This is a genomic window from Aquirufa sp., assembly GCF_044239315.1.
GTDB lineage: Bacteria > Bacteroidota > Bacteroidia > Cytophagales > Spirosomataceae > Aquirufa.
This window is the reverse complement of sequence record NZ_JBIIBQ010000002.1, coordinates 1-115,343: the sequence shown is the minus strand read 5'-3', so window position 1 is coordinate 115,343 and position 115,343 is coordinate 1. Positions and strand designations below refer to the sequence as shown.

Below are 115,343 nucleotides of genomic sequence, written 5' to 3'. Positions count from 1 at the left end.
ATTATCGTTTCAAAAAACGAGACTGATATCGTATTACGAATTCCGGGTGGATTGGTAAAAAGCTTTAAAACATCTGCCTTGAAATCTTACAAACAAGTACCAGACTCCTTAATGCCAGAAGGTTTAGCCGATGGAATGAATACAACAGAATTAGTTGATTTAATTGAATATTTATCCACTTTAAAAAAGAAATAAGATGAATCGCCGTGATTTTGCCTCGATCTTAGGAGCTAGTTTATTAGTGCCATCATTCTCAAAAGGCTCCCCTATTGCACGTGAAAAACCATTTGAATTGAATTATGCGCCTCATTTTGGGATGTTTAAAAACCACGCAGGGCCGTCTGAATTAGATCAACTACAATTCATGTATGACCAAGGTTTTACCGCATTGGAGGACAATGAGTTAATGGGCAGACCAGTAGCATTACAAGAGCAAATTGGGGAGAAGTTAGCCAAACTCAATATGAAAATGGGGGTTTTCGTTATCAAATTCGATGGTTTTTTTGATAAGCAAACGATGACTACCGGCAAAAAAGAATGGACTGATCTATTCCTTTCTTCTTGCAGAAAAGCCGTAGAAACTTCCAAGCGAGTAAATGCTAAATGGGCAACTGTGGTACCAGGTAATTTCACAAGAGACCTGCCTATGGGAATCCAAACGGGCAATGTAATTGATAATCTAAAGCGCGCTGCAGAAATCTTAGAACCGGCTGGATTAACCATGGTATTAGAGCCTTTGAGCGATAATTCAGACTTATTTTTGCGTTTTTCAGATCAAACCTATAGCATTTGTCGCGCAGTGGACTCACCTTCATGCAAGATACTTTTCGATATGTACCACATGCAACGAAATGAAGGAAACCTCATTGCTAATATGGATAAATGTTGGAATGAAATTGCCTACATACAGATAGGAGACAATCCAGGACGTAAAGAACCTACAACAGGTGAGGTAAATTACCAAAATATATTCAGACACATAAAACAAAAAGGATTTACTGGCGTTTTAGGAATGGAACATGGAAATTCTAAGCCTGGGAAGGAAGGAGAATTAGCTTTAATTGAAGCGTATCGTAAATCAGATATTTAAATGTTTGGATTTATTAAAATTAATTTAGACATTCGCTTAATTATCTAATTAAGATGGACGCAAAATTTAAAGCAATCAACGATCCCACCCGGAGAGAGATCTTGCAGTTCTTGGTTAACGGACCACAAAATGCTGGAAAGATTGCCAGTCAGTTTGACATGAGCAAACCTAGCATTTCGCATCACTTGGATTTATTAAAGCAAGCAAATTTGATCCAAGCCGTTAAAAAAGGGCAATTTATCGAATACAAACTAGATAAAACTGGATTTGAAACCATTCATGCTTGGTTCCAATCCTTCTCCAAGTATTTTGAATTCCCTAAACCTAAAATTAGAATCGAAATTTAATCTGTTTAATTATGTATATTCAACTGCCCAGCACTTTTCAATTTATACAGAAACACCTACCAGCTAACACAAAAGGCCTTGGTATAACCACTTTGTCTAAGCGTAATTTCTTCCAGTCCATTGGTGATTTTTTTGCGGATAAATCTGGCAAAAAACGTGTATCCTTTGTGGCTGTAGCAGACACATCTATTACTCAGTTACATTTTCAAGGAGATGATTTGATCGCTGAAAATACGATAGAATTAAGTCAATTAGATCATTTTTATATTTCTGAAGGCCAAACACCTGACGGAATCATTCACCACTTATCTTGTGATGCAACGGTGATTATTTCTGAAAAGAAGATGGAAGACCATCACATTAAAATTCTTCCCTGCTTATTAGGCGAAAATGCGAGTAATGTGCAAGTAATTCAAAGTATTCAATGGGCTCAAGAATCAAAGAAGGCTTTAACTGATATATTAAAAGGATGGCCGGAACAAATTGCAAAACAAAAAGCGAAAAAAGCAGCGGAGGAAGCTGCGAAAAAAGCAGCGGAGGAAGCTGCAGCAGAAGCCGCGCAGGAAGCTTCGGCAGCTAAAGAGTAATTATTCCGATACTTTTTGATCTACATCAAGATCAAACAATTCCTTGGAGGTAAGGGCTACTATACTTACCAACACCATCGTTACCCCTGCGCCTATCAGAACAGAAGGCACGGTACCGAACAACTTCGCGGCCAGTCCTGATTCAAAAGCACCCAGTTCATTGGATGTGCTGACAAAAACACCATTTACAGAAGATACGCGTCCTCGCATCTCATCGGGCGTATAAAAACGCAAAACCGTTTGACGAATAACGACTGAAATTGAGTCAAAAGCTCCCGTAAAAAACAAGGCGGTCACGGAAAGCCAAAAATTAGTCGACAACCCAAAAACTAAGGTAGCCAAACCAAAACCCGCAATGGCTAAAATCAAATTTCTCCAGGCGTGTTTCAGAGGAGGGAAATAAACCAATGTAACCATCGTCACAACAGCTCCCACCGAAGGAGCTGCTCTCAATATTCCCAAACCCTCAGCTCCAACTTTTAAAATGTCTTCTGCGAAAATGGGCAAGATAGCAATTACTCCCCCAAAAAGTACAGAGAACAGATCTAATGAAATAGAATATAAGATGATTTTAGTCTTAAACACATACGCAATCCCCTCTCGCAAACTATGCCATATCGATTCATGTTGAACCGTTTTTACTGGCACAGGGCGACTCTCTATTTGGAAAATACAGACCATTACCCCTAGTAACAACGCAATTACAGTCATCAAAGAACCAGATAAGCCCGCATAAGCATACAAGAAACCAGCTACTCCTGGACCTAAAATAGAGCCCAATTGCCAAAAAGAACTATTCCATGTCGCTGCATTAGCAAACACCTCTTTAGGCACTAAAAAAGGATTTAATGAAGAAGCGGCAGGACTAAAAAAACCTTTGGAAAGGCCAATGATAAAAATAACCGCATAGATCGAATAGATATGAAAATCCTGATCTGCGGATTGAAGTTGTGTACTTGAATATAAAAGGAAGAAGGAGGACGCAATAATCAAAGACAGTGTTACCTGCATGATCTTCTTCTTATCCCGATTATCCGCAAAATGCCCTCCAAATAACACCAAAGAGATAAAAGGGACAGCTTCCGCTAAACCGATTAGGCCCAAAGCTAATGGGTTGTGTGTAATCTTATATATTTCATATGCCAAGACTACCTCTTGAATCAACAAAGCAATCGTAAAAAGCGTATTCCCTGTCACATAAGCGCGAAACTCCGGAAATTGCAAGGCTTTGTAAGCGTCTTTATGTTGAAAAAATCCCATGAAATAGATAAATAAGTGGACTCCAAAATGCCAGCTCTCCCCTGAAGCGATTCCTTTCAGAAATAGTTGAGTGAGACAGTAGGAATGTTAGCCCAAATGTAACCAAAAAAGGTAAGACGATAAAAAGATCACTTCTAGGGACAAATTTTTAATAAATGGCATCCTGAGAACGAATGACTTGAACCTCCATTCCTACGTGTATTTCGCCTATTGAAATAGGCACAAATTGCTGACCAAAATACACCTTTTGGTTAATTGTTCTAAAGGAGGCTAAGGTTTTCAAGGTTTTTTTATCTGATTCCCCCGAAATAGGATCCACATTTACTAAAGGGCATCTTGCACAGGGTTTGGCACCCGAAAGAGACACCTCTCCTACCTTAATCTCAGACCAGGTATCTTCAACGAAAGGCTCTGTCGCCGAAACAATAATATTAGGTCTAAAACGTAATCGATTTACCGGCTCCAGAACCTTGCGTTCTAAAGCACTATAAGAGCCCGCACTCACTACTAACAAAGGCAATGAATCTGCGAATGAGGTGTTCTTAGCTATTCCGGTCTGGTATTTTTCCTGCATCTGACGAGGATTTTCCTCTGTAATCCGAACCAACTTTACTTGTTGAGATAAGGCTTGTGAAAACCAAATTGACCACCCATCCATCACTTCTCTTGCCTTCAATTGATCATCCCAAATATCAACGGGAATATAATCACCTAAAGAAGGCGCTGTACATAATTCTTTTTCCAAGCCTGTTACAGCATCTTTCACTAAATAGCCATTTGCTGATTCCGATAAAGCAAATCTAGTTAGCGCAGGTCGGGTACGCTGAGTAATAAATTTACCTTGTTCATCAACCAGCATGAAGCGACGATCATCCCGCAAACCCTCCTTCTCCATGATTGCTTTTGAGACAGAAACTGCCCCTAATGACTTAATTGGATAGATATATAGATGTGACACCATTAAACAAATGTATTACATTCTACGCAAAAAGCCTTATGGGTGCTTATAGGCTTTTGACTTCCTAATGTGGCTTGATTTTGTTAAGTTTGTTTTATTGATTGATTTAACCTATTTCTATGAAACTATATCGCTTAGCCTTCTTCGTTCTTTTGTGTCCCATTGCAGCGCAAGCACAACAAATGTTGACTTTAGAAGAGGCAATCCAACAAGGAATAACAAAGCAATATTCCATTCAGATTTCAAGGCAGAGGGAGCGTATCGCAGAGAATGAAAATTCACTTGGTAATGCAGGATTTCTTCCTACCATCTCTGGAACAGCCTCTAAAAATTATACAGTCTCTGGTCTTGATCAATCATTTTTTGGAGGATTAAGACCACCTTTGGTTCAAACTGGGGTTAGATCAAATTCTAGCAATGCGGGCTTAGCAATGGCTTGGACATTATACGATGGACAAGGCATGTTTGTTTTACGTGATCGATTTAAAGAATTACAAAACCTAGGGGCAAAGCAAACTGAATCCAATATAGAGAACTTAATCGCCTTAATTTCAACCACCTATTACGATATCATTCGTCAAAATCTGAGAGTAAACAACTTCAAAAAAGGACTTGAAATCTCGAATGACCGCCTTAAATTAGCAAAAGACCGCTACGAAGTAGGTCAAGGGTCTAAAGTGGATTATTACTCAGCTCAAGTAGATTTTAATGAGGATAAGGCGCTATTAATAGCACAGGAGCAATCCTTCACAAATACTAAAATCGGGTTCAATACCCTTTTGGTTACAGATTATAAGGCAGATTTTCAAATAAATACGATGATTGATTTAATGCCTAAACTAACGTTAAATGAGCTAAAAACGAGTGCTTTGTCTCAAAACCCCGCACTGATCTCTGCTATTTTGACAAAAAAAATCAATGATTTGGATACCAAAAATTTACAGAGTCAACAGAAACCTCAAATTGATTTATTAGCTGGGTATAACTTAAATAGCGTGGCAAATGGGGCAGGTTTTGGGGTAGAAAAAGGAAGCAGCAATGTTTTAAACTATGGCCTGAGAGCAACGTTCAATATCTTTGATGGCTATAACCAGAAGAGAAGAATTCAAAATGCAAAAATCAATGCAGAAATTGCGTCACTACAAATTGAGGATTTGAAAAATAATCTTTTATCCACGCTAGAAAGGACTTACATTACCTATGAAAATGCTCTGAATTTAATTCAACTTGAAACAGAGAATTATGCTATCGCAAAGCAAAATATCGATATAGCTTTTGATAGATTTAAAGTAGGTATCGCTACATCTTATGAATTGAGAGAGGTACAACGTAATGCTGTGGCGGCTGAAACTCGTTTAATTGAAGCTAAATTTGCTGCGAAATCAGCGGAGATAGAATTAATTCGGTTGAGCGGAAATTTGATGTAACTCCTCGTTTAACTGCTGTTGATAAAGTTCGAAATAAAGCGTTTTGCGCTCCATCAAGTACTCGTGTGATCCACTTTCAATGATTGATCCATCTGAAAGCACAAAGATTCGATTAGCTAAACGAGCGGAAGAAACACGGTGTGAGATAATTAAAGAAGATTTCCCATGTGTCACCTGTTTCAAGTTTTCTAGAATCGTATGTTCCGTATGCGTATCTACCGCAGATAAACAGTCGTCTAATACGAGCATCTTCGGATTTTTAGCCAAAGCACGCGCAATCGACACGCGTTGTTTCTGTCCACCTGAAAGCGTAATACCCCGCTCACCTAAAATCGTCTCGAATTGATCAGGGAACTCCATAATATTATCATACACATCTGCTTGCTTCGCCGCTATTTCGATGGATTCCTGTGTTAAAGAATCATTCCCGAACCGAATATTCTCCGAAATACTGGTCGAAAACAAAAATACATCCTGCGGCACAAATCCTACAAAAGAGCGCACCCACGCCATATCCCACTCTTTCAAAGAAATACCATCCAATAAAATCTCCCCCGAGCTCGGGTCATAAAAACGAGCCATCAATAAAGCCACTGTTGACTTTCCTGAACCAGTTTGTCCTAATAATGCCACGGACTCACCCGGCGCAATAGTTAAATTAACTTTATCTAACACCAAGCGATCTGAACCTGGATAGGCAAAACTGACCTCTTTAAATTCCCAATTCCCGATGATCTCTTGTCGAATTTGCTGACCAGTAGTTAGTTCTGATTTGGCCTCTAAAAACTCATTAATCCGCTTCTGAGAAGCTGCAGCCCGCTGAATCTGCGAACTCGTCCAGCCCAAAGCGGTCACTGGCCATGTCAACATAAATACGTACATAATGAACTCGGTAATATTTCCAACGGTCATTCGGCCTGCGATTACTTCCTGTGATCCAATATATACCACTAAAATGGTCGAAAACCCAACTAGCAAAGCAATCAAGGGTGTAAAAAGCGAATCCACTTTTACTAAACCTAGTGATTTACTCCGGTAGGCTGAAGATGCTTCCGAAAAAGATTCCAACGATTTCTTCTCTCGAACAAAAGACTTTAACACCCGAATCCCAGAAAAGGCTTCCTGTGCAAAAGTCGAAATCTGCGATAAAGCAGCTTGAATCTCTTCAGATTTACGAATAATAAGGGAATTGACGTAATAAATACTCATCGACAAAATGGGTAAAGGCATTAATACATACCACATCAATTTCTGATTCACCTGCCACATCGAATAAATCACGAGGATAAAAACCGTAATCAAATTCAGGCCATACATCATGCTAGGGCCTACATACATCCGAACTTTTCCTACATCCTCGGAAATACGCGCCATCAAATCCCCTGTATTTTGTTGGCGATAGAAGGACAATGGCAAAGTTTGGTAATGGGTATAAATCTCGTTTTTCAACTCGAACTCGATATGACGGGACATCACAATGAGGGTTTGACGAACCAAAAAGAGAAAAACTCCTTTCATTATCGCCATCAAAATGATCAAACCTCCGTAAAAGAATAGGGTAAAACCAAAGATTTCATAAAAGGCTTTTTGGAGACTAAAACCTTTAAATAGAAAATAAATATCAATAGTTTCTGTCACTAAGTCGAGCGCATATCGAACTAATTGAGCAGGGAATACACCAAAAAAATTAGAAAAAAGTGTGAAGATAATCCCAAGGAATAAAAGCCATTTGTACTTCCAAAAATACTGATTGATATGACTTAGCGCGCCCATGTATAGATTTATTGACTACAAAGATAGGACCTTTATCAATTAAAATTCTTAATTTTGGGATTCAAAACAAGACGCTCTTTTATTTCGGATGGTTAACAGGAGATTACTACGTGTCAAAGCATTTCAGCAATTGTATGCTTTCTATACACAAGAACGTGCCCAATATCAATTAGCTTTTGATGGTTTAGCGACCATTTTTCAGCCTGATTTATCCTTAATGGTCTCAAAAGAAGACCAATCGCCTCGTTTAGAAGGCCTAAGACAACTAGCCGAAATTCAATTAAAAGAGTTTTTTCAAGAAATTAGTTCAGAAGAAACGATTCCAGATGAAGCGCAAGAAGCAGCTCAATCAGTCTATCATCAATACCAAGCAAACGTAAAGCAAATTGCTAAAAAGCTGAAACATGATATGGTTTTAGAGGTGGAAGCCATCAACAAGCAATACCTTAAAATCTTATATTACTTGCAGCAATTGCCCTTAATTGCACTTTGGGATGAAAATAGACGCTTGTTAGAAAACAATACAAAGACCTCTTTACTGGCTAAAAATAAGGTATTATATATTCTGTCCAAATGGAGCGATTTGCAACGTGCCTTCGACAAGAACCACATTGGATGGTCAGAAGAGGACGAAAATTTAATCAAGAAATTATTTATCGAGAACATCTTGACGGATGAAACCTTCTTAACTTACCTCCCTACGGCTGGCAAGAAGTTTGAAGATGATTTAACTTTCGTCGTTTACGTGTTAAAAAATTTCCTTTTAAAACACGAGTCGATGACAGAATATTTTGAGGAAAAAGATTTAAATTGGTCTTTGAATAAGGATGTGGTAAAGAGTATGGCAAACAAGACCTTTAAGATAGAGGCTTTGGAAGACCTAAGTTTACAACCTCTTGCTATCCAATGGGAAGACGACAGATTATTCTTTGAAGAATTATTTGATTACAGTGTCTCAGAAGACAAGCAATTAAGTGCTTGGATCGGGGACCAAACTAAAAACTGGGAGTCTGATCGCCTGGCGGTCGCGGATTTTATCATTCTTAAGATGGCATTAGCCGAGATGGTGAAATTCTCGAGTATTCCAGTGAAAGTGAGTATTAATGAGTACATCGAACTAGCAAAAAACTATTCGACACCTAAGTCTGGCCAGTTTATTAACGGCATTTTAGACGTAGTTTCGAATCGCTTAGTTCATGAAAAAGTGATTACTAAATCAGGTCGAGGATTAATCGACATAGCTAACAAATAAAATGAGCAAATCATCTAGATCTTTTTGGGCCTTCGTAGTGGGCGCGGCAGCAGGAGCTGTTGTAGGTATTTTATACGCTCCTGATAAAGGAGAGAATACCCGCAGTAAATTGTATTTTCAATTGAACAAATACCGTGATCAGTTAAAGCAATTGATCAATGATATCGTAGAGGGCAAAGAAGTAATCGAAACTACCGCAAAATCAGAAGGCAAAAAAGTAGTTCAGGATGCCAAAATCAAAGCTGAGAAATTGCTAGAAGATGTGGAAAAAATGATGACACAAATTAAGGCGAAATAAGATGCGTTCTACTCTCTTTTTTTTCTGTCTTCTAGGGATTTTTTCCTGTACGAATCAGCAAAAAGAAGCGAATAATGCCACAGAGAATGCTATACCTGCAGCATTAAAACCAAGTGTAGAAAAACAACCAATCCTTAAAGTAGATAAGCCCTTCGTATCTTTAGGTAAACTAGTGGAAGGAGATAGTGTTTTTCACACGTTTAATTTTAAGAATACGGGGAATTTGCCTTTGAAAATTATCTCAGTGAATGCATCGTGCGGATGTACCACTCCGAAATGGTCCACAGATATCATTCAACCGGGAAAAAAGGGATTCATTCGAGTAAAATTTGATTCGAAAGGAAAAGAAGGGAAATTGCAGAAATCCATTACCGCCTACTGTAACACGCTACCAGCCGAAAACAGAATGGCATTTAAAGTTGAAGTCTTACCTAAAAAATAAAAATATGTTATTATTACAAGCTCAAAGTCCTGCCTACATGCAAATCATCCTTTTCGGAGGGATTTTTGTCGTATTTTATTTCTTCATGATTCGTCCACAGCAACAAAAAGCAAAGGAAGCGAAAAAATTCATTGAGGAATTAAAGACAGGTGATAAAGTTGTAACTATTGGAGGAGCACACGGAACTGTGGTAACTATCCGCGAAAAAACCATCGTAGTTGAAGTTGATTCAAATAAGGGAGTTCGTATGGTATTTGAGAAAACAGCCATCTCAAAAGATGCTTCCTCTCGCTTAGAAGAGTAATTCAATGCAAAATAGCCTGAAACCTTTCATCGGAATTACAGGCGGAATAGGATCCGGCAAATCGACCATTTGCCGGATTTTTTCGTGTCTAGGCATTCCCGTTTTCGAAGCAGATAAAGTAGCTCGCGAAATTTGCGAGAATGACATCCCGGTGAAAGAAGCAATCATTGCAGAGTTTGGCCCTAAAGCTTACCTTCCGGATGGTTCTTATAATCGCACTTGGATTAAGGGTTTATTACAAAAATATCCGGGTGATGTGGCCCATTTGAATGCCATTATTCATCCTGCAGTTCGTCAAAATGCGGTTGATTGGCACGCTTCAGCACCAGAGGCTCCTTTTTGTTTATATGAATCAGCCCTCATCACACCGCGAACTAAACCAGAGCATATTTCACAGATAATCACTGTGGATTCACCTTTAAATGAACGTATCCAAAACATTCAAAAAAGAAGTCGTATGAGCTATATGGAAACAATGCAAATGATTGATTTACAACCTCAGCCTAAAAACTACTTATGGGGAGCTGATTTTGTCATTCAGAATGGGAAAAACGATAAAGTATTTCCACAGGTGATGAATATTCTCAAAGCCTTTATTTGTTTTTTTCTCCTATTAGCTGGTCCTACAGCCACTGCCCAACTAAAAGCAATGACTTTCAATGTGCGATTAGATACCGAATCAGATGGCGTAAACCAGTGGAAATACCGCATCAAACACTGTGGAGAACTCATCCGCTATCACCAAGCTGACATTATTGGATTACAAGAAGCCTATTTGCATCAAATTACGGATTTAGAAAAAGAATTACCTGGTTTTGGATGGTTTGGAAAAGGTCGGGATGATGGTAAAGCAGAAGGAGAATTCTCTGCTCTGATGTACCGTAAATCCAAATTCAAACTAATGAAAGAAAGTACGTTTTGGCTATCGGATTCCTGCGATAAGGTAGGTTTTGGTTGGGATGCGGCTTGCCGTCGTGTGGTAACTTGGGGCCAATTTCAAGAGATAAAGAGTGGAAAGAAATTCTTCGTTTTTAATACTCATTTTGATCACCTAGGAAAGGTAGCACGCAGGGAAAGTGCGAAGCTAATTTTACGTAAAATCGAAGAAATCGCAGGCAAAACTCCAGTAATTTTAACAGGTGATTTTAATGCAACTCCAGACGACGAACCTATCCAAATTTTAGTGGATGGGAAAAATCCAGCGCGCGTCATCGATGCAGAAAAGATTAGCCAAAATGGTCATTATGGGCCCTACAGTTCATTCAATGGCTTTACAAAAGAACAACAAGGAAGACATATTGATTATGTGTTCGTTAAAAATGGCCCTACTGTTCTACAACACACGACCCACAGCGAGACCTGGGAGAACAAATATCCAACGGATCATTTCCCTGTGAGTGCGGTCATCAGAATCCCCTAAAGCATTTGGGAATTAAGGCTTAAAAAGGTAAATTTGATTATGGAAAATTTTATTGTTTCAGCGCGTAAATACCGCCCTACCCTATTTGATTCCGTGGTAGGCCAAAGTCACATTACCACCACCCTAAAGAATGCGATTAAGTCAAATCACTTGGCACAAGCATTCTTATTTTGTGGTCCTAGAGGAGTCGGTAAAACAACCTGTGCACGTATTTTAGCGAAAACTATTAATTGCCAGGATTTAGGTGCAGATGGAGAAGCTTGTGGTAAGTGTTCATCCTGTCAATCTTTCCAAGAAAATACCTCATTAACTATTCACGAATTAGATGCGGCTTCGAATAATTCCGTAGAAGACATTCGTAACCTAATCGATCAAGTTCGCTATCCTCCTCAAAACGGTAAATACAAAATTTACATCATTGATGAGGTTCATATGCTTTCGGCTGCTGCCTTTAATGCTTTTTTAAAGACCTTAGAAGAGCCGCCTTCCTATGCTATTTTCATCTTAGCAACGACAGAAAAGCACAAAATTTTACCTACGATTTTATCTCGTTGCCAAATCTTTGACTTCAACCGAATTCAATGGAAAGACATGGCTTCACATCTTGCGTCTATCGCAAATAAGGAAGGCATCAATGCAGAACCAGCTGCTTTGGAATTGATTTCTATCAAGGCCGACGGTGGACTTCGTGACGCATTGTCCATGTTTGATTTGAATGTGACTTTTTCGACAGACAATTCGCTGAGACATGCCGCTGTATTGGAAAACCTGCACATACTTGATAGCGATTATTACTTCCAATTAACGGATTTCTTTGTGAATCAAAACCACACCGATTCACTCGTATTATTAGACGAGATTATGCGCAAGGGTTTTGACGGACAACAGTTTATAGCTGGCCTATCGGAACATTTCCGTAATTTGTTATTTGCTAAAGATCCTAAGACGCTTGCCCTGATGGAATTAAGCGAAGAAAATCGGGAGAAATTTCAAGTGCAGTCCGCGAAAACGTCTGCCTCTTTCTTGTTATCAGCAATGAATCTTTGCTCCCAATGCGAGATACATTACAAAGCGGCAAAGAACGCACGTTTACATGTCGAATTGACCCTTCTAAAAATCAATTACTTGCCGTCGGTTTACCAACCTGCCGCAACTCAACCTGCGGTGGAGGGTGGCGCCGGAAAAAAGTCTGAGAGTAAACCGATAGCTAAGGCTTCGGTTTCAGAGCCTGTGCATGTGCCTGTTCCGGAGCCTTTGCCTTTGCCTGAGCCTGTTCCGGAGCCTGTTCCGGAGCCTACTGAGCCTGTAACTAAGCCTGTGCCTGAGCCAGTGCCAACCATTGAAACGCAAGTAATTAGACCTTCCAGTCATGGATTACGCAGTGCAAAGAAAGTGGTCAGTTCAAATCAACTCGAAAATGAAACGGAAGCAGGGATGGTGGATAACGTTCAGCAGGAACCGTTTACTTTCGAGGAGTTAAATTTTGTTTGGACTCAAATTGCCCAAAGCTTCAAAACAAGCAATTTCATTAACAAATTTGTGATGATGAATCGAGAAATTAGTCTGATCGATTCCGTCATACATTTGAAGGTGGAGAGTGAAGTCCAAATGCAACAATTTAACGACTCATTGAAACTTGAATTGTTAACTCAGCTTCGAACAAAATTGAAAAACGATTCGATAGACCTCGTTTTAGATTTAATTCAAGGGGATGTTTCAGATAAAAAAATGATTTATACTCAGTCGGATAAATACGACTACTTATCTCAAAAACATCCTATTTTAGTCGAAATGAAGCAAAGAATGGGATTAGATCACGAATTTTAGCGAATTTGGCCTTGACCAATTCCAATCCATTTTTCTGTGACTAATTTTTCCAAAGCAAAAGGACCCCTTGCGTGCAATTTTTGAGTAGATATACCTATTTCAGCACCTAAACCAAATTCTCCACCATCTGTAAAACGCGTTGAGGCATTCCAATACACTGCCGCAGCATCAACTGTAGATAAGAAAAATCTGGCTTCTGTTTCATCATTTGAAACAATTGCTTCCGAATGCCGAGAAGAATAGGTTGAAATATGTTCAATAGCTTCTGGTAAATCTTTCACCACTTTAATCGAACAAGCAAAATCCAAGAATTCACGTCCGAAATCTGATTCAGTAGCGTTTTCTAATAAGGGGTAACCCACCTGCTTCAGGGTATTGTAAGCCGAAATGTCGGCGTAAATCGTTACTGAGTATTCTTGTAAAGATGAAGCTACTAACCTAAGAAATTGAGCCGCAATCGATTGATGCAAAACGATGGTGTCTAATGAGTTGCAGACAGATGGGCGAGAGACTTTGGCATTCACCACAATGGCTACTGCCATCGAAAGATCCGCCGATGCCCCCACATACGTATGGCAAACTCCTGCACCCGTTTCAATTGTAGGAACTAAGGATTCCTTTCGAACCCGTTGAATCAAGGCCTCCGATCCACGCGGAATAATCACATCTATGTAGTTGACTGCCGTCAAAAGTGTCGTCACATGCGCACGATCCGTGGGCATTAAATAGACCAAATCCGTCGAAAATCCGTGTTTTTCTAGGGCGAGATGAATCAATTTAACTAAAATAGTATTCGTGTAATAGGCATCCGAACCTCCTCGTAATACCACCGCATTCCCAGAGCGAATACATAGAGCTGCTACATCAATCGTTACATTAGGGCGAGACTCAAAGATCACCCCTACCACTCCAAGAGGTACGGTTATTTTAGACAATTCTAAGCCATTTGGAAGCTTTCTCTTCGACAAAACCTGACCCGATGGATCTGGCAATTGCATCACGGAAAGAACACTTTCCGCTAGTGCATCTAATCGTTCTTGAGTCAATAGAAGGCGGTCACGCATCGGATGATCGCCTGCCATTTGGGCTACATCCTGTTGGTTTTCTCTCAAAATTTCAGTCGTATTCTCTCGAATCAACTCAGCTAAACTGGCCAACACCTCATTGCGCAAATCTCCACTTTTCATTGCAAGAGAAGAAGCCGCAAAACGAGTACGTCGAAATTGATCTAAAATGGATGACATTAACGTAAAATTTTGATTTGCTGTACTTCACCTTCATCCGTTTTCCAAAAGAAAAGGTAAATACCTGGAGGATACGGAGACAAATCCAACGATTGAATTTGCTCGCCTGACCCAAAATTAGCGCTTTTAGGGGACAAAATCATGCGACCCATGGCATCTGAGATAAAATAGGTCACAAGGGATGGTTTATTTAGACTAAATTTCCATTGAAAAAATCCGGACGAAGACGGATTAGGAAATACAATTGCGGATGCATTTTCTTCGCGAACGGCTAATATTGGACTATCAAAAAGGGCCATTTGGGCATCTAACCAAGTTAGACGTCCCTGGATCCAATTCTTCAACCAGTTCACCTCATCGCTCAAAGTGGCACCTACATAATAATTAGGCCATATTTTCTTACCCATTAAAGGGAATTTTTGGAAATTTCTTGTCAGCGGATCCTTCAGAGCAACCTGCGCAGAATCGATTGTGGCATAAATAGATTTCGTGTTTAAAAAACTAGCGCGTACAGCCTTCCATCGGGTGGCCAATGCTTTGCGAAAACTTGCATCTTGTATCAATTTATTCCACCAAAAAGGTACTTGCCAATAATCATTCTTGCCCCCATCATTCTCTAACGATTTGTACACAAATCCTTCTGTCTTCCAACCATTCAAATAATCAGCATTACCAAAAGCAATATTAAAATCCCAGGCGGGCCCCATCTTTATCTTGCCACCAACAGATTCCTTGTCTTTGTACAAGTAAGTACTTAACCTGAATCCATCCACATTGCGAGTGACTTCATTTAAAATGAAGAAATTAACGAAAGACGGCACGTCCATTAAATTACGAAAACTAGCATTTGGATCATTTATGTTCTCAGTCATCAATTTTTGCTCCCAATTATTAATATAATTTTTAATATAATTTATTTGAGTCTGAGTAATGATTCCATATTTAGGGTATTCTATTTGGAACTCTGTTTTTTGTGTAGCTAATATTCCCGAGGTATAATTACTTTTCCAAGAAGGAGAGGGTGAGCCACTATTTTTATCAATCTTCAACAAGTAGCCACCAGTTAGATTATCGCCAGCATTTTCTGTCGGAGTTAAATCTGCTATAGGTACCCTATTTTTCCCTTTCTTAATCTTTTCCAATAATAAATAAACCCCATTGTATTCCTCATTAACAATTAATTCGACAAATTTTGATTTTGAATTTAATAACCCGAAACTGCCTGCTAGCTTTTGAGCTAAAAAATCACGCATAAATGATCGGTCATTATAGGAGGCATTTAATACCCAATCAGATTCCGATGGCATTTGTACGAGAGAAAGATTTTTAACAGTCACCCCACTTGTATCAGTCCATAGTTCAATTCCGTACGGTTTTTTGACTAATCCGGGTAAAAAATAAAAATCAGCCTGAGAGGTTGAACCTCTATATTCAACTCCAGCAATTGTGCTTAGCGTAGGCGTGTTAGAAACCTGATTAAGTTTGCCTGGTCCATTATCAAAAAGATCGAAAACCACCGGAACCTTGGGTTCATCCTTTATGACCCGACCCTTGGTGCTTATTCTTATGATTGGCAAATTAGATATACTTAGACTTTGAGAAAAAAGTGTCCAAGGGATAAATAAGAGAAAAAATATTTTTTTGATCATTTAAAAATCATATCCTAGTGTCAGATAGGTTAGAGGAGACTTTACTTCTTTATTTTCAATTCCAAAGGCGTAATCAAATTTAACAAAATAGCCAAAAATGACAGCCCTAGCTCCAATTCCATAACCTACTAAAAATGGATTTCTAAAATCAGTCACGGTAGCAATAAATGGATTCGTTTTTCCGCCATACACATTCGTATTAAATCCATTGGATTTCTCAAAAGGACTAGATCCTGTCCAAGCTGTTCCAACATCTGTGAAACCAACGAGTTGAACCGAATTAAGTAAGCTAGAGGATTCTGAAGGCATAATAGACTTGACAGGAATCCTGATTTCTGCGTTAAACAATAAATGACTATTTCCACTTAGTTTATTCAAAGCAAATCCACGCAATGGAGCAATGAAATTACTCATAAATACGTCCCGCCTTGCAAGTCCATCCAGTCCCAAGGGAGTTTCTTGTGCACGCACATCTCGTCTATTAAAAAACCAATTATCCATCCCACCTAACATAGAGGCCTGGGTCCTACTTCCCAATTGATGAGAAGAGGAGAAACGAGTAGCAAAATAAAAGGTATTTGAAAGTTTCTTGTAATAGCGGGCATCAAATCCGATTCGAACAAATTCTCCCGACATAACCATATCCTTTTGAGCTTCAAGAGTCGCGTTAATTCGATATCCTGTTCTAAGATTATCCCCTGCCTGAACGGTATTATCTACTTCGTAAGAAATTAATGCACCTGCAAAACCTGAATATTCCTCAGGAGTTACGAGTGATACTTGATTAAATAACCGATTAGTTGAATATAAACCAGTCACAGATAAACGACTCAATAAACTAAATGGATAAGAGGCTGTTAGGGCGAATCGATTAAAACGAATTTTTTGAGAATCATTTTCTGTATCTTGGCCTAAAACCTTTCGATCGTATCGGAATTTCCAATCTAATTTATTAGCTAGATAAGCGTATTCTCCCCAGATATCTGAATTAAGTAAGTTAGCCGTCAGAAATGCACCGGCCTTAAATAAGTGATTCTCTAATAAATCATTTGCTTTCAGCTCATAGGCGTAACCAATACCTCTAATGGGATCTGATTTAAATTGTCCTTCAGAACTATTAAATACAAAAGAATTTTGATAGGCTAAGGGACCCACCATCTTACCAGGTTCTCTTTTTAGTCGAATAGATAGTTGTCGATCTAATCTAGCTTTTCTTGCCTTTTTTGCTGCATCTGTTTCAAAGGAAGCGACTTCTTGTTCAATAATTGTTGTCGGATTTGCCGAGTTAATCTTGGGAATCCATTCAGAACCAAGATATTCTTCAAGACTTGTTTCTGTGTAGCGTTGAATGTTATCCGTTACAATATTTCTTTCTAGCGCATAAACACCTTTAGCTGTTAATTCAAAGTTTTGCCAAGCAACCGTTCTAACTCTAGATTGTCTAAAGGAAGTATCAGCCATTTGAAAACGAATTAACCGAGGTCCGTTTGCCTGATTATGTAAAAAATAAGCCACTGAATCTGACTGAAGCTTAAAATTATATACCTTCCCAGAGGTTGAGAATAACCTGGTCGGATTTTCTGGTTCATCTGGATTCCAAACAAACAAAGAAGAAATGGGTGCAGGTGGAGAAGGCAATGAATCTATATACCGATCTGTTATATAAATCACCCGATTATCGGGCATCCAATGGGCCTCTGTTTCATTATAAGCATCTTTAGTAAGCAGATTTAACTTGTTTCGCTTTAAATCATAAATACCTAAATCAACTTGACCTTTTTCTAGAACACGTACTAGTGCCTTCATCCCATTGGAGGACACCTTCATATCTAGGTAAGACAAATTGGCAATTTTAAGTTTAGGCTCTGAAGTATAGTTCCCCCCTTTATTAACCTGATAGTTCTTCATCCAAGTAAATCCTTGCTCGTTAAAAAGAACAGAAAGCCTATTGTTTCCACTCCAAGAAATTAAAGGCCCTTTCCCGTCAGAAGTACGATTTAAATCCTTTAATCCAGTTTGTTGGAGTAATTGCAGTTTATCCGTGGCCACGTTATGTAAATAGACCTTATATCTACCAAATTCATCTGTGACAAAAGCCTCAAAAAGTCCATCAGGACTTGCCTGAAAAGAGTTAATTTGATTCGATGGAGGCAAATAAAAAGAGGAAGGAAAAACCTTAGAAGTAGCGATTTCTAAATTTTTTGCATCATTCAAATACTCGTACCAATCCTTTAAAAATTTAGAAAATGGTTTTCTTATGGTACTAGATAAACTTGATTGTTCACTTCTAATAATCCGAGTTAAATTCAGAATATTACCTATTGCCTGTTTTCCATAGGTATTTGCGATATAGGACCAAATGGATTGACCTAGCAATTCAGCCTCTGCACCTGTAGCTACCTGTAGCCTTCTAATTTTATTTTCACTAATGATTTGATAGGTAAAACGTCTCATTTCAGGTGAATCTCCTGAAGCTAAGTAAGCAGACATTCCTAAAACAAACCAATCTGACACATTTAATAACAAAGAGTTTTGTAGTACATCCCTCACACTACCTCCAAACAATAAATCATGTAAATATACACGTACAATTTGTTTGGTAATCTCTTGTTTAAATGCGACTAAATTATCTTTAAAAGCTACTTCAATTCTAAATTTAGCTAAATTCTCCTCCGCCACATCAGCCGAATTAGCTAAAGAAATTCCGCTATTACTTTGTAACCAGGTTTCGTGATTGGGATAAACAAAGATCTTCACCTTTTGATAAGGCGTATAACTCAGAATCTCCGTTATTCGGCCATTATCTGACTCAAGGTATGTTAACGTCGATTTGGCTAAAGCTTCATTTTTATCAAAATAATACACCTCAAAATTGGAACTGCTGATGTAATTCCATTGGAAATTTTGGTATTGAATCCGATGATTCTCTGGAATCCATTGCGAATCTTGTCCATATAGCTTGGTAAAGCCTAAAGACAAGAACAAGAAGATTGCGAAAAAAGAATTTAAATTACGCATTTAGCCAAAAGACTTTAAAACCAAATTTACAGATTTAAACGGAAAATAAATGATAAAATCGCCGAATTGATGCCTCTGAATGAACAGAAGTATTTCCTAGGATTTCGCTGGTCCATTGTTTGGCAAAATAGGGCGCTAAAGAAACTCCTTTAGATCCAAAACCATTAAATATACCCGATTGTTTAGTTGGATGAAAACCTATAATTGGTCGACGATCTTGGGTAGCGGGCCTAATTCCTGTCTTTTGTTCTATCAACTCGAATTGACTACAACCCATTAATCCTAATTTATCCGTTAACTCAACCAAGGCCTCCGATGTAATTTTGTTTGTATATTCTTTCCAAGCATAGGTCGCACCCACCTTAAATTTCTGCTCCCCTAACGGCAACAAGAAACCATTTTTATTCAAAATATAATCCTGAGGTGGTTCTTTAGAGCGAACTTCCATCAATTCGCCCTTTGCAGGTAAAAAAGGCAAACAAGACCAAAGTGGATTCTGTTGCCCATGGAATCCTTCACAAAAGATAGCCTGAAAATCCGTATACTCGGCTTCTTTCAGCATGCCTATGGAGGAAAAATACGCACGAGATGCCTGCAATAAAGTGGCAACATCGACCCAACCCGCTTTTTTTACCCAAACACCATCCGATTCCCAACGTAAATAATTGTGGTGTATTTGATCTTTCCGCTCTACCAGCCAAGTCTTCATCTCCTCATTCGCAAAGGGACGAAAAAGCGGCATGGGAAAAAAGAAACGCGTATTTAGCGTTTTCTCTAACCGAGGATAGAAATCAAATAAATAGGTAAATAATTCATCTGCCAGCCAGGTTTGCTCTAATTTGCGACCTGTCACTGGATTAAAAATGCCACCAGCGGCTTTTGAAGAATTAAAATGTGTTTCTGGCGAATCCCAAATCTCAAAAGGGATATCAACCTCCAGAAAATGGTGTGCTAAAATGGTGCCAGCTAAGCCCTGGCCAACAATAATGAAGGGTTTATCGTTTTTCACCTTGCACGCGTCGAACGTGATCTAATACAAACTCTACTTGTTCATCCATGGTCCGATAAGAAGTATCTAGATCAATGGCATCGGCTGCACGTTTTAATGGGCCTTCACTGCGATTTGAATCAATTTCATCCCTTTTGCGGAGATTTTCGATGATTTCTTCCAAAGGAAGATCTTCGCCCTTTTGTAAAAGCTCTAATTTACGGCGTTGAGCCCGAATATGTGGCTCTGCCGTCATGAATATCTTTAATTCAGCGTTAGGAAAAACAACTGTTCCAATATCGCGTCCGTCCATGACAATCCCCTTTTTCTCCCCCATTTTTTGTTGTTGAGCTACCATCGCATGTCGTACCTCTGGAATCGCTGCGACTTGGCTCACTAAATCAGATATATGCATTTTTCGAATCTCTGCCTCGACATTTTCCCCATTTAAAACGGTATCAGAAGCCTGTTTTACGGGATTGAATTGAAAAGTGATTTCGATATGGGAAAGCGCTTCTTTAACAGCCTCTAAATTTTTCAAATCCACATTTTGACGATCAAAATAGAGTGCCACCGCCCGGTACATCGCACCTGTATCTAGAAAAGCATAATGTAAAGACGCCGCCACGTGACGTGCTGTTGTACTTTTTCCGCAAGAAGAGAAGCCATCTAGGGCAATAATTATATCAGACATGCAAAAATTGATTAATTGCCTCTGCAACAGCTTCGGGCGCTTCATAGGTACCTTGATGACCTACGTTTGGCAAAATTACAACCGATTTCGTTACAAACCGAGTAATAGACTCCGGAGAAATCAAGGCGTCATATTCACCCAAGATAAATAGGACGGGGATATCGGTAGTTTGAATAAACGTGGTAAAATCTTTTCGATCCCGCATGGCCTTGGTCGCGGCAATTAATCCAGCAGCGGATAATTCTCGGTACCTGGAGGCTAATGTAGAAACGAGTTCTTGAGATGGATTTGCGAATAAATTAGACAAGAAAGGCCCAATAAAAAACGATGTTCCTTTTTTAGCTAATAAATCAGCCGTTCTATCTCTATTGATTTTCTTTTCCTCTGTGTCTGCCACAAAAGTAGAATGTAGCATCACGACTTTCTGGACTCTTTCTGGAAATTGAGAGGCGATTTCTAAGGCAATATACCCACCCATAGAATGACCCACTAGAATGAAATCACAACTAAGGGGAAGGGAAGAAACGATTTTTCGCGCATAATCTACTAGCGTGACACAATCTGTCCATTCCGCATAGCAGGGACAAATAGCTGGAAATGACCAAGTATAATTAGGCAAAAAATCTGACCAAACCCGGTCATCTTCCCCAAAACCGTGCAAAAATACGAGCTGAGTAGCTGGCATATTAAGCGACTACTTTCATTTGATGGAATACCGTACGTTCGAACTTAGATTTGGCATAATTAACATCCACCTCAAATTTCTTCATTCCCGTTTGAGAAGGAATTTCATACATGGCATCTATCATCACAGCTTCCATGATTGAACGTAAACCACGCGCGCCTAATTTAAATTGCATCGCTTGTTCTACCATGTACACGAGTGCATCGTGTTGGAAAGTTAACGAAACCCCTTCCATCTCGAAAAGCTTCTCGTATTGCTTCACAAGCGCATTTTTAGGCTCCGTTAAAATCGATAACATAGCCGTAGTATCCAATGGATTTAAATACGTCACGACAGGTAAACGACCTAATAATTCAGGAATCAAGCCAAATGACTTCAGATCCTGTGCCGTTACATACTTCATAATTTGGTCCTTCTCGAATGACTCGTGGAAGGTATCATCTCCTGAGAATCCAATCGGACGAGAATTCAAGCGCTTCGCAATGTGGCGATCGATGCCATCAAATGCACCACCGCAAATAAACAAGATATTCTCCGTGTTCACGGCGATCATCTTTTGGTCTGGATGCTTGCGACCTCCTTGAGGTGGTACGTTCACAATCGAACCTTCTAGTAATTTCAATAAAGCCTGCTGTACTCCTTCGCCAGACACATCACGTGTGATGGATGGATTATCTGATTTACGGGCGATTTTGTCAATTTCATCAATGAAAACGATGCCACATTCCGCCTTCTCCACGTCATAATTCGCCGCTTGAAGTAAACGTGTTAAAATCGTTTCCACATCTTCACCTACATAACCTGCCTCCGTAATTACGGTGGCATCCGCGATGCAGAAAGGGACTTGTAATTTTTGGGCTAAAGTCCTGGCCAAATACGTTTTTCCTGTACCGGTTTCCCCTACCATCAAGATATTAGACTTTTCAATCTTGACATCGTCATTCGAAGGAGCCTGCATTAAACGCTTGTAGTGGTTATAGACTGCAACAGACAAATGCTTTTTAGCTTCTTCTTGACCGATGATATAGCCATCTAAATATTCTTTCAAATCCTTCGGCTTCACTAATTCAAAGGAATGTTTCGTACCCGCTTTCGCTTGAGCCGCTACACCCATCTCCTCTTTGACTACCTCGTATCCCTGTTGCAAGCAGTTATTGCAAATGTGGCCATCAATGCCAGAAAGCAATAAACCTACCTCGTTTTTAGGACGACCGCAGAAAGAACAACTCTTTTTTTTACTAGCCACTAGACAGTTCTCGTTAAAATCTCATCAATTAAACCATATTCCTTCGCCTCTGCCGCCTTCATCCAATAATCGCGATCTGAATCACGTTCGATGTCTTCGAATGATTTACCCGAGTGCTTCGCTAAGATTTCATATAATTCTTGGCGAATTTTCACGATTTCACGTGCGGTGATCTCGATGTCACGTGATTGACCTTGTGCCCCACCGGAAGGTTGGTGAATCATCACACGGGCATGCTCTAAAGCCGAACGCTTTCCAGCTGCACCACCGGCTAATAAAACGGCTCCCATCGAAGCTGCGAGCGAAGTACAAACAGTCGCAACCTCTGGACGGATATAATTCATCGTATCGTAGATGCCTAAACCAGCATAAACAGATCCACCGGGGCTATTGATATACATAACGATATCTTTCTTAGCATCTGTAGACTCCATGAACAATAATTGAGCTACGATGATATTCGCCATGTAATCATCTACCGGAACACCCATGAAGATGATGCGATCCATGATTAAACGAGAAAATACATCAATTTGAGCGAAACGCATCGGGCGTTCCTCAATGATGTATTGTGTCATATCGTCGATTTGGGGCACCGGGCGACTGCCGATGTTATTCATATATTGATCAACTGCAAGACCGTTCAAACCTCTGTGGTGAACCGCATACTTGCGAAATTCTTCTGATGATAATTCCTTTGGGTACATAGATTTCAATGTTTAAGAATCAAATTTCTACTTTTAATAGGTAGAACACAAATATACAAACCTTTGTTCACAGAAAACCCCGCAATATGCGGGGCTTCCAAAAAATAGCAGGACAATTTTAAAATTAAAGCGCCGCAGCGATTTCTTTAAACTTGTCTACATCGATTTTCGTCACCTTGTGAGGAACGTTTGCCACGATCGCCGCTGAAACTTTATCAGCGAAAGCTTGATTGTATAAGTTCATGAAGTTATCAGACTTCGATTTATCGCTCAAGTAACCCATCGCGATTTTCTCGATCATTTCTTCAATACCTGGCTCGTTAGACGATAAATAACCGCCAAATTGTGCACGTACCATATCTTTTGCCTTCTCCACTACCTCTGGGTATTCCACTTTCACGTCGAATTTCTCAGCGATTTCATTCTTGATCAAGTTCCAACGCATGTCTTTCTTCACATTATCAAAGTCTTGATCAATTTGCTCTGGAGTAAATTTGCCTTCGTTGATACGAATCAACCAAGTGCGTAAGAATGTCTCTGGCAAGTCGATTTTAACAGCGTCTAAAATGGCTTTCTCTGCATCGATACGTAATAGGTATTCAGCCTCACGCTTGTAGTTTTCTGTTACAATTGTTTCTACCTCCGCGCGGAATGACTTCTCATCTGTCGCTTTACCAGCACCTAAAACCTTATCAAAAAACGCAACGTTCAATTCTGAAGGAACTTGACGTGTAATATCTTCCACTACGAATGAAACCTCTCCTTTCAAATCAGCCACTTCGTCTTCTTTCTTTCCTGTCGCTAAAGCTAAAGCCTTCGCATCTACGAATACTTTATCGATCGCGAATTTCAAAGTATCGTCTTTCTTTGCTCCGATGAATACTTTCTTCGACTTATCGTTGATCGCGTGCATGGGGATAGCCGATTTCTCTACCCACTCCCCTTGCGTAAAAGTTCCGAAAACTAAATCACGGTCTTCTACTGAATCTGGGTGTGTTTGATCGCCAAATTGCTTCTTCAAGTTCTCAATCGTCTCTTCGATTTCCTTCTTGTCTGCTTTAATTTCGTAAGAAGCGATAGCTTTGATTTTGGTCAAATCTACTGTAAAATCTCCGTGGAAACCTAAATCATAATGGAACGTAAATTCTGTATCTTTTTCCCAGTCGATTGCATCTGCCTCTTCAACAGCTGGCAAAGGCTCTCCTACTAGATTCAATTTGTTTTCTTTGATATAATCAGAAACCGCATGACCTAATAAGTGGTTAATCTCGTCTACTAAAGCAGATTGACCATATAATTTCTTCACAAGCGCAGCTGGAACCATTCCCGGACGGAATCCTTTGATGGAAGCTTTTTTGCGGTAATCTTTCAATTTAGCCTCTACTTTGTCCGCATAGTCTGCTGGTGAAACTGCCACGGTCAAACGACCTTCTAAATCTCCTGCCTTGTTAAGTGAAATGTTCATTTGTGATTATTTATAATTAGCTTTTAAAATAAAACCCTCAAAACCTTTTTTGGTGTTGAGGGCTTGCCATTGGTACGGGTGAAGGGACTCGAACCCCCATGCCTCGCGGCGCCAGATCCTAAGTCTGGTATGTCTACCAATTCCACCACACCCGCGTAATTTGGAGTGCAAAGGTAGTCAGCAATTTTAAAAATTCAAAAGCTTTTAAATATAAATATTGGATTAACTTTGGGCAAAAATAATCCTCCTATGAAATTCAGTCGCTGGTATATTGCACTCTTGGCTTTCCTTATCGGAGTTATTGCGACATTCATTTACTTAACTGAAACCTTCAAATAGTAATGCAGGCACTCGATTGGATCGTTTTATTGGGCACGATTGGTGGAATTGTGGCGTATGGCAGCTGGAAAGGGAAGCAAACGAAGCATTCGTTGCAAGGATTTCTCTTAGCGGATCGGAAACTCCCCTGGTACCACATTTTACTTTCAGTGATGGCCACGCAGGCTTCTGCGATTACTTTTTTATCCGTTCCAGGTCAGGCTTACCACGATGGCATGCGCTTCGTGCAATTTTATTTAGGTCTACCCATCGCGATGATTATCCTTTCGGTGACCTTTATTCCACATTATTTCTCCTTAAAAGTATATACAGCCTACGAATTTTTAGAGAATCGCTTTGATGCCAAAACTCGGGTGCTCACCTCCCTCCTTTTCTTAATTCCGCGTGCCTTATCCACCGGAGTCACCATCGCCGCGCCTTCCATTATTCTTTCCACTTTGTTAGGCTGGGATTTGACTTGGACGAACGCCATTACTGCGGCTATCGTAACTGCCTATTGTATGTTAGGTGGCTCAAAAGCCATCTCCTACACCCAAATGCTGCAAATGGTCGTGGTTTTAGTCGGCATGGTTTTCGTCGGATTTTATATCGTTTCACAGCTTCCAGACGAAATTGGAGTAAAAGAATCCTTGCAGATTGCGGGCAAGATGGGCAAAGTGAACTTGATTGATTGGAAATTCGATTTGAATAACCGCTACAATATTTGGTCTGGAATCATTGGAGGATTCTTTTTGCAGCTTTCCTATTTTGGTACAGACCAAAGTCAGGTAGGCCGCTACCTTTCCGGCGTTTCTGCTGGAGAGATCAAGAAAGGATTGCTCATGAATGGTTTCCTAAAGATTCCTATGCAGTTCTTCATCTTGCTGGTCGGAATATTAGTTTTCACGTATTATCAGTTTAATGCCCCTCCTACCTTCTTTAATAAGAATACGGAGGCCGTTTGGTCTACAGTGCCGGGTCATCAGGCCATCGATCAAGAGAAAGGCGCCATTTTCGAGGCAAAGAAATCAGCTATTTTACAGAAAGATTACGCACGCCTAGACGAATTGAATAAGCAAGCTTCAGCCACTCAGGAAAAAGCGGTAGGTCTATTGAAATCTGTTAAACCTGACACGGAGGCGCAAGACACGAACTATATCTTCTTGCATTATATCATCAACCAATTACCTATAGGGATCGTGGGCTTTCTGATCGCGATGATTTTGTTATCGTCGATGGGTTCGATGGCATCCGCTTTTGGATCCTTGACTTCCACTTCGATGGTGGATATTTATGAACGATTTATCGCTCCTGACCGAGGTAACCAGCACTATTGGTGGATTTCAAAACTCATTACTTTGGGCTGGGGGGTACTTTGTTTAGTCGTCGCCCAATTTGCGGTGAACATGGGCAGCTTGATTGAAGTTGTGAATATTTTAGGTTCCTGGTTTTATGGCACTATTTTAGGCGTCTTTTTATGTGCCTTTTATTTGCCTAGAACGACGGGAACACAGGTTTTTACGGCGGCACTGATTGCAGAAGCTTTTGTAATTTATGCTTGGAAGGTGGAATGGATGGCCTTTCTTTGGCTAAACGTGTTAGGCTGCCTATTAGTGATGGCGATCGCCCTTCTATTAAGTCTTATTTCTGGTCCAAAACAGACATCGAAAACTTCACCGGAATAACGGGTTTCTCGTCAAAGGAACGTTCTTTTTTGATGGAATCGACGACGGCCATTCCTTTAGTCACTTTACCAAAAACTACGTATTTTCGGTAAAAACGAGCTGCTTGTTCTGTATCTGTCACGATGAAAAATTCTGTAGGCGAAGAGGACTGCAAAGGGTTCCCTTCGTCATATCGTGCCATCGCAATCGTGCCTCGAACGGGACGCAGTTCCTCCAAATATTCAGCAGGCACTAAGTAATTCAGGCGATCAAAATACTCACCCCCACCTTGAATCCCGATTTCATATACATTGCGATAGAAGTAGCGATCCTCGAAATAACCCATCTTCACTAACCGAATAAAGTTCACCGTATGCAAAGGCGTTCGATCATCTAACTCGAGTTCGAAATCCCCTAACCTCGTTTCCACTACTATTTTACGCTCCGTATGTTGTCCCGCCTGGGCCTGCAATTCTTCCTTTACTTTGGCAGGATCAATTCGCCAATTAGGCTTGCAAGACGCGAACAAGAAGGAAATTAAAATCAGATAACGCATAAAAAAAGGGGGCCTTTCGAGCCCCCTAAATTAATTAAATTTCTAGATTAAGCCTGAGCTGCTTTCTTTCCAAAGAAATAAAGACCCGCAAAAGCCACGATTAAGATCGCTGGGAATAACAACATATTAGATAGTGTTGCCTGCCCTGCAGCTAAATCAGCCACGTCGCCTACCAAACCTTGACCTACAGCCACTGCTTTGTTTTTATCAATCCATCCACCGATAATTGGCTGGAACATAGAAGACGAAAACATACCAATTCCCCCCATAATAGATAGACCTAAAGCACCTGTTTTAGGCATTGCCTCAGCCACATATCCTAACATGTTTGGCCAGAAATAACAAATACCTAACGCGTAGATGAAGGCTGCGAAGTACAAGGTAGAACCTGACATGGTGCTCATCATGTATAAACCTGCCAATGCAAAAATGGCTGAGCCTAATAACACACCCACCGTATTGATTTTAGCAATAATGGATCCAGCAAAATAACGACCCACGGCCATCAATCCTGTCACCAAGGCTAAAATTAACATGGGGCTAGCACCTGCTTTCGCTAAAATAGGGCCTACCCATTGCTGAGGGCCAAATTCTGAGATAGCTGTTAAAGCCATACAAGCCGCCATAAATAAATACAATGGATTTAGCATAGCCTTGAAGCTATCCATCGTCGAACTTGCATCCGCCTTAGGCTTAGGGAAAGCTTGGCCGGAGAACAAGATAGCATAAATGACTGTCGGTAAGATAATAACCCAAACTTGTGTTTGCCAAGCCATTCCTGCATCCGTCATGAACTTTGAGATTAAAGAACCTACCACAATTCCACCTGGGAACCACATGTGAAAACGATTCAGCTTACTACTCATCTCGTTTCCTGTGTAGGCATCAGCAATCATTGGATTACAAGCCGCTTCCGTACAACCGTTTCCTAATCCAATTAAAAGAGTAGAAATCAACAACGTATTGTAGTCCACCGCATAAATAGTCAATAAAATACCTGCGGCGTGTGCTACTAAGGCAATTTGCATGATCAATTTTGGTCCAACTGACGTATAAAATACACCTCCTAAAATCATGGAAATTGGAAAGCCTAGAAACCACATTTGGTTGATATAACCTAGTTGCTCGTTAGTTAAAGATAATTCCGTTCCTAACTGAGGTAAAATACCTGCCCGAATGCTAAAAGAAAAGGCCGTGGTGATGAGGGCAAAACAGGACGCCAAAAATAAACGGTTGGCATTAACAGTTTGATTCATAATTGTTTGAGGTTTAGATTAATTAATTATTTTGGTTATTCTTTAAAAAATTAAATTCTTCATTGGAAAAATCGTAACAAAAAAACAAAAAGTTTTTCGGATAATGATATCTAGGGGCATTTATTTTTACAATTATGTCAAAAAAAGAGGGATTTAGAGGCTATAAAACCAAATTTTGCTCTATTTTTGTAACCTATCTAAATCTATAATACTTATGATCCAAGGAGGTTCTGCTACACAGGCAAAATCACGCCAAAGTAGGAAAATCAGAATGGGAATGATCGGTGGAAGTCAAGAGGCTTTTATCGGTGCAGTTCACCGTCGCGGTTCCCAATTAGACGGAGAAATCGAATTAGTTTGCGGCGCGTTTAGTTCTAGCGCAGAAAAATCAAAAGCCACAGGTGAAGCTCTTTATCTTCCAGAAAACCGCGTTTACGGTTCGTACGAGGAGATGATCTTAAAGGAAAAAGAATTACCAGAAGGTGAGCGCATGGATTTCGTTTCCATTGTTACACCGAATCACGTGCATTTCCCGGCGGCTAAAATGGCGCTAGAAAATGGATTCCATGTGGTTTGCGACAAGCCAGCGACTTTGAATCTCGCTGAGGCAAAAGAACTAAAGAAAATCATCGATAAATCTGGCTTGATTTTCGCTTTAACTCACAACTATACGGCCTATCCGATGGTCAAAGAGGCGAAGCACTTAGTAGACTCAGGTCAATTAGGTGATATTCGCAAGATCATCGTGGAATATCCTCAAGGTTGGTTGATCGACTTAGTGGAAGCAACGGGCCAAAAGCAAGCGGCTTGGAGAACAGATCCAGCGAGATGTGGTGCCGCAGGAGCCATCGGCGACATCGGAACGCACTGCGAAAATTTAATCGAATACATTACTGGATTACATATTAAAGAGCTTTGCGCTGATCTTACAATCTTCGTGGAGGGGCGTCAATTAGATGACGATGGTAATATCTTAATCCATTATAATAATGGGGCCAAAGGTATTTTACATTGCTCTCAAATCTGCAACGGAGAAGAGAACGACTTCAACTTCCGTATCTATGGAAGCAAGGCTGGTATTACGTGGCACCAAATGGAGCCGAATACGATGGTGTTTAGGACGCGCGACGAAGGAGCGCGGATTATTCGTACGGCCGTAGGCCAGCTATCTCCGGCAGCGAATGCGCATACACGGCAGCCAGCGGGTCACCCAGAAGGCTACGTGGAAACTTTTGCTAACATCTACCGCAATTTTGCTTTTGCCTTAAGAGCGAAATGGGAAGGCAAAGCGCAAGATCCTTTATATGATTTCCCAGGCATTGACGAAGGAATTATGGGCATGGCCTTCATCGAAAATGTGGTGAGATCAGCCCAAGACAATACGAATAAGTGGACAAAATTTGAACTATAATAAACCATGACTAAAATCAAAGTTGGAATCGTAGGAACCGGTTTTATCGGGCCCGCTCATATCGAGGCATTGCGCCGTTTACCTAATATTGATGTTGCTGCGCTTTGCGAAGTGACAATCGAACTAGCTGAGGCGAAAGCAAAGCAATTAGGAATTAGTCGCTGGTATACCTTTGAGGACCTTTTAAAACAAGACGATATTCAGTGCGTGCACATTTGCACACCTAACTTTCTTCACTATTCACAGTCCAAGGCAGCCTTATTGGCTGGGAAGCACGTGGTGTGTGAGAAGCCTTTGGCAAAGGATTTACACGAGGCGGAGGAATTAGTTGAATTAGCAGCGAAGACAGGTTTAGTGAACGCGGTTCACTTTAACTTACGCTACTATCCTTTAGTGCGTCAAATGAAGACGATGCGCGAGAAAGGTGATTTAGGAGAAATCTATTCCATCATCGGTAGCTATTTACAAGATTGGTTATTCTACAATACAGATTATAACTGGCGTTTAGAGCCGGACAAATCAGGTGATTCACGCGCTATCGCCGATATCGGATCTCACTTATTAGACGTCATAGAATACATCACAGGGTTAAAAACAGTCGAAGTGATGGCTGATTTTAATACCGTTCACAAGGTACGTAAGAAGCCATTGAAGCCAGTAGAGACATATTCAGGCAAAATGTTACAACCAGAAGATTATGCGGATGTGCCTATTAATACGGAAGATCACGCGAACGTATTATTACGTTTTGACAACGGAAACCGCGGTTGCGTGACCGTATCTCAGGTTTCAGCGGGTCGTAAGAACCAATTGAAATTAGAAATTTCTGGTTCGAACAAGACTTTTGCCTTTAACTCAGAATCCCCTAACGAAATGTGGATTGGTAACCGTGATCAAGCTAACCAAGTGTTAATGCGCGATCCATCTCTAGCTTATCCTGAAGCAACCGCGTTAATGACTTTCCCAGGAGGTCACAATGAAGGATTCTCTGATACATCGAAACAATTATTCAAGGAAGTGTACGCAGCTGTAGAAGCTGGTAAGCAACCTGAAAACCCGAAATACCCCACTTTTGCAGACGGATACCGTGAATTATTAATTTGCGAGCGCATTTTAGATTCGACGCGTTCACAAAAATGGGTTAAAATCTAAACCTCAATTATATATGAAAACGATCAAAGGACCAGCGATATTTTTGGCACAATTTATGGGCGATGAAGCCCCATTCAATTCCTTAGATAGCATCACGACTTGGGTAGCCTCTTTAGGTTACAAAGGTGTGCAAATCCCTTCGTGGGATTCACGTTGCATCGACCTGCAAAAAGCTGCAGAGTCCAAGACTTATTGCGATGAAATCGTAGGGATGTTAGCTGCCAAAGGCTTACAAATCACTGAATTATCAACCCACCTTCAAGGTCAATTAGTCGCGGTTAACCCGGCCTATGACCTAGGATTCGATGCTTTTGCCCCAGATTCCGTAAAAGGAAATCCAAAGGCGCGTACCGAATGGGCGATCCAACAATTAAAATACGCAGCGAAAGCTTCTCAAAACTTAGGTTTAAACGCCCACGCAACGTTCTCCGGTGCCTTAATGTGGCACACAGTGTATCCTTGGCCACAACGTCCAGCTGGATTAGTGGAGCAAGGTTTTAAAGAATTAGGTCGCCGTTGGTTACCGATTTTGAATACCTTCGATGAGTGTGGCGTGGATGTATGCTACGAGATTCACCCAGGTGAAGATTTACACGATGGCGTGACATTCGAAATGTTCTTAGACGAAGTTAAAGGCCACAAGCGCGCGAATCTATTGTATGATCCATCGCACTTTGTTTTACAGGCTTTGGACTACAAACAATACATCGACTTCTACCACGAGCGCATCAAGATGTTCCACGTAAAAGACGCCGAATTCAACCCAACGGGAAAACAAGGCGTTTATGGTGGCTACCAATCTTGGATCAACCGTGCCGGACGTTTCCGCTCTTTAGGCGACGGACAAGTCGATTTCAAAAGCATCTTCTCTAAATTAACCCAATACGGATACGACGGATGGGCGGTATTAGAATGGGAATGCTGCATCAAAGATCCCGTTCAGGGAGCTACGGAGGGTGCGCCGTTCATCGCGAGCCACATCATCAAAGCAACCGAGAAGGTATTTGATGATTTCGCAGGAACCGGAGCTGATGAAGAGTTCAATAAAAAGATCTTAGGTCTGTAATAAAAAAGCCCCTTATCCACGAGAATAAGGGGCTTATTTATTTGTTTTTTACACTGACTTACTGCGCACCATCTGCGTTCGCTTTTTGGACGGCATACGTTCCTATTACTTTTCCATGCTTTCCACCCATTGTACAATCTACCCGGAAATGTATCAATCCATAAACACGGGATTCAGAGGCCTCCTGGGCATATTTATTAAATACATTCGATTTTTCAGGAAAAAACGCAGCTAATACCGTGGAAGCTGCAAACGAGAAGGTCGAATGTCCAGAAGTATAACCAGGGAAATTAGGTAATCCTACAGACGTCTTTAAGTCAAACTGCTGAGGACGAGGACTATAATAGAAATATTTTGTCTCCCAACAAGCAATACCCGCATCCATTAAGGCGGTTCCAACGTAGGCCAGCATGCGCGCCATGCGAACCTCCGAATATTTCGCATCCACACCTGCCTGACAGGCATATCGGTGCCAATGGCCTGGTGGTGTATAGGAACCAGGGCCATCTGCCCAATAATTAGCAATAGCAGCTTGTTGGCGAGTTTGGCTTTTATTAATCGCTTGTAGTTCGGCTAAATCAGCCTTAAATTCCGGAGAGCCTGGTAAATAAGGTATAGCTGGGCGAATCGATTCTAAAGTAGCCCTATCAAAATTCCAAGTTTTCACAGCACCATAATTAGGTAACATAGGAGGACGAGGAGGTAATTCTTGACTTTCCCAAAGTTTTGTTACCCCTATCGATTTAGCATGTGCAATTAAATCAGGAACAATCGCCTGATTATTTGAAGCGCTCATTCCGTCTGCTTTCGCTCTTGCCATTACCTTCGTTGCAACAGCCGCACCTAAATTTGCACCAGCAATCACATCTGAATTTACATTCGTTTTCGCCCAAATAGGTATATTCTTAGCTTCCGCTAATTTAGCCGCTAAAAAAGGACCCTCCCCTGGGAACATTGCTAACAAAATCACATAACTCGCCTGTGCCACCACCGCATCTTCAGATGGGTAGGATGGTAATGTAGAGGTAGGCAATAAAGGCTTGATTGTCGCATCTAGCACATAAGGCGCCGGGCGATTATACTGGTATTTGTACTTCCAAGCACTAACAAGCGCATCATATTGCGCCACAGACAAATAAGCTAAAGCTCTTGCGGTATAGGGCGGATTAGCAAAAGGAAATTTAGGGTCTGCCAAAGGATCTGCTGGATTAGGTACCGGATAAATACCGGCTGCATTTGCTGCAGGAGGCAAATTATAGCGCGCGGCTAATTCCCTTGCAATTTCATTCCAACGTAACACTGAGCCAGCTCCCCAGTACTGAACCGCCGCCTTCTGAGTCGATGTAATTCCCAGTGCTTTCACCGAATCCACTTCTTTCTTATAGGCTGCATCTGAATTTAATGCTGGCACAGCTACTTCCGTAGGACTTGTTAAAATAAAAGTCTTCCAATTTCCGGCCGTCTCGTCTACTTTTGCTGGAGTATATGGCTCAATAACTGATTCTAAGACAGATTTATCGCATGACCACATCGTGATCAAGACCAATAAACTAAATATATATTTCATGCTAATTAATTTTAAATTGATACAATACCCCTACTGAAATAGAGGTGCTTTGACCTACGTTTTGGCCATCAAAAACATAAGCAACTCGCGCGTTGACACCGATCTTCTTAGGCTGGTATTTACCGTAAATACCCACGGTAGTCATCGTCATATCATTTGTCAAAAAAGGCATGTCATTACGACGGATAGCATCCCCCTTGATACAAGAAAAATGTTCTGCAAATAATTCGAGTTGGTTATCCTTTTTCAAATAGCCAAAGCGAAAGGCGGCATCAAAGGCATCTGGTACAGATACATGACTGGTTTGATACAATTTAGAACCCATTAAATAGGCATCACGATCCGCTTTCACCTTACTTCTGGCCTGATAGGCAATAGACGTATTCACATATAAATGTGTAGGTAAAGCATATGAAATCATTCCTCGCACCAGAGCTGTTTTAGTCCCTAGGCCAATTGACATAGGCATAAAATCAGGCACATAATTCGTGACAGGAGAGCTTAGTCCCACAACCGCATGTGCAGTTATGCCCTTAAATGCCTTGCTTTTTACTTTGACAAAAACCGAGGCATCTTGAAAACCTTGCTGACCCATCAAGTTACCCTGACTAGCATTCGTTTTTACATAGGGAACCATCGCGATTACATTGATATCACGCGTGATACCGTAAGCTATCATCGCCGTTGTGGATTCCGTACTTAAACGACCTATATTCGGATTATCCCGCTTTAGGTTATTTTCCCAGTAATTTGTCCAGGAGCTATGGCCATAAATTAAGGCGCCACAGGCTAACTTTTTGTTCATATAGATCGCGTCATGAGGCATTTGAGCCTTTAATTCGACGAAACCTAGTAAACAAAATAAAAGAGTAATACACTTTTTCATTTGCTTAATTTTTTAAAATACATGATATCCGAGGACAGATTAGTCCCAGGCTATGAAGGAATTAAAAATTAAGCTTGCCGTGGCGGCGAGAAAAAAGCAGACGAAAAGTCAATTGTAGGTAAAATAGGATGACTGATTGCCTCCGAAGGGGAAGGCCAATCCAAAATATACAGCACCCAACCAGATGACTGAGCACAATATTCTTTCACTAAGGAGTTAATTAATTTCGTTTTAGCTGGAGTAGAACCTGGTTCATCCGTTAGATGTTCGTTCACCTGCTCCGCTAAATCAAAGAAGTTTTCACGGGCATTCCGGTCTTTCACCATCACCGTGACTAAGGTATCATTTTCAACCTTACGCGACTTCATTTCATAGAATTCATCCCCTTGGCGAACAGAACCCTCTATTTCTTCGGATGAAACCCAATCCGTTTGGTAAGGTAAATTAATGGGTATTTTAACGACTACCGTTTCTTCCGTTTCCGGATCTATAGACACGGTGTTGCCATCCGATAGATACTGCAAAGCGAAACCGCCTGCTTGGTAAAGCAGCACAGAGAATAGCATTATGGCAAGTATTTTCTTCATTCTAAGGCAAAAATAGGCTATTTTTCAATAACAGTACCTAATTCTTGAGAAATATTTTTTTGAATTTCCTTCAAACGCAGAAACTCTAACAAGACTCCATCCATCTCTGGAGAATCGGCTTGCAAGGAATCCAATTTAGAAAGTACCTCCTTTAAATGCTGATCATTATACACTTTACGGAGACGTAACACATTTTTATAGGCCAAATCCTCCAGCATCTCCTCATCCGTATTCACGCGAATTTCGTGCTTATCCTTCCATTCTGAAGATACAGAATGCTTATCAGACGAGATATTAATGGAGAAAGATTGGATTTCCTCATCTGAATGGTGTAAAAAGAAATCAGGCTTAGGTGCACGCTGAGTAGCAAATTCTTGCTTGCAGAGGTCCAAAATGCGAATAAATAGCGGCGTCTGAAAAACCGTACCCTCTAATTCATCAATTAAATAATGAACCACCGATAGACCAGGCGCCTTTTCTGGATTAATTTCCAAATGACCATAATTGATCATTAAGCGGACACATTCTAATTCTTGGTAATAGGCTAAATTTGGGACTTCAACCGTCTGATCCCCTTGAACGGGTTCGATGAGATCTCTAACCTCTGCATATTGCTGGGCAGAGATTTGTTGAGGATCATTCGAAGCCCCTTTCATCTTCTTTAATTGAATCTTATTTAATTCAGCCAGCAAGACATCTTCATCCATCCGCATCATAGAGGCGGTCTTTTGAATAAATAAGCTGCGCTGAATCCCATCCGGGATTTTGGAAATAGATTGAACCATTTCTTTAATCATCTCTGCTTTCTTGAAGGGATCATCTCCCGCTTCGTCTTTGAATAAATTCGCTTGGAAAGAGATGACGTCTTTTGACTCTTTTTTGATATACTCCACAAAGGCCTCTGAACCAATCTTTCTAACAAAAGAATCGGGGTCATTCCCTTCAGGGAATACCACTAAATTCACTTGTAAGCCTTCTTCTAGAATCAAATCCATTCCACGTAAGGCTGCTTTAATACCCGCAGAATCACCATCATATAGAACGGTGACATGCTGTGTGAATCGACCGATTAACTTGATTTGCTCGATGGTCAAAGAAGTTCCTGAAGATGCTACCACGTTCTTTATTCCCGCTTGATGCAGCGAAATAACATCGGTATAGCCTTCAACGAGGTAACAAACATCTTTGGTGCGAATTTCATTCTTAGCTTGCGCGATGCCATAGAGCGTCGACGATTTATGATAAACTTCCGTTTCAGGAGAATTCAGGTATTTCGCCTGGTTCTTCGCATCATTACGAAGTATACGTGCGCCAAACGCAATAATCTTTCCCGAAACATTGTGGATCGGAAAAATTACTCGATTTCGGAATCGGTCATAGACTTTTCCGTCGTCATTTTTTTGTGTGACTAGACCCGCCTTTTCAATGATTTCTTGAGAAAAGCCCTGTTTAAGTGCTGATTTCAAAAAGGCATCCCAAGCTTCCGGGCTGTAGCCTAAATCGAAAGATTGTAGGGTTGCATCAGAGAAACCACGTTCCTTAAAATAAGGAAGGGCAATAGACTTACCTTCGTCTGTTTCGTATAATTGCTTTTTAAAGAATTCCTTCGCGTATTCAAGGATGATGAGTAGACTCTCTCGTTCGTTTTGACGAACGAGCTGGTCGTCAGTCATTTCCTCTTCCTGGATATCGATGCCGTATTTTTTGGCCAAATGACGTAATGCCTCCCCATATCCAAGACCCTCCATATCCATGACAAAACGCACGGAATCTCCAGCCTTACCACATCCAAAACATTTGTAGATTCCCTTCGCAGGTGAAATAGAAAAAGAAGGCGTTTTCTCACCGTGAAAAGGACAACATGCCCAATAGTTCGCGCCTTTCTTCTTGATAGTTACGTAATCCCCGATCACGTCTGCCACCGCAGCCGTTTGCTTTATTCGCTCGACGGTTTCGGGATCAATGCGCATATTACAATAATAAACCGGCTAAAGTAGCAGATAAATAAGAGGCCAAAGTACCAGCGATCAAGGCTTTGAAGCCTAATTTCGCTAAATCAGAACGGCGTGAAGGGGCTAATTCGCCGATACCACCAATTTGGATGGCTACAGAGGAGAAGTTAGCAAATCCGCAAAGCGCAAAACTGGTAATCGCGATTGTTTTAGGGTCCAACGTTGCTTTTAAATTGACCATATCTAAATAGGCTACGAACTCATTTACCACCATCTTCTTTCCCATTAAAGCACCAGCCACTTCCACATCTTGAGCGGGAACTCCCATCGCAAAAGCAAAAACAGAGAATACTTTTCCCAGGATTGTATTCATTGATAATTCTGGATAGTTAATCCAAGCACCGATATGTCCTAAACCCAAATCCACTAAAGCGATCAAGGCAATAAATCCAATTAGCATTGCGATTACATTCAATCCCACTTTCAAACCCTCACTTGCACCTGCCGCAATCGCGTCCACTAAATTCGCGTGGGTTTTAGATAATTCTAATTTCACTTCACCTTGGGTTTCCGACTTCTCCGTTTCTGGAAAAATGATTTTAGAAATAACCAATGCACCAGGTGCAGCCATTAAACTTGCTGCTAGTAAATACGCAGCCGGAACACCCAATGAAATATAAACAGCCATAACTCCACCGGCGATACACGCAAATGAACCCGTCATCGAAGCCATCAACTCCGAATTCGTCATATTTTTCAAATAAGGCTTAATCATGATTTGCGCTTCTACCTGCCCCACAAAGGTGGATGCGACATTCGAAAGCGCTTCTGCCCCACTCACGCCCATTAACCTGTGAACACCCTTTCCGATAAAGGAAACCACGCGTTGTAGAATACCTAAATGATAGAACATATTCACTAAAACAGCCACGAAAATAATGGTAGGAACCACTTTAAAGAAGAAAATATAGTCATTCCCAGGACCAAAAGCCTTGATCATCAAATCGCGATTCACTAAAGATCCGAACACGAACTGCGCTCCTTTATCCGCTTGACCTAATAAAGTATTGATGGAATCACCTAGCCATTGGAAGAGGTTTTGGCCTACTGCCGTCTTTAAGATAAACACAGCTAACAAAACTTGCATCAAAAGACCTACACCTACCGTCCGGTAATTGATTGCTTTTCGGTTATTTGACATCAAAAATGCCACGCCCAAAATCAATACGATACCTAGCAATCCTGTAAATCTTTCCATTTGTTGTTTTTTGGTGTAATTCGCCTATTTCATTTCTAGGCTAACGGTAAATTTATCAAAAGCTAATTCGGCAACCAAATCCTCGTCTTTGATTTCATAAAATTTCGAGTGGATATTGAATGGCTCTTCACTCTCAATTTTCCAATACGTACCATCCTCCTGCATCTCATACGAATTCTTGGTATCCCGTAAGTTCCAATCTAAGATGGTAATAGCCAAATTCTTCGCCCGTGTATTCACTAATTCAAACAAAGATTCAATACGTCTGTCAAAACTTCGCACCATCACATCTGCGCTACCCCCGTAAATTTTAGGATCACCTTCATGGTGGAAGTAATACAAACGCGTATGCTCTAAATACTCCCCTACAATTGATTTAATAAAGATATTCTCTGATAAACCTTTACGTTGCGGACGAATACAACAGATTCCGCGCACAATTAATAGCACCGGCAATCCCGCCTGCGAAGCCTTGTAAAGAGCCTCCATCGTCTTCAAATCTTGTAATGAATTAATCTTCCAGCAAATACCTGCAGGTTTTCCTTCTTTGTAATTCTTCACCTCATTTGCGATCATCTCGATTAAACGGTTACGCATATCCCGTGGCGCCGTAATCAAATGCTCGTAATGCGTAGGCATCGAATGACCCGTGATTACATTGAAAAACTCTGAAATATCCTGTGTGATACGGGTATCAGTTGTTAAAAGGCCAATATCCGTATATAATTTAGCCGTATCCTCATTGTAATTTCCAGAAGAAAGGTGGGCATAACTCACCACGTGATTGCCTTCGTTACGAATAACTTGTAGCAATTTCGTATGCGTTTTTAATCCTGGAATCCCGTAAATCACGAAGCAACCTGCTTTCTGCAATTTCGTTGCCTCCTTAATATTGTTCTCCTCATCGAAACGCGCCTTCACCTCAAACAAGACCGAAACGTGTTTTCCTTGTTCCGCCGCACGCAATAAGGCGCTCGAAATACGGGAGTTTTTGGAAATCCGATACAAAGTGATCTTAATCGCTAATACCTTCGGATCATCAGCCGCCTGTTCCAATAATTGAATAACGGGTTCAAAATTGTTGTAGGGATGGTGTAATAAAATATCACCTCGCTTAATCGTATCGAATATGTCATCTATCACCACTGACTTCAGACCTAAAGCCGGAACCACAGCAGGATTTACAGCCATTTGAGTCTTAAATTCAGCGTGTTTTAAGATTTGCCAAAAACACGTAAAATCTAAAATCGAATTCTTAATAAAGATATCAGAACGCTCTAAATTCCAGCGCTTTAACATTTCAGTTAACAAGAAGTCTGAATGGAATTTCTCCACTTCCACTCGTGTCACTCGACCCAACCGACGGTCCTTGATCTTCTTCTTTACCTCATCTACAAAATCCGTATCCGAATCCTCGTGTTCTACTAAATCAAAATCTCCGTTACGAGTGATGCGAAATAAAGTCGTTGATTCTATCTCCACGTTTCGGTACAAAACCTGCAAATGGTGACGAATTATCTCTTCGATCGGGATAAACAACACTTTGTCCTCCCTTTCTATTACATAAAAACGCTTCAAATTCAATGGAATCTGCACAAAAGAGATCTTTTGCTCCCGCTCGTTTCCCGTCTTTTTCTTATCAGAAAGGCCTAAAGTCACTACCCCAAAAATCAAGGTCTTCGCTAACAAACTCGGAAAAGTGTGCGTATGATCGAACACCATCGGTGTTAACATTGGATAGATGGTCCGCTGAAAATAAGTCGCTACTTCTTCCTTCTCCTCTTCATTCAAATCATCTAAACAAGCTAATAAGAGCCCATTCTCCGGAAATAAAGGCAAGATTTCCTCCATAAAAAGACGGTGCTTTTCTTGCGTAAACTCTTGCGCTTCATCAATAATCGCCTGCTTAAAGGGTACCTCACGCAAGCCACAATAATCCGTTCTTTCCTTCCCTAAATCAATGTAATTATACAAAGAGCCCATCCGAATGGTAAAGAACTCATCCAAATTAGAAGCCGTAATCGCTAAAAATTTTAAGCGATCGAAAAGTGACTTAGAACTATCACGTGCTTGGTCTAATACGCGCTCATCAAATTTCAACCACGACAAATCACGGGAGATGAATTTTGATTTCACAATGGTATCCTTCGACTTTTGGGTCGACTTATCCACCTTGCGATTTTGCTCCCGAGGAGCCATCAAATTAATTTTCCAGTTCGTAGGCGTAAGTAAAGACAAAAGATTCCCGGCAAGGGAATCTTTTGACTCTTCGTGTTTCAGTATTTTATCTAATTCACTCATTTATTCAGTAGGTATTTGATTTTTGATCGCTTGATAATCAGAACCCAAACGCCCCATTTCAGTGGCCAAGAATTTCTGAAGTTGTAAGTTAAACAAGCCTTTATCTTCCTCTGTTAAGGAATTGTAAAAGTCTTTCAATTCCTGATTGATCACTTGCTTTTCCTCAAGCGTCTCCGCGTGAATCCCGCGCAAATGATACGACTTAAAATCAAAATTCATGCTAAACGTCTACTTTAGCGTATTTAGCATTCTTCTCGATAAAGTCACGACGTGGCGCTACTTCATCACCCATTAACATCGAGAACAATAAATCTGCCTCAATGGCCGATTCCACCGTTACTTGCTTCAAGGTACGAGACTCCGGATTCATCGTAGTTTCCCACAACTGCTCCGCGTTCATCTCTCCAAGACCCTTATAACGTTGTACTCCTACGTTGTCTTCTTTTCCTCCACCCGCTAATTCTTGAATCGCTAGAGTACGTTGATCTTCTGTCCAAACGTAACGCACCTGCTGTCCCTTTTTAACTTGGTACAAGGGTGGCTGGGCGATGTAAATACAACCGCGATCTACTAATTCGCGCATATAACGGAAGAAGAAAGTTAAAATCAAGGTACGAATGTGACTACCGTCAACGTCCGCATCGGTCATGATGATCACCTTGTGGTAGCGCAATTTGTCCATATTCAACGCACGCTCATCTCCATCTTTTCCGAAAGAAACGCCCAGCGCCGTAATCATATTCTTAATTTCTTCGTTCTCGTAGATACGGTATTCTTGTGCTTTCTCTACGTTCAAAATCTTACCACGCAAAGGCAAAATAGCTTGGAATGCACGGTTACGACCTTGTTTCGCCGTACCGCCCGCTGAGTCTCCCTCGACAAGGTAAATCTCACACGTTTCTGGATCAGAATCCGAACAGTCAGCTAATTTACCTGGCAAGGAGTTCGAACCTAAAACCGTTTTACGCTGAACCATTTCACGCGCCTTTCGAGCAGCATGACGTGCTTGGGCGGCTAAGATAACTTTGGCTACAATTTGGCGAGCCTCTTTCGGGTGCTCCTCTAACCAAGACTCTAACATGTCTGACATCGCAGCAGAAACCGCACCAGAAACCTCCCCATTACCTAGTTTGGTTTTTGTTTGGCCCTCAAACTGTGGCTCAGCAACTTTCACGGAAATAACCGCCGTCAAACCTTCACGAAAATCATCTCCCGCGATATCAATCTTTAATTTTTCTAAAGCACCGGACTTATCTGCATAGTTTTTCAACGTACGCGTCAAAGCACCACGGAAACCTGCTACGTGAGTACCCCCTTCAATCGTATTGATGTTGTTCACATACGATACCACGTTCTCCGTGTAGGAAGTGTTGTACATCATAGCTACCTGAACTGGAACGCCATTCTTATCACCCTCCATATAGATAGGCTCAGAAAGCAATGGCTCACGCGTTGAATCTAAGAACATAACGAACTCGCGAAGACCTCCTTCGGAAAAGAATTCCTCCGTTTTCGCAACGCCATTCTCGTCTAATTCACGTAAATCAGTTAATTGAATACGAATTCCCGCATTCAAGAAGGATAATTCACGTAAACGACCCGCAACCGTTTCGTATTTGTATTCAGTTACCGTAAAAATAGTCTCATCTGGCTTAAATAAAACCGATGTACCCGTACGATCTGTTGTTCCTACCTCTTTAACCGGGTATTGTGGAACACCAATTTTGTATTCTTGTTGGTAAATTTTACCATCACGACTATAAACCGTTACTTTTAAATCAGTCGATAAGGCATTCACACAAGAAACCCCCACACCGTGCAAACCTCCAGAAACCTTGTAAGTATCTTTATCGAATTTACCACCGGCGTGAAGCACAGTCATTACCACCTCTAGGGCAGAACGCTTCTCTTTCGTGTGCATTCCCGTAGGGATACCACGACCGTTATCTTCTACTAAAATGGAATTATCCGTGTTGATCGTCACCTTGATCATATCGCAATGACCGGCTAACGCCTCATCAATCGAGTTATCAACTACTTCCCAAATCAGGTGATGAAGCCCTTTAAAGCCGGTATCACCGATGTACATGGAAGGACGTTTACGAACCGCCTCTAATCCCTCTAAAACTTGAATATTATCTGCACCGTAATTTGCCCGATCTTGAGCTGATGAATCTTGTGCTTCTGACATAATGTATTTAAAATGGGTTAAACGAAGACATTAAGGCCTTCGCATATGTTGTTGAATTTAATCCTAAAAATATAATTTTTAACCGAAAAATCCTAGTGTTTAAAGTGACGAATTCCTGTCATCACCATGGCTAAATTATTTGCATCGCAGTAATCAATCGAATCTTGATCTTTTATAGATCCACCCGGCTGCGTAACCGCCACAATACCTGCATTTCCAGCGATCTCAACGCAATCTGGGAAGGGGAAGAAAGCATCCGATGCCATCACAGCGCCGTTTAAATCAAAGCCAAATTCTTTTGCTTTGTCGATTGCTTGTTTTAAAGCGTCTACACGTGAAGTTTGGCCTACACCTGAAGCTAATAGCTGGCCATCATTGGCTAAAATGATGGTATTTGACTTCGTATGCTTACAAATTTTTAATGCGAAGGCCAAAGCGCGCTTCTGCTCGTCTGTAGGAACGCGTTTCGTTACCGTCTTGAAATCATCCACACCTTCCATCACTAAATCTTTATCCTGCTCTAAAACCCCATTCAATAAAGTCTTGAACATCACTTTCGGGAAAGAAACTTGGTTACGCTTCAATAAAATACGATTTTTCTTCGTCATTAATATTTCCAAAGCCTCCTGAGTAAAGTCTGGCGCAATAAGAATCTCACAGAACAACGGATTGATCGACTCTGCCGCAGCTTTGTCCACCGTATTGTTTGTGGCTAACACACCACCGAACGCAGAAATTGGATCACAAGAAAGCGCTTTATCATAGGCCTCTTTCACCGTAGAACCAGTAGCCACGCCACAAGCGTTCATGTGCTTAATGATAACGAAAGCTGTTTCTTTAAACTCGTCTAAAAGGGAAAGGCACGCATCTACATCCACTAAGTTATTGTAAGACAATTCCTTACCGTGTAGTTTATCAAATAAAGCCGCTAAATCTCCGTAGAATTTACCTTGTTGATGCGGGTTTTCGCCGTAACGTAAACCGTGTGCTGGCAAGGTCGTATAATTTGCTAAATCTGCAGATTGGCCAGCGAAATAACGCTGAATTGCTCCATCGTAGTGAGATGAAACAGCGAATGCCTTTCCTGCGAAACTTCTACGCTCTTCTAAAGTCGTCGAAGTAGAACCGTGTGCCGCAAAAATCGCAGAAACTTCAGCGTATTGATCACGAGATGAAACGATTAATACATCATTAAAATTCTTCGCTCCACCGCGGATTAAAGAGATACCACCAATGTCAATTTTTTCAATAATATCCTCATCAGATGCTCCAGACGCAACCGTCTCCTCGAATGGGTATAAATCTACCATCACTAAATCAAGCGCTGGAATATCGTATTGTTTAGCAACAGCCACATCCTCCGCTAAGTCACGACGGTGTAAAATACCACCGAAAACTTTCGGGTGCAAAGTCTTCACGCGACCGCCAAAGATCGACGGATATCCCGTTAAATCTTCCACTGCAATCACCGGAATACCCAATTCCTCGATGAAAGACTGCGTCCCTCCCGTTGAATAAAGTGTCACTCCGTTTTTGTGAAGTTCTTGAATAATAGGCGCTAAACCGTCCTTGTAATAAACCGAAATTAAGGCTGATTGAATTTTCTTAACTGACATGGGGCTTGATAAAAAATGAAGCCTCAAAGGTACGAAATTCAGCCCAAAAAGCCGTCTATTTTTTGGCCATTTTTTGGTAGCGCAACAAGCCTTCTAAATAATAGTAATCTGCATAGATTAAGGGCACGTCAATTTCAGAATTCAAGGATTTCGCTCCCAAGCAATGCTTGATCAAGAAGTGATTATTTTCACCTAAAGCCGCTCGGTAAGCAGGCGATGAAAGTGACTCTAACATCTTCACCGCATCAGCGTAGTAGCGCTTGCCTTTCTCACCAGAATACGTACTTAATTCCAGCAAAGCAGAGGCTGCAATCGCACCTGCCGAGGCATCACGTTCCTCTGTGGGGATGTTAGGCGCATAGAAATCCCAGTACGGAATTTTATCAGCTGGCATATTCGGGTGATTCAAGTAGAAATCGGTGATTTTTTGCGCGAAGTCTAGGTATTTCTTATCCTTCGTATTTCGGTACATTTCCACATAGCCATACATTGCCCAGGCATGTCCACGCGTCCAGGTAGATTCGTCTTGGTAGCCTTGGTGTTGTTTTTTGGCCAAAACCTTACCATCCACATCATAGCAAATCACGTGGTAGCTCGAATAATCCGGTCTAAAATGATGCTTCATCGTATTATCCGCGTGAATGATTGCAATCTCCTTAAAACGCGGGTCTCCCGTCTCGCGCGACGCCCAGAATAACAATTCCAAGTTCATCATATTATCGATGATCACTGGATATTTATAACCACCTTTGAAGCCATTCCAAGACTTAATCAAACCAATTTTAGGATCAAAACGAGTCGCTAAAGACTTAGCTGATTGAATCAATACCTTCTTGTATTCTGGATCTTTGGTCAAGCGCAAGCCATTCCCGAAAGAATCGTACATCATAAAGCCCAGATCGTGCGTTCCCGTATTGTATTGCTCCTTCTTGACCGCTGCCGTCCATAAACGCGCCGCAGACTCCCATTTCGGGTCTTTCGTCTTTTCATATAGGAACCAAAGTCCACCCGGGAAAAATCCTGAACACCACCAGCTAGACGGCTTATTGCTATACGAACCGTCTTGTTTTGCGGAGTGAATCGTTGTGCTCGTATCTGGTCGGGCAGCTAGCATCAATTGGTATTGTTGGCCAGCTAAAGCGATTTGTTTATCCACGTCTATTTTCTGCGCGAAAAGGGAGGTGGAGATAAAAATGAGGGATAAGATTTTTTTCATAGGTTTAGTTTTTTAATTAGAGCACAAAGAATAAAGCATAAAGTATAAAGTTGGAATCTCCTTCGGAGATGAATTTATGAAAGATTTTTCTCGAATCCATCCGCGAAGCGGATTCAATCTTTATTCTTTATTCTTTGTGCTCTATTCTTTCATTACCGACCCATCCAACCGCCATCGACGGTCAGTATGGTTCCGTGTACATAGTTAGAGGCGTCAGATGCTAAGAAAACCACAGGACCCTTAAAGTCCTCAGGTTCGCCCCATCTTCCTGCCGGAATTCGTCCTAAAATAGAGCTACTGCGATCTTTATCTTCCCGCAAGGCAGCTGTATTATCAGTTGAAATATAACCTGGAGCAATCGCATTCACATTCACTCCCTTCCCAGCCCACTCATTCGCTAATGCCATTGTTAAACGGGCAATTCCGCCCTTGCTTGCTGCATAACCTGGCACGTTAATGCCGCCTTGGAAACTCAAAAGAGACGCGGTGAAAATAATTTTACCAGAACCCTGAGCTAACATAGCAGAACCGATCTCTCGGCTCAAAATAAACTGAGACGATAAATTCACCTCTAAAACCTCATCCCAAAATTCATCTGAATGTTCCGCAGCTGGATTGCGCAAAATGGTTCCCGCATTATTTACTAGAATATCGATGCGAGGAAAATCTGCTTTTACTTGTTTAATAAAAGCATAGAGCGAATCGCGGTTAGAAAAGTCTGCCTGGTAGGCTTTGAAATTGCGACCTAAGCCGGCGACTGCTTTTTCAATATCAGATCCTGACAATTCTAATGAAGCCGAAACTCCGATGATATCTGCACCAGCCTCCGCTAAACCCAAAGCCATTGCCATTCCTATGCCTCTTTTGCAGCCCGTAACGAGCGCTACTTTTCCTATTAAATCAAATGCGTTTTTCATATTATTTCAAATGTACGGCGGAATCGTTGATTTGGTAGTTGTTTTGTTTCAGTAAATCCATCATCGCGGCACCAGCTAAAAGTACGGGGCCATAACCGTGCGCTGCGTAGGGAGAAATCGGTCGATGGTAATAGAAAGCGGGATCCCAGGCTAAACCGGTACCCACGCAGGTACCTTCGACTTGGCCTTTTTCGTTCACTTTCGTATTAACCGCATTCCAGCCTAAGATGGCAGCTGGACCATATGTTTTCGGGTCTAACCAGCCTTTATTGATTCCTTTGGCCATCACATAGGTATAAATCGCCGTACAAGAGGTCTCTAAATAGGAATCATTTTTATCCAATAATTGATGCCAAAAACCGGTTCCATCTTGTAAGGCCATTAGCCCTTTTAAGTGGTTTTTCAACTGAGCCAAAAGAGCCGGTCGCGCCGGATGATTCACCGGTAGGTATTCCAATAATTCCGCATTCGTTAACAAGGCCCAGCCATTTGCGCGGCCCCAATGGAATTCGGGATGCTCCATCGCATCGACTAAATAACCGTGCATATATATATTCTGAGTTGAATTGAACATCCGCTTTTGATACGCATTAAACTGAAAAACGGCCTCCTCATACTCCTCTAATTGCAATAGAGCTGGAATCGACATATATACATCATCAAGCCACATCGTGTGGTGTAATGGACGAATGCGCACTAGAGTACGATCCGGCAAACGATGCTCTTCTTTTAAGATAAAATCAGATGCGCGCTTCGTAATGTAGGACATATCAGTAGTGAAGCCTGCTTTTTTGGCCTTTATCACCGCCATTCCCATCGCACCTATGTCATCAAGTGCGCGCGGATGCACTAATCCTCGTAAAACATGCGGCTGATCAGCTGTAATTTTGATGGCCTCTGGAACACCCGAATTAATCAGATTTAAGCGATTAAACACATAGTTTTTGTATTTCACATCACCGGTCACTTCAGTTAAGGCTAACATTCCTGAATAGGTAACTCCCCATTCATAAGAGATTGGGCGAAAATCACCTTTGCTAAAAATGGCATTAGCGTTATACGTTTTCACCTCTGCACCACTGGTTTTATCGACAAAGCGATTAGGGGTGGCAGTATCTAAATAGGTAAAAATACGATCGATCGTTTTCTGTATATCGGCGACCGCTGGAGCACCATAAGGCGTGGGATAATCTGGCTGTAGCGCGTGTAAGGGCGCCGTTGCATCAGAGGCGGTGGTGATGTTTTTTTGGGCAAATAAAGTGCCCGAAATCAACAACAATAATACGGTATAGCGCATAAAAAAAGGTTCTCTCTATTTAAAGCAGAGAGAACCTTTTACTTACTATAATCGAGAGATTATTTTTTCATTTCAATACCCGAAATCTGCACGACAATTTGTTGTTCTGTGGCTTTCGGATTCACCGCCACAAAATACAAGTCATGTGAACCTGAGGTGGATTGTATCGCTACTTTTTGGGCAGCTGGACCAGCCATTCTTCTTTGACCTGCAGGTGCCGCCGCTGGGGCTGCTGCCGGAGCTGCTGAAGCAGCTGGCGCAGCTACTCCTGTTCCTAGTGGCGCGCCTTTACCTGGCGTAGCTGCTGCTGGAGGAGGTCCACCAAATCCACCTTGTGAAAGTTCAATGGCTGAAGTCTTACCAATAACAGGTCCTGTTGGCGAATCTAATCGAATTTCAATCACCCCACCTGCTGCGTTCGCTCGTGCTTGCGCTGAGGCAGCAATTTCGATTGTCGAAATACCCGTTAAATCTAAGTCTTTGTAGCCTAAATACGGGTTTTGACCCACCATATTCGTCGAACGACCTGGTGTGATTAATTGCAAGATACCTTTCGAAACATCTGCTTTCTCTACGTTCAACGCTGGGTGACGCAAGAACAACCATTTCTCAGATTGAACCGGTGCCATTTTCTTGTTTCCTTTATCTAAGTAGGTCGCACGAACGACGAATACCCCTTTAGAAGAGGCTTGATCCGCTGGTTTTTTCAAGCCTAATTCTCCAGCAATACCGATCGCATTGCTCGCTTTAGCATCCCCTAAACTCAGGATGTAATTAACCATGGATTTTGCGTCTGCTTTTGAGATATTCGGGTGTGCAGACATCGCATGCTCTCCCCAAACTCCCATACCACCCACAATAACCTTATCAGATAGTTTCTCCACCATATCTTGTCCTTTGTACTTCTCAGCCACTTCTTTATACGAAGGTCCTACGGAACGTACAGACATTTGGTGACATGATTTACAATCACTCGCATTGATTAAACGAAGACCAGCCGAAGCAAATAAATCGCTATCAGCCTTTCTGTGCGATTGTGCCATTTCGATTGGATCGTAACCAGACGCCACATAATCAACCGTTGCAGCAACCGCCTCTGGCGCGATTCCTTTTCCTAGCGTACCGTCTTCCTTATCTTCCACTTTCACCGCATATTTAACTGGCTGGCCTTCAAAATAGAAAGATTTATTGCCTTCCACTGCGATGTCGACTACTGGAGCCTCATTTCCTACTAATATTTCCAAAGAAGCCGTATTCGATAATCCCTTCGGATCCGAAGCTTTCAAGCTAACTTGGTATTTACCTGCGTCTTTCAAGCTTAAAGTAGCAGTCGCACCAGTTAAATTCTTCACGATTTTACCAGCCTTCTTCACTGTCCACGTATAGGTTAATTTATCTCCATCGAAGTCTTTCGTCCCTTCTGCGGATAATGTCGTAGTAAACGGTGCTGCACCAGCCTTCTTCGCTGCAGAAGCCTCCACATAAGGCTTGCGGTTTCCTCCTTGGTATTCGATCTTCACTAAACGGGCATTTTCATTGCCACGGAACCAAGCCGAACCATATTCTAACACGTATAAATCACCCTCTGGGCTGAAGTCCATATCAATCGCAGAACCAAAAGTCGTCGAAGGCATAAAACGCTCCATCGACTTATAATCTCCTTTTTCATCCATTGTCACGGCCATAATCCAACCACGCATAAACTCAACAATTAACCATTTTCCTTCATAATACGCTGGAAAAGCACGTTTTGCAGTAGGAAAATCAGAGCGATGGAATACCGGACCACCCGTCGCTGAACGACCTGATGAACCTACTAATGGAAACTCTTCTGAAGTACCATATGGATACCAAATCATCGCCTTCGTTGCCGCAGGCAATTCACGTAAACCGGTGTTATTAGGGGATTCGTTAATAGGAGCCGCTGGATTGAACTTAGGACCAATTGCCATCGTCTCAAAGTTTACATCCGCATAAGCTTGGTTATTTCCGATGAAATAAGGCCAGCCGTAATAGCCTGGACCTTTGGCCTGATTAAATTCATCATATCCGCGAGGACCTTTCTCTGAATCAACCGAAGCATCTGGACCTACCTCTCCCCAATATAAGAAACCTGTTTTCGAATCAATACTAGGTCTCCAAGGATTGCGGTGACCCATCGTATAAATCTCCGGCTTCGTCTTAGGCGTGCCTGGAGCGAATAAATTGCCTTTAGGAATCGTGTACGTACCATTCGCCTCTGGGTGAATACGTAAAATCTTTCCACGTAAATCATTTGTATTCGACGCACCACGCTGATCATCCCAATACGCTTGACCTGGACGCTCATCAATAGGCGCATAACCATCTGAATTACTGTTACTTGTATTATTTCCTACTGTTAGGAAAAGATTTCCTGATTTATCAAAAACCATTCCACCACCAGTATGGCAACACTCCTCACGCTGTGTAGGAACCTCTAAAAGCACTTTTTGTTGCTCAACTAACAACTCATCCCCACGCAATTCCATACGCGCTAAAATATGTTTAGTCTCTGTCGGATGCGCATAATAAAGATATAACCAATGATTTTTGCTGAAGTTAGGGTCCAAAACAATTCCCATCAATCCCTCCTCTGCCACACGCTCTTGACCCAGGCGATTCTTGTACTTCGTATTCACATTTAAGTGAGCGATCGTCTTCGTTTCTTTGGTCTTTGTATCATAAGACTTCACATCCCCTTTTCTTTCTACGAATAGAATACGTCCATCCGGCAAAAAGGTAAACTCCATCGGTTCATCCAATTTGTCAACTAAGACTGATTTCACAAAACGATTTTCATCTGGGGCCTGCGCAAGCGAAGAAAGCACAGGAAATGCCATCAAAATGGCGAGAGTAATTTTCTTAATCATAGGTTTAATTTATTATTCTACAAAAATGATACAATAATCGGTTATTCAAAAAAATGTGGTAAAAATTGAGACGAAATCCCGGAAAACGGTAGTCGGTATCCAGTAATCAGTAGTCGGGAGTCGCTAGTCACTAGTCGATAGTCGGGAGGAAAAAAATACCATTTACCATTTACCATTCACCATTCACCATTTACAATTCTCTATTATCTTTGCTCTATTATCTTTACTCTCTACTCTCTTATCTATAATCTACAATGAAAATACTCCTCCTTCTCCTCCTCCCCACTCTCCTGTTCGCACAAACAAATAAAGACGAATCCGACATCAAATCTGTCCTGAATACTCAGATTACACTTTGGAACGCCGGAGATGTGAAAGGCTTTATGGAATACTACGAAAAATCCCCTAACCTGAAATTCATCGGAAAAGGCGGAGTAGTCTCTGGCTGGGAAGCTACTTTGGAACGTTATTTAAAATCCTATCCTAATCGGGAGATGATGGGAACGCTAGATTTTGACATTCAAGAAATCGATGTTACTGATGGAAAAACGGCCTGGGTATTAGGAAAATGGCATTTAACAAGACCAAAGGTGGGTGATGCGGGAGGTTATTTTACGTTGTTGATGAAGAAAATTGATGGTAAGTGGCTGGTTGTGAGGGATCATACCTCGTAGGAGAGAATGGTAAATGGTGAATGGTAAATGGTAAATGCTTCCTCCGGACTTTCGACTAGCGACTAGTGACTAGCGACTCCAGTCTACTAGATTGATACCCTTGAAAACACATAAAACATCTCCCCCGCAATCTGTCTAGACCTCGCATCATATTGCGTGGCCTCTTCAGCTGTGTCATCAAAAGCTTTAGGATCCTCATAACGTATTGGAATGCGGGCTTCTGCTCCAGGTATAATGGGACAATTTTCATCCGCATGCGAACAGGTCATAACCGTTGCAAAGATTCCATGTGGGTTGATGACGTCATCGTATAATTTTGAGAATAAGATGATGGGACGTGAATCTTGGGTATGCAGGGCAAAGTAAATCGGATTCGAATGTCCGTGTTTGGATACGATGAAACCCATACGTTCTAAGGAGGCAACGGTGCGTTCGTTGCAAGCCGTCACTTCTACCCCACCTGAATAGCATTGAGCTGGGATTTGGAAATAATCTGCGGCGGTTTGTGCCCAGACTTGCGAGAATTGAGAGCGACGGGAATTGTGCGTGCAGATGAAATTCAGGCGAATGGGCTGCTCTTTCTTGCGTTTGTCTTTGATATAATCAATTAAGACTTGTAAAATTTCTCTACGCTCCTCGGGGATTTCGAGGGAGAGAATTTGGTCCAAATTTTGGTTTAATAAATCCTTCATCTTAGCAACATCCAGAGCCTGGAGCACAAGCGTTTGCGGCTTGCACTTCGGCAATTTTTAATTTTGGTTTTTCTATAACGGCATCCGCAGGAGGCATGCAACAAGCTGAGGCATCTTGCATTTCATAGTGTGGGTCATTGAATTCGGCGTCTTCATGGAAATAATATACTTCCCATTGTACGCCATCGGGATCTGTAGCCCAGAATTTATCCTGTACCGCGTAGCAGCAGGAAGTGCCTATTTCTTCTTTAGAAACAATACCTTGATTTCTAGCTACTTCTAAGCGTGTTTGCATTTCTTCCGCCGTCTCCAATTGAAAACCTAAGTGGCCAAAATTCGACTGAACTCGGTCTGGATTTTCAATAAACGAGATAATGAGTGACGGACTGTCTAAAACATACTTTGCATAGCCTGGCTTTACCTTCGTAGCTGGCTGACCGAAAAAAGTCGAGTAAAAATTCACCGATGCCGCTAAATTGCTGACATACAGGGAGACGTGCATTCGTGGAAAAGTTGACATATTAACAACAGTTAGATTTTTGTGCGATAAAATAATGTTCGAAGAACTCCCCAAAAAGTTGGCTAAATTCTGCCCACTTTTCTGGGTTAATGCAATAACAAACCGAGACACCTTCTATCGTACCTTGGATGAAGCCGACCTCTTTCAACTCTCTTAAATGTTGAGAAACAGTGGCTTGGGCTAAACCTAATTCTTGGACTAAATCTCCGTTGATGCAGGTATTGGATTTCACCAAATGTTGTAAAATAGCGACGCGCGCAGGATGTCCGAGTACTTTGGCCATCTGAGCGATTGCATTTTGTTCTTCTGTGAAGAGATCTGATTTAGTGATTCCCATGGTTTAATTATTACATTGCAATATTACGATGAATAAATAAAATAAAAAAGGCCGAAGCCTTTTTATTTTTTAGTCTCTATAATTCAAGGCCGGCTTGCGATCGCCTAAAAGCGCCTTATATTTAAATTCAGCCCCTTTTCGCTTCGTCCACTCTGCTTTTGCTGCATCAATCAAGGCGGGATTCTTGAATAAATCCAGGGCGGTTCCTGCTAATGTTTTGGCAGCCACCATCATACCTTTCTTTCCTATGCTCATTCCACCCGCAGCCACCGCTTGCCAGCTGTGTGCTGACGTACCAGGTACCCAAGTTGCTGTGCCTAAACCGATTGTAGGCACTACCCAACTCACATCACCCACATCCGTGGAACCACCGCCACTCGGATCCGGACGACCCGGAACGACTGAGGAGGTCGATGCTAAATCGGTTTGCAACATACCTGTTGTTTGCTGCATTTGTTTCGCGAAAGCTAATTCTGTGGGATTCAAAATGTATCCACCTACGGTTTGTAAGTTTGTACTCATGACAGACGCTAACTTATCGTTTGGCAAAATTTCATATACTCCACCGATAACCTCTAGTTCGTAACGTGTACCTGTTCCTAAAGCGGCCCCTTCGGCGGCTTTTTCCAAGCGATTCCACACATCCGTAACGATATCGCGTTGCGGTGAACGCACATAATAATAGACCTCTGCGTAATCTGGAACGATATTAGGGGCTTTACCACCGTTCGTAATCACATAGTGAATTCGGGTAGAGGATGGCACGTGTTCGCGCATCATATTCGCCATAAAGTCCATGGCCTCCACAGCATCTAAAGCAGAGCGCCCTCTTTCAGGAGAAGCAGCTGCGTGTGAAGAAAGTCCATAGAAACGGAATTTGCCTGTTTTATTAGCCAAAGAAGAACCCGTAGAAACCGAATTCGCGTCGCTTGGATGCCAGTGCAACATGATATCAGCGTCATTAAATAAACCCTCACGCACCATATATACTTTTCCAGAACCCCCTTCTTCTGCAGGGCATCCGTATAACTTAATTGTTCCTTTACCACCTGTTTCTTTCAGCCATTCTTTTACGGCAATAGCCGCAGCAGAAGAACCTGTCCCAAATAAATGGTGGCCGCAAGCGTGACCAGAGGCACCTCCTAAAGATCGTTTGGTCGGAATCGAATCTTGTGATAAACCAGGTAAAGCATCGTATTCTGCCATAATCCCAATCACCGGTTTACCTTGACCGTAAGTCGCGACAAAAGCAGTAGGAATACCGGCTACTCCAGATTCAATCGTGAATCCAGCTTGCTTTAAGGTTTCCTGTAAGAGTGCAGAGGATTGTTTTTCTTTATATCCGACTTCGGCGAAGTTCCAGATTTTCTGTGCGATAGCACTGTAATGCGATTCTTGTTGTTGTATTCTTGCTAAGACTTTCTTTTTATCGGCGTCTTGAGCGAAAACTTGAAGACTTACTAGGGCAAACAGAAGTATTTTTTTCATAGTGTAGGAATGATGAATTTAAATTTAGCAGGAAGAACGCAGAAATCAAATTTGTCTGACGTTTGAACCTCCCCATCTACTTGTGCACTGAGCACACGACTGGTTTGAATGGAAATCTTTTTCTCTTGAGAAAATTCAACTATAGGCAGGTTTACATGCTTCCCTGATTGAATAATGGGCATATAATAAAGTCTTTTCCAAACCGGAATGGGCTGACAGAAGAGCACATCGAGAAGACCATCTTGCACGGAGGCTTTGGGAAAGAAATGAAATCCTCCCCCTGCTCTTGAGGAATTGAAAACCATGCAAAGAAAAACGTCGCGATCTACCGTTTTTGCATAGGAGACAGAATAGGTTTTAAACTTCAATAAGTTCGGAATAGCCGCTAAATAATAGCCTAAACCTCCTTTAAAATAGCGAATAGAATCCATTGATTTAAGTACCTCTCCTTCTATTCCAATCCCCACACCATTTAAAAATAGTTGCCCATTACAGGAACCTGCATCGAATTCCTCAACATGTCCCGCCAAGACGGCTTCTAAATGTGACACTCTTGATCGCTCCCCGAATAGTTTCCAGTAAAAATCATTCCCAGTTCCGCCTTTAAATAAGGCGATGGGCTTATCAAGCGAAGGATAGTTGTTCACAAAATAATTAAAAGTGCCATCGCCACCCATCACCCAGACTTGATCAAAATCACTTAAAACGGCAGGCCATTCTTTTGTAAAAAGCTCAATTTCCCAGTCTTTTTTCTTTAGCTTTACGACTTCTAGGACCCAGGAGAAATAGTCTAAAATATCGACTGTATTCTTCAAGGGATTAATTAGAAACGCAATTCTTTGATTCATATCTATATTGGAATTGTATAAATTTAACAAAAAATAATCTTATATGTCAAATTCCCTACCCACCGCCATCATCACCGGAGCCTCTCGTGGAATCGGCCGTGCACTAGCTATCTTATTGGCTCAGAACAACTTCCAACTCAGTTTAGTGGCACGCAATAAAGGTGAATTGAAGGATTTGGCTGCTGAAATTACGGAAATTGGACATCGTCCCTTGTATTTCGATGGAGATGTGTCTGATGAAGCCTTTGTTTCCGAAGCGGTCGAAAAAACGATGCATACTTTCGGGCATATTGATTTTGTAATCAATAACGCGGGGATCGGGGCTTTTGGGCCTACGGAATCCTATTCTGCAGCGCAATGGGATCAGGTATTTGACACGAACGTGAAAGGCACTTTTTTATTCTCTCAGAAGGCCCTGCCTCACCTGAAAGCCGCTAAAAAAGGTCATTTTATAACGATTGCCTCTGATGTAGCTAAGCGGGTTTTTGATGGAGGATCTCTTTATTGTGCATCTAAATATGCACAACACGCGTTCACAGAGGCGCTAAGAAAAGAGGTGAGAAGAGATGGAATTAAAGTTAGCACCATTTACTCTGGATTAGTGGATTCCCACTTTCATGCCGATCCAACAGGGGATCCTTCCCACCAAGGTTGGTTAAGTCCGGAGGATATGGCGAACAGTATCTTTTATGTGATGAATCAACCAGCGCACGTAGTTATCGATGAATTGATGATACACCCGCTTAATCAGGAATATTAGGTTCAACAGTGTAGGACAGTTTGCTGGTCTTGGGTAGAATAGTTAAATTTCATCTACGAATAAACCTATCAAACATGTCATTACGTAAACCCTCCTTGAGTTTCAGTCAAATAGTCAACATGAACGTTGGCTTTTTTGGTATTCAATACAGCTTCGGATTACAGCAGAGCGCAGTGAATCCCATTTATGATTTTCTAGGAGCGAGTCCAGACGAAATTCCCTTATTAAACTTAGCTGGCCCCGTTACTGGGCTTTTAATTCAACCATTCATCGGTGCATTAAGCGACAGTACCTGGCACCCTAAATGGGGCCGCCGCAAGCCCTATTTCCTCATAGGAGCCTTATTATGCAGTATTTGCCTACTTTTATATCCTTTCAGCTCCTCGTTATGGATGGCCGCTAGTTTATTGTGGATACTAGATGCTGGGAATAACACGGCGATGGAGCCTTATCGTGCCTTTGTGGCAGATAAATTAAACGACGAGCAGCAGCCGACTGGTTTTCAAATGCAGAGTTTCTTCACCGGTTTTGGCCAAACCTTAGCTAACCTTTCCCTCTTCATCTTCCCGATGATTTTCATCGGAAAAACCGGCTCTTTACCTACCTGGGTATATGCCTCCTTCTTTTTAGGGGCTGTCTGTTCCATCGGTTCAATCTGGTGGAGTATGCACACCACCTCGGAAATTGAACCGACCGAAGAGGAATTAAAGGAAATTCGTGCACGAAAAACCAGTGTACTAGAATCCATTTTCGAGATTTTCCATGCGATAGGTGAAATGCCTAAAGTGATGTGGCAATTAGCCCTTGTATATTTATTCCAATGGTATGCCCTGTTCTGCTACTGGCAAAATTCATCAAAGAGTATTGCGCTTTCTGTTTGGAATGCAACACCGAAAGATAACCCAGAACTATACGAACAAGCGGTTTCCTGGACGGGTCTAGTGAATGGATGGTACAATATCGTCACTTTCTTATCTGCCTTAGCCTTAGCTCGTTATGCGAATAAATATGGGGCTAAAGCTGTTCATATGGTTTGTTTGATTTTAGCGGCGGCAGGTTTCCTGGCCTTCCCACACATTGAGAATAAAAACCTCTTGTTCTTCGCCATTTCTGGTTTCGGGATTGGTTGGGCGAGTATGATGGGTATCCCCTATTTACTAGTCGTGGGAGATATACCGAAGGAGCGTTATGGCGTTTATATGGGTATCATTAATATGATGATAGTTATTCCAATGATCTTACAAAATCTTTCATTTGGCTATATTTTAAAGCATTTTTTAGACAATGATCCCAGAAATGCAATTACCTTTGCAGGAGCTTTATTAGCCATTGCAGCCCTAGCGACTGCCTTTATTAAACCATCCCCATCTAAACAATCCGCATGAGTGTCATCTGTATAGGCGAAGCCTTGATTGATATGATTTGTACTGACAAGGGTTCAAGCCTATCAGACGGTCAACATTTTTTAAAGAAACCGGGAGGTGCTCCCACGAATGTAGCAGCCGCGATAGGTGCCTTAGGCGGGAAGGTTTTATTAAGTGCCAAAGTAGGAAATGACCCTTTCGGTCGCCAGCTCATCTCGGTGATGCAGGATTTTAATGTGGACACCAAACATGTTCATTTAGATCCGAACTCTTTCACGACTTTTGCCTTCGTTTCTCTTATGCTAGACGGAGAACGTGATTTCGTTTTTAATAGAGGCGCAGATGCGGCTTTAACTGAAGCGGAAGTGGCGGCAATTGACCTTTCTAGCGCGAATATTGTTCACTTCGGATCAGCTACTGCCTTTTTAGAAGGGCCACTAAATGCAGCCTATTATTCCTTAAAAGACCGAGCGAAAAAGGACGGCAAAATCATTTCTTTTGATCCGAATTACCGCCATTTATTGTTTGGCGATAAAATACCCACCTTCATCAAGCAAAGTCTACTCTTCCTGAAAGAGGCAGATTTCACCAAATTATCAGATGAGGAAGCGATGCTAATTACTGAGACGGAAACTTTGGAAGAGGCGACGGAAGCTTTATTAGAAATCTGTAAAGGCGTTTTTGCCATTACCTTAGGAAAAGAGGGTACTTTATTAGGCCTAGCTGGCAAAACCTATATCATTCCAAGTATTGCCATTAAACCGGTCGACACGACGGGTGCTGGCGATGCCTTTGTAGGCGCTGTACTTTATCAATTAGATGGTTTAAAAATCCAAGATCTTGATTTTGCGGCCTGGAAAAAGATTGTGGAAAACGCTAATAAGGCGGGTGCCAGAACGTGCGAATACCTAGGAGCCATGGAGGCCTTCAAAAATTTGAATAACAGTATTTTTAATTAATCGAACGTGTACAATTCCGCTTTACAAAAACAGGCGCATGCGCTTATAAAGAACCATAAGATCAAAGATGCAGGCTTTCAAGAGCGTTTAACTGCGAATTTGGACGATATCCATACCCATTTTAGAACGATTTATGGAGACAGTCCCTTATTTACCGATTTAATCAACGCTATTTTTCAAGCACATCTAGATCGCAGTGCTTCCTTAAAAAAAAGGGACGAAGCAAAGGCGAAGCAGGAAGAAAACTGGTTTTTAAGTCAAGACCTCGTGGGGATGAGTCTTTACGTGGATCGTTTCGCAGGAAAGATTAAGGACATGCCAGCTAAATTGCCTTATTTGGAAAAATTAGGCGTGAATTTCCTCCACCTGATGCCCTTATTTAAGAGTCCAGAAGGAGAAAGTGATGGCGGTTATGCAGTGGAAGATTTTCGCGTGGTGGAGGAGAAGTTGGGGACGATCGAAGATTTGCGTGCATTCCAGCAGGAGCTGCAGCAAAAGGACATGTATTTAATGATCGACATTGTGTTAAATCACACGTCGCATCACCACGAATGGGCGAAGCTAGCGAAAGCGGGGATCAAAGAATACCAGGACTATTTCTACATGTACGATGACCGCCGCATTCCGGATGCGATGGAAGAAACGATGCCAGAAATTTTTCCAGAGAGTTCCCCAGGCAGTTTCACTTATGACGAAAAATTAGACAAATGGGTGATGAGCGTTTTCCATCATTACCAGTGGGATTTGAATTATACGAATCCCAAAGTCTTCGTAGAAATGCTCGCTAACGTATTCTGTTATGCGAATCTAGGTGTGGATGTGGTGCGTATTGATGCGCCGGCGTTCATTTGGAAACAAATGGGTACCTCTTGCCAAAACCTACCTGAAGCCCACCAATTGCTACAATTAATCAAAATGTGTGTGGAAGTGGCAACGCCGGGAATGGCCATTTTAGGTGAGGCGATTGTGGCACCTGCACAAATTATGGAATATTTTGGGACGGGGCGTTTCGCGACACACGAATGTGACTTCGCTTATAATGCCACCCAAATGGCAGTGCAATGGGATGCCCTCGCAACAGGCGATATCCGCGTGATGCGAACCGCACAAAATGAATTATTGCGTAAGCCGAAAGGCGCAACCTGGCTAACTTATACCCGTTGCCATGATGATATCGGTTTAGGTTATGACGATTGGATGATTGAGCAAGCTGGTTATAATCCCTACGATCACCGCTCGTATATCAAGAACTATTACAGCGGCGGAATCGACTCACCAGCCACAGGTGCCCTTTTTGCAGTGAATCCAAAAACACAGGATGCTCGCCTATCTGGTTCACTAGCCTCTTTGTGTGGTTTGGAAAAAGCCATAAATGCAAAAGATGCGTCTGCCATTCAGACATCGATTGACAAGATTATCTTGATGCAGGCACTAAGCCTATTTGTAGGAGGGGTTCCCATGTTATTCTATGGTGATGAGGCGGCTTACACAAATGATTATGCTTATTTAGAAGATCCTGGAAAATCCTACGATAACCGTTGGATGCACCGACCTATCATCGATTGGAAGAAGAATGCGGCGGTTGACTCGCCGAATACAGTGGAAAACCAGGTATTCTCGAATTTACAAAAGCTGATCAAGCTGCGTAAATCATTAAAAGCGGTGGCTGATTTGAAAAATATTCACTGGTTAGAGATTCACAATAATTCCATCATCGGTTTCGAGCGCTACATAGAGGACGAGAAAGTGTATTTCTTATTCAACTTTAGTGCGGTGCCGCAAGAGGTGACCTATTATGTACTCGGTGCTTTTGGAGAACGTGCCACTTCGCTGAAAGACCTTTGGTCAGGCAAAACAATCCAGGTGGGAATGGATCATGACCATTTAGCATTTGCTCCTTACCAGTTTTACATCCTAAAATAAAAAAACATCCCCCACGAGGGGATGTTTTTCCAGATTCTAAATTCAATCATTAAACACTAAAACCTTAGGCGGATTATAAAATTGCATCCAAAGCTTTCTTGCTAATGCGAAGGCTTTCGAAAGCGTCTTTCGGGAAGTCATGTTCTACAAAGAAGTGTTCTAATCCTCCTGATTTAGCCGCATCAAAAATGCGCTTGTAGTTAATGACACCCTCTCCTACTGGGAGAATATTTTTAAATTCTGAGTCAAAATCTTTGATATGGCATAAAGGGAAACGTCCCGGATGCTGCTTAAATAAAGCAGGTACATCCACGCCCGCCTTGGAAGCCCAACCTAAGTCTAATTCAAATTTCAATAAGTCTGCTGGAACCTGGGAGGTGAAAACGTCAAAGGCTTTTTGGCCTTCTACTACTTTAAATTCTGCATCATGGTTATGGTAGCAGAAAGTTAATCCTGCTTTCTTCGCTAATTCACCTACTTTATTCAGTGTAACAACAGCCTGAGAAACCTCGTCTTTCGTCTCTATCGGAATATTCGCACAAACCAAGTATTTCACACCTGCCTCTGCAGCATTATCTACTGCTTGCTGCGCGTCATCACGTAAATTCACCATTTTCGGGAAACGTGACATATCCATACCTGGACGCGGTTTTAGAGGAGCACCCACCACATGATGTGCCACCCAATTAAGACCCAAATCTGTATTAATAGCCTTGAACTCTTTCCCTTTCATTCCATAAAAACCGGGTAACATACTGAAGGCTGATTCGATCTCCGTGTAGCCGAGTTCTGCGATTTTCTGCAGATTGCCTTTCACATCTTGGTCGAATTTGCCAAAGAAGGTAAACAATTGAATACCGACTGGACGACTTGTGAAGGTTTGGGCAGATAAAAACCGAGGAGCAAAAACGCTAGCCGCTAGGAATGCGCTAGACTGTTGTAAAAATTTTCTTCTCGAGTTCATAAAAAATAGGTTTAGAGGTAATGGTTCAAAGTTAATGTATTTTATTGATACAATAAATTATTTTTTCCATTTATCTCCAAAAACCGATTTAAAAGTAAAGTCAGCAGCTTTCAAAGAGGTATTGTTTTTATGCCATGTATAGTCCCCCCCATCGCGGTGAGAACCCGAATAATACACGCGATGCCCCCAATTGAGCACCCGATCGCCCGATTGGTAGATTGGTGCATCAGCCATGTTTTTATCAAAGGAACAGTTGAACAAATAAAATTGAGCTTCCCGGTGGTAGCGACCTAATTTATATCCCAGATCACCCATGAAGCGACAATTCTTTAATACCGTCTTCGCATTTTGATCTCCCAATCCATCATGCCAAATAGCAGCACTTGTATTATGGCACACAAATGTGCAGTTTTCAGCTAAGGCATAACCGCGCGGACAATACAAATCTACTCCCCCTTCGATTAAACAGTCATTCAAATAATACATTCCGGTATTCACATCCCACGGACTCATCGTATCGCCTCCGCCTGATTGCAAGGTGCAATGCTCAAAAGACAATCTTGTTGCCCCTGGCATCGTCCGAACCGCAAATTGGTGACCATCCACACGGACGATCTTCTCCCCTTCTTTCTCTCCTTTCTCGCGAGGAAGCGCATATTTCTGAACAGTCGTGTTCGTTTCTTTACCTGCTTCGTTTAAACATGGGATAGTTACGTCCTTGGTAGCCGTAAATCCATACTCATTAATAACCGTGAGGTTCGTAAACGAAAGATCATGGCCCTTGATATTCAACACGCCTGCGCCATAATCATCTGGATTAGAACAACGCCAAATATCCCGTGCAATCGACTCCTGTATCACCACTCCCTCCCTACTTTCTCCTGTAAAACTCAAGTGGTGCTTTAATGAATCGATGAAAACCTTTTCTCGATAGTGCCCATTTTTGATAAATATCTCTTGACCTGGACGCGCGGAATCCACGGCTGATTGTATCGTTTTGAATTCAGTCCCCACCACTAAACGCTTCTTCATAAAGCGATCCATCCGATCCACCACTTGGTTAAACCAGTGATTCATTAAAACGAAGGTATGAGGTGCTTTTTCAAACGTATAATATTCCGTATGGATCCCAAATCCTGCCATTTTATTCATAAAATCTGTTCGGCCTGCGTGCATTCTATCTACACCAGAATTCAAAAATAAGACAGGAGGATCCCCTTTAGTGACATGACTTAAGGCCGAACCCTCTTTCCATATCGCTTCGCCATCCTTTTTATTATAGCCAAAATAATAGGTAGCTGCCGAGGTGCGTTTGCTATCATCACCTTCCCCTGACTCTGAATGAATAAAGGCTAAAATTCCATCAATATCAATTACTCCAGCCAGTTTCACCCCTTTACCATAGGTGTTTTCATCTTGAACAGATCCCAATAGCGCAGCCATTTGGCCCCCAGCTGAATAACCCGCTACATAGATTTCTCCTACATTCTTTCGTTTATCTACCCACTGCAAGGCTGCCTGCGCATCCAGCATGGCCGCTGGATATAAAGCTTCTGTGGATAATCGGTATTCCACTAGAAATACGCGATAACCGCGATCAGCCAGTGCTTTTGCTAAGGGAATATGCTGTGAGCGATGACCCGTTCGCCAGCCTCCCCCATGAAAGAAAACAAGCGCAGGTAGCACGCGAGAGGTTGAAATCGCATATTCATCTACTGCTAATTTTCTCTTTCCTATTACTTTGTACACTGAACTTTGAACTTTGCTCTTTGAACTTTGAAAATCAGTCAGCCGCACCGTGGGATCCTCTTTCAATAGACTCCGCCAAGCAGAATAGTTTGCAAAGGACGTATCAGGTTTCCCAGTTATACCTGATTTGTCTTGGGCTTGAAGGGACCAGGAACTTAATAGAAATAAAATAAGGAGTTTGCGCATAAATTGTAAAGGGGAAGATTCGATTTTTCTAATCATTCTTCCTAATTTACGACTCTAAATCGATTAATATGAAAAATATACGCGTGCTCGTGGTGGGTTGCGGAAACATGGGAGCCTCCCATGCGAAAGCCTACCAAAACGTTGCCGGATTTGAAATTTGCGGACTCGTTTCACCGGGAAATAGCAAAGAAGTATTAAATGAAGCATTAGGTGGGGGCCAAAAGCTCTACAGCGACTACTATACCGCCCTTGCCGATTCAAAGCCAGATGCGGTTTGCATCTCCACTTACCCAGATACGCACGAAGCTTATTCCATCGCAGCCCTTGAGGCCGGGTGCCATGTATTCCTAGAAAAACCTATTGCAGATTCTTTAGCCGGAGCGATTCGCGTCGCTGAAGCGGTACAGAAAAGTGGCAAGAAACTCGTGGTGGGCTATATTTTACGCCACCATCCCTCTTGGATTAAATTTATAGAGATCGCAAAGACAATGGGAAAACCTCTTGTTATGCGCATGAATCTCAACCAACAGTCACATGGATACATGTGGGATGTTCACCGCAATTTGATGAAATCTCTAAGTCCTATCGTGGATTGTGGTGTTCATTATATCGATGTGATGTGCCAAATGACTCGCTCTAAACCCTTACGCGTTTCAGCGATCGGCGCTCGAATGACAGAAGATATTCCTGCCGGAAATTATAATTATGGTCAGCTTCAAATCCATTTTGAAGACGGATCCGTGGGCTGGTACGAAGCCGGCTGGGGACCGATGATCTCGCAGAATGCGTATTTTGTGAAAGATGTTTTTGGCCCAAAAGGCTCTGTTTCCATCGTCGCTAAAAATGCCGGAGGCGAAGGCAAATCAGATGATGTGGAATCACACACCAAAACCGAATCACTTCGCGTTCACCATGCAGACATCGATGCAAAAAATGAATTCACAAAAGACGACGAATGGGTCAATCTAACCGATGAACCAGACCACCAAGGCCTTTGTGATCGCGAGCAGGCCTATTTCCTCCGTGCCATTCAAGACAACGTAGATCTAACTGATCACGTAGAAGATGCGGTTAACAGTCTTCGAATCGCCTTTGCTTGCGATGAGTCGGTAAGGACGGGGGAGATGATCAGTATACGGTAGTCGGTAATCGGTATCCGGTAGTCGGTAGTCAGTAATCGGTATCCAGTAATCGGTAGTCAGTATCCGGTAATCGGTAGTCGGTAATCGGTATCCAGTATTCGGTGTCCGGTAATCGGTATCCGGTGTCCGGTAGTCGGTAATCGGTGGTCGGTAGTAGGCAGTATAACATAAACCGACCACTGGTTACTGACTACTAGCTACTGATTACTATTTACCGGCTACTGACTACCGACTACTGGCTACTAACAACTTACTATTTCAAGTAAGTTGCTAGCCAGTTTTGTATCTCCGCATAATGAAACTTCGAGTTGTCTGGGTTCAGGATCCAGTGGTTCTCTCCAGGGAAAACAATCAACTTAGATGGAATCTGTAAACGCTGATGAATGCTCCAATTTTCTAAGGTATTGTTAATAGGTACGCGGTAGTCATTCTCGCCTACGGTTAAGAGCATGGGCGTTTTGAAGTTGGCAGCGAAGCGCATCGGATTTTGTTCTTTCCACGTTTTGGTCGGTACCCAAGGTGCTCCACCATTCATTAATTCTCTGCCCCAAATCACATCGGATGTTCCCCATTGTGCTTCGGAATTCACTAAGCCAGCGTGTGAAATCAAACATTTATAATGAGCCGTAGACGCTTGCATCCAGTTTGCTAAGTGACCTCCGTAGGAGGCACCACCCGCTGCTTGTTTGCTTCCATCTATATAAGAAAAGCGTTTGATGGCATCGGCTGCGGCTTCTTGGATTTCTTGGCCCGGACCTTTGAAGGGATCAAACTGAATATCTTGGGCAAATTTCTCGCCATACCCTATGGAACCCGTGTAGTCTGTCATCACAATTACATAACCAGCTGAACCTAAAATATAAGGATTCCAACGGTAGCCGAATACGTCCTTGAAAGAACTGGCTGGTCCTCCGTGCATTAATACGAATAGGGGATATTTCTTAGAGGAATCAAAACCCGTCGGCTTCAAAACCACCGAGCGGATGTTTTTTCCTCGAGATGATTTAGTCCAAATCACCTCCGGCTTTACTAAATCTAAACCGGCTAGTACCGCATCGTTTGCCTTTGAAATGGCTTTCAAAGAACCATTTACAGAGGCCCACACTTCTGGAGGAGTTGCCATGTTTTGGTATTGATAGGCAAAAACTCGCGGATTGGTAGATAAACTTAATGCAGAGAAGGATCCCGTTTCAGCGCCTAGAACCGGTTTTACTGATCCATCACTAATTGAAATTTCGACGATTCGATCTACACCTTGGTCTTCAATACTAGCATAGATTGATGAACCGGCCATTTCCATATCGTTGATGGGACGATCGAGGGTGGCGGCTAGCTCTTTTTTGGCTGAATTAGTAGAGGCATCAAAACGGTAAACGCGATTCAAGTAATACAATTTATTCCCATTAGCAGAACCGGTCGCAATCAAATATTTCCCGTCTTCAGTGTATTCCACGGATGAATAATCTGTCTCATCACTCACGAGGGCGGTTTCCTTTCCGCCAGAGATACTAACTGAATAAATATTCGATTTCGAAGATTGATAGGCAGTAGTATTGTATTCCGTAGTGGCCGTGAACACGACTGATTTTCCATCTGGGCTGAAATGATAAGAACCTAAACGAAAACCAGGAGATTGAACGAGTGAAATATCTTTCATTAAATTCACGGGTTGAGCTCCGGCCTTTAATTCCATAGCGAAAATATGACTCTGCTTTTCGTCTAACCAAGCATCCCAATAACGCACGGGGAAGGATTGGTAGACACGAGCTTTGGTCTTAATTTTTTTCTTTTCATCTGCTAACTTTTTGCTAGTAGAATCCGTGAAAGCGGTAGGAAAAACACGACTGGAGAAAATGATGCGAGATCCATCGGAAGAGAACTTTACATCGCTCACGCCGGTTGACAAAGTGGTTAAACGTTGGGCTTCTCCTCCAGCTAAGGGAAGAACGTATAATTGAGGGACGTCATCGCCGTCTCTTTTGGCAATAAAATAAATTTTATCAGAAGCCGCTGACCATTGGTAATTGTCCTCGCCTCCTTTTGAATTGGTTAATTTTCGAGGCTCAGTGGAACCGTCTGTAGATGCAATCCATAAGTCCGAAGTTTGCTCCTCAAGATTATAGGAAGTTTCTATTCGGGAATAAATGAGGTGACGTCCATCGGGGGAAATTTTAGGCGCTCCGATCTTTTTAAATTTGATCATGATCTCATGGGTCATGGGCTTTTGGCCATTCATAGAGAGGCTAAATGCCAAAAAGCAGGACAGTAATAATAACAATTTCTTCATATCGGTAGTTTAGAATCCTTAAATTAATTAATTTACTGCCACAACAACCTTTTTCAAATGAAAAATAAATACTATCAACTACTTATGGCTGGTACGCTTTTAGTCAGCAGCAGCCTTTATGCCCAAGAAAAACCGGGAAAATTCATCGACAGAGATAATATGAATTTCAGCGTTAAACCTGGAGATGACTTCATGGAATACGCAAATGGTCCATGGATCAGAAAAAATCCTATCCCTGCTAAAGAAACCCGCTGGGGAAGTTTTAACCAATTACGCGATTTCAATATCAATGCGGTTAAAACAATTTTAGACGGTTTAAAAGGTACCAATGCCGCTCCAGGCTCTATTGAGAGAAGAGTTGCTGATTTTTATTCGGCAGCTATGGACAGTGTAACTATCGAAAAATTAGGATACACTCCTATTCAAGCCGATTTACAACACATCGCCGGCTTAAAATTCAAATCTCAAATCGTTACAGAGATTGCAAGAATGCGCTCTACCGGCGCTGGTTCTCCCCTATTTAGCTTTTACATCGGTCAAGACCGTAAAAATGTGGAGAAAATGGTTCCACAATTAGGTCAAGGTGGTACTTCCCTTCCTGATCGTGACAATTACCTAAAGAATGATCCACGCAGCTTAAAAATCCAAGAGGCTTTCAAAAAATATGTAACGACGCTATTTACTTTAACAGGTACACCAGAGGCACAAGCGAAAGCAAATGCGGAGACTGTTTTCCAATTAGAGAAGAAATTAGCGGAGGCTCAAATGGCCCGCGTAGAGATGCGTGATCCTTACAAAACCTACAACAAATTTGCCTTCGCAGATTTCAGTCAAAAGACGCCTGCATTCAACTGGGCATTGACTTTCCAAGACTTTGGAACAACAGCTCCTGATTCTATCTTAGTAGGTGCGCCTAAATTCTTCGAAGCGGCGAACAAATTATTGATCGAGACTCCTGTTGAAACTTGGAAGACGTATTTAACATGGAACTTGTTGCGTGGTAGCGCTGGGTATTTAAGCTCTCCTTTCGTGAAAGCAAGTTTTGCCTATTCACAAGTATTATCAGGCCAAAAAGTTCAAACACCTAGATGGCAACGTATGTCCTCTATGACAGACGGTACCTTGGGTGAGTTATTAGGTCAGATTTATGTAGCCAAATACTTCAAGCCTGAGGCGAAAGCGAGAATGGTTGAATTAGTGGCTAACCTACGTAAAGCTTTTGCGGTTCGCATCAATAAATTGGATTGGATGAGCACGGAGACAAAAGAAAAGGCTTTAGCAAAATTAAATGCCTTTACTCCTAAAATCGGATATCCTGACAAATGGAAGACCTACGATGGTTTAGAAATCAGTGGAGCTGAGTTTTATGGAAATGTTCGCCGTGCAGGCGCTTGGGGCTTCCAAGAAAACCTAGCACAATTAGGCAAACCAATTGACAGAAGCAAATGGGGCATGACTCCTCCAACAGTAAACGCCTATTACAGCCCAGTGATGAACGAAATCGTATTCCCAGCTGGTATCTTACAATTCCCTTTCTTCGCGGCTGACGCAGATGATGCGATTAACTATGGTGGAATCGGTGCGGTAATCGGCCACGAAATGTCACACGGATTTGATGATTCAGGTAGCCAATACGATAAAGATGGAACGCTTCGTAACTGGTGGACAAAAGACGATTTAGCGAAGTTCAAGGCTAGAACTGAACTTTTAGGCAAGCAATTTGATGCGTATACAGTTCAAGATACCATCCATGTAAATGGTAAGTTAACGATGGGAGAAAACATCGGAGATTTAGGTGGTTTGAATATGGCTTATGAGGCATTCAAGATGACGAAGCAAGGAAAGGCATCGAAGAAAATCGACGGATTATCTCCAGACCAACGTTTCTTCTTAGCTTGGGCTCAAGTTTGGAGAGGTTCATCGCTACCAGAATCAGAGGTACAACAAGTACAAACGGATCCTCACTCGCCTAACCAATACCGTACGATTGGAGCTCCTGTGAATATGGACGCATGGTACACGGCATTCGGTGTGAAGCCAGGTGATAAGTTGTATAAGAAGCCGGAAGATCGAATTAAGATTTGGTAATTCTCTGGAATAGAGATAAGAGAGTATAGAGTAGAGATATAAAAAAAGGCGACCCTGCGGGTCGCCTCTTTTTTGTTAAACTTTCTCTTACTTCACGTATTTTTCTAACCATTGGAATTGCTCCCATAGCATATGCAATACGTTTTCTTTTCCACGGTAGCTGTGCGCTTCATAAGGCAGATAGACAAAGCGAGTTGTTCCACCGTTACCTTTCAAGGCAGCATATAAACGCTCTGAGTTAATTGGGAAAGTTCCTGTATTATCATCTTGCTCACCGTGTACTAATAAAATAGGCTCTTTGATTTTATCCGCAAAGCTGAATGGACTCATATCAAAGTACAATTGCGGAGCTTGCCAGTAGGTACGATCTTCATTTTGGAAACCAAATGGTGTCAACGTACGATTATATGCCCCACTACGCGCAATACCTGCTTTAAAAAGATCGGTGTGCGCTAATAAATTTGCCGTCATAAAAGCACCATAACTGTGACCACCTACGGCCATGCGCTTGCGATCGCCCACGCCTAAAGAAACCAAGTAATCAATGGCTGCCGAAGCATTTAATTTTAATTGATCCACGAAGTTATCGTTTGGCTTCTTGTTAGCATCCGTAGACACAATTGGCATTTCAGCATTATCTAAAATAGCATAACCTTGTGTCGCATAATAAATGGGCGATGCCCAGCTTAACATGGTAAATCGATCCTTGCTTCCCCGAATTTGCGCAGCATCTGCAGCTGAATTAAATTCACGAGGATAAGCCCAAATCAATACGGGTAAGGGACCATCTTTCTCTTTGTTATAGCCTTTAGGTAAATACAAGTCGCCAGTTAAATCAACGCCATCTGCCCGCTTGTACTTGATTTTCTCCTTAGTAATTCCCACTAAATTAGGATAAGGATTCTCAAATTGAGTTAACGCTTTATCTTGTGCAGGGTTTAACAAATTTTTGATGAAATAATTAGGCACCTCCGTTTGGGATTCTTTTCTACTTAAAACGATCAATTTATCTGCATCAATAACCTCTTCCACTTGCTCAAAATAACCCGGTTTAGCACGCCAAACGATCTCGTTCTTCTTCGTCGCTAGATCAAACTTTGCGATAAACGGCAGATCCCCCTGATCGGATGATCCCACTGGATTGTTCATCAAAATTTTAGTTCCGTTATCCGTAAATTGAATCACATCACGACCTAACGCATTTTTTGTCAACACTGGACTTCCCGGATTGCGGTAAGCATCGGTAATGTTTCGCTCATACAAAACGTCCATTGTTCCATCAGCCGGAGAATAACGACTTACTTTAGACGTTTGCTTACCACGTAAAACCTCCGTCACTAAAGCGACTTTATTATTTCCCCAAATCACGTTAGAAAAACGAGTCTTTGTTTTAAACAATTCTTTTGCCTCTTGAGTGAAGGGAGCTGATATCGAATATACCGCATCATGAAACTCTACTTGCTTCTTAATAAAACCACTATCTAATGGCATAGCATATACCAAAGATGCTGGCTCATCATCTCTCCAATCAAATCCTCTTGGCACATTTTGTACGTTATCATTTCCAGATGGAGCGCTTTCAGCAGAAGGTAATTTGGCAATTTCTTTGATCATTTTTCCGTCCAAATCAAGCACTTTCACCGTCGTAGGAAATCCATAGGCAGGTACTGCATAAGAGAAAGGCTTGGCTACGGAACGCGTCAAAATATAGCGACGATCCGGAGATAATTGGAAGGAATTGAAAAGAGACGGTTCCCCTATTTTCTTATTCACCCCATTCTTATAAACGACTAATTGGGCCTCCGCGTAATAGGCAAAAAGACTTTCGTCATAGGGAGATTTTATTAAATCCTGAAAGGTAGGTCTTGGCGCCGCTTTACCTACATTCTGCTGAATCGTAGGTCCTTTAGGAGTAATTGGACGCTTAGGAGCACCTGCTGCATCATGTGTGGTTACTTTGTAAAGAATCGATTGATCATCTACCCATGTAAACGCATTTCCTAAGACTTGATTTAAGGGAGCGTTGTTTATACGAGTGGCTTTTTTCGAAGCTATATCGATCACATATAAATCGACGCCGTTTACTTCTATTTGGGCGAACGCAATCTTAGTCTCAGATGGATTCCAAGAGATGGATCCCACTGTCAGGTTTTTAGGCAATCCTGAGATTTCAATTTTTGTGCCGGTACGAATAGTTTGAAGGGTTATACTGCTGATTGGACTTTGGCGAGATGGAGAAAAATTTAGGGGATTCAAGCGAAGACCCGCAATTTTCATCTCGGGTTGTCCTAATTCTTCTACCGTAGGATACGAGTTACGACCTAATAAAAGCAGGTATTCCGCCTTGGAATCAATTCGTACAAGAGGTGTAGGTTTGGCTAAAACTAAATCTGCAATCGCTTTAGGTGGCAATTGATAGGCATCAGCATCTTGAGCTTTCAGGGCAGAGTGCGAGAATAGTAACACGCTAAGCGCGACTAAAATAGTTGATTTTTTCATAGTATAGAATAGATATAAACAAAAAAGGGTGGCTAATAAATTAGCCACCCTTAAATTACAAAATAAATTATAACGGATTCTGTACGATCGTTGTATTCGCATTAATCTCACGACGTGGGATCACGAACTCCCAACGTACATCCCCAGGAGCCACATCAAATAGTAAGGCAACTGAAGCAATAGCGTTCGTTCCATTTCTATTTAAAGGCGCATTAGTACGCTTTAGGTCAAAGAAACGATGTCCCTCACCCCAAAGTTCAATACGACGTTGAATTAAAATATCGTTGATCAATGCAACACCTGATTTAGTAGACTGAACATAGTTCGGGTCTCTTACTTTCACTAAATCGAATAATACTTTAGAAGCTCCCGCCGCATCATTTAAACGTGCTTTAGCTTCTGCTTCGATCAAATACATCTCTGCAGCGCGCATGTAAGGAACATCGCCCATAGCTGAGGTAGAAGGTGTACCTGGCAATCTGAATTTCTGATTCAACCACTTAGGGCGAACACCCCCTGGAGGAATTACTGAGTTCGTCGCCGTAGGGGTTTCTACCCACATTTTTGATCTAACGTCCGTTGCTGGAATTTGAGCATATAACAAGTTGTTAATTACGTTAGGATACGTTCTGATAACAGTTGAGTTATAGTTACAAGAATTATAAGAGTGGTATCCACCAAAAAACTCAGACTGATCTTCTAAGTGATCAAAACCCCACATCCATTCTGAATTCGAAATATCTTGAAATCCATCTTGGTATTGTGTTGCTGTCATAGGAACATACCCAGCACGAGCCTCAGCTGCAAACTTAGACGCATTAGCCCAATCTTGTTGTACTAAAGCCACGCGAGCTTGTAATCCTTTTACCACACTAAGATTTATGTGTGACTTATTTAAGCGCGAAATAGTAAGTAATGTCGCAGCCTCTGCTAAATCCTTATTAATCTGAGTATATACTTCCTCCACCGTATTACGAGGAATACCAGCTGTAGTCGGTTCTAACACTAAAGGAACTCCTAATTGTGCATTAGGCTTAGCCGCTGCATCATAGCGCTTTCCATACAACTGCACTAAATTAAAGTAACCGAAAGCACGTAAAGCTAGAGCTTCACCTTTTAACGCATTACGTTCCGCCGCAGGACCTACCGCTTTATCAATGTTAGCAATACCAATATTAGCATTACCAATGATACGGTAGTACATCTCCCAAGGAAACTGAGACATAACATTAACGTCTGTACGGTGTGCGACCCATCTTGTTTCATTCGCATGCCAACCATTTGTTCCGGCTGTTGTACCAATGATTAAATCTTCTCCCAATTTATCTAGGATGATCATCATCGCAGGATGACCTGAGTGACCTTGAGAACTTAAATAACGTACGACAAAAGAACGGTAAATACCGTTAACTGCTGCAGATGCGTTCTTAGTAGTGGCATAAGCAGACCCTGCATCGATACTCGCCGTCGGCTTTGTATCTAAATACGCTTCCTCGCATGAAGTAAATAAAATGGCGAAGACTAGCGAAAAGTAAACTAAATATTTCTTTTTCATGATTCTATATTATAACGAGAATGATAGACCTAATACTAATGACTTCGCTGGACTGTACACATTACTTGTTGTTCCACCAAAGTTCTGTTGCACGTTCATCCCACTACGACGGGATAACATTAAGAAGTTTTCACCACTCACATATACCTGTGCATTATCAATTTTTAAACGATTCATCACAGATTTTGGTAAACGATAAGATAAAGTTACCGTACGAATATTCATGAAACTACCATCGATTAACCAACGATCTGATGCAGCATCAAAATCCGCTGTTCTACCAGCGTCCATACGTGGCACATTAGTAATATCACCTGGGTTAACCCAACGCTTTAAGATATCTTCGTGTTTCGCATTGTGGTAACCAGCACCCATTAAACTAGCATAGGCACCATCATAAATTTTACCACCTAATTGGTACACCATCAAAGCTGTTAAAGAGAAGCCCTTGTAACGTAATGATGTATTAACAGAACCTGTTAAATCTGGAATAGATGTTCCATTATAACCAAAGCGAGCATTAGAAATGTTGTTAGTCAACGTATCTCCATTAGCTGTAATTCTAGAGTTAGCCGGAACAAAAGCGATAGCGCGGTACTCAGCTACACCATTTTCTGGATTAACTCCTTTGTACTCACGTAACCAATAATCATAAAGAGAACGATTTTCTGCTAATTTCTTAGTACCATCAATAATCTCCTTACTTTCTGCAGGCATCTTAGTGATTTTGTTCTCTAATTTAGTAGCATTGAAATCTACATTCCAAACAAAATCCTTCGTTCTGATTAAATCAGCTGCTAACTGTAATTCGATACCACGATTGTACATGGATCCAATATTTCTAGTCTCAGTTCCGATACCCACCGATAAAGGAAGAGGTACTGCGAAAATCAAATTAGTAGATTGACGATCAAAGTATTCAATAGTACCTGAAACTCTGTTTTTGAATAAACCGAATTCTAAGGCCACATCAAAAGCAGTATTTGTTTCCCACTCTAAGGATTTACTTCCTAGAGAAGATTGAAGAATTCCTGGCTCTAAGGCATTATTCCAACCTAAAGCGTACAATGGCTGCCATGCATAGTTGCTGATACCGCCATCGTTACCTGTTTGACCCCATGAACTTCTTAATTTCAAGTTATCAATGAAAGTTAATTCCTTGATGAAATCTTCTTGATCTAAACGCCATGCAGCTGAAGCAGAATAGAATGTTCCCCAACGCTTGTCTTGGTAGAACTTAGATGAACCATCACGACGCGCTGAAACCGAAACAAAGTATTTCGAATCATAGTCATAGTTTAAACGAGAGAAGAAACCTTCAACACGACGAATATCAAATTGAGATGTCAAGTTCGTTGTTGTAGTGAAGTTAATTAACTCATAATTACCATCTAAGATCTGTTGTGAACGAGATCCATCTAATGTATTACTTACCAAGTTGTAGTTTTCATGACCTAAAAGGGCATCCACCGTGTGCTTTCCAAACGAATGATTATAAGTCAACGTTTGTGATAAGTTATAGTTTGTAATATTATCAAATGTATTTGATGCACGACCTGCTGGAGCTCCATCACCAATTTCTGGGTTACCAAAAACAATTGAATTCGCGTTCGTGATATCCACACCGATGTTATTCGTGAATTTGAAATCTTTCAAGAAAGAGATCTCACCGTAAGCACGACCACCTAGTAAGTTTCTGCGGAAGAAGTTTTCGTTCAATTCCGTTTCAGCCACTACGTGACGACCACCATATTGTGGACGGTTAGATAATCCCAATGCGCTTAAGTTACCATAATCATAACGGCGGCTTCCATTCTCAAGTTTCAAGAATTGGCCAGGATTAGCTGGATCATATGCATGAACAGGATAAATAGGTGCAATACCACGCGTAAAGAAGAATGGATTCACAAAAGAAGTTCCTCCATCAGCAGTAGACTGATTCGAATTAATAACGGTTGTGTTCATGTTAGCCCCTACTTTGAACCAATTGTTCATTTGAGAATTGACATTTAAACGAGCCGTAAAACGATCATAATCAGACTTAATTTGATATCCTTTATCGTTCAAATAAGATACAGACAAGAAGTAATCTGATTTTCCGTTAGATCCAGAAAAGTTAGCATTAACCTCATCACGAATACCTTGACGCATTACAGCCTTCTCCCAGTTTAAATCATCTGCACTATAAATCATTTGAGCAGACGGATTTAATTTACCATCTGTACCTACTAATTGCGCGAAAGGCACATTATATACATTGTATCCCGCACCCACAATAGCACCTAAGCCAGCAGAAGCAGTTGTGTTTGCCGTTGCAATAGGCACTGGACTTGCAGCACGGTAAGCCAAGTTATTTCTATTTGCTTCCCACATTAAAGGATAGTAATCAGCAGCTCCTACGCGGTTGTACTCAGGAAGAGCACGCGTATTGAAACCTTTAGTGTAGCGAATATTAATCGTATTTTTTCCTTTTGAACCTTTTTTAGTGGTTACCATTACAACACCATTCGCAGCACGAGCACCATATAATGCAGTAGACGCAGCATCCTTCAAAACAGTAATCGACTCAATGTCGTCATTGTTTAAGTTTGCAATACTTGCAGAGTACGGAACACCATCCACTACATACAAAGGATCGTTTGAAGATGAAATCGAACCGAAACCACGGATACGAACTGCAGGAGCAGATCCTGGTTGTCCACTTGTTGAAGTTGTTGTAACCCCGGGAGCGATACCTTCTAATGCTTGACCAATATTTGTGATCGGTCTAACCCCTAATTTCTCAGCACTAACTTTAGCTGAGGAACCAGTAAATGAAGATTTTTTTGCTGTTCCAAAGGTAGTGACAACCACTTCATCTAACGTAGACGCAGACGATGCTAAAGAAACATTAATAACGGTACGGTTACCCACTCGAACTTCTTGAGGAGTATAGCCTACCGAACTAACGATTAGAACTGATGTTGATGAAACAGTCAGTTTAAATGAACCTTCAGCATCCGTATTTGTACCTCTGCTGGTTCCTTTGATAGAAACGGTAACTCCCGGTAAAGACATTCCATCTTCTCCGGTAACCTTTCCCGTAATTGATCTGTCTTGTGCTTGCAGTGGAACCATCGCCACTAACCACAAGAAGATACTTACTAGTAATGTTTTTTTCATAATTGTTTTTTTTAATTGAAGGATAATGTAATGAGGGGTCGAAATTATAGTTTAATTCAAAATTTAACAATTAAATAATCAAATAGTTTTCATTAAAGGCATTTATATAAGCAATTAGACGAAATCATTTGGCAAAAACGGCAATTAGCCATCTAGTATTTAGCAAAAGGGAGGAATATCCTTTAAATAAACGCTTATTGAATTTATTTAAAAAAAAGAGGGATCAAGCTGTAGCTTACCCCCTCTTTTAATTGATTCGCACCAAGATGAAATTTTCTACTTGATTTTTAGCTTTTATACCAAATTAGGATTCACCTCGTCTTTTTTTCTACCACATTATTAACTAAGTAAACTACAAAATTTGATTTAAAATCATCACTCCTGCTAATCCAGTGACAGACACGATCGTCTCCATCAATGACCAAGACCTAATCGTTTCCTTCACTGTTAAATTAAAATATTCTTTAAAGAGCCAAAAGCCCGTATCATTTACGTGTGAGAACATTAAACTTCCTGCACCTATACTTAAAACCATCAGGTTCGCATTTACACCGCCCGCAGCCACTAAGGGATAAATCATTCCGGCCGCCGTTAATCCTGCAATCGTTGCAGACCCAAGGCAAACTCGAATAATAGCCGCCATCATCCAGCCTAAAACCAACGGATGTATCGGTAATCCACCTAAATAAGAAGCAATTTCTTTACTAACCCCTGAAACGAGGAGGATTTCCTTCAAGGTTCCAGCACCTGCAATAATCAATAAAATCATGGCTACATCTTTCACCGCCTCTCCATACACATTCATTACCTCTTCGATTTTCTTGCCACGTTGAATCCCAAGTACATACGTTGCCACTAAAATAGCCACTAGCATCACCATCGCTGGATCTGCGATGAATTTTACAACGGGTGAATCTGGTAATTGTACCTCGGCGATGGTAGTCCCTACTAATAGGAATACGGGGAAAAGGGCAGCAACGAAACTAGAGGCTTTCGAAGGCAAGTTCGTTTCGTCCACTTCTGCCGAAGCGAAGGCCTTTAGCGGTTTGACGGGTAGATGAGCTAAGGTTTTGGCAAAAATAGGACCCGCTAAAATGATCGCAGGAATTGCCACGATAATACCTAACATCAAAGTCTCTCCCATGTTCGCGTGAAATTGTGCCACTAAAGCTGCTGGAGAAGGATGAGGAGGTAAAAAACCATGTGCCACAGACAAGGAGGCCATCATAGGCACCCCAGCCATCAACGGCGGGATCTTGTATTGCTGTACTAGAGAGAAAATCAACGGAATCATCAAAACAAAACCCACATTATAAAAAAGTGGTATACCTATCACGAAACCCGTCAACATCAGCCCCCAGGTAATGTTCTTTAGACCAAACAAATCAATTAGCGTACCCGAAATCTGTTTGGCCGCACCTGAAGAGGCTACCAATTTACCCAGCATGGCTCCCAGCACTAAAATCACCACTAAAGATCCTAGGGTATCTCCCAACCCTTTTTGGATAGACTTCGCTATATCAGGAAGAGGTAAACCGAAACAAACGCCCGCGAAAATACTCACAAGCAAAAAGGCTATAAAAGAATTGACCTTCCAGTACGTGATTAAAAGTACTAAAAGGCCAAGGCTTGCAATTACAATGAATAAAGTCATAGAGTGAATAGGTTAACACTCACAATTTACTACTATGCTTTAAAAATCACCATATGTTTCTTCTAAATATTTCTGCATCACTAAGATATCCTCTTTTGAGGTTAAATCAGGCACATTTTCTGCCAAAGGAATCGCAAAGAAACCTTTGCCCTCCCCTTCGCCGAACATGACTACTGAAGTAGGCAATTCTTTTTCGTTGCGGACAGGATGGAATGGAGTCTTAGCTAAATACGGCAAGAACGTACTCGCCTCGAACACAAACACATTCATGCTCACGCCTAATCGACCTTGCTTTGCCATTAATTCATCTGCTTGCTCTTTCGTAGGCTTCTCGATAATCTCCAATAAATACCCCTCTGCATCCGTACGAATCAACGCAAAAGCGGAGATACGCTCCTCTGGATATAATAAACTATCGCGGTGATACGAAATCAAAGCCTGAGGAACTTCTGATGCCCAAAGCGTTTTCAACGCATTCACCGAATACAAATTATCCGAATTACATACAATAACGCGACCCGTCTGCCAATCCGAATGCTGAGATAAAGCCTGGTATACCGCATCTGCCGTCCCTGCTGGCTTCTCGCGATCTGCCGCGATTTGTTGACGAGCAAACACGATTTTCATTCCCCAGGTAGCATCTTTCGCCATTAAAGACTCACAATATTCTTGAGAAACATTGTCTGTCGGATGTAAAAGCAACATCACCTCTTCAATTCCGGCTAGGTGTGCATTGTATAATTGGTAGTCAATTAAGGTCTTGCCATTTTTTCCTACTTGAATCATTCCCTTGGTCACCGCATTCGCTTGTGCCACTAATTTCGGGTCTAAATCACTGTTCTCTTCTGTTAAGGCTTTCTTCATGCGAGAGGCCATACCACCCGCTAAAATCAATAATCTCTTCTTCATATAATTTTCGTTGTTCCTTTATCTACTGAAATAATGTAAGCCTTCCCACCCTCTTTTTCGATGGCTTCGACTACTTTTTCTGGATTAATAGGTGCATAAGCAAACATACATCCACCACCACCTGAACCATTTATTTTTCCTCCCAAAGCTCCCGACTCCAATGCAGCCTCAATCATTCTGTTGATTTTAGGCGTAGAGATTCGCTTATGTTCCCGCAAATTTACTTGATGTTCATTTAATAAAGAACCTAATTTTTCATCTGACCAAAGGCTTTTCCCCTCAAACATCGCCTTCGCCTCTAAAAGTAAATCTCGATCGCTAATATTCGATTTCAAAAGCACCCACTCATCTTCAGTCAATAATTCGCGGTATTTTTCTGGATCAGTTTCGGTAGCTAAATCAAAATCCGGGTATTTTGCCTGAATCTTTTTCATTCCACCTAACATCCCAAACTTCACGTGGCTCAAAATCCCCAAGGTATCTTTCGGCTCCATGGAATCCCCTAACACGAAAGTACCTAATTCTCTGGCATAGGTCTCAATGTGAATCTCAGGCACACTGGCCAAGTAAATCACATTCCCTACGGCTGTCGAATATTGATCCATCATACCGCCCGGCTCAGAAAACTCGAGTACCTCCGCTTCGTAGGTGATCTCACCTACCTGTTTTTGAGAATAGCCTAATTCATAGATTTCATTCAAGAAATTCACCCAAGAAACGAGCAAGGCGGAGGAACTAGACGTTCCAGAATTAATAGGAATATTGCCACTTACGGTTAATTCCAATCCCCTATCTAGTCGATGCCCCTTGCGGTGCAATACATTTAATACGCTCTTGAAATAGTCGCGTTCTTTCGTGTAGGCTAAGGGATAAATTAGCTCGAATGTTTCTTCAGCTCCCACATCAGGCAAAGAAAAATGCACCACATTATCTTCTCTAAAATCACCTTCAATTTGAATACGCTTCGAAATAGCCGCTGCAATCACCGGCAATCCTAGATAATCTTGGTGTTCGCCAAAAAGACAAATGCGACCCGGTGTAGATACGATCATGTTAAGCAGGGTAGTTTGTTAAATAATCTAATTTATACGCCCAAGTGGCAGCAATGTTTTCCGCCTTCATTATTGCCTCTTCCGTCTTAGGCCCTTCAAACAAATCCCGCAGCGTCTCTCTAAACAGGGATAACCATCTTTCAAAGTGAGCCGGCGTAATCGAATGAATTTGATTGATCTGCAAATGTGGTCGCATAGGAGCCCCTTGATAGGCGGTTCCTTGAAATAATAACATCTCCCAAAAATCATACATCTTAGGGAGATGTGTCGAAAAATCTACCTGCATCACTTCCATAAATACGGTGCCAACTAAATCATCTGAAGGCATTTTTCCGTAAAATGCGTCTACAAATGTCTTGATATCCTCCTTAGAAGTGATGTCGTTTTTCATTAACGTGTCTTCACTTTTTTGAGCAATTGCTGCGCCACTTTACCACCTTGAATCACTCCTTGATCAAGTGCAGGACGGAAGTGAATTCCACCATACAAACGACTAATAGAAGCCTCATCAGCCGCTTGTTTAAAGGAAGTAAATTTACGAGGCGGTAAGCCGTACGGAATCTCTGTCGAGTCATTAAAAGCCACATTATCCCCATAAATGGTGGTTAAAACCGTAGCCGCCGCACTTGAAATAGTACTATGTCCAGACGTATATTCTGGGAATGGAGGCGTCTGTAAAATCGGTATCCATTTTTTATCAATACTGTTGTTTATAACGGTCTCTGGACGAATTCTCACCGAACGGTATTTCTCATCCCAACACGATATAAACCCGTCGAAAATCGACATGGATGTTAGAACAAAAGCTTCAGCCACTTGCACGTGAGTCTTCTTTAATTGACGAGAAACTTGCCCTACAATTCCCATCCAGTGACCACCTGGCGACATTTTCTTTGTCGCGAACATGGCATGACCGGTGATGTTCATTTTGAATGGATTACAATCCCAAAAGTTCGCAATATTGCGTTGCTCCTCTGTTAAATTCTTAACCGTATTATACGATTCCATCACCTCTTTGTAGTAAGGTGTGCCTGGAGTTAAATCAAATTTAGATGGCATTGGGGCTTGAAACTGAGCCGATGAATCTAAGCCCACGGGACGAATCTTCGTCCAATATGGTTCTACTGCATCCATGTAGGCTGGAGGCGTAGGTGTCCAAGTCCCTGGTTCGTTAGTTACCGTAAAACGGAAACCACGCGTCTGCTTGTAATTATCCTTCGTCGAATATTTAAACACAGATTCAGCAATGGAATCACCTAAAGCGATGGAACGCTCATACACATCATTTGGAATACCTGTTGCTCGATAATCTGCTTCTAATTTCTTGTCAAACTCCTCGTATAATTCTTGTGCAAATGTTAACTTTTTACCCATCGTTAAGAAGGCGCGAGTAGAAGCTAATGGATAACAATATTCCTTCCCCTTTTCAGGCTGAGCGACTTTTTCAAAACCAGTGATTTGGCCTACTAAAGACTTATAACCCTTTTCTCCATGAATCGCCGCTTCGTAGCCTGCAATACTGGCATACATGTAAATACGGGAAGAAACGGGAGGTGCGAAAATGTCGTGAATGATACTTTCAGTCAACATGACTTCGGCACGAATAAGAAATTCCGGATTAGAAGCCGCTTTTTGATAGTCCTTGTTCGAACTAGAACAAGACGCTGCGAACAAGACGGCGAAAAGAAGAATATATTTTTTCATGTAGGGCTTGATTAACCGCACAAAGGTAAGAAAAATCAAACATACATTCCGCTGATGAAAATCAGGATTTAGCTAGAACTTCCTCAGCCGCTTTTCTTCCTGAATAAAGCGCTCCTTGCAAGGATGGGAATTCTAAATAGTCTCCTGCCAAAACTATCCCATTCGAGGATTTTCTAATCGCTTCATACCCATCTACCTGCTGCAATGAATGTGGAATATCAAAGCTGGAAACAAGCGTTAATTTCTGCCCTGGCAATTGCTTTTCAAGTGCTGCTTTAACCTCTTTTTCTGAGCTTCCCCCAAGGCTCGTAGCCGAATACAGTGATTTACCTTTAGGGGCTAAACCAGGATTCACATCCGTCAAACATGTAAAATGAAGTAAGTGTTCTTCACCTACAAGACGTAATAAAGCGGGTTGTTTAACGGAAGATTTTGCAGAAAAATAAAAGGTCTTAGAGCCTAAAGTAGCCGGTATATTTTCATTTAGAAGTTTCGCAACCACTGGTAGATCCACCGCTAAAATAACGGCTTCCCCCTCAATTATCTCTCCTGATTTCAGGGTAATACTTTTCGCATCTAAAGCGGTAATTTCTTGATTTAATTTTAGTTTATCTACCGGTAGCCAAGAGGCCATTTGATCAGGAATAGCTTGCATTCCCCCAGCTGGAATCGCCGCATTTCCATATAAAAACTGCTGCAAATAATAGAAAAACAAAGAGGCCGGTTGAGTCAAGCTTTTTTGTAAAAAGACACCTTGAAAAAAAGGCGTTAAAAACTCGTTTTTGAAACGCTCGGAGAAAGAATAAGATTCGATTAATTCCTGAGTTGTTTGTTTATTTCCATCTAAGGCAGGCACATGAGCTTGTAATTTAAACCAAATTCTTGTCAGTGAAAATAGATCTTTAAAGCTCAGAATAGTGCTTGAAAATAACTCAAAAGGTCTTCGAAGCGGATTATAAAACAGTTGATCCTTCACCATTGCACCCGATTCAAAATAGCTCAATTTAAGTGCTGTTAGATCTAAAGAGCGTTGCACTTCAGGATAAGAGGTTTGTAATACTTGGAACCCCCTGTCTAAAATAAATCCATCTTTCTTACTAGAGGAAATCCGTCCACCTAAGCTAGCTTGCTTTTCAAACAAAATGAAGTCTGCGTTGTTTTGATGTAAAATATTAGCTGCTTGCAAACCCGCAATTCCACCACCAACAATCAAGATAGGTTTCATAGATAAATTATATTTTTTAAAACACCACAAAATTAAAATTGTTTAACATTCTTTTTATTAAATTGCAGTTTATAAATACAAAATTCCTGAATGGAGTACCTAATTAAGGCAGAAGGAGAGTACCGTTACATTGATGAAGGACAGGGTGAGACCCTATTATTACTTCACGGATTGTTCGGAGCATTAAGCAATTGGGAAGGAGTGATTAATCACTTTAAGCCAAATTACCGGGTCATAATCCCGCTGATGCCTATACATGACATGCCCATCAAGGAGGCTGGCTGTGAAGGATTAACAGAATTTATTGAAGGTTTTGTTGCCTTTAAAGGTTTGGAAAAATTCAGTGCAATAGGTAATTCATTAGGTGGACACGTCGCGCTGATTTATACTTTACGTCATCCTGAAAAGATCCAACGTTTGATATTAACAGGATCATCTGGGCTTTTTGAAAACTCGATGGGTGGATCATATCCGAAGCGCGGAAATTATGAATTTATCAAAGAGCGCGTGGAATATACTTTTTACGATCCTAAAACTGCGAGTAAAGAATTAGTAGATGAGGTATTCGAAATCACGAATAGCATACCTAAAGTGATGCGTATAATTGCCATTGCGAAATCTGCGCAGCGAAATAACATGGCCAAAGATATTGTGCACATCAAGGCCCCTACCCTACTAATTTGGGGATTAAACGATACCATTACACCTCCAGAAGTAGGACACGAATTCAATCAATTAATCGCCGGCTCTACGCTTCGCTTCATTGATAAATGCTGCCATGCACCCATGATGGAACGTCCAGACGAATTTAATACGATATTAACAGAGTGGTTAAATCAAAACCCCGTTTAATATGTTGATACTATCACGCCTAAATTATGATTTACCGGTGTTGCGTATGACAGATTCAGTCGCGAAAGCACTGAAGACGCTTCGCACCCACGGGGTAAACGCTTTAGCGGTGGTAGAAAATAAAGCTTATTTGGGACTTGTTTCATCCGATAATTTAGAGCATGCCTTATCACCAGAACAGACCCTTTCAAATTTGCAAGCGCATTTCTCAGGCTTCCGAATGGAAGAGGAGGAGGATGTATTAGCTAGTCTGCCTTGGTTCGATGAACCCAGTCTAGATCTGATAGCTATTACGAATGCAGAAGGTTTGTTTAGAGGTTATTTGACCAAAAATTCAGTAGGAAACCTCCTCTTGAATTCAGGCGATGAAAATAAAAATGGTGGTATTATCCGCATCCCTTTTCAAGCATCTCGAGATAGTTTGAGCACCATTATTCGCATCATCGAAGAAGAAAATGGCTTCGTGGTACGCAGTTTTTTCCAAGAACCAAATGTTATGCTACAAGTACAGACAGAGACCTTTGGTAAAATTATTGCTAACCTAGAAAGACATGGTATTTTCATTGAAAAAGCCTTTGTTTTTGGAGAGCAACTTGAAGTAGATCAGGATCGTTTCGATCATTTAATGCGCTTTATCGACTTGTAATGAGTGTACAATTAGCCATTCACGGAAAAACATTTTCGGCTGAAACCAAGCCCTTGATGGAAAAAATGTGGACGGATATTTGTGCCAAAAATTGCCAACCCATCCTTTCTGATTTCTTCAAAAATCACCTGCTAGAGCACGGTTTCTCCGTGGCAGATATACCTAGCTATTCTGCTGAGAAGGGACTTGAATCTGTAGACATGGCTTGGAGTATTGGTGGCGACGGTACACTATTAGAAACATTGACTCAAATAGGGGCGAAAGAAATCCCCATTTTAGGCATCAATACAGGCCGATTGGGCTTTTTAGCCACTTTATCTCCACCTGAAATCAGCTCTGCTTTAGACACTGTTTTACAGGGAAATTACCGCATTGAAAATAGAAGTTTGGTGTCCGTTGAATCCGAAATTGATTTTTTTGATGGCAAAGGTTTTGGCCTCAATGAAGTAGGCATCATGAAGACCGATACGTCTTCCATGATTACGATCAAGGCTTTTGTGGATGGTAATTATTTGAATTCTTATTGGGCTGATGGACTCATCGTTTCCACAGCCACCGGATCAACTGGCTATTCGTTAGCCGTGGGTGGACCTTTGGTTATCCCGAGTTCTGACATATTTATCATTGCACCAATGAGCCCGCACAATTTAAATGTACGACCGCTCCTCGTTTCAAGTTCTGCAATTTTAACTTTTGAGGTTAGCTCTAGAAGCAAAAACTTCCTTATTTCATTAGATTCCCGTTCCAAAGTCATCGACAGCCACTTCAAAATCGAAGTAAAAAAGGCGCCATTTTCAGCGAAATTGATCAAAATTCCTGGGGATGATTTCCTGCAAACGTTGAGGAGTAAGTTGAATTGGGGGCTAGATGTTCGTAATTGATTTTATTCATTCAAAAATGCGCCTCGCGATATTTTTCAAATGAATAAAACCAATTTCTCTCCCTACGATTTAGAGTTGGTTTAGCTTTCTAATTCACAAAATTATTGCGAAGCACAATTTTAGAATTAGAAAGCTAAAGCAACCTTTTGAGCTCATTAAGCTTCAACAACGCCTCAATCGGCGACAGCGAATTGACATCCAACCCCTTTAATTCATCCTCGATTTTCTGAAGGCCTTCTGGAATTTCAGCACCAAAAAGAGACATTTGGTAGTTAGCCTTTGGCATCTCTTTCAATTTATCGATGTTGTCTTCTAATACGTGATCTTTTTCTAAATTCTGCAAGATTTCATGGGCACGTAAAACTAAAGAAGTAGGCATCCCGGCTAATTGAGCAACATGAATACCAAAACTATGGGCACTTCCACCTGGCAGTAATTTGCGTAAGAAAATGATTTTATTACCCACTTCTTTCACGGAGACGTGAAAATTCTGAATGCGTGGGAAGTCTTGGGTTAATTCATTCAATTCATGGTAGTGGGTAGCAAATAGCGTTTTGGCCTTGTAAGAAGGGTGATTATGCAAGTGTTCCGCAATCGCCCAAGCCATCGAAACGCCATCATACGTCGATGTTCCACGACCGATTTCATCTAATAAAACGAGGGATCGAGACGATAAATTATTCAAAATTGCCGCGGTTTCGGTCATCTCCACCATGAAGGTCGACTCGCCTTTGGATAAGTTATCGGAAGCACCTACTCGAGTGAAGACTTTGTCGACTAAACCCAGGTTAGCGGATTCAGCAGGTACATAAGAGCCCATTTGGGCGAGTAAAACGATGAGTGCGGTTTGACGCAATAAAGCTGATTTACCGGCCATATTAGGACCTGTAATCATCATGATTTGCTGCGTTTTGTCGTCTAAATAGATGTCATTAGGTACATAATTCTCCCCTGCCGGCAATTGCTTTTCAATCACTGGATGGCGGCCACCTTTAATGTCAATAATTTCGGTTTCGTTCAATGAAGGACGCACGTAGCCATTGTTCTTAGCCACGGTGGCGAAAGAAGCTAATACATCGAGCGTTGCCACACCTAAAGCAGTCTGTTGGATTTGGGTTAAATAAGCTAAAGCCCCCTGAACCAATTCTTGAAAAATACCGAATTCAATAACCGAAATTTTATCCTCCGCATTTAAAATCTTCTCCTCATATACTTTCAATTCCTCCGTGATATACCGCTCTGCATTCACTAAAGTCTGCTTGCGGATCCACTCTGGTGGAACGCGGTCTTTGTGCGCGTTGGTCACTTCTAGATAATATCCAAAAACCTTGTTAAAAGACACTTTCAGAGAAGTAATCCCGGTACGCTCAATTTCCCGTTTTTGGATATCAGCTAAGAAGTTTTTACCAGAGCTAGAAAGTCCATGCAACTCATCTAATTCTGCAAGGTAGCCTGATTTAATCATTCCTCCCTGGTGCATCAATACCGGTGGATCTTCGCGTAAGGCGGTATCAATTTTAGCGACTAACGCTTCGCAACCATCTAAACTAGTAGCAAGTCCTGAAAGGCTCGTAGAGGAGGAACCTGCTAAAAGCGATTTAATCTCCGGAATCTGCTGCAAAGCCTTTTTCAAGGCATTTAACTCGCGCGGATTGATACGACCGGCAGCGACTTTGGAAATCATACGTTCCACATCACCTATCGGTTTCAATAGGTCTGCTGCCTGGTCTAATAAAGTTTCAGAAGCGAGTAAGCCGGCCACCCCTTCTTGTCTTTGCTCGATGGTCGCTAAATCCTTTAAGGGTAAAACGAGCCATTTACGTAGCAATCGACCACCCATGGCCGTCAGCGTTTGATCGATCAAGGCAATCAAAGGAACTCCACCCTCTTGTGTAGGATGAATTAACTCTAAATTACGGATAGTAAACCGATCTAACCACACATATTTATCTTCCTCAATGCGCTGAATCGAAGAAATATGACCGATGGCGCGGTGTTCGGTTTCCGCTAAATAATGTAATATAACGCCAGCTGAAATAATACCTAGCGGACTATTTTCGATACCAAATCCTTTCAGGTTTTTGGTCTTAAAATGTTGTGTTAAAAGTGGATAAGTGAATTCATGGGTAAAAATCCACTCTTCCATCGTGAAACTATGAAATTGCTCACCGAAGGCATCAACGAAGGCATTCCGATGTTTTTTAGGATACAAAATCTCTGCCGGCAAGAAACTTTGGACTAACTTCTGAATATAGGCCAAAGGCCCCTGAGAGCACATAAATTCACCCGTCGAAATATCCAATAAGGCAATGCCATAGGTGGACGATTTCTCTTCCAGCGAGATGGCCGCCACATAATTATTGCGCTTATTATCTAATACTTGATCATTAAACGACACCCCAGGTGTCACTAATTCGGTCACCCCGCGCTTCACAATCCCCTTCACAGTCGCTGGATCTTCTAATTGATCACAAATTGCGACACGCTCCCCTGCCCTTACTAATTTAGGCAAGTAGGTATCTAATGAATGGTGTGGAAAACCAGCTAATTCCGCATCGGCGTTACCATTATTTCGACGCGTCAAAACAATGCCCAGAATTTTCGAAGCTTTCACCGCATCTTGGCCAAAGGTCTCGTAAAAATCCCCTACCCGGAACAATAAAATAGCCCCCGGGTATTTCGCCTTGATTTGATTAAACTGCCTTGATAATGGGGTTTCCCCTTTTTTCAATGGCTCCTCCCCGTTGTCTGCTTTCCGTGCCAAATATTTCTGATCTAATTATGACAAAAATAAACCAAATTTTCTATTTTTGATTTCTCTAAACCAGATTAACAAAATGATTAATAATTCTATTTACATTAAATCCCAACAAGAGGTATTCGATGTGGTAATCGTAGGTTCCGGTGCGGGTGGAGGTATGGCAGCTCATACACTTGCTAAGGCCGGAGCGAAAGTTTGCGTACTAGAGGCTGGACAGCCTTTTGACCCTGCTGACCCGAAAGATATGACCCAAATGAAATGGCCTTACGAATCCCTTCGTAGAGGTTCAAGCAGTTCCCTACGTAATTTTGGGGATTTTGATGCTGCCTATGGCGGATGGGATATTGAAGGTGAACCCTATACCCGTAAAAATGGAACGAAGTTTGACTGGTTCCGTTCTCGGATGGTGGGTGGTCGTACGAACCACTGGGGACGTATTTCCTTACGTTTTGGACCAGATGATTTTAAAAGAAAAAGTATTGATGGCCTAGGCGATGACTGGCCTATCGGATATGATGATATGAAGCCTTACTATGATAAGGTGGACAAAATGATTGGGGTTTTTGGAACCAATGAAGGGCTAAGAAACGATCCCGATGGCTATTTCTTACCTCCTCCTAAGCCTCGTCTCCACGAATTAATGATCAAAAAGGCGAATAAAGCCTTAGGCATCCCGACCTATCCGTCGCGTATGTCAATGCTTACAAAGCCCATCAATAACGAGCGTGGCTCTTGTTTCTATTGCGGTCAATGTAACCGCGGTTGTTCTGCTTACGCTGACTTCTCGTCCTCATCCGTTTTGATTAAACCTGCAGTAAACACAGGAAATACGACCGTTTTACCATTTGCAATGGCGCGTGAAGTAATGACGGATCCCATTACTGGTTTAGCAACCGGCGTTTCTTATGTACATACAGGCACGATGATGGAATATTCTGTGAAAGGGAAAATCGTTGTATTAGCTGCATCTGCAGGAGAAACTGCACGTTTATTATTGAATTCGAAAAGTTCTCGTTTCCCGAACGGTATCGCTAATTCAAGCGGGGTCGTAGGAAAATACATCAATGACTCTACCGGAGCTTCTCGTTCCGCTATTATACCCTCTCTATTTGATCGCAAAAGGTACAATGAAGATGGTGTAGGTGGTATGCACGTTTACACTCCATGGTGGTTAGATAACACAAAATTAGACTTCCCTCGCGGATACCACATCGAATATGGTGGAGGAATGGGAATGCCAAGCTATGGTTTTGGCTGGGGAATCGAAGGCCTAAATGGGCGTGAAAATTTCACTAGAGACGGTATGAAAAAAGCCGCTGGTGGATACGGTGCTACCTTGAAAGAAGATTACCGCCGTTTCTATGGCGCTTATGTTAATTTTGCTGGACGTGGTGAACCAGTTCCACTTGAGGATAATTACTGTGAAATCGATCCAAACGTAGTGGACAAATTCGGAATTCCTGTACTTCGCTTCCATTACAAATGGAGCGATTACGAAATAAAGCAGGCTAAACACATGCAAGATACCTTCGAGGAAATTATTCACTCGTTAGGTGGTGAGGCTATGGGTAAAAAACCTGGTGCTGAAAACAATTATGGCTTAGCAGATCCAGGACGTATCATTCACGAAGTAGGAACAGCGCGTATGGGCAATGATAAAAAGACTTCTGTTCTGAATTCAAATTGCCAGGCACACGATGTGAAAAACTTGTTTGTGGCAGATGCAGCACCATTCGTTTCTCAAGGAGATAAAAATGCAACGTGGACTATTCTTGCTTTATCCCTACGCACATCAGAATATATTATTGATCAACGCAAAAAAGGCAACCTGTAAGATGAAAAGAAGAGACTATTTAAAAAATATGGGCTTAAGTTCACTGGGCTTAGCCGTTTTCAATCCGGATGAAAAAGCGATTGAAAATTTAGAATTAGGAAAAGTGCCGGTCAAAAGACCGAATGGTCGTACGCAAGAAGAGGCGGAGATGGAAGCTCGCCTGAAGGCGGAAGTGTTCTTAAACGCACACGAATTAGCGACGATCACCGTTTTATCTGACATCATTATTCCTGCTGACAAAAAATCAGGAAGCGCCTCACAATCTGGCGTAACTGCTTTTATTGAATTTATCGTAAAAGATAAGCCAGAATTTAAAACACCGATGCGCGGAGGATTACGGTGGTTAGATGTGGAATCAAACAAACGTTTTTCTAAAAAATTCACCGAATTAACCCCTGCACAACGCATCAATATTGTAGATGATATTGCCTACCCAGGAAAAACGCCTAAACATTTAACGCAAGGGGAATCCTTCTTCACCTTAATGCGTAATTTAACAGCAACAGGATTCTTTACCTCTAAAATAGGCATCGCTGATTTAGACTATAAAGGAAATACGCCTAACCAATGGAATGGCGTACCCGATGAAGTTTTAAAGCAATATGGTTTAAGTTATGACGCCTAATCGTGTCGTAAAACCACGTATTTTTCAATCTATTCCAGGCCTCGTGGCGGGTGTTAGCACTCGCCACGGCGGCTTAAGTCAGGCTCCGTTTTCCTCCTTAAACTTAGGAGTTCATACCGATGATGACCCAGCGGTCATCGAACAAAATCTTTCCCTTTTCTGCGCTGATTTAGGTATTTCACCCACAGACTTAGCCCGTTCCTACCAGGTTCATGGTGATAAGATATGGGTAACAGGCAGAGCTGGATACCAATCCGGATTCGATGCCATGGTCTCCGTTCAGCCAGGTGTTTTTGCCGGTGTAGGAATCGCCGATTGCACCCCGATCTTGTTAGCTGATCCGGTGACCCGTGTTTGTGCTGCCATTCATGCCGGATGGAAGGGAACTGTTGCAGAAATTGTGGCTAAAACGGCTTCCCGTATGATTGAGAACCGAGGATCTAATCCAGCTGATATTCTCGCTTATATAGGTCCTTGTATTAGTTATCATCACTTCGAAGTCGGGGAAGAAGTAGCAGCACAATTTTCTGAGGATTTCAAAACACGTAAAGGCCTAAAATGGCACGTCGATTTGAAAGCGGCCAATGCTGCTCAATTACGATCACTCGGAATTGAACAAATAGAAATCGATACAGCCTGCACCGTAGAAAATAATGCAGATTTTTTCTCTCACAGAACTGAAAAAGGAATAACGGGTAGAATGCTTGCCTTAATTGGATTTCAAGTTTCTTAAAAACATTTGTCGGTTAATGTTTTCTTTAGGAAGCAACTCGTAGGCTTTTTTATAATCTTTTCGTTTCAAATCACCATTCTTAACAGATTGAATGAAACTCATCCAAGCGAATGGATTTGTCAAAGCTAACATAGGACTGCTGAAGAAATTTTTATTGGCCTGAGATGAAATCATCATATCTGAGAAATTTCTAAAATTCGAAGATGTACCCATGCCTGCCTGCAAAGCGTAGACATTTAATTTAGATTGTTCCAGGTTTTCTCGGGCATTATCGCGCTGTTTCGCATCGCGTAATTCCATGGCTAAGAAAGCTTGTTTAAATTCATCCTCACTCGAATGTCTAAAGACCTTCACCTCACGTAACATCGTCGTCATTTCTTCCATCGGAATAATTACCTGATGCACTAACTCTGAATTACGCGGCACAATGTAGTATTTCTTTTGGTAGCCGATATAAGAAATGACAAGACTATCCCCAGGGAAAACATACATGTCTGCTTGTCCGAAGTTGTCAGTCAAAGCTCCACGGCCAGCTTGAGGATTAAAAATATACGCCAAAGGAAGAAACTCCGCATTACTCGATGCCACCACACGACCCTGAAATAGGACTGTTTTATCTTGCCCCTGAGAGAAGGCAGAAAAGGACAGCAAGCTGAAAGCAAGCATACCTAAAACACGAACAGCGAATCGTTTTTTCATAAAGCCGAAATTAACTAAAAAATGAATCCGTTGCTGTTAAAGCCTGTTAAAGCTTTGTGTTTGGAAATAATTTTAAGAAAGTGATAATGAATGGAATCGATAACAAAAGTCCATCAAAGCGATCTAAAAAACCACCATGGCCTGGAATGGTGTCAGCGGAGTCTTTGATATTAATACTTCGTTTGAATAATGATTCCACTAAGTCGCCATAAGTACCTGCCACCACGATGATGATTCCAATGCCAAACCATTGCCAAGACTCATAATTCGTGTAATATATCGATAACACATAGGCCACAATCATAGCTGCAATTAATCCTCCTACACTTCCCTCCCACGATTTCTTAGGTGAAACACGTTCAAATAATTTCGTTTTGCCAAATTTAGTACCCGCAAAATAGGCTCCTGAATCACTGGACCATAATAAAAAAAGACAGCCTAAGATGATTTGAGGATCATAGGTCTCATTCTTTAAAAACGCCAAAACAGTTAATAAAGCAAACGGAAGAGCCACATAAATGATGCCTAAGAAAGTATAGGCAATATTTTTAAATGGCTTTTCGTCTTTTGCATTGTATAACTTAATGAAGAAAATCAACGCCAATAACGGAGAAAGAATGTAATAATTGGAGTAAGCAATCTCCCCTTTTTCGATAAAAAATGTCAACAAATGAAGTACGACACCACAGAAAGTACCATAAAAAGTCAATGGTAAATTATCACTAATACTACCTACTAACTTATAAAACTCCAATTGGGCAGCCAAACCAATCAATAGGAACAAACCTAAAAAAGTATAGTCACTGAACAATACACAGAAAAGCAAAAACGGTACTGCAATGATGGCTGCGATCACGCGTTGTTGCAAGTTAGACATCTCTTTTAAGCCCATAATCCTTATTTTTCTAATTGAAAGCTGTGAAGTCGACGAATATAAAACACGACTAAAGCCAAAGAAATCAATACAGACCACCAAGGGGTAATTTCCCCTAATTTCTCCGGATCCACTGCAATTTGCTTCTGCTGATATAAATATTGCATCGTCAGCGCCCATCCATTATTAAAGAAGTGCGCAATGATGGGAATCCAAATATTTCGGTTCCAAACATATAAATACCCAAAAAACGCCCCGAGTAATAAACGTGGAAAAAAGCCAAAAAACTGAAAATGAATAAAGCTAAATATCGCAGCTGACGCCCAAATAGCTACATGGTGATTGCCAATATAGCGTTCAAACAAATTTTGTAATACACCTCTAAAAAATAATTCCTCCCCAAGTGCCGCTAATCCAGCAATCACAGCTAAACCAATGGCAAAATCAGCTGGACTTTGGAAATTGACTAAAAACTTTGTCAATTCTGCTAGCTGAGTTTCTGAAGCACGCATCCATTTCTCTGTCTCCTCAAATCCGGCAGGCAAAACTAAGGATTGGTTCCATTGAATAATATATTCAAGCAGCGGCATTCCCACTAAAATCGTGATAATTGACCATAAAAAAATACGGTAATCTGGACTAGGATTGGTAGAAAGGGAGTTTAAATCACTCTTCTCTGACCAACGCAAATAGGCCCAAGAACTGGCAACAAAGGTAAAAAGGGCCGAAAACCACTGCATAGCCATCATAGCTCGAAAGGCTCCATCGTAGTTTTGAGGATGGGCCATAAAATCCAAGACCAATTTTTGGAATTGATTTACATCCTGCGTGGGAAATCCCACAATTAAAACGACGGATAATAAACCGATAAATTGGCCGATGAAGCCTCCTAAAAGGAAAAATCCGAATAATATTAGAATTTTAGACAGCAAACCGAGGTAACGTTCGGGGCCTTGAAAATTGTTATCTACCATAATGCTCGTAAATTTACGGAATTTTTAATCAGAATGGTAAAGATAGGTAACATCGAGCTAGGCTCATTTCCATTGCTTTTAGCTCCTATGGAGGACGTGTCAGATCCGCCTTTCCGTGCGGTATGCAAGGCAAACGGTGCTGATTTGATGTATACAGAATTTATTTCCTCCGAAGGACTGATTCGAGATGCTGCAAAAAGCGTTCAAAAACTCGATATTTTTGAATATGAACGACCGATTGGGATCCAACTTTTTGGCAGTTCCATCGAAACAATGGCCTCTTGCACGGAAATTGCGACCAAGGCTGGACCTGATTTAATTGACATCAATTACGGCTGCCCAGTCAAACAGGTAGCCTGCAGAGGTGCTGGAGCCGCTTTATTACAAGATATTCCTAAAATGGTAGCGATGACCAAGGCCGTCGTAGATGCCACTCATTTACCAGTTACTGTCAAAACACGCCTAGGCTGGGATGACTCCACAAAAAATATAGAAGATGTGGCTGAACGTCTTCAAGACATTGGTATTCAGGCACTTACTGTTCACGGAAGAACGCGTGTTCAGATGTACAAAGGCGCAGCGGATTGGGAATTGATTTCTAAAGTGAAGAAAAACCCCCGGATTAAGATTCCGATTTTCGGAAATGGAGACATCGATTCACCGGAGAAAGCCAAAGAATACCGCGATCGTTATGAAGTGGATGGTATCATGATAGGTCGAGCCTCGATTGGCTATCCCTGGATTTTCAACGAAATCAAGCATTACCTAGCGACAGGCGAACATCTAGACCCTCCTACCCTGCAACAACGTCTTCAAGTTTGTCTTGATCACCTCGATTTCTCCATTCGCTGGAAAGGAAATCACGGAGGAATCGTCGAAATGCGACGCCATTACGCGAATTATTTCCGTGGAATGGACCATTTCAAACCTTTCAGAACCCGTTTAGTGACGACCTATGACTTCGAAGAGATCAAAGGAATTCTAAACGAAATCTCAGCTCATTATGCTGGAGAACCTTTGCACGTCTAATGGAAAACAAACAAAAATCCCCCGTATTACTCGTCATTTTAGCCTTTATCGCGTTATCGTTAATTTGGGGTAGTTCTTTCATTTTAGTCAAGAAAAGTTTAGCCTATTACAGTTCTCCACAAGTGGGTGCCTTGCGCATTTTTGCGGCCTTCATCTTCTTTATTCCGGTGTTTTTAAAACAAAAACACGAAGTCAAAAAAGAACATTGGAAGAGCTTTTTATTAGCTGGTTTGACAGGGAATTTAATGCCAGCCATCTTATTTTCTATTGCAGGCAAGCATTTAACCTCTGCCCTATCTGGTATGTTGAATGCTTTTACGCCACTTTTTACACTGATCGTCGGAATTCTTTTGTTTAAACAAGGCTTTCAATGGCGCCAAATGCTAGGTATCGTACTAGGTATCGCTGGTTGTTTTGGCTTGATTGTAGGTGGTGAAGGTTTTCAGTTAGACTTTAATTACCACGCACTTTGGGTAGTGTTAGCCACCTTCTTATACGGCATTAATTTGCACATCATTAAGACAAAATTTTCGGGATTAAACCCCTTCACATCTACCTCAGGAATATTTATGGCGATAGGACCCTTGTCATTGATCCTGTTAGCCTCCACTGGATTCTTCTCACAAAAGATTGAATGGTGGCCATTTTTAGCGGCTTGCTCTTTAGGCGTTTTCGGCTCTGCTATTGCGATGGTTTTATTTAATCAACTGATCAAATGGACAAATGCGATTGTCGCTAGTTCCGTTACCTATATCATTCCGATTGTAGCAGTGGGTTGGGGTGTCTTCGATGGTGAACAGGTTTATTTATCACAATTTATTGCGATGATAGTCTTGCTTATCGGAGTATACGAAATCAATCGATCAAAGGCTTGATTTAGATTCTATGATTGGACCACGTGTTCCTATTCCATTTTCGTTAAATGCTTCAATTTGGAAATAATAGGTCTTTCCGCGGTCCATGGATTTGAAATAATACTCATTACTTCCAAAAACCTGAACAGACGTATACATTTTATCTGGCGCAATCCCGGAGTAAATAACGTAACCGGTTGCTTTCGGATCATGTCCCCACTTTATCCAAGCACTTCGAGAATCATGCTCTCCACGAAGAACCAATAGATCCTTGATCGTACCAGGCTTCGAACCATGGCCAAAACCAAATGCCCTGATTCCCGAAATCGCGAATTTCCCTGCCGCCATGTGGAGGTTCACCAATTTTAAATACCGCACCTCCACCGAATGCTGAAGCTCCACATAATCATGTGGTATATCTGTCCTGTTTTTAGACTTATCGATAATCAGCTGCCAGTTTTTACCATCCTTACTTCCCAACACCTGGTACTGGTGGTAAATCCCGTTCATCTTTCCTAAAAAACTTGAATCCACATCTTGATCCGCGTAATTTATCTGCAAAGCCTTCAAGGTAGAAACCTCACCTAGATCCGTTTCAATAAACTCCCCCTTTTTATTCGAAGCTGCAGACCAATACGTCTTCATCTGCTCATCCACCGCAAAATTCGCCGAATAACCGGGCAAACTGGAGGACACTCGCACCGGTTTATTGTAATTCAACAACATCCAACCCGTAAATAATTCGGAAGGAACATCGACCTTTTTCGTCGGCATGCGGTGTGGATAATCCCCATAGGCCGTGTTTGTGTACAAAATTCCGTCTTTATCAAAATAAGTAGGCCAAAGCCCCAAGCGACGCTCAAAACTATTCTTCACCGCAATGGTAATGGTGGATACGTGCCACCAATTAGCAAACTCCCCCTCAAAAGTAGCTCCATGTCCAGCACCACGCGTAAATCCCCCCGGCTTAAACGAAAATGGATTATGCGATTGATACGTAAAGGGTCCCATCGGATGATCCGAAGTATAAACCCCGTCGCCATAGGCAGAGAATTCGGTCCCTGGCGCCCCATATTGCAAATAATATTTACCCTTGTATTTATTCATCCAAGCTCCTTCCATAAAAGGTTTTAAGAAGGTATTGTCTTGGTATTCCCCAAAACGCTCCCAACCATGCACCTCGTCATTCAGCTTAATCAAATCTTTGCGTTCTCCAATCGGTTGCAGCGTTTTGCGATCTAATTCCTGTCCATACATCGGATAAAAATTACTTGATCCATGGTATAAATACAGTCGATTATCATCGTCTAAGAAAAAAGCAGGGTCCCAAGCTCCCGCGGTGAAGGCGTGAACAGCCTCTTTCCAAGTATCTGTTTCTGGTTTTTGAGAATACCAAAGCGTAAAGTCCTTCGCATAAGTAGATCCTATCACTAACAAACTATCGCCTAATGTAATTGTCGCCGGCGCACAAAGTTCGTCATAGACTTTGTGATAGGGCTGTAAAAAACGACGCGAAACAAAGTTCCATTTTAGCATATCTTTACTCCACCAATAACCCCACTGATTCGTCGAAAACAAATAATACTTCCCCTGAAAGTAAGAAATAACGGGGTCCGCGGTGGCTCTGTGTCGCCCCTGTTCAGAGAAATTAGGGATGGGGGTGAACCCATAATCCAAGTTCATTGGGTTACAGTAGGTGGATTGTGTTTGGCCGGAAATGCTTTGCGCGGTAACATTAAATGCAAAAGACAAAATAAAAAGCAAAAATGCTGGAACAATTTTCATAGTTTTGAGGTCATATAGGTGCCAGACTTGCCTGGCCATAATATGGACAAAGTAAATAAATTTCAGGGAATTATTTGGGCTGTGGTGCTGATCACTTTGTGGACCGCAAATTTAGTCTATTGGATACAGGTCGATTTCAGTTGGTCAGACCCTTTTGTTTACCTTTCGATTCTGTTTCAAACCCATTTATATACCGGCTTATTTATCACCTCTCACGACGCCATTCACGGGGTTGTTTCTACGGAAAACCCCCGTCTGAATCACGCAATCGGACGCTTCTGCACCCTTCTTTTTGCCTTTAATGATTACAGCACACTACGCGCTAAGCATCACCTGCATCATGCGCATGTGAATACAGAAGGAGATCCAGATGTGCATCAGGGTCCATTTTTACTGTGGTGGTTCAAATTTATTTGGCAATATGTGACCTGGAAGCAAGTGCTAGCCATGGCGGTTACCTATAATGTGTTGAAAATTTGGTTCCCGATGTGGAATTTGATTTTATTCTGGGAGCTTCCTGCTATTTTGAGCACGCTCCAATTGTTCATTTTTGGCACCTACCTTCCCCACCGCGGAGAACATGCACCAGATAACAAGCAGCAATCTAGGAGTCAAGGTAGAAACCATGTATGGGCCTTTATATCTTGCTACTTTTTTGGCTATCATTTTGAGCATCATGCGCATCCCTATTTGCCTTGGTATAAATTACCGAAAGCGAAGGACGAAAGCCTTGCCAAGACCTAGATTTTTCCTAAATTTGCATCGCACAAAATCGACATAAACGATCCTCTCATGAAAGAACCTAAATACAAACGCATTTTATTGAAACTTTCAGGCGAATCTCTTTCGACAGATGGAGAGGTAATTGATCCGACTATTTTAGGTCAATATGCGGCTGAAATCAAGAAAGTGCATGATTTAGGCGTAGAGGTGGCGATTGTAATTGGCGGAGGAAACATCTTCCGTGGTGCCAGTGCAGCGAAAGCGGGCATTGACCGTGTTCAGGGTGATTATATGGGCATGTTAGCCACGGTAATTAACGGGATGGCTGTTCAGGCTTCTTTGGAAAAACAAGGATTGTATACGCGCATGATGACAGCGATCAAGGTAGAGGCGGTGTGCGAACCATTTATCCGCCGCCGTGCCATGCGTCACTTAGAAAAAGGACGTATTGTGATCTTCGGAGCAGGAACAGGTAACCCCTATTTCACAACGGATTCTACCGCATCATTAAGGGCAATTGAAATCGAGGCGGATGTTGTCTTAAAAGGAACACGCGTAGACGGTGTGTATACAGCAGATCCAGAAAAAGATGCTACTGCTACCCGTTACACGAAATTAAGTTTCACAGAAGCAATCTCTAAAGGATTAAAAATCATGGATACCACGGCATTTACCTTATGCCAAGAAAATAACGTTCCCATCATTGTATTTGACATGAATAAAGAAGGGAATTTAGCGGCATTAGTTTCAGGTGAGGACGTAGGTACATTAATTAGCTAATTGAAAAATGGAAGAAATTGAATTCTATATTGAAGCAGCAGTCGAAACCATGGACGGCGCTATCAAGCACTTAAACATTGAATTATCTAAAATCAGAGCAGGAAAAGCGCATACATCTATGTTAGATGGCTTGACCATTGATTATTACGGCATGCAAACACCCATTTCTGGTGCTGCCTCTATTACTACTCCTGATGCGCGTACAATTGCGATTAAGCCATTTGAGAAAGGTATTTTTGGGGAAATCGAAAAATCAATCCGTAATTCTAGCTTGGGTTTAAATCCAATGAATGATGGTGAAATCATTCGTCTTTCTATTCCTCCCTTAACGGAAGAGCGTCGCCGTGATTTAGTAAAGCGAGTAAAACAAGAAATCGAAGTAGCTAAAATCAACATCCGTAATGCGCGCCAAGACGGAAACAATAGCATTAAGAAATTAAAGGGAGATGGCGTATCGGAAGATGCGATCAAAGAGGCGGAAGATAAGATTCAAAAGAAAACGGATGCCTATATCTTGAAGATAGACCAAGTTTTCAACGAAAAAGAAAAAGACATCATGTCAGTATAAAAATCAAAGCCTCGAATTTCGAGGCTTTTTTATTCCTGCATTCCTAGCGCATAACCCATCTCCAGCATCCGACGAATATCCATTTTCGTGAAACGCTGTATATCGATATTTAATGGCTGCAAAGGACGAATAATTTGCAACTTTACTTCAGATCGTTGCAGGCGAAGATCTGCGTTTAAAATCTCATTCACCGCAATATCCATCACCCGGTCAACTAAGGCTAACAAATCCCCTGAATCAAAATCCCCACCCTCGATCATCTCCGTATGACAAGTAATCACCACTACCTCAGTGGCGCCATCCTGAATGGCTTTCTGTAGCGGTGCCACGTCCCGCAATCCCCCATCCAGGTATGATTTACGCTTTTCGCCTTCAATCTTCACCACGGGCATCAAAATAGGTACAGCTGAAGAAGCCATCAAATAGTCCAGAAAATTTTCAAAACTAGGATCCACGTAATGCATAGCACCTTCAATCACATTTACAGCCCCCACTTTCAAACCCACAGGACTTAACTGCAAATTGCGAACGCTTAACACATCCGACAATAGATTGCGTAAAGGAGTGGTATCTACGAGGCCTTTGAACTTCTTAGTCAAAGCAGTCCAGCCTAATTCGAAGATGTTAAATGGCTTGGATAAACTTTCAGGATGCGTAATGCGCGTCTCCCAAAAATCCCATAAATCTTGCGCTGCTTGTGGATAAGAAATCGGAATACCCTCGTGCACTTGGTGCCCAAATTGATTCACCAAATACGCTGCATTTAAACTCCCAGCAGACACACCATAAATCGCATCTGGCTGATATCCTTTTTCAAAAAGTGCTTTAATGACTCCAGCTTGAAAGGCCCCTTTTACAGATCCTCCTGCTAAGACTAAAATCTTGCTCATAATGCCTGTTTATTCACAATTCTGTTTAAATTTACGCAATTTACTGGCCTAAACAATCCCCATGCCTTACTCCATCTCTTCTATTCAAGCCCCCATCGATGAATCGATGAAGGCATTCGAAGGGAAGTTCAAAACTTTCATGAAGACAAAAGTGATGTTGCTCGACACCATCATGCATTATATTGTCCAAAGAAAGGGGAAACAGATGCGTCCGATGTTCGTTTTTTTGACAGCAGGCTGTGTAGGAGAAATAACGGAGAAAACTTTCAGGGGAGCCGCTCTAATCGAATTATTGCACACAGCAACATTAGTACACGACGATGTCGTAGATGACTCGAATTATAGAAGAGGTTTCTTTTCAATCAACGCTATCTGGAAGAATAAAATTGCTGTCTTAGTAGGTGACTATTTGCTTTCTAAAGGCTTGTTACTTTCTGTTGAACATGAAGATTTCGATCTTTTAAAATCGGTTTCTACTGCAGTGCGCGAAATGGCAGAGGGCGAATTATTGCAAATTGAGAAAGCTAGAAAACTAGACATCACAGAAGAGGTCTATTTCGATATCATTACCAAGAAAACAGCGACCTTAATCGCAGCCTGCTGCGCTGTGGGATTTCAATCTGCAGGCGCTGATGTAGAAATGGTAGAAAGAGCTCGTTTATTCGGAGAAAAAGTAGGCATTGCCTTTCAAATCAAGGATGATTTGTTTGACTATGGAGATGCCGAAATAGGGAAACCATTGGGAATTGATATCAAAGAAAAAAAGATGACTTTGCCCCTGATTTATGCCCTTCAAAATACCGACAACTCGACTAAAAAGCACATCATTCAATTAATCAAAAAAGAATCAGAAGATTCGAATAAAGTAAAAGAGGTTATTGATTTTGTTAAATCAACAGGAGGCCTTTCCTATGCAAATAAAAAGATGAATGAAATAGCGGAGGAAGCGAGAACTATCTTAGCCACCTTCCCTGCTTCCGAGTATAGAAACTCGCTAGGAGATCTCATTAGTTATACTATAGAACGTAATAAATAGTCAAACGCACTAATTAATCCATAAAAAAGGGAACCCACAACAGGTTCCCTTTTCTATTTGATGTGGACAGATTAACGTGGGCCGCCGAAGCCGCCGCCGCCGCCACCCATACGCATGCCAGGCATACCCATTGGTTGAGCTGGCGCCGCTGGTGCATCACTATCTCCCTTCGTATCATCATTATTAACCGATTTCTTCTTTTTGGTAGGACCGAATGACATCTTTCCGATTCGGTAAGAGAAATTGATTTTAAAGTTCATATTTTTCAATGTATTCTCACTCTTAGAATTGATAACTGGAGTTTGAGTTTCGCTACGAATAATAAAACCATTTGGAGTAAAGAAATTCTCCGCACCAAAACCAACGCTTCCTTTCTTATTCTTGAAGTCCTTCTTAAAGCTTAAGCTATAGATACCAAAGCCGCCTTGAGACCCTTGTAATTGAATTTGATTTACACGGTAGAACGAGAAGATTTGTGCTCCCCATCCATTCCCCATATTGTAATTACCATAGACACGGAAGTTAGACTGAAGACCCTGGTTCTTCGCATTTAACAATGGATCAGGTACATTATTAGCTAATACAAGATATGAAAGGTCTCCCCCACCACCGATCATTAACTTATTAGATAAATTCACATTTAAGTTAATGTTCATACCGTAGGCATCTTCATTACCAATATTTTGAGAAGTTGTTTTTACTGTATCTCCAAATACCTCTCTGATTTGATTAATCGCACCAGTCGTATTTCTAACGAAGAATGAGGTGGAAATATAGGTTTGTTTAATGAATTTGCTGTAAGACACTTCGTAGTTGTTCGTGAATTCAGGAGCAAGGGTAGGATTACCTGTCGAGATATTCAAAGGATTCGTTGCGTTTACGTTCGGATTTAAGTTCTGAATACCCGGACGCTGAAGACGGCGGTTATAGCTAAATCGCCAAGTCCCAGATTTAAAGGTCTTTGACATATTAAAGCTAGGTACTAATACACCATAGGCCGGAATTGTGGTGTTTTGGCCTTCTTTCTTTAAGAAACTAGCCGAAATATCTGTGTATTCATAACGAAGACCCGTTTTGATACTCCACTTGTTTTTCGTTGTTAAGGTATATGAACCATATGAACTGTAAATATATTGGTTATAATCAAACACGTTAGAAGGCAAAATCGCTGAATTGACTTGTGTGTAAATTCCACTTGATCCAGCTAAAAACGATTTATAATCCGAGGTTACAAAACGGAGGATACCTTTAGAACCAAACTCTAACATTTGATTTTTAGAGATGGGGGTTTGGTAATCTAACTGGAAGGTTGCCTCCTCATTGGAAGAAGAATTCTCGTTCTTAATTGAACTCATAATCTCTGACATAGTAGATTTAGGATTCATAATCAAGTTATAGAAATCGTTAGCACGATTGTTGCGGCTATACATGGACAAGATTGAGAACTCTTTTTGTGGTTTCGAGAAAGTATGTGTGTAATCCAAATTGATATCAACGTTAGCCGAGTTATCTAAGGAATTAGTATTACGAAGTGATGTGATAACCCCGTTTCTAATTTGCTGTAAACCATCTTGCCAGTTATTTCCGTTACGTAAACCAAAACGTGAACTTGCTGTAATAGAATTGAATTTATTGATGTCCCAATCAAAACCTAATTGGTAATTCCCAAACAATCCTTCCCGGAGCGTCTCCGCTGTCTGAACGTTAGTCGTCTGTAAACCATTATTGGTGGTAATTTGAGTACTTTGAAATTTACCAATCACATTATACTCTGAACGACCAAAACCACCTAAAGACATCCCCCAGTTTTTATTTCTAAAGTTTCCATTCAAAGATAAATTTGAACCACGGACACCTGCAGAGGAATCAAATGACAAGGTTAAACCCTGCAAAGTATTCTTTTTCGTTACGATATTAATGATACCTGCTGAACCTTCTGCATCGTATCTTGCTGAGGGAGATGTGATAACCTCCACCGTTTTAATCATATCAGCTGGAATTTGTCTCAACGCATCCGCAATACTAGAAGCCATAATAGTAGATGGCTTGTTATTAATAAGCACCTTAACACTCGTGGAACCACGTAAAGAAGGGTTACCATCTAAGTCGACAGAAAGCATAGGAACTTTTTTCAGGACATCCGTTGCATCTCCCCCACGATTTGAAGCATCTTTTTCTGCATTGTATACCGTACGATCCACACGCTCTTCAATTAAGGCGCGTTGGCCCTCTACTGTTACCTCAGAAAGCATTTTAGAACTTTGTGCTAATTTAATCACACCTAAATCCTGGTCATCATTTTTTTCGGTCACATTCACAAAAATTGTTTTGCTATCATATCCGATGAAAGATGCCACAATTTTATACGATCCTACTGCGACTTTGTTTAGGGTAAATTTACCTACTCCGTCTGCAACGGTACCATCGACTGGTTTATTGGTCTTTGTATTGATAAGGGCCAAAGTGGCGAATTCCACTGGCTTTGAATCTGTCGAATCTAAAAGGAATCCGATGATTTTTGCACTTCCTTTAGGCGCGGACTGCGCTGTACCAGGAATGACTGTCTCTTTCTTAGGCGCTGCACCGAAACCACCAAACCCACCAGGGACTTGAGAGATAGCCGTAAATGATAAGCTCATCAGTGCGAATAACGTGATAATTTGTTTCATTATGTGTTGTTTAAAATCGTATTTAACGAATGCAAAATTTGTACATTCTATTTAAAGGTCTTCTTTTTTGCGACCAAAATGGGTAATTTGTAGTCCAATATCATGATCAAACTCCTAACACCTCGTCTTACTTTAATCCCATTGGACCACCAGCAATTGTTAATCTGGAAGCAATTGGGGCACAAAGGTCTAGAAAAAATACTAGAACTTCAACCTAACACTTGGAAAATGGAATTGTTTTATGAGCAAGAAACTATTCAAGCGTTAAACAATTATTGGATTCCTCAGACGGCTAAATTCCCCTTGGACTATTATTGGTACACAAATTGGGAAATAATCCTCAACTCCTCGTCCTGCTCTGTAGGGGGATTAGGGCTTGCAGGACTTCCAGATAATGAAGGAACCACCGAAATAGGCTATGCGTTAGACCAGAAATACAGAGGTCAAGGAATCGCCACGGAGGCTGTGCAAGCCTTGTGCGATTGGGCATTTCAAGATGCTGACTTAAGGGTATTGCGGGCAGAAACACCGGTGGATAATAAAGGATCTCAACGGGTTTTGGAGAAAAATCACTTCGAACAAACGGGTAAAAAAACACTAACACTCGAAAACCCGATACAAGTTTTCACTTGGGAACGCCATCGTTACTGATCTTTTTAAGTATTTTTGCTGAATTGCCAATGTTAGACAGCTAAAAGCATGCAAAATTTTACTTCGGTTAATGACGCCTACAATATTCAAAACTTGGTTAACGAAGCCTTGTTGATGAAGAAAACTCCGTATGCTGATAAGCACATTGGAAAAAACCGTACACTCGGTCTATTATTCTTTAATTCTAGTCTTCGGACGCGACTTTCCACCCAAAAAGCAGCCCAAAACCTCGGAATGGAGGTTATGATTATGAATGTGGGGGCTGATTCTTGGCAATTGGAAATGAACGAAGGTGTCATCATGAATGGTGACAAAGCGGAGCATATTTCTGAAGCAGCTGCCGTGGTAGGTTCTTATTGTGACATCGTCGGCGTACGCAGTTTCCCCGGTTTAGTAGACCGAGAGCTAGATTATAGCGAACAAGTACTTAATCAATTTATAAAATATACCGGGCGTCCATTGCTCAGTTTAGAGTCAGCCACGCGTCATCCCTTGCAATCTTTAACGGATTTAATTACCATTAATGAATTCAAGACGGTAGAACGCCCGAAAGTGGTGTTAACGTGGGCTCCGCATGTGAAAGCCTTACCGCAATGTGTGCCCAATTCCTTCTCGGAATGGATGAATAAGGCAGACGTAGATTTTACCATTGCGCATCCGAAAGGCTATGAATTAGCCCCAGAATTCGCTGGTAATGCAAAGATTTGTAACGATCCGAAAGAGGCATATGAAGGTGCAGACTTTATTTATGCTAAAAACTGGTCATCCTACCAGGACTACGGCAAGATCTTGTCATCTGATCCAGCTTGGATGGTTGATGCCGCGAAAATGAGCTTGACTAATAATGCGAAATTCATGCATTGCCTTCCAGTTAGAAGGAATTTAGTGGTGGCTGATGAAGTGATTGATTCTCCTAACTCGATTGTGATTCAGCAAGCTGGGAATCGGGTTTGGGCGGCGCAAGCTGTCTTGAAAGAGATGATATTAACCTTAATGAGAACAGAAAGCCCTTATTTATTCTAGATATGTCCTCTAAGCAGATTCTTCAGGTGGTCAAAATAGGCGGGAATGTCATCGACAATCCGAACGCCTTGGCTGACTTTTTGAAGAATTTTGCATCCGTAGGAGGACCCAAAATTCTCGTTCACGGCGGTGGCAAGATTGCCACTCAAATGGCCGCTTCGATGGGAATTGAAAGTCAAATGATCGAAGGCAGACGTGTGACGGATGAAGAAAGTCTTCGCATCGTAACGATGGTCTATGCGGGTTGGATTAATAAATCGATCGTAGCTGATTTGCAAGCCTTATCTTGTAATGCACTCGGTTTAACAGGACCCGATGGCGGAATCGTATTTTCGAAAAAAAGAGCTGTACAGCCTATTGATTATGGTTTTGTGGGTGATATAATTCATGTGAATTCGTCATCGCTCTCCGGATTATTAACTTCCGGTTTTTCACCCGTCTTCGCTCCCATTACTGCAGATGCATCAGGTCAATTGTTGAATACGAATGCGGATACGATGGCGCAGGCTTTGGCCATTGCCCTCAGTTCAGTTTACGATGTGACGCTAACTTATTGTTTTGAGAAGAATGGGGTTTTATTAGATCCTGCAGACGATGATTCTGTTATTTCATCTATCAACCCAGCCTCTTTTCAAGACCTAAAAGAAAAAGGTATCGTCTCTGCGGGGATGATTCCAAAATTAGAAAATGCTTTAAAGGCCATCTCTGCCGGCGTTTCGGTAGTGAGATTGTGCCATGCGGATAATCTGCAGAAAAATAATATTGGAACTAAAATTAGTGCCTAACATGTACCAAGAATCTCAATTTCTAGCCGCAAAAGACCTATTAGCTCAGCTAATAGCTTGCCCTTCGTTGAGTAAAGAGGAGCAGGGGACGGTGCAGATTTTGGAAGATTTTTTCAAAGCGCAGGGGGTGACCTCGAAGCGTTTAGGAAATAATATTTGGGCTAGCAATTTGCATTTTGATGCGTCTAAACCCACGATTCTTTTGAACTCTCACCACGATACGGTGAAGGCAAATGCCTCTTGGACATTTGATCCGTTCAAGGCCACAGAGCAAGAGGGTAAATTAATTGGATTAGGCTCAAATGACGCAGGCGCTAGTTTGGTTTGTTTGATAGCCACCTTTGTCTCCTTTTATACAGAAGAAAATCTAGATTTTAATCTCGTGATTGCTGCTACCGCAGAGGAGGAAATCTCCGGAACGGGTGGAATTGAGGCTCTTTTGAAATCTGGCGAATTACCGCACATCGATTTCGCGATTGTGGGTGAGCCGACGGATTGCGCCATGGCTATCGCCGAAAAAGGATTGATGGTGGTGGATGCAAAAGTGAAAGGAATTGCCGGACATGCGGCCAGAAATGAGGGGGTGAATGCGATTTATTTAGCTTTAGAGGATATTCAAAACATACAAAATCATTCCTTTACGAAGGTTTCGGATTTATTAGGACCTGTAAAAACCACGGTTACCGTTATCAATGCAGGCAAGCAGCACAACGTAGTTCCTGATACCTGTGATTATGTGATTGATTGCCGGGTAAATGAGTGTTACAGCTTAGAAGAAGTGTTAGCTGAATTGAAAACGATCGTTCAAGCAGAATTAACTCCTCGTTCGATGCGTCTACATTCTAGCAAAATGGAGGAAACTCATCCGCTGGTTCAAGCGGCAAAAGGATTAGGGATTTCTTTATTGGGTTCCCCTACCCTTTCTGATCAAGCTTTATTAACAATACCTTCTGCGAAAATCGGTCCCGGACACTCCGGCAGATCGCATACTGCAGACGAATACATTCTCTTGGATGAACTAAGACAAGGCATCCAAACTTATCAAAATCTATTAGTTCAACTTAGCAAATAAGATTGTGGCAAAACTTTGGCAAAAAGAAAATCAGACGACAGACGCTAAAATCGAGAAATTCACGATCGGGAACGACCCCGTGTACGACTTGCAATTAGCGCGCTATGATGTGCTGGGTTCCCTGGCTCATATCACGATGCTAGAAAAAGTAGGGCTTTTAGGTGCGGATGAATTAGGACCTCTTTGCGCTGAATTGAAGGCGATTTATGCGCAAATCGATGCGGGAAATTTCACCATCGATGACGGAATGGAAGACGTTCACTCCCAAATCGAGTATTTATTAACGCAGAAATTAGGTGATCAAGGCAAGAAAATTCATGCGGGACGTTCAAGAAACGACCAGGTTTTAGTGGATTTAAAGTTATTCATGCGGGCTGAAATACAGCACATCGCTGATTCGGTAGAGCGTTTATTTGATTTATTAATCGCCAAAAGCGAAGCCCATAAAAACGATTTACTACCCGGTTACACGCACTTGCAGATTGCGATGCCCTCATCTTTCGGACTTTGGTTCGGAGCTTATGCTGAAAGCCTGGTAGAGGACATTGAATTATTAGAGGCGGCTTTTCGTCTGGCGAACAAGAATCCATTGGGTTCTGGCGCAGGATACGGCTCCTCCTTTCCTTTGGACAGAAAATACACCACTGAATTATTAGGCTTCGAATCGCCACACGTGAACGTAGTCAACGCCCAGTTATCGCGTGGAAAGACCGAATTATATGTCTTAACGGCCATCGCGCAGATCGCCACGACGCTGAGCAAATTAGCCATGGACGTGTGTTTGTACAATTCCCAAAACTTCGGCTTCATCGAACTACCCAGCTCGCTAACGACAGGAAGCTCGATTATGCCACACAAAAAGAATCCAGACGTAGCCGAATTGCTCAGAGGAAAAGCCAATAAATTAAAGGCCTTGCCTAACCAATTGCAGTTATTAACCAGCAATTTACCTTCCGGATATCACCGCGAATTCCAGTTAACAAAGGAATTATTGATGCCGGCAATCGAGGAAATTTTAGACGGTTTAGAGATCACCCACTACATGGTCAGTCACATGAAGGTGAAGAAAGACCTCTTAGTGGATTCGAAATACGATTTATTGTTCTCGGTAGAGGAAGTGAATAAATTAGTCGTTCAAGGAATTCCATTCCGCGAGGCCTACCAAATTGTGGGTAAAAAGATCGAAGAGGGTGCTTTCGACGGAAGTACACGAGAGATCAATCACTCGCACTTAGGAAGCATCGGTAATTTAGGCCTGAAAGAGATTCAAGATCAGAAAGAAATTGCTTGGAAGCGTTTTGGCTTTGAAAAAGTCAATAAGGCTATCGCTGCATTAATTTCTTAATATACTTTCCTAGAATATCGAATTCTAAGTTCACGCGATCACCTATTTTTAGTTGATGAAAAACGGTGTGTTCGTAGGTATAAGGAATGATACAAACGGTGAAAGAATCATCTTGTGAATCCACCACCGTTAAACTCGTTCCATTCACACAAATCGAGCCTTTTTCGACTGTTACGTGCCCACTGCTTTTCGGATAGCTGAAGCGGTATTCCCAACTTCCATTCTGATCCTTTATTTCTGTGCAAATTCCGGTTAAATCCACATGGCCTTGTACGATGTGCCCGTCAAAACGAGCATTCGCAGCCATACAGCGTTCCAGATTTACTTTTTGGCCTATTGCTACATCGCCTATATTCGTCTTCTGCAAGGTTTCATCGATAGCTGTGACCCGGTATTGATCTCCTTTGATCTCTACAACCGTGAGACAAACTCCATTGTGAGCCAGTGATTGATCCACTTTCAGTTCATGTGTAAATGGAGATGTGAACCAAAATTCAACGTTCGTCTCTTTTGCTTCTTTCCTTACCAGCGAGCCCATCGCCTCTACAATACCTGTAAACATCTGAATTAATTGTTATTTTTACGAACCCAAAATTACACGCATTCCTATGAAATTCAACAAATGGTTCCTCTTTCTGATTCCAATCATCGCACTACTAGCCTATTTTAGTATTCCCACGACTAAACCTGTAGAAGAAACGGGGGCCGATGTGTTGAAAATCCGCAAGGATAAAGATGTCGCATTTAAGGAAGGAGAGGATTCTCCCATTAAAGACAAAGCATCCTTCAAAGGCCTTAACTACTTTCCCTTTAACAAGGATTACATTGTAAACTTCGTCATAGAAAAAGCCGAAAAAGCGCAATCGGTGGACATAAAAATGACGGATGGAACCACGGAGAAATTAATTTTATTTGGCAAAATCAAAGCAGATATCCAGGCATTCTCTGTTACGTTAACCTTATATCAACGTGAAAATGGGGACTTCTTCCTCCCATTTAAAGACAAATCCGCCCCCAAAGAAACCTATGGAGGCGGACGTTTTCTAGATTTACCCCTAACAACTGTAAAAAACAATCGGTTGCGGGTGGACTTCAATCTAGCGTATAATCCCTATTGTGCTTACAATGAAGATTTCGCCTGTCCTATACCTCCCGCGGAAAACACCCTCCCGATTCGCATCGAAGCAGGCGAAAAACTATTTAATTAACCTGGTGTAGCGATGCCGCGCCAGAAAGATCTTTCTTGATCAAGGGACTTCCTTTGTATTTCACATGGGAAGCACCAGAAGCATCTACTTGTAAAGATTTCTGAACATGTAATTGTGCGTTACTAGCACCAGACGCTTCTACATCTACATTCCGGGACAGAAATTCCAATGCTTTCAAGCTACTAGCTCCCGAGGCATCTACCTTTAAGTAATCAGATTGACCGCTCATTTTAAAGTCTGAAGCACCGCTTAATTCTATGCGCAATTTATCGGTTCTTAGTCCCTCAGCTACTCCTTTTGCTGCCCCAGAGAATAGCAAACGCATTTCCTCTTCATTAGTAAAACCTTGTAAATCGACTTTACAAGCACCTGTAAATTCTCCAATTTCAAGACGAGGAAGGGTAATGTTAACGACTACTTTAGATCGATTATTATTCCAACCCCAATTCCAGGTTGACTCATAACTAATCTGCAATTTCCCGCCGGAAGAAGTAACCTCTATATCTTCCAAATCTTTTTCACGTCCCGTAATGGAAACGGCATAGGCATTCCCCTTGTGAACATGCACTTCGAAGGCACTCCCTAACTCGATGGATTTGAAATTAGCTACTTTGAATTTTTTAGTAATTACAGCAGGATCTGCGAAAGAACTAAAAACGACTAAAAAGGCGGCGAATAAAGACAAGATTTTTTTCATATTTTTTTTGTTTGTTGCTAGATGCAAAGCGATAAAAAAAGGTTGCATATTATTTTAACAAACTCCATTTATAACTCACACCTGTGTTTGATTTATTCGAGAATTTCGAACTTTCATATTTCTTTCCTTGTACCAGTTGAGAGGCATTTACATCTATTTTGGCATATTTATCCAAAGAAATAAAAGCTTTTTCGACCGCAAAATCAGAAGCAATTAACTCCGCAGAATCAAATAAAGCGGCATTTAATTGATCTCCCCCTCCCTTCAAGTTAAGGGAGTGAAAGCCGTGTAAAATAACATCGAAAGTACCTGAGGTAAAACCAGCTATTTCTGTACTTGCATTACCTCCTAATTCCACTTTTGTCAATTCCGGCACCACAATCTCTACCTGAATACCCGGTTGAATTTTGTCTACGATTAACACCTTGTTTTCCACGTGAACCGAACTTTCTAAGGCTTCATTTCCTTTGTAAGTAATCTTAGGAAGGTCACCACGTGTGATTTTGATTTGTGAAGACTCCGTATTTAACCCTTTGATGGAGGTGAAATTTTGCAAGTCTTTTGTAATGGTGAAACCCACTTTTTCATCAGAGAAGTCTTCGTTTTTCGATTCTTCATCCGAATGCGGTGTTCTATTCAAACAAACTAAGCCCTTATCTGCTGAGAATGTCCATAAAGAACCAACGAATAAATCTTGGCCTTCTTCGTGGAAATACCCCCCTTCTAACACATTACCCATGTAACGGGCAAAGTCACGGGTCATGCTGAAGGATTTACCGTAAGGAATCATGATTTTAACTTTGAGACGTTGCGCTCTAAATCGGGCATCTGATAGACCAAAATGGGTGTCAAAACGTAAGTCTTTCCCTTTCTGAACAAAACTATACTGAATCTTTTTTGAATTCATTTCCGCCTCTTTACGCGTCATACCTTGCGATTTAGCATAGGTAATTACCTGAATAGTCTTCCCATCATAGCCTTCAATTTCAATATTTGCGCGATTAAAGTTCACCTCATTAAAATCAAAATTATCTTCTTCATCTTGCTCGAAATCAAAGGTAAAATCTTCCACCTTTTCGCCTAACATCATCTGCCAGATCGTCTCATTATCTTTTTTATCGATGTCTAACACATAAGTTGTCGAATCTGAAACTGCTATATCTTTTACTTGATTATAAGAAGCGGAACGTTGGAAATTACGACTGTAGAAAGCCCCCGCAGCGAATAATCCCACCCAACCCACAATCACCATCGTAGTAGAAGCAATCTTATATGTCTTATTATAGAATTTACGATTTGCTAATAAGGAAACCCCAGCGATAGCGATCGAAACGAAGACAGGTAAAAGGGCCAAAACCAAGGAAGGAACCGCCCAAATAGGCAAGTCTTTTGCGATTAAATACAATGGAATTGATTCTAAATGAACGAATTGTCCTTGATCAATACCTGTGAAACCGAAGGTACACAAGACCACTAAAGCAATAATTAAGGCAATCGCTAAAATCAACAAAATGATTCCTAAAAAGATTTGAACGATCCAACGAATGATATTCAAAGGTACTTTCAGAGCAGTGAAAACAGTCGCAGCGATACGAAAAGGGAATAATAATACCTTCGTTAAGGCTTTTTCTTCGGTCTCATTCGGCTGGATACTCTTCTTTATATTGTTCTCAATATTTTCCAAGGTAATCGGCTCACCGGTCATCTCCATCTTATCCTTCATCGTTTTCGCCTCCGGAGTAATGACTAAAATAACCAGGTAGGCAATCACACCAGACCCAAACAGTCCAACTGATAAAACCGCTATAACACGCAATAAACCCACATCCCAGCCCGTATAAGCCGCAATACCAGCCATTACACCACCGATCACTTTTTTCTCTGGATCACGGTAAAACTTGCGATAAGATTTATCATCATCCGGATTCATTTCACCTGGAATGGCAGCCCATAGGATAATATAGGCCCAAAAAACAATATTACCCCCCTGGAAAATAGGGAAGCTTGCACTCATCAAGGCTAATAAAAGCAAACGAACCCAAATCGGGTCTACTTGAAAATAGCGCGCAATACCAGCAGCAACTCCACCCAATTGCTTGCGGGTGATGTCACGACGGAAAACTTTAGGACCTTCTTCTGATTTAGGTGCGGTATAGCCTTCCTTCTTGTCTTCTTCCTCCTCCACTTGTTTGAAATCAGCAATGGTTCCTAAGGAAGCGATTAAGGCATCCACGTGCGCTTGAGAAATGGCTTCGGTTTTCTCTGTTTCTCTGATGTTCCAAAACTTCTCCGCAATACTCGATTCAATATCTGCGATAATTTCCTTCGATCCTTCAAAAGAAGCAAAATACGCATGAATGGATTTTAAATAAGCGTCTAAGGTTGCGTAGGCGTCCTCTTCGATGTGGAAGACAAATCCAGCAATGTTAATTGATAAAGTCTTTTTCATATGTTTTTTGGTTAAGCCTGCGGTGAAGCGTTCGAAATTTGATTAACGGATGCTTGTAATTCATCCCAAGTCGAGGACATTTCCGCTAAGAATTCCTGGCCTTTCTCAGTTAATAAATAATATTTTCTAGGTGGGCCAGAGGCTGATTCGACCCAACGGTAATCTAAAAAACCCGCGTTTTTTAAACGAGTTAATAAAGGGTATAAGGTCCCTTCGACAACCATAATTTTTGCTGATGTTAACTCGGATAACATGGTAGAAGCATAAACCTCCCCTTGTGAGATAATTTTGAGAATGCAGAATTCTAAAATACCTTTCCTCATTTGCACCTTGGCGTTTTCAATATCCATCGGTTTTTTGTTTTTTTTGACAATGCAAATATAGACAAGGTACTTTGTATTGCATAGTACCTTAGAAAATTAATTTGGGAAATTGGATAAACGGTAGGTAATTTGTGATGAGCGTACCCTTTTCAGGGTTAGAATTATGAAACTAGTAAAAGATTTTTCCTTGCCTTTAGCCTTTTACAACCGAGATACTTGGTTGAAGGTGGCCTTTTTTGCGGTTAGTAGTTTGATGGCGGGATTCTCTCTTTATTTTACGGATGGATTAGTCTCTAAGCTAGAGGAAAGGGAAAAACAGCAAATTGAGTTATATGCGGAGACTATTCGTTATGCGCTGACCAGTGATAATAATGCGGATATTAATTTCTTTTTTGAACGTATCAAAAAAGTCAACGAGAATAATACGATCCCAGTGATTTGGAAAGATGGATCAGGGCATTTGAATTCCATCAACATCCCCTTAACAGAAACGTTAAGTACAGAACAGAAGCAAGAAATTTTACAACAGAAGTTAGCTGAGATAATTGCTGAGAACAATAAACCCATCGAAATGGATATGGGATTCCAGAAGGAATACATCTATTATGGAAATTCGAAACTGTTGAAATTATTACGCTACTACCCACTTTCACAATTATTAGTCGTATTAATCATCGGATTCTTAGGTTACATCTTTCTTTCCTATTCACGTAGAGCGGAGCAAAATCGAGTTTGGGTAGGATTAGCCAAAGAAACGGCTCATCAACTAGGAACCCCCCTTTCTTCTCTAACAGCCTGGGTAGAATTATTGAGAAATGAGCCGCATATCAATCCAGATATCGTGTTGGAATTATCTAAAGATATCCAAAGATTAGAAACAATCACCACGCGGTTCTCTAATATTGGATCTGCTCCCATATTAAAACTAGAGGATATCGAGTCCGTGATTCAAGCATTTATCAACTATTTAAAGATTCGTATTTCCTCTAAAGTGACCATTGAAATCCATTCTTCTTTAGCCTCTAACCAATTAGCGAATATCAATAAATACCTGTTTGAGTGGGTGATTGAAAATATTTGCAAAAATGGAGTAGATGCCATGAGTGGAAATGGTCATTTGAGAATTGAATTAAAAGAAGGCAAGAATAATCAAATTCATATTGATATTAGTGATACAGGTAAAGGAATTCTGGCCAGTAATACCTCCAAAATCTTCTCTCCTGGCTTTTCTACCAAAAAAAGGGGTTGGGGCTTGGGGCTAACTTTGGCAAAACGGATCATCGAAAATTACCACCAAGGGAAATTGATTTTAAAGTCCACTGAAATAAGTAAAGGATCTACTTTCCGTATTTCACTTCCTAAACCCGCGTAAATGACTGATCCTAATATCGTTTTTGGTTCTGCTCTCTGTATTATTGCCATTGGTTATGCGTTAAAAAGTGCAGGATTTATTCAGGAACACGATGGGAAATCGCTATCGAAATTCTTGATGCATACCACTTTCCCTGCGTTAGTATTCTCCACAATGATTCGAGTGAACATTACGTGGGACCTCATCTACCTTCCGTTGATTGCGATGTTTTTTGGGATGTTTTTATCCTTCATCGCTTTTCACTTATTCAAAAATATAGAACCCGAAAACCGAGGAGTCATGACTGTCGGAAGTGCGGGATTTAATTTAGGAATCTTTGCTTATCCGTTGATTGAAGGAATTTTTGGAATACAGGGGTTGACTTATGCCATTATGTTTGATCTAGGGAATTCAGTAGTGAACTTCTTTGTGAATTACGGAATGAGCAACTATTTCAGTCGCGGGCCTAAAAATGACAACATCGCCGCCCACATTTTCAAAAGAATCATATCACTTCCACCGCTGCAAGCTATGGTATTTGGAGTAGTCGTAAATTTAGTAGGGATAAAGTTCCCCACTTTTGTACTAGATATCATTTCAACCATTGCATCTGCTAATAAGTCCATTGTGTTACTTTTAATGGGAATTTACTTCAGTGTTCGCCTCACTAAAAAAACCTATTTACGAGATTTCCAAGTACTA

Annotated in this window: 97 protein-coding genes and 1 tRNA gene (1 of these 98 running past the window's edge); 42 read left to right on the top strand and 56 right to left on the bottom strand. The window is 41.5% G+C overall.

Annotated features, from left to right (window positions below):
* The 4 genes in view from ACILP5_RS01190 to ACILP5_RS01175 are tightly spaced (at most 53 nt apart) and all read left to right on the top strand, a layout consistent with a single transcriptional unit that may run on beyond the window.
* Positions 1-195, top strand: the 3' portion of a protein-coding gene (locus ACILP5_RS01190) for a PVC-type heme-binding CxxCH protein (protein WP_395616819.1). The gene continues 2,802 nt to the left of window position 1, outside the view; the window shows 195 of its 2,997 coding nt (coding positions 2,803-2,997); its start codon lies beyond the left edge, outside the window; it ends in the stop codon at positions 193-195.
* Between the two features lies 1 nt (position 196).
* Positions 197-1,090, top strand: coding sequence for a hydroxypyruvate isomerase family protein (locus tag ACILP5_RS01185; protein WP_395616818.1), 894 nt, complete (start codon positions 197-199; stop codon positions 1,088-1,090).
* A 53-nt stretch (positions 1,091-1,143) separates the two neighbouring features.
* Positions 1,144-1,437 (top strand): autorepressor SdpR family transcription factor, encoded by a 294-nt coding sequence (locus ACILP5_RS01180; protein WP_395616817.1) that lies wholly within the window; start codon positions 1,144-1,146, stop codon positions 1,435-1,437.
* An 11-nt stretch (positions 1,438-1,448) separates the two neighbouring features.
* The gene (locus tag ACILP5_RS01175; protein ID WP_395616816.1) at positions 1,449-2,024 is read left to right on the top strand and encodes a hypothetical protein; all 576 of its coding nucleotides are present in this window, start codon (positions 1,449-1,451) and stop codon (positions 2,022-2,024) included.
* Here the strand turns inward: ACILP5_RS01175 and ACILP5_RS01170 are convergent, their stop codons facing one another.
* Both ACILP5_RS01170 and ACILP5_RS01165 read right to left on the bottom strand, forming a co-directional pair.
* Complete coding sequence (locus ACILP5_RS01170) at positions 2,025-3,284, bottom strand: MFS transporter (protein WP_395616815.1); 1,260 nt, start codon at positions 3,282-3,284, stop codon at positions 2,025-2,027.
* Positions 3,285-3,432: 148 nt separating this feature from the next.
* On the bottom strand, positions 3,433-4,245 hold the full coding sequence (locus ACILP5_RS01165) for an MOSC domain-containing protein (RefSeq protein WP_395616814.1): 813 nt from the start codon (positions 4,243-4,245) through the stop codon (positions 3,433-3,435).
* Between the two features lie 116 nt (positions 4,246-4,361).
* Between ACILP5_RS01165 and ACILP5_RS01160 the strand changes: the two genes are divergently transcribed.
* Positions 4,362-5,669 carry a TolC family protein gene (locus ACILP5_RS01160; RefSeq protein WP_395616813.1) on the top strand — a complete coding sequence of 436 codons (1,308 nt, stop codon included), beginning with the start codon at positions 4,362-4,364 and terminating at the stop codon, positions 5,667-5,669.
* Here ACILP5_RS01160 and ACILP5_RS01155 read toward each other — a convergent pair.
* Positions 5,640-7,442 (bottom strand): ABC transporter ATP-binding protein, encoded by a 1,803-nt coding sequence (locus ACILP5_RS01155; protein ID WP_395616812.1) that lies wholly within the window; start codon positions 7,440-7,442, stop codon positions 5,640-5,642. The two genes, ACILP5_RS01160 and ACILP5_RS01155, sit on opposite strands and share 30 nt — an antisense overlap.
* Before the next feature lie 88 nt (positions 7,443-7,530).
* On the opposite strand from ACILP5_RS01155, the gene nusB reads away from it, so the two are divergent.
* From nusB to ACILP5_RS01125, 6 genes are read left to right on the top strand one after another with little or no spacing between them, the layout of a single operon-like run.
* Positions 7,531-8,694, top strand: coding sequence for a transcription antitermination factor NusB (gene nusB / locus ACILP5_RS01150; RefSeq protein WP_395616811.1), 1,164 nt, complete (start codon positions 7,531-7,533; stop codon positions 8,692-8,694).
* Position 8,695: 1 nt separating this feature from the next.
* Positions 8,696-8,992, top strand: coding sequence for a YtxH domain-containing protein (locus ACILP5_RS01145; protein ID WP_395616810.1), 297 nt, complete (start codon positions 8,696-8,698; stop codon positions 8,990-8,992).
* A 1-nt stretch (position 8,993) separates the two neighbouring features.
* Positions 8,994-9,434 carry a DUF1573 domain-containing protein gene (locus tag ACILP5_RS01140; RefSeq protein ID WP_395616809.1) on the top strand — a complete coding sequence of 147 codons (441 nt, stop codon included), beginning with the start codon at positions 8,994-8,996 and terminating at the stop codon, positions 9,432-9,434.
* A gap of 4 nt (positions 9,435-9,438) precedes the next feature.
* Positions 9,439-9,738 carry a preprotein translocase subunit YajC gene (gene yajC, locus ACILP5_RS01135; RefSeq protein ID WP_395616808.1) on the top strand — a complete coding sequence of 100 codons (300 nt, stop codon included), beginning with the start codon at positions 9,439-9,441 and terminating at the stop codon, positions 9,736-9,738.
* A gap of 4 nt (positions 9,739-9,742) precedes the next feature.
* Entirely contained in the window at positions 9,743-11,158 is a 1,416-nt protein-coding gene (gene coaE / locus ACILP5_RS01130) for a dephospho-CoA kinase (protein WP_395616807.1), read from the top strand.
* Between the two features lie 39 nt (positions 11,159-11,197).
* Positions 11,198-12,985, top strand: coding sequence for a DNA polymerase III subunit gamma/tau (locus ACILP5_RS01125; RefSeq protein ID WP_395616806.1), 1,788 nt, complete (start codon positions 11,198-11,200; stop codon positions 12,983-12,985).
* On the opposite strand, the gene ACILP5_RS01120 is transcribed toward ACILP5_RS01125, so the two are convergent.
* The 10 genes from ACILP5_RS01120 to ACILP5_RS01075 all read right to left on the bottom strand — a co-directional run bounded on the left by ACILP5_RS01120 (position 12,982) and on the right by ACILP5_RS01075 (position 24,836).
* Complete coding sequence (locus ACILP5_RS01120) at positions 12,982-14,229, bottom strand: glutamate-5-semialdehyde dehydrogenase (protein ID WP_395616805.1); 1,248 nt, start codon at positions 14,227-14,229, stop codon at positions 12,982-12,984. The genes ACILP5_RS01125 and ACILP5_RS01120 overlap by 4 nt on opposite strands.
* Positions 14,229-15,806: a CotH kinase family protein gene (locus tag ACILP5_RS01115; protein WP_395616804.1), complete on the bottom strand. Its 1,578-nt coding sequence runs from the start codon at positions 15,804-15,806 to the stop codon at positions 14,229-14,231. Before ACILP5_RS01115 ends, ACILP5_RS01120 begins: the two co-directional genes overlap by 1 nt.
* A 72-nt stretch (positions 15,807-15,878) precedes the next feature.
* Positions 15,879-18,896, bottom strand: coding sequence for a hypothetical protein (locus ACILP5_RS01110; protein WP_395616803.1), 3,018 nt, complete (start codon positions 18,894-18,896; stop codon positions 15,879-15,881).
* Positions 18,897-18,930: 34 nt separating this feature from the next.
* Entirely contained in the window at positions 18,931-19,905 is a 975-nt protein-coding gene (locus ACILP5_RS01105; protein WP_395616802.1) for an NAD(P)/FAD-dependent oxidoreductase, read from the bottom strand.
* On the bottom strand, positions 19,892-20,578 hold the full coding sequence (gene cmk, locus ACILP5_RS01100) for a (d)CMP kinase (protein WP_395616801.1): 687 nt from the start codon (positions 20,576-20,578) through the stop codon (positions 19,892-19,894). Before cmk ends, ACILP5_RS01105 begins: the two co-directional genes overlap by 14 nt.
* Positions 20,571-21,263: an alpha/beta fold hydrolase gene (locus ACILP5_RS01095; protein WP_395616800.1), complete on the bottom strand. Its 693-nt coding sequence runs from the start codon at positions 21,261-21,263 to the stop codon at positions 20,571-20,573. The genes cmk and ACILP5_RS01095 overlap by 8 nt, the downstream gene beginning before the upstream one ends.
* A gap of 1 nt (position 21,264) precedes the next feature.
* On the bottom strand, positions 21,265-22,509 hold the full coding sequence (gene clpX, locus ACILP5_RS01090; protein ID WP_395616799.1) for an ATP-dependent Clp protease ATP-binding subunit ClpX: 1,245 nt from the start codon (positions 22,507-22,509) through the stop codon (positions 21,265-21,267).
* On the bottom strand, positions 22,509-23,216 hold the full coding sequence (locus ACILP5_RS01085) for a ClpP family protease (RefSeq protein WP_395616798.1): 708 nt from the start codon (positions 23,214-23,216) through the stop codon (positions 22,509-22,511). Before ACILP5_RS01085 ends, clpX begins: the two co-directional genes overlap by 1 nt.
* Positions 23,217-23,340: 124 nt before the next feature.
* Complete coding sequence (locus ACILP5_RS01080; RefSeq protein WP_395616797.1) at positions 23,341-24,681, bottom strand: trigger factor; 1,341 nt, start codon at positions 24,679-24,681, stop codon at positions 23,341-23,343.
* Positions 24,682-24,751: 70 nt separating this feature from the next.
* Positions 24,752-24,836 (bottom strand) — tRNA-Leu (locus ACILP5_RS01075).
* A gap of 186 nt (positions 24,837-25,022) precedes the next feature.
* Between ACILP5_RS01075 and ACILP5_RS01070 the strand changes: the two genes are divergently transcribed.
* On the top strand, positions 25,023-26,684 hold the full coding sequence (locus ACILP5_RS01070; protein ID WP_395616796.1) for a sodium:solute symporter: 1,662 nt from the start codon (positions 25,023-25,025) through the stop codon (positions 26,682-26,684).
* Here the strand turns inward: ACILP5_RS01070 and ACILP5_RS01065 are convergent.
* Positions 26,641-27,219 (bottom strand): peptidylprolyl isomerase, encoded by a 579-nt coding sequence (locus ACILP5_RS01065; RefSeq protein ID WP_395616795.1) that lies wholly within the window; start codon positions 27,217-27,219, stop codon positions 26,641-26,643. The genes ACILP5_RS01070 and ACILP5_RS01065 overlap by 44 nt on opposite strands.
* A gap of 47 nt (positions 27,220-27,266) precedes the next feature.
* Positions 27,267-28,475 (bottom strand): MFS transporter, encoded by a 1,209-nt coding sequence (locus ACILP5_RS01060; RefSeq protein WP_395616794.1) that lies wholly within the window; start codon positions 28,473-28,475, stop codon positions 27,267-27,269.
* A gap of 271 nt (positions 28,476-28,746) precedes the next feature.
* Between ACILP5_RS01060 and ACILP5_RS01055 the strand changes: the two genes are divergently transcribed.
* From ACILP5_RS01055 to ACILP5_RS01045, 3 genes are read left to right on the top strand one after another with little or no spacing between them, the layout of a single operon-like run.
* A complete protein-coding gene (locus ACILP5_RS01055) occupies positions 28,747-29,886 on the top strand; it encodes a Gfo/Idh/MocA family protein (protein ID WP_395616848.1) in 1,140 nt (379 codons plus the stop codon).
* Positions 29,887-29,892: 6 nt separating this feature from the next.
* Complete coding sequence (locus ACILP5_RS01050) at positions 29,893-31,038, top strand: Gfo/Idh/MocA family protein (RefSeq protein WP_395616793.1); 1,146 nt, start codon at positions 29,893-29,895, stop codon at positions 31,036-31,038.
* Positions 31,039-31,051: 13 nt separating this feature from the next.
* The gene (locus ACILP5_RS01045) at positions 31,052-32,104 is read left to right on the top strand and encodes a sugar phosphate isomerase/epimerase family protein (RefSeq protein WP_395616792.1); all 1,053 of its coding nucleotides are present in this window, start codon (positions 31,052-31,054) and stop codon (positions 32,102-32,104) included.
* A 58-nt stretch (positions 32,105-32,162) separates the two neighbouring features.
* Here ACILP5_RS01045 and ACILP5_RS01040 read toward each other — a convergent pair whose 3' ends face one another.
* The 13 genes from ACILP5_RS01040 to ACILP5_RS00980 all read right to left on the bottom strand — a co-directional run bounded on the left by ACILP5_RS01040 (position 32,163) and on the right by ACILP5_RS00980 (position 50,783).
* A complete protein-coding gene (locus ACILP5_RS01040) occupies positions 32,163-33,671 on the bottom strand; it encodes a phosphatase PAP2 family protein (protein ID WP_395616791.1) in 1,509 nt (502 codons plus the stop codon).
* A 1-nt stretch (position 33,672) separates the two neighbouring features.
* Complete coding sequence (locus ACILP5_RS01035) at positions 33,673-34,557, bottom strand: hypothetical protein (RefSeq protein WP_395616790.1); 885 nt, start codon at positions 34,555-34,557, stop codon at positions 33,673-33,675.
* Positions 34,558-34,625: 68 nt separating this feature from the next.
* Positions 34,626-35,144: a hypothetical protein gene (locus ACILP5_RS01030; protein ID WP_395616789.1), complete on the bottom strand. Its 519-nt coding sequence runs from the start codon at positions 35,142-35,144 to the stop codon at positions 34,626-34,628.
* Between the two features lie 17 nt (positions 35,145-35,161).
* Positions 35,162-37,114: a DNA primase gene (gene dnaG, locus ACILP5_RS01025; protein ID WP_395616788.1), complete on the bottom strand. Its 1,953-nt coding sequence runs from the start codon at positions 37,112-37,114 to the stop codon at positions 35,162-35,164.
* Between the two features lies 1 nt (position 37,115).
* Positions 37,116-38,354 (bottom strand): NupC/NupG family nucleoside CNT transporter, encoded by a 1,239-nt coding sequence (locus tag ACILP5_RS01020; RefSeq protein ID WP_395616787.1) that lies wholly within the window; start codon positions 38,352-38,354, stop codon positions 37,116-37,118.
* A 24-nt stretch (positions 38,355-38,378) separates the two neighbouring features.
* Positions 38,379-40,655, bottom strand: a complete 2,277-nt coding sequence (gene ppk1, locus ACILP5_RS01015; protein WP_395616786.1) for a polyphosphate kinase 1 — start codon at positions 40,653-40,655, stop codon at positions 38,379-38,381.
* Complete coding sequence (locus tag ACILP5_RS01010; RefSeq protein WP_395616785.1) at positions 40,656-40,874, bottom strand: hypothetical protein; 219 nt, start codon at positions 40,872-40,874, stop codon at positions 40,656-40,658. It lies immediately after the preceding gene.
* Between the two features lies 1 nt (position 40,875).
* Positions 40,876-42,846, bottom strand: a complete 1,971-nt coding sequence (gene gyrB, locus ACILP5_RS01005) for a DNA topoisomerase (ATP-hydrolyzing) subunit B (protein WP_395616784.1) — start codon at positions 42,844-42,846, stop codon at positions 40,876-40,878.
* Positions 42,847-42,938: 92 nt separating this feature from the next.
* Positions 42,939-44,462 (bottom strand): bifunctional phosphoribosylaminoimidazolecarboxamide formyltransferase/IMP cyclohydrolase, encoded by a 1,524-nt coding sequence (purH, locus tag ACILP5_RS01000; RefSeq protein ID WP_395616783.1) that lies wholly within the window; start codon positions 44,460-44,462, stop codon positions 42,939-42,941.
* A 55-nt stretch (positions 44,463-44,517) separates the two neighbouring features.
* Complete coding sequence (locus tag ACILP5_RS00995) at positions 44,518-45,678, bottom strand: glycoside hydrolase family 88 protein (RefSeq protein ID WP_395616782.1); 1,161 nt, start codon at positions 45,676-45,678, stop codon at positions 44,518-44,520.
* Positions 45,679-45,830: 152 nt separating this feature from the next.
* Complete coding sequence (locus ACILP5_RS00990) at positions 45,831-46,595, bottom strand: SDR family oxidoreductase (protein ID WP_395616781.1); 765 nt, start codon at positions 46,593-46,595, stop codon at positions 45,831-45,833.
* Position 46,596: 1 nt separating this feature from the next.
* A complete protein-coding gene (locus ACILP5_RS00985) occupies positions 46,597-47,892 on the bottom strand; it encodes a glycoside hydrolase family 105 protein (protein WP_395616780.1) in 1,296 nt (431 codons plus the stop codon).
* Between the two features lie 59 nt (positions 47,893-47,951).
* Positions 47,952-50,783, bottom strand: coding sequence for a PQQ-dependent sugar dehydrogenase (locus ACILP5_RS00980; protein WP_395616779.1), 2,832 nt, complete (start codon positions 50,781-50,783; stop codon positions 47,952-47,954).
* Positions 50,784-51,037: 254 nt separating this feature from the next.
* Between ACILP5_RS00980 and ACILP5_RS00975 the strand changes: the two genes are divergently transcribed.
* The gene (locus ACILP5_RS00975; RefSeq protein ID WP_395616778.1) at positions 51,038-51,457 is read left to right on the top strand and encodes a YybH family protein; all 420 of its coding nucleotides are present in this window, start codon (positions 51,038-51,040) and stop codon (positions 51,455-51,457) included.
* An 86-nt stretch (positions 51,458-51,543) separates the two neighbouring features.
* On the opposite strand, the gene ACILP5_RS00970 is transcribed toward ACILP5_RS00975, so the two are convergent.
* The 5 genes from ACILP5_RS00970 to ACILP5_RS00950 all read right to left on the bottom strand — a co-directional run bounded on the left by ACILP5_RS00970 (position 51,544) and on the right by ACILP5_RS00950 (position 55,342).
* Positions 51,544-52,125: a protein-tyrosine-phosphatase gene (locus ACILP5_RS00970; RefSeq protein ID WP_395616777.1), complete on the bottom strand. Its 582-nt coding sequence runs from the start codon at positions 52,123-52,125 to the stop codon at positions 51,544-51,546.
* A 25-nt stretch (positions 52,126-52,150) separates the two neighbouring features.
* Positions 52,151-52,669, bottom strand: a complete 519-nt coding sequence (locus tag ACILP5_RS00965) for an ArsI/CadI family heavy metal resistance metalloenzyme (RefSeq protein ID WP_395616776.1) — start codon at positions 52,667-52,669, stop codon at positions 52,151-52,153.
* A 1-nt stretch (position 52,670) separates the two neighbouring features.
* On the bottom strand, positions 52,671-53,006 hold the full coding sequence (locus tag ACILP5_RS00960; RefSeq protein ID WP_395616775.1) for an ArsR/SmtB family transcription factor: 336 nt from the start codon (positions 53,004-53,006) through the stop codon (positions 52,671-52,673).
* Between the two features lie 69 nt (positions 53,007-53,075).
* Positions 53,076-54,494 (bottom strand): amidohydrolase, encoded by a 1,419-nt coding sequence (locus tag ACILP5_RS00955; protein ID WP_395616774.1) that lies wholly within the window; start codon positions 54,492-54,494, stop codon positions 53,076-53,078.
* Positions 54,491-55,342 carry a diacylglycerol/lipid kinase family protein gene (locus ACILP5_RS00950; protein WP_395616773.1) on the bottom strand — a complete coding sequence of 284 codons (852 nt, stop codon included), beginning with the start codon at positions 55,340-55,342 and terminating at the stop codon, positions 54,491-54,493. Before ACILP5_RS00950 ends, ACILP5_RS00955 begins: the two co-directional genes overlap by 4 nt.
* A 43-nt stretch (positions 55,343-55,385) precedes the next feature.
* Here ACILP5_RS00950 and ACILP5_RS00945 point away from each other — a divergent pair, with 43 nt between their 5' ends.
* The 4 genes from ACILP5_RS00945 to ACILP5_RS00930 all read left to right on the top strand — a co-directional run bounded on the left by ACILP5_RS00945 (position 55,386) and on the right by ACILP5_RS00930 (position 60,348).
* A complete protein-coding gene (locus tag ACILP5_RS00945; RefSeq protein ID WP_395616772.1) occupies positions 55,386-56,102 on the top strand; it encodes an SDR family oxidoreductase in 717 nt (238 codons plus the stop codon).
* A 74-nt stretch (positions 56,103-56,176) separates the two neighbouring features.
* The gene (locus ACILP5_RS00940; RefSeq protein ID WP_395616771.1) at positions 56,177-57,487 is read left to right on the top strand and encodes an MFS transporter; all 1,311 of its coding nucleotides are present in this window, start codon (positions 56,177-56,179) and stop codon (positions 57,485-57,487) included.
* Positions 57,484-58,425, top strand: coding sequence for a carbohydrate kinase (locus ACILP5_RS00935; protein WP_395616770.1), 942 nt, complete (start codon positions 57,484-57,486; stop codon positions 58,423-58,425). Before ACILP5_RS00940 ends, ACILP5_RS00935 begins: the two co-directional genes overlap by 4 nt.
* Before the next feature lie 6 nt (positions 58,426-58,431).
* Entirely contained in the window at positions 58,432-60,348 is a 1,917-nt protein-coding gene (locus ACILP5_RS00930; RefSeq protein WP_395616769.1) for an alpha-amylase family glycosyl hydrolase, read from the top strand.
* A gap of 73 nt (positions 60,349-60,421) precedes the next feature.
* On the opposite strand, the gene ACILP5_RS00925 is transcribed toward ACILP5_RS00930, so the two are convergent.
* Together ACILP5_RS00925 and ACILP5_RS00920 are read right to left on the bottom strand one after the other, a co-directional pair.
* Complete coding sequence (locus tag ACILP5_RS00925; protein WP_395616768.1) at positions 60,422-61,312, bottom strand: TIM barrel protein; 891 nt, start codon at positions 61,310-61,312, stop codon at positions 60,422-60,424.
* A gap of 57 nt (positions 61,313-61,369) precedes the next feature.
* On the bottom strand, positions 61,370-63,283 hold the full coding sequence (locus tag ACILP5_RS00920) for an alpha/beta fold hydrolase (RefSeq protein ID WP_395616767.1): 1,914 nt from the start codon (positions 63,281-63,283) through the stop codon (positions 61,370-61,372).
* A gap of 32 nt (positions 63,284-63,315) precedes the next feature.
* Between ACILP5_RS00920 and ACILP5_RS00915 the strand changes: the two genes are divergently transcribed.
* Entirely contained in the window at positions 63,316-64,389 is a 1,074-nt protein-coding gene (locus tag ACILP5_RS00915; RefSeq protein WP_395616766.1) for a Gfo/Idh/MocA family protein, read from the top strand.
* 253 nt (positions 64,390-64,642) lie between these two features.
* Here ACILP5_RS00915 and ACILP5_RS00910 read toward each other — a convergent pair whose 3' ends face one another.
* Positions 64,643-66,676, bottom strand: a complete 2,034-nt coding sequence (locus ACILP5_RS00910) for a prolyl oligopeptidase family serine peptidase (protein ID WP_395616765.1) — start codon at positions 66,674-66,676, stop codon at positions 64,643-64,645.
* A 57-nt stretch (positions 66,677-66,733) separates the two neighbouring features.
* On the opposite strand from ACILP5_RS00910, the gene ACILP5_RS00905 reads away from it, so the two are divergent.
* Entirely contained in the window at positions 66,734-68,764 is a 2,031-nt protein-coding gene (locus ACILP5_RS00905; RefSeq protein WP_395616764.1) for a M13 family metallopeptidase, read from the top strand.
* Positions 68,765-68,851: 87 nt separating this feature from the next.
* Here ACILP5_RS00905 and ACILP5_RS00900 read toward each other — a convergent pair whose 3' ends face one another.
* The 9 genes from ACILP5_RS00900 to ACILP5_RS00860 all read right to left on the bottom strand — a co-directional run bounded on the left by ACILP5_RS00900 (position 68,852) and on the right by ACILP5_RS00860 (position 82,524).
* A complete protein-coding gene (locus tag ACILP5_RS00900; RefSeq protein ID WP_395616763.1) occupies positions 68,852-71,263 on the bottom strand; it encodes a prolyl oligopeptidase family serine peptidase in 2,412 nt (803 codons plus the stop codon).
* A 67-nt stretch (positions 71,264-71,330) separates the two neighbouring features.
* Positions 71,331-72,818, bottom strand: coding sequence for a RagB/SusD family nutrient uptake outer membrane protein (locus ACILP5_RS00895; RefSeq protein ID WP_395616762.1), 1,488 nt, complete (start codon positions 72,816-72,818; stop codon positions 71,331-71,333).
* A gap of 9 nt (positions 72,819-72,827) precedes the next feature.
* The gene (locus ACILP5_RS00890; RefSeq protein WP_395616761.1) at positions 72,828-75,980 is read right to left on the bottom strand and encodes a SusC/RagA family TonB-linked outer membrane protein; all 3,153 of its coding nucleotides are present in this window, start codon (positions 75,978-75,980) and stop codon (positions 72,828-72,830) included.
* A gap of 352 nt (positions 75,981-76,332) precedes the next feature.
* Entirely contained in the window at positions 76,333-77,634 is a 1,302-nt protein-coding gene (locus tag ACILP5_RS00885; protein ID WP_395616760.1) for a gluconate:H+ symporter, read from the bottom strand.
* 39 nt (positions 77,635-77,673) lie between these two features.
* Positions 77,674-78,543 (bottom strand): sugar phosphate nucleotidyltransferase, encoded by an 870-nt coding sequence (locus tag ACILP5_RS00880; RefSeq protein ID WP_395616759.1) that lies wholly within the window; start codon positions 78,541-78,543, stop codon positions 77,674-77,676.
* Positions 78,540-79,595: a galactokinase family protein gene (locus ACILP5_RS00875; protein ID WP_395616758.1), complete on the bottom strand. Its 1,056-nt coding sequence runs from the start codon at positions 79,593-79,595 to the stop codon at positions 78,540-78,542. The genes ACILP5_RS00880 and ACILP5_RS00875 overlap by 4 nt, the downstream gene beginning before the upstream one ends.
* 1 nt (position 79,596) lies before the next feature.
* A complete protein-coding gene (locus tag ACILP5_RS00870; RefSeq protein ID WP_395616757.1) occupies positions 79,597-79,986 on the bottom strand; it encodes a group III truncated hemoglobin in 390 nt (129 codons plus the stop codon).
* Complete coding sequence (locus ACILP5_RS00865; protein WP_395616756.1) at positions 79,986-81,299, bottom strand: vanadium-dependent haloperoxidase; 1,314 nt, start codon at positions 81,297-81,299, stop codon at positions 79,986-79,988. The genes ACILP5_RS00870 and ACILP5_RS00865 overlap by 1 nt, the downstream gene beginning before the upstream one ends.
* 61 nt (positions 81,300-81,360) lie before the next feature.
* Complete coding sequence (locus tag ACILP5_RS00860) at positions 81,361-82,524, bottom strand: NAD(P)/FAD-dependent oxidoreductase (RefSeq protein WP_395616755.1); 1,164 nt, start codon at positions 82,522-82,524, stop codon at positions 81,361-81,363.
* A 90-nt stretch (positions 82,525-82,614) separates the two neighbouring features.
* Here ACILP5_RS00860 and ACILP5_RS00855 point away from each other — a divergent pair, with 90 nt between their 5' ends.
* Genes ACILP5_RS00855 through ACILP5_RS00845 form a run of 3 tightly spaced genes read left to right on the top strand, consistent with a single transcriptional unit; the run spans position 82,615 to position 84,903 of the window.
* Positions 82,615-83,376, top strand: a complete 762-nt coding sequence (locus ACILP5_RS00855) for an alpha/beta fold hydrolase (protein WP_395616754.1) — start codon at positions 82,615-82,617, stop codon at positions 83,374-83,376.
* Position 83,377: 1 nt separating this feature from the next.
* Entirely contained in the window at positions 83,378-84,022 is a 645-nt protein-coding gene (locus ACILP5_RS00850) for a CBS domain-containing protein (RefSeq protein WP_395616753.1), read from the top strand.
* Positions 84,022-84,903, top strand: coding sequence for an NAD kinase (locus tag ACILP5_RS00845; protein WP_395616752.1), 882 nt, complete (start codon positions 84,022-84,024; stop codon positions 84,901-84,903). The genes ACILP5_RS00850 and ACILP5_RS00845 overlap by 1 nt, the downstream gene beginning before the upstream one ends.
* Positions 84,904-85,036: 133 nt before the next feature.
* On the opposite strand, the gene mutS is transcribed toward ACILP5_RS00845, so the two are convergent.
* Entirely contained in the window at positions 85,037-87,667 is a 2,631-nt protein-coding gene (gene mutS, locus ACILP5_RS00840; protein WP_395616751.1) for a DNA mismatch repair protein MutS, read from the bottom strand.
* A 73-nt stretch (positions 87,668-87,740) separates the two neighbouring features.
* On the opposite strand from mutS, the gene ACILP5_RS00835 reads away from it, so the two are divergent.
* From ACILP5_RS00835 to pgeF, 3 genes are read left to right on the top strand one after another with little or no spacing between them, the layout of a single operon-like run.
* Entirely contained in the window at positions 87,741-89,498 is a 1,758-nt protein-coding gene (locus ACILP5_RS00835; protein ID WP_395616750.1) for a GMC family oxidoreductase, read from the top strand.
* A gap of 1 nt (position 89,499) precedes the next feature.
* Positions 89,500-90,123 carry a gluconate 2-dehydrogenase subunit 3 family protein gene (locus ACILP5_RS00830; protein WP_395616749.1) on the top strand — a complete coding sequence of 208 codons (624 nt, stop codon included), beginning with the start codon at positions 89,500-89,502 and terminating at the stop codon, positions 90,121-90,123.
* The gene (pgeF, locus tag ACILP5_RS00825; protein WP_395616748.1) at positions 90,113-90,856 is read left to right on the top strand and encodes a peptidoglycan editing factor PgeF; all 744 of its coding nucleotides are present in this window, start codon (positions 90,113-90,115) and stop codon (positions 90,854-90,856) included. The genes ACILP5_RS00830 and pgeF overlap by 11 nt, the downstream gene beginning before the upstream one ends.
* Here pgeF and ACILP5_RS00820 read toward each other — a convergent pair.
* From ACILP5_RS00820 to ACILP5_RS00810, 3 genes are read right to left on the bottom strand one after another with little or no spacing between them, the layout of a single operon-like run.
* Entirely contained in the window at positions 90,833-91,555 is a 723-nt protein-coding gene (locus ACILP5_RS00820) for a carboxypeptidase-like regulatory domain-containing protein (protein WP_395616747.1), read from the bottom strand. The genes pgeF and ACILP5_RS00820 overlap by 24 nt on opposite strands.
* Positions 91,556-91,601: 46 nt before the next feature.
* Positions 91,602-92,447: a phosphatidate cytidylyltransferase gene (locus ACILP5_RS00815; protein WP_395616746.1), complete on the bottom strand. Its 846-nt coding sequence runs from the start codon at positions 92,445-92,447 to the stop codon at positions 91,602-91,604.
* A 5-nt stretch (positions 92,448-92,452) separates the two neighbouring features.
* Positions 92,453-93,403 (bottom strand): lysostaphin resistance A-like protein, encoded by a 951-nt coding sequence (locus ACILP5_RS00810; protein WP_395616745.1) that lies wholly within the window; start codon positions 93,401-93,403, stop codon positions 92,453-92,455.
* A 33-nt stretch (positions 93,404-93,436) separates the two neighbouring features.
* Between ACILP5_RS00810 and dusB the strand changes: the two genes are divergently transcribed.
* Positions 93,437-94,432, top strand: coding sequence for a tRNA dihydrouridine synthase DusB (gene dusB, locus ACILP5_RS00805; RefSeq protein ID WP_395616744.1), 996 nt, complete (start codon positions 93,437-93,439; stop codon positions 94,430-94,432).
* The gene (locus tag ACILP5_RS00800) at positions 94,432-95,307 is read left to right on the top strand and encodes a DMT family transporter (RefSeq protein WP_395616743.1); all 876 of its coding nucleotides are present in this window, start codon (positions 94,432-94,434) and stop codon (positions 95,305-95,307) included. The genes dusB and ACILP5_RS00800 overlap by 1 nt, the downstream gene beginning before the upstream one ends.
* Here ACILP5_RS00800 and ACILP5_RS00795 read toward each other — a convergent pair.
* Positions 95,296-97,071 (bottom strand): family 43 glycosylhydrolase, encoded by a 1,776-nt coding sequence (locus tag ACILP5_RS00795; RefSeq protein WP_395616742.1) that lies wholly within the window; start codon positions 97,069-97,071, stop codon positions 95,296-95,298. The two genes, ACILP5_RS00800 and ACILP5_RS00795, sit on opposite strands and share 12 nt — an antisense overlap.
* A 42-nt stretch (positions 97,072-97,113) precedes the next feature.
* Here ACILP5_RS00795 and ACILP5_RS00790 point away from each other — a divergent pair, with 42 nt between their 5' ends.
* Genes ACILP5_RS00790 through frr form a run of 3 tightly spaced genes read left to right on the top strand, consistent with a single transcriptional unit; the run spans position 97,114 to position 99,142 of the window.
* The gene (locus ACILP5_RS00790; RefSeq protein WP_395616741.1) at positions 97,114-97,815 is read left to right on the top strand and encodes a fatty acid desaturase; all 702 of its coding nucleotides are present in this window, start codon (positions 97,114-97,116) and stop codon (positions 97,813-97,815) included.
* Positions 97,816-97,863: 48 nt separating this feature from the next.
* Entirely contained in the window at positions 97,864-98,574 is a 711-nt protein-coding gene (pyrH, locus tag ACILP5_RS00785; protein ID WP_395616740.1) for a UMP kinase, read from the top strand.
* Between the two features lie 7 nt (positions 98,575-98,581).
* On the top strand, positions 98,582-99,142 hold the full coding sequence (frr, locus tag ACILP5_RS00780) for a ribosome recycling factor (RefSeq protein WP_395616739.1): 561 nt from the start codon (positions 98,582-98,584) through the stop codon (positions 99,140-99,142).
* 29 nt (positions 99,143-99,171) lie between these two features.
* Here frr and ACILP5_RS00775 read toward each other — a convergent pair whose 3' ends face one another.
* Positions 99,172-100,032: a patatin-like phospholipase family protein gene (locus ACILP5_RS00775; RefSeq protein WP_395616738.1), complete on the bottom strand. Its 861-nt coding sequence runs from the start codon at positions 100,030-100,032 to the stop codon at positions 99,172-99,174.
* 61 nt (positions 100,033-100,093) lie between these two features.
* Here ACILP5_RS00775 and ACILP5_RS00770 point away from each other — a divergent pair, with 61 nt between their 5' ends.
* Positions 100,094-101,068: a polyprenyl synthetase family protein gene (locus tag ACILP5_RS00770; RefSeq protein WP_395616737.1), complete on the top strand. Its 975-nt coding sequence runs from the start codon at positions 100,094-100,096 to the stop codon at positions 101,066-101,068.
* A 71-nt stretch (positions 101,069-101,139) separates the two neighbouring features.
* On the opposite strand, the gene ACILP5_RS00765 is transcribed toward ACILP5_RS00770, so the two are convergent.
* The gene (locus ACILP5_RS00765; RefSeq protein ID WP_395616736.1) at positions 101,140-103,737 is read right to left on the bottom strand and encodes a TonB-dependent receptor domain-containing protein; all 2,598 of its coding nucleotides are present in this window, start codon (positions 103,735-103,737) and stop codon (positions 101,140-101,142) included.
* 102 nt (positions 103,738-103,839) lie between these two features.
* Here ACILP5_RS00765 and ACILP5_RS00760 point away from each other — a divergent pair, with 102 nt between their 5' ends.
* From ACILP5_RS00760 to argH, 5 genes are read left to right on the top strand one after another with little or no spacing between them, the layout of a single operon-like run.
* Positions 103,840-104,388, top strand: a complete 549-nt coding sequence (locus ACILP5_RS00760) for a GNAT family N-acetyltransferase (RefSeq protein ID WP_395616735.1) — start codon at positions 103,840-103,842, stop codon at positions 104,386-104,388.
* A gap of 48 nt (positions 104,389-104,436) precedes the next feature.
* Positions 104,437-105,411, top strand: coding sequence for an N-acetylornithine carbamoyltransferase (locus ACILP5_RS00755; RefSeq protein ID WP_395616734.1), 975 nt, complete (start codon positions 104,437-104,439; stop codon positions 105,409-105,411).
* Between the two features lie 2 nt (positions 105,412-105,413).
* Complete coding sequence (argB, locus tag ACILP5_RS00750) at positions 105,414-106,196, top strand: acetylglutamate kinase (RefSeq protein ID WP_395616733.1); 783 nt, start codon at positions 105,414-105,416, stop codon at positions 106,194-106,196.
* A 1-nt stretch (position 106,197) separates the two neighbouring features.
* Complete coding sequence (locus ACILP5_RS00745) at positions 106,198-107,268, top strand: M20 family metallo-hydrolase (protein ID WP_395616732.1); 1,071 nt, start codon at positions 106,198-106,200, stop codon at positions 107,266-107,268.
* Positions 107,269-107,272: 4 nt separating this feature from the next.
* Entirely contained in the window at positions 107,273-108,613 is a 1,341-nt protein-coding gene (argH, locus tag ACILP5_RS00740; RefSeq protein WP_395616731.1) for an argininosuccinate lyase, read from the top strand.
* Here argH and ACILP5_RS00735 read toward each other — a convergent pair.
* A complete protein-coding gene (locus ACILP5_RS00735) occupies positions 108,591-109,175 on the bottom strand; it encodes a riboflavin synthase (protein ID WP_395616730.1) in 585 nt (194 codons plus the stop codon). The two genes, argH and ACILP5_RS00735, sit on opposite strands and share 23 nt — an antisense overlap.
* 46 nt (positions 109,176-109,221) lie before the next feature.
* Here ACILP5_RS00735 and ACILP5_RS00730 point away from each other — a divergent pair, with 46 nt between their 5' ends.
* On the top strand, positions 109,222-109,821 hold the full coding sequence (locus ACILP5_RS00730) for a DUF1684 domain-containing protein (protein WP_395616729.1): 600 nt from the start codon (positions 109,222-109,224) through the stop codon (positions 109,819-109,821).
* On the opposite strand, the gene ACILP5_RS00725 is transcribed toward ACILP5_RS00730, so the two are convergent.
* The 3 genes from ACILP5_RS00725 to ACILP5_RS00715 are packed head-to-tail and all read right to left on the bottom strand — an operon-like array spanning position 109,814 to position 113,317.
* The gene (locus ACILP5_RS00725; RefSeq protein WP_395616728.1) at positions 109,814-110,518 is read right to left on the bottom strand and encodes a head GIN domain-containing protein; all 705 of its coding nucleotides are present in this window, start codon (positions 110,516-110,518) and stop codon (positions 109,814-109,816) included. The genes ACILP5_RS00730 and ACILP5_RS00725 overlap by 8 nt on opposite strands.
* A gap of 49 nt (positions 110,519-110,567) precedes the next feature.
* Positions 110,568-112,967 carry a PspC domain-containing protein gene (locus ACILP5_RS00720; protein WP_395616727.1) on the bottom strand — a complete coding sequence of 800 codons (2,400 nt, stop codon included), beginning with the start codon at positions 112,965-112,967 and terminating at the stop codon, positions 110,568-110,570.
* A gap of 11 nt (positions 112,968-112,978) precedes the next feature.
* Positions 112,979-113,317, bottom strand: a complete 339-nt coding sequence (locus ACILP5_RS00715; RefSeq protein WP_395616726.1) for a PadR family transcriptional regulator — start codon at positions 113,315-113,317, stop codon at positions 112,979-112,981.
* A gap of 136 nt (positions 113,318-113,453) precedes the next feature.
* Between ACILP5_RS00715 and ACILP5_RS00710 the strand changes: the two genes are divergently transcribed.
* Complete coding sequence (locus ACILP5_RS00710) at positions 113,454-114,662, top strand: sensor histidine kinase (protein ID WP_395616725.1); 1,209 nt, start codon at positions 113,454-113,456, stop codon at positions 114,660-114,662.
* On the top strand, positions 114,663-115,343 hold a 681-nt coding region (locus ACILP5_RS00705), incomplete at its 3' end, for an AEC family transporter (protein WP_395616724.1).

What these genes read in the sequence shown, in the direction of transcription:
- dusB (WP_395616744.1), top strand. Translation starts at nt 93,437, where the DNA reads ATGGTAAAGATAGGTAACATCGAGCTAGGCTCATTTCCATTGCTTTTA.
- ACILP5_RS00790 (WP_395616741.1), top strand. Translation starts at nt 97,114, where the DNA reads ATGGACAAAGTAAATAAATTTCAGGGAATTATTTGGGCTGTGGTGCTG.
- ACILP5_RS00965 (WP_395616776.1), bottom strand. Translation starts at nt 52,669, where the DNA reads ATGTCAACTTTTCCACGAATGCACGTCTCCCTGTATGTCAGCAATTTA.
- ACILP5_RS00915 (WP_395616766.1), top strand. Translation starts at nt 63,316, where the DNA reads ATGAAAAATATACGCGTGCTCGTGGTGGGTTGCGGAAACATGGGAGCC.
- nusB (WP_395616811.1), top strand. Translation starts at nt 7,531, where the DNA reads ATGGTTAACAGGAGATTACTACGTGTCAAAGCATTTCAGCAATTGTAT.
- ACILP5_RS00845 (WP_395616752.1), top strand. Translation starts at nt 84,022, where the DNA reads ATGAGTGTACAATTAGCCATTCACGGAAAAACATTTTCGGCTGAAACC.
- ACILP5_RS00875 (WP_395616758.1), bottom strand. Translation starts at nt 79,595, where the DNA reads ATGATCGTATCTACACCGGGTCGCATTTGTCTTTTTGGCGAACACCAA.
- ACILP5_RS01055 (WP_395616848.1), top strand. Translation starts at nt 28,747, where the DNA reads ATGGGAATGATCGGTGGAAGTCAAGAGGCTTTTATCGGTGCAGTTCAC.
- ACILP5_RS00815 (WP_395616746.1), bottom strand. Translation starts at nt 92,447, where the DNA reads ATGGGCTTAAAAGAGATGTCTAACTTGCAACAACGCGTGATCGCAGCC.
- dnaG (WP_395616788.1), bottom strand. Translation starts at nt 37,114, where the DNA reads ATGCGCATTGATCCCGAAACCGTCGAGCGAATAAAGCAAACGGCTGCG.
- ACILP5_RS00860 (WP_395616755.1), bottom strand. Translation starts at nt 82,524, where the DNA reads ATGAAACCTATCTTGATTGTTGGTGGTGGAATTGCGGGTTTGCAAGCA.
- ACILP5_RS00830 (WP_395616749.1), top strand. Translation starts at nt 89,500, where the DNA reads ATGAAAAGAAGAGACTATTTAAAAAATATGGGCTTAAGTTCACTGGGC.
- ACILP5_RS01145 (WP_395616810.1), top strand. Translation starts at nt 8,696, where the DNA reads ATGAGCAAATCATCTAGATCTTTTTGGGCCTTCGTAGTGGGCGCGGCA.
- ACILP5_RS00755 (WP_395616734.1), top strand. Translation starts at nt 104,437, where the DNA reads ATGCAAAATTTTACTTCGGTTAATGACGCCTACAATATTCAAAACTTG.
- ACILP5_RS00910 (WP_395616765.1), bottom strand. Translation starts at nt 66,676, where the DNA reads ATGAAGAAATTGTTATTATTACTGTCCTGCTTTTTGGCATTTAGCCTC.
- ACILP5_RS01085 (WP_395616798.1), bottom strand. Translation starts at nt 23,216, where the DNA reads ATGTACCCAAAGGAATTATCATCAGAAGAATTTCGCAAGTATGCGGTT.
- ACILP5_RS01070 (WP_395616796.1), top strand. Translation starts at nt 25,023, where the DNA reads ATGCAGGCACTCGATTGGATCGTTTTATTGGGCACGATTGGTGGAATT.
- ACILP5_RS01180 (WP_395616817.1), top strand. Translation starts at nt 1,144, where the DNA reads ATGGACGCAAAATTTAAAGCAATCAACGATCCCACCCGGAGAGAGATC.
- ACILP5_RS01175 (WP_395616816.1), top strand. Translation starts at nt 1,449, where the DNA reads ATGTATATTCAACTGCCCAGCACTTTTCAATTTATACAGAAACACCTA.
- ACILP5_RS01065 (WP_395616795.1), bottom strand. Translation starts at nt 27,219, where the DNA reads ATGCGTTATCTGATTTTAATTTCCTTCTTGTTCGCGTCTTGCAAGCCT.
- ACILP5_RS01030 (WP_395616789.1), bottom strand. Translation starts at nt 35,144, where the DNA reads ATGAAGAAAATACTTGCCATAATGCTATTCTCTGTGCTGCTTTACCAA.
- ACILP5_RS01035 (WP_395616790.1), bottom strand. Translation starts at nt 34,557, where the DNA reads ATGAAAAAGTGTATTACTCTTTTATTTTGTTTACTAGGTTTCGTCGAA.
- ACILP5_RS00800 (WP_395616743.1), top strand. Translation starts at nt 94,432, where the DNA reads ATGGAAAACAAACAAAAATCCCCCGTATTACTCGTCATTTTAGCCTTT.
- ACILP5_RS01155 (WP_395616812.1), bottom strand. Translation starts at nt 7,442, where the DNA reads ATGGGCGCGCTAAGTCATATCAATCAGTATTTTTGGAAGTACAAATGG.
- ACILP5_RS00885 (WP_395616760.1), bottom strand. Translation starts at nt 77,634, where the DNA reads ATGACTTTATTCATTGTAATTGCAAGCCTTGGCCTTTTAGTACTTTTA.
- ACILP5_RS00945 (WP_395616772.1), top strand. Translation starts at nt 55,386, where the DNA reads ATGTCAAATTCCCTACCCACCGCCATCATCACCGGAGCCTCTCGTGGA.
- ACILP5_RS00900 (WP_395616763.1), bottom strand. Translation starts at nt 71,263, where the DNA reads ATGAAAAAATCAACTATTTTAGTCGCGCTTAGCGTGTTACTATTCTCG.
- ACILP5_RS00770 (WP_395616737.1), top strand. Translation starts at nt 100,094, where the DNA reads ATGCCTTACTCCATCTCTTCTATTCAAGCCCCCATCGATGAATCGATG.
- ACILP5_RS01120 (WP_395616805.1), bottom strand. Translation starts at nt 14,229, where the DNA reads ATGTCATCCATTTTAGATCAATTTCGACGTACTCGTTTTGCGGCTTCT.
- ACILP5_RS00775 (WP_395616738.1), bottom strand. Translation starts at nt 100,032, where the DNA reads ATGAGCAAGATTTTAGTCTTAGCAGGAGGATCTGTAAAAGGGGCCTTT.
- ACILP5_RS01040 (WP_395616791.1), bottom strand. Translation starts at nt 33,671, where the DNA reads ATGAAATATATATTTAGTTTATTGGTCTTGATCACGATGTGGTCATGC.
- gyrB (WP_395616784.1), bottom strand. Translation starts at nt 42,846, where the DNA reads ATGTCAGAAGCACAAGATTCATCAGCTCAAGATCGGGCAAATTACGGT.
- ACILP5_RS00735 (WP_395616730.1), bottom strand. Translation starts at nt 109,175, where the DNA reads ATGTTTACAGGTATTGTAGAGGCGATGGGCTCGCTGGTAAGGAAAGAA.
- ACILP5_RS01060 (WP_395616794.1), bottom strand. Translation starts at nt 28,475, where the DNA reads ATGAATCAAACTGTTAATGCCAACCGTTTATTTTTGGCGTCCTGTTTT.
- coaE (WP_395616807.1), top strand. Translation starts at nt 9,743, where the DNA reads ATGCAAAATAGCCTGAAACCTTTCATCGGAATTACAGGCGGAATAGGA.
- ACILP5_RS00985 (WP_395616780.1), bottom strand. Translation starts at nt 47,892, where the DNA reads ATGCGCTATACCGTATTATTGTTGTTGATTTCGGGCACTTTATTTGCC.
- ACILP5_RS00715 (WP_395616726.1), bottom strand. Translation starts at nt 113,317, where the DNA reads ATGGATATTGAAAACGCCAAGGTGCAAATGAGGAAAGGTATTTTAGAA.
- ACILP5_RS01140 (WP_395616809.1), top strand. Translation starts at nt 8,994, where the DNA reads ATGCGTTCTACTCTCTTTTTTTTCTGTCTTCTAGGGATTTTTTCCTGT.
- ACILP5_RS00865 (WP_395616756.1), bottom strand. Translation starts at nt 81,299, where the DNA reads ATGAAAAAATATATTCTTCTTTTCGCCGTCTTGTTCGCAGCGTCTTGT.
- ACILP5_RS00925 (WP_395616768.1), bottom strand. Translation starts at nt 61,312, where the DNA reads ATGAACTCGAGAAGAAAATTTTTACAACAGTCTAGCGCATTCCTAGCG.
- ACILP5_RS01095 (WP_395616800.1), bottom strand. Translation starts at nt 21,263, where the DNA reads ATGCCAGCTACTCAGCTCGTATTTTTGCACGGTTTTGGGGAAGATGAC.
- ppk1 (WP_395616786.1), bottom strand. Translation starts at nt 40,655, where the DNA reads ATGAGTGAATTAGATAAAATACTGAAACACGAAGAGTCAAAAGATTCC.
- ACILP5_RS00920 (WP_395616767.1), bottom strand. Translation starts at nt 63,283, where the DNA reads ATGATTAGAAAAATCGAATCTTCCCCTTTACAATTTATGCGCAAACTC.
- purH (WP_395616783.1), bottom strand. Translation starts at nt 44,462, where the DNA reads ATGTCAGTTAAGAAAATTCAATCAGCCTTAATTTCGGTTTATTACAAG.
- ACILP5_RS01125 (WP_395616806.1), top strand. Translation starts at nt 11,198, where the DNA reads ATGGAAAATTTTATTGTTTCAGCGCGTAAATACCGCCCTACCCTATTT.
- ACILP5_RS00980 (WP_395616779.1), bottom strand. Translation starts at nt 50,783, where the DNA reads ATGATTAAGAAAATTACTCTCGCCATTTTGATGGCATTTCCTGTGCTT.
- ACILP5_RS00935 (WP_395616770.1), top strand. Translation starts at nt 57,484, where the DNA reads ATGAGTGTCATCTGTATAGGCGAAGCCTTGATTGATATGATTTGTACT.
- ACILP5_RS01050 (WP_395616793.1), top strand. Translation starts at nt 29,893, where the DNA reads ATGACTAAAATCAAAGTTGGAATCGTAGGAACCGGTTTTATCGGGCCC.
- ACILP5_RS00855 (WP_395616754.1), top strand. Translation starts at nt 82,615, where the DNA reads ATGGAGTACCTAATTAAGGCAGAAGGAGAGTACCGTTACATTGATGAA.
- ACILP5_RS00765 (WP_395616736.1), bottom strand. Translation starts at nt 103,737, where the DNA reads ATGAAACAAATTATCACGTTATTCGCACTGATGAGCTTATCATTTACG.
- argB (WP_395616733.1), top strand. Translation starts at nt 105,414, where the DNA reads ATGTCCTCTAAGCAGATTCTTCAGGTGGTCAAAATAGGCGGGAATGTC.
- ACILP5_RS00820 (WP_395616747.1), bottom strand. Translation starts at nt 91,555, where the DNA reads ATGAAAAAACGATTCGCTGTTCGTGTTTTAGGTATGCTTGCTTTCAGC.
- ACILP5_RS01160 (WP_395616813.1), top strand. Translation starts at nt 4,362, where the DNA reads ATGAAACTATATCGCTTAGCCTTCTTCGTTCTTTTGTGTCCCATTGCA.
- ACILP5_RS01080 (WP_395616797.1), bottom strand. Translation starts at nt 24,681, where the DNA reads ATGAACATTTCACTTAACAAGGCAGGAGATTTAGAAGGTCGTTTGACC.
- ACILP5_RS00995 (WP_395616782.1), bottom strand. Translation starts at nt 45,678, where the DNA reads ATGAAAAAAATCTTATCCCTCATTTTTATCTCCACCTCCCTTTTCGCG.
- ACILP5_RS01170 (WP_395616815.1), bottom strand. Translation starts at nt 3,284, where the DNA reads ATGGGATTTTTTCAACATAAAGACGCTTACAAAGCCTTGCAATTTCCG.
- ACILP5_RS00905 (WP_395616764.1), top strand. Translation starts at nt 66,734, where the DNA reads ATGAAAAATAAATACTATCAACTACTTATGGCTGGTACGCTTTTAGTC.
- ACILP5_RS01110 (WP_395616803.1), bottom strand. Translation starts at nt 18,896, where the DNA reads ATGCGTAATTTAAATTCTTTTTTCGCAATCTTCTTGTTCTTGTCTTTA.
- ACILP5_RS00940 (WP_395616771.1), top strand. Translation starts at nt 56,177, where the DNA reads ATGTCATTACGTAAACCCTCCTTGAGTTTCAGTCAAATAGTCAACATG.
- ACILP5_RS01165 (WP_395616814.1), bottom strand. Translation starts at nt 4,245, where the DNA reads ATGGTGTCACATCTATATATCTATCCAATTAAGTCATTAGGGGCAGTT.
- ACILP5_RS01020 (WP_395616787.1), bottom strand. Translation starts at nt 38,354, where the DNA reads ATGGAAAGATTTACAGGATTGCTAGGTATCGTATTGATTTTGGGCGTG.
- ACILP5_RS01010 (WP_395616785.1), bottom strand. Translation starts at nt 40,874, where the DNA reads ATGAATTTTGATTTTAAGTCGTATCATTTGCGCGGGATTCACGCGGAG.
- yajC (WP_395616808.1), top strand. Translation starts at nt 9,439, where the DNA reads ATGTTATTATTACAAGCTCAAAGTCCTGCCTACATGCAAATCATCCTT.
- ACILP5_RS00890 (WP_395616761.1), bottom strand. Translation starts at nt 75,980, where the DNA reads ATGAAAAAAACATTACTAGTAAGTATCTTCTTGTGGTTAGTGGCGATG.
- ACILP5_RS00710 (WP_395616725.1), top strand. Translation starts at nt 113,454, where the DNA reads ATGAAACTAGTAAAAGATTTTTCCTTGCCTTTAGCCTTTTACAACCGA.
- ACILP5_RS01045 (WP_395616792.1), top strand. Translation starts at nt 31,052, where the DNA reads ATGAAAACGATCAAAGGACCAGCGATATTTTTGGCACAATTTATGGGC.
- ACILP5_RS00745 (WP_395616732.1), top strand. Translation starts at nt 106,198, where the DNA reads ATGTACCAAGAATCTCAATTTCTAGCCGCAAAAGACCTATTAGCTCAG.
- ACILP5_RS00950 (WP_395616773.1), bottom strand. Translation starts at nt 55,342, where the DNA reads ATGAATCAAAGAATTGCGTTTCTAATTAATCCCTTGAAGAATACAGTC.
- frr (WP_395616739.1), top strand. Translation starts at nt 98,582, where the DNA reads ATGGAAGAAATTGAATTCTATATTGAAGCAGCAGTCGAAACCATGGAC.
- ACILP5_RS00810 (WP_395616745.1), bottom strand. Translation starts at nt 93,403, where the DNA reads ATGGTAGATAACAATTTTCAAGGCCCCGAACGTTACCTCGGTTTGCTG.
- ACILP5_RS00975 (WP_395616778.1), top strand. Translation starts at nt 51,038, where the DNA reads ATGAAAATACTCCTCCTTCTCCTCCTCCCCACTCTCCTGTTCGCACAA.
- ACILP5_RS00960 (WP_395616775.1), bottom strand. Translation starts at nt 53,006, where the DNA reads ATGGGAATCACTAAATCAGATCTCTTCACAGAAGAACAAAATGCAATC.
- ACILP5_RS00730 (WP_395616729.1), top strand. Translation starts at nt 109,222, where the DNA reads ATGAAATTCAACAAATGGTTCCTCTTTCTGATTCCAATCATCGCACTA.
- pyrH (WP_395616740.1), top strand. Translation starts at nt 97,864, where the DNA reads ATGAAAGAACCTAAATACAAACGCATTTTATTGAAACTTTCAGGCGAA.
- ACILP5_RS00795 (WP_395616742.1), bottom strand. Translation starts at nt 97,071, where the DNA reads ATGAAAATTGTTCCAGCATTTTTGCTTTTTATTTTGTCTTTTGCATTT.
- pgeF (WP_395616748.1), top strand. Translation starts at nt 90,113, where the DNA reads ATGACGCCTAATCGTGTCGTAAAACCACGTATTTTTCAATCTATTCCA.
- ACILP5_RS00990 (WP_395616781.1), bottom strand. Translation starts at nt 46,595, where the DNA reads ATGAAAAACGCATTTGATTTAATAGGAAAAGTAGCGCTCGTTACGGGC.
- ACILP5_RS00725 (WP_395616728.1), bottom strand. Translation starts at nt 110,518, where the DNA reads ATGAAAAAAATCTTGTCTTTATTCGCCGCCTTTTTAGTCGTTTTTAGT.
- ACILP5_RS00895 (WP_395616762.1), bottom strand. Translation starts at nt 72,818, where the DNA reads ATGAAAAAGAAATATTTAGTTTACTTTTCGCTAGTCTTCGCCATTTTA.
- ACILP5_RS00880 (WP_395616759.1), bottom strand. Translation starts at nt 78,543, where the DNA reads ATGAAGAAGAGATTATTGATTTTAGCGGGTGGTATGGCCTCTCGCATG.
- ACILP5_RS00835 (WP_395616750.1), top strand. Translation starts at nt 87,741, where the DNA reads ATGATTAATAATTCTATTTACATTAAATCCCAACAAGAGGTATTCGAT.
- ACILP5_RS00720 (WP_395616727.1), bottom strand. Translation starts at nt 112,967, where the DNA reads ATGAAAAAGACTTTATCAATTAACATTGCTGGATTTGTCTTCCACATC.
- ACILP5_RS01185 (WP_395616818.1), top strand. Translation starts at nt 197, where the DNA reads ATGAATCGCCGTGATTTTGCCTCGATCTTAGGAGCTAGTTTATTAGTG.
- cmk (WP_395616801.1), bottom strand. Translation starts at nt 20,578, where the DNA reads ATGTCTGATATAATTATTGCCCTAGATGGCTTCTCTTCTTGCGGAAAA.
- ACILP5_RS00955 (WP_395616774.1), bottom strand. Translation starts at nt 54,494, where the DNA reads ATGAAAAAAATACTTCTGTTTGCCCTAGTAAGTCTTCAAGTTTTCGCT.
- ACILP5_RS00870 (WP_395616757.1), bottom strand. Translation starts at nt 79,986, where the DNA reads ATGAAAAACGACATCACTTCTAAGGAGGATATCAAGACATTTGTAGAC.
- ACILP5_RS00760 (WP_395616735.1), top strand. Translation starts at nt 103,840, where the DNA reads ATGATCAAACTCCTAACACCTCGTCTTACTTTAATCCCATTGGACCAC.
- ACILP5_RS00850 (WP_395616753.1), top strand. Translation starts at nt 83,378, where the DNA reads ATGTTGATACTATCACGCCTAAATTATGATTTACCGGTGTTGCGTATG.